We start from the raw sequence: 108,507 nt of genomic DNA on the forward strand, positions 1-108,507 counted from the left end.
GGACCGCGCCGGCGAAAAGCCGTTATACTATGCGGCCACCGACCGGCTGTTTGCCTTCGCCTCGGAACTGCGGCCGCTGCTGGAGATTCCCGATCTTCCGCTCAGCCTGTCGGAAGAGGCCTTGGCGCAGTATTTCACCCTGCGCTACGTACCGGAGCCCAACGCCATCCTCGATCCGGTGCGCAAGCTGGAGCCGGGGATGATTCTGCAGGTTTCCGCCGATGGCCAGCAGAGTTTCCGGCGCTATTTCGGGTTCGACATCGATCAGGACAACGAGGCGCCGGAAGGCGACAGCGACCGTTATGTCGATGTAGTCGAGAAGGCGCTGACCGTGTCGCTGCACAATCGGCTGAACAGCGACGTGCCGCTGGGCATGTTCCTGTCCAGCGGTGTCGATTCCGCGCTGGCCTGTGCGCTGCTGACCAGGAAACTGGGGCAGAAAGTGAAGACCTTCACGGTCGGTTTCGAGGGCGACCCGAATTCGGAACACGAGGCAGCCCGCGATATTGCCGCCCGGCTCGGCACCGAACACCATGAGCATATCTTCACGGCGGCGGATTTCGACCGTATCTGCGACCGTATCGGCGGCCTGCTGGACGAGCCGAATGGCGACCGCAGCTGTGTGCCCACCTATCTGCTGTCTGAATTTACCCGTCAACATGTGACGGTGGCGATCTCCGGCGATGGCGGCGACGAGCTCTTCGGCGGTTATGGCCGCTATCCGGCGCTGGCACCGGCCCTCGATGGTGCGACCGGAATGAAACCATCGGTGATGGTGCAGGCCTATTTCGAGAAAGGCCTGCCGGTGATGCCGGCCGATGCGGTGCGCAATGCGTTTCCGCAGGGTTATGCAGCCGTTGTTTCTGTCTGCGAGAAATATGCGCCGTTCTTCATGCATCCGGGCCGGCCGGCCCTGCATGCGCTGCGGCAGCTGGATTTCCATACCTATCTGCCGGGTGCCGTGCTGGCCAAGGTCGACCGCATGAGCATGCGGCACGGCCTGGAAACCCGCACGCCCTTCCTGTTCGCGTCGCTGCTGGCAGTGGCGGCCAAGGCCAGCCTCGGGCTGTGCACGGACGGGCGGGTGCAGAAGGTGGCGCTGCGCCGCCTGCTGTCGCAGTATCTGCCGGAACAGCATGTGCAGGCGCCAAAGAAGGGCTTCGGCATGCCGCCGAGCGTCTTTTTCAACAACCAACCGCGTATCGAGGCCGAACTGAAGGCCGCCTATCGGCGGCTGGCTGATACCCGCTTCTTCAGTGCGCGCCCCGGGGCCCTCGATCGCCTGTTCGCCGGGGCAACCGCCAACATCAATGCGATCTGGGCCACCGTTGTGCTGGCGCGCTGGGTCGACAGTGTGGAGCGTCCGCTGTGAGTGAACTGCCCTTCGGAACCATGGAAGGCATGATCGAGCATGCTGCCGGCCGGGTCAGCGATGTGCTGCCGGGCGAGGTGGCAGAGCGGGTTGCCGGCATGGCGGCGGTCTTCGATGCGGCCGTTGCCGGCCGGCCGGCCGCACCGCTGACCCTGGTGATCTTCCATCTGGCGCTGACCGATCAGACCCGCGAGATCAACTATGTCGACATCAAGGTCGACCAGGGCAAGATCAATTACACGCCGGTTCTGCGTCATGCCTTCCGGGTCGGGCGCGGCTTCAATCCGGGCTGCCGGATCATCTACATCACCGGCGAGGCGGACGACACCAGCTTCGTGCCGCCAGACGTGATGGTGGTGCGGCTGCCGCTGGATCCGGCCCGGCTGATGTACGAGCGCGTGGTGGCGATCACCGCCTACATGCAGTCTGCGGCCTTTTCCGGCAACACGGCCTTTCTCGACAGTGACGCTTTTGCCAACATGCCGCTGGCGCCGCTGTTCCGGCTGCCTTTCGATGTGGCGGTGACCTATCACAACCATCCCGCCCTGATGACGATCAATGAGGGCGTGATGCTGGCGGCGTATCGCCCGGGGCAGAAGGCCCGCGCCTTCTTCAATCGCTATCTCGCCACCTACGAGGCGCTCTGCCGCGATCCAGAGATCATCGACTATTACAAGGATATCCGGCGCTGGCGGGGTGGCCAGCTGTCGCTGTCGGCAACCGCCTTCCTGCCTGGCGTGATCGCTGAGACCGACCAGAGGGACATCGCCGGGGCGCTTGTGCGTTATCTGCCCTGCAACCTGTGCAATTTCTTCGTCAGGGCCGGCGAGCAGTATGCCAAGGCGGTGCTGCGCCGCAAATACGTGCTGCACCTGAAGGGACCGGACAAGACGAGCCTGGCCCAGATGATGGGTTTCCAGAGCACCTGGCTCGAGGAATCGGCACGGCAGCAGCCGCCTGAGGCGGCGCAGCTGCCGTCTGGCGATCCGGCTGGCTTTGTCGAGCCGGTCTTTGCGCCGATGAACAAGGAATACAACAAGCCTCCATTCGACACGGTGGAAAGCCGCAAGGAATTCACCGGCCATATGCAGGGCATCAGCCAGCTGCTTGGTGTGAACCGGCCGGATACCGGTGCGGTGGCCGTCGACGACATGATGGTATGGTTCCGCAATGTCGGCTTCCTCCAGCAGGAGGATTTCGTGTCGGCCTTTGCGCCCTATGCGGTCAATGCGACCCTGCGGGCCCGCATCTGGCGTGTCTACATGCTGTGCTGGGCTGCCCGGAGCTGTATGCGCATCGATGGCGATTTCATGGATCTCGGCTGCTATGACGGCCGTACCGTCGACGTGATGGAGCGCTATTGCGGCTTCCGCAAGGTGACCGACAAAACCTGGTGGCTCTACGACATGTTCGAGAACCCGCCGGACGAGGCCCGCAAGGCCGGCCATGGGCCGCGGCTGTTCGATGCGGTGCGCGACATGTTCGAGCCCTATGGCAATTTCCGGGTCATCAAGGGCGCCGTTCCGGACAGCTTCGCGCAGGGGCTGCCCGAAAAGGTGGCGTTCGCCCAGCTGGATCTGAACACGGCGGCGCCGGAACTGGCGGCGCTGGAGATCATTTACGACCGGATTGTGCCCGGCGGCATGATCGTGTTCGACGATTTCGGTTTCCGCCGCTATCGCGACAGTCACGATGCCGAGATGGCATTTTTCCGTGCCCGTGGCGATGTGATCTGGGAGAGCCCGACCGGCCAGGGCCTGTTCATCAAGCGCTGAACGCGGCGGTCAAGCCGGCTTTTTGCGCAGTACGGCCATTTCGCGGTAGAAATGGACGTACTCCACGTCAGTGCGGCCCCAGTCCATCTTCATCAGAAGCTTGTTGATCAGCACCATGAAGTGGCCACGCTCGAAGCGGTGGGGCGGCACCTCGAAGGGCAGCAGCTTGGGATATTCCGGGTTGTGGGTGCATTTCAGGTCTTCGATGAAATACAGTCCGCCCGGATTCAGGGTCGGCCAGTTATGGACGAAGGTGTCGACGATATCGGCGCTGATATGCGATCCGTCGTCGATGATGGCATCCCAGCCGGTGCCGAAATTCCGCTGGGCGGCGTTGCCGATCTCGATGCGGATATTGGGATACAGCTTGCACAGCCCTGCACATTCAGGCCGGATGTCGACGCCAAGGATCTGGGCTTCGCGGAAATAGCGCGCCCACATCTTCAGCGAGCTGCCGCAGGCCACGCCGATTTCCATCAGTCGCATGCCGGGGCGGTTACGGAAAGCCTGCAGATAGGCCTCGTAGATGGCGGTATAACCGTGCTTCAGGCTGCCCTTGTCGGTCTTGAAGTGATCGGCCAGATCGGTCAGTCCGGCCCGCGCATAGTCGATCGGCGCGGGCGGCTCGTAATCCACCGGCGCCGTCGTATCCAGCGAGTAGAGCAGGTCATCGGCGGTGAGCGTGTCGGCGGGATTGGTCATCGTGCAGTCCTCTGCGGCGTAATGCCCGGTTCCGTCCGGCCGCCGCCCGCTGCAGCATGCCGGCAGCGTTTTGCCAAAGTCTTAATGCCGGGCTGCGGCTCAGGAGGCCGCGACGATGTGCAGTTCGGCGCCGGACTTGCCTGACCGCCCGAGAGCGGCGGTGTTGCCATAGGCACGCGGGTTGAGGGCGCAGCCCTGGCAGATCGGCGTCTGATCCTGCAGGAAGGCTGCAACCCAGCGCAGCACGCCCGGCTGCTGCCAGGCCTCGGCCAGGCTCATCTCGCCGAGATTGGTGTAGCCGAACTGCGACGGGTCGAAGGTGGTGCAGCAGGGGGTGAAGAATCCATCCACCGAAATCGCCGGCCGCAGCACCGGCGCCATGCAGATGTCACCCGGTGGTTTCGCAAAATTTGGCAGGGCCACCGGCAGGCCGCGCAGATCGGCCTGGGCGGCCTTGAGCAGCCGGATGAACTCGATGCGGTCCGCCTCGCTCATCAGACCGTAGGGCTCGCCGTAATCCTGGAATTCCTGCATGTGCACCGGTGGTGCACCCAGAGCCTTCAGCTGGCGCAGGGTATCCGGAATGTCGCGGAAATTGGCGGCGCTGACGGTCATCGAGATATGCAGCGGCAGGCCGGCCTGCATGCAGGCGGCAAGATTCGCTTTCAGTTTCTCGACCTTGGTGCCGGCGCGCATCCGTTCGGCGATCACCGGATCGAAACTGTCGACCGATATCCAGAATTCGTCCAGGCCGGCGGCAACCGAGCGGGCATAATAGTCGGCCGAGCGGGTCACGCCGTTGGAGGTCACCTTCATCTTCTGGAACTTGCCGCTCTGCTTCGCCATGGCGACCAGTTCAACGAAATGCGGGTGCAGGGTGGGCTCGCCAACGCCGTGCAGAGTGACAAAACCGACCGGCGGCAGGTGGTCGAGAATGCGACCGAACAGGCCGAGATCCATATGGCGATCGGCCCAGGTGCCATGTTCGATGCCCAGCGTGCGCGGGCAGCCTGCACACTGCAGATTGCACAGTGTGGTGATCTCGATGGTCAGCTTCTGCAGCGCATTCGGTGCGGTCAGGGCAGTCACGGCGTCATGCTCCGTCTGCCGGCTTTCTGCCGGCATGGCCAGTCTAGACCCGTGGCGGGCGGTTCGTCACCCGACAAGGCAGGGCATGGTAAGAAACCCTGCCTTTCCAGAATGTTAATGAATGCCGATTGGCTCAGGCGTCCGGCTGCAGGGTCTCGCCGAAGCGTACCGGGCGGCCGCCGGCCGGGCCGAGGGCGCCATCGCGCATGGCGAAATGTCCGCGCACGATGGTGGCCACCGGCCAGCCGGTCACCGTCATGCCGGTGAATGGCGACCAGCCGCATTTCGACTGCAGCCAGCTTTCCTCGATGGTTTTCCGGGCCTTGAGGTCGACCACGGTGAAATCGGCATCGTAGCCGAGCGCGATACGGCCCTTGCCGGCCAGGCCGAAGACGCGCTGGGCGCCCGCCGAAGTCAGGTCGACCAGCCGCTGCAGGGTCAGCTGGCCCCGGCTCATGTGATCGAGCAGCAGCGGCAGCAGGGTCTGTACCCCGGGCATGCCGCTCGGGCTCTGCGGATAGGGCTTGTTCTTTTCTTCCTTCGTGTGCGGGGCATGATCGGAGCCGATCACGTCGACCACGCCGGCACGGAGCGCCTGCCACAGGGCATCGCGATGCTCGGCGCTGCGGATCGGCGGATTCATCTGCGCGAACGTGCCGAGCCGGTCATAGCAGTCCGGGGCGGCCAGCGTCAGGTGTTGCGGCGTCGTCTCGACGGTGGCGATATCCTTGTGGCCGGCGAGGAAGTCCATCTCCTGCGCTGTGGTAACATGCAGCACATGCACGCGCCGTCCGACCTTGCGGGCCAGCCGCACCAGGCGCTGCGTGGCCAGCAGGGCGCTTTCGGCATCCCGCCATTCCGGATGCAGATGCGGCGTGGCGCCCGGCACTTCGGTCAGGTGCCTGCGGTCCCGCATGCGGTACTCATCCTCGCAATGCACCGCCATGCGCCGGTGTCCATGGCTCAGCACCCGTTCCAGGGTGGCGTCGTCAGCCACCAGCAGGTCCCCGGTCGATGCGCCCATGAACAGTTTGACGCCGGCGCAGCCTGGCAGCTTCTCCAGGGCCGGCAGGTTCTCGACATTTTCCGCCGTGGCGCCGACATAAAAGGCATAATCGCAGTGGGTGCGGCCGCTGGCCCGCTTCAGCTTCTCACCCAGTTCTGCGGCCGTCGCGGTGCTCGGCTTGGTGTTCGGCATCTCGAAAACGGCCGTCACGCCACCCATGGCCGCGGCAGCAGTGCCAGTGGCAAGATCCTCCTTGTGTTCGAGGCCGGGCTCGCGGAAATGCACCTGGGTATCGATCACGCCAGGCAGAACGGTCAGGCCATTGGCATCGTATGTGGCGGCAGCATCTGCCTGTGCCAGCATGCCGAAGGCGGCAATACGGCCGCCGGCGACACCGATATCGAGAGCCTCCAGGCCGTTCGGCGTGGCGACCATGCCGTTGCGAATGACCAGGTCGAAGCGCGGCGCCATGGCGTCACTCCTTTTCCAGTGTGGCTTTCAGGTAGCTGAGGACCGGATAGAGGCCGGCCATCAGGGCGATCAGGAAACCGTACTGCCCCTCGCGATAGCCCCTGCGGCCGACATAGCATTTATAGAAACGGCTGAAGATACGCCGCACATTGGCCCGGAAGCTGCCGATATCCTCGCCAGCGGCGCGGCGGGCGCGCAGATCGGCGGCCCGCGCGCTGGTATAGCGGTCGAGCCGGCGGATCATGTCCGATATGTCGCGGTCGACGAAATGGACCATGCGGGATTTCAGAAACCGCTTCTCGCCCTTCAGCTCCAGTGCCGGGTGCACGCGCTGGCCGCCCCAGCTTTTGGCGCCTTTCGCAAACAGGCGTGGTGCCATCATCACCCCGAAAGCGCCACCCCAGCCATAGCGCACCAGCCGCCGGCCGACATAGTTGTCGAAAGGGATCAGGACATGGGCGAAGGGTGCGGAGGAAATCACGTCACGAATCTCGCGGGCCATCTCCGAAGGCACCCGTTCGTCGGCATCGACCTCCAGAATCCAGTCGCCGCTGCAGGCGGCGATGCCGGTGTTGCGTCGTTCGCCCTCCAGTGGCCAGCCGCCTTCCACCAGCTGCGCACCGAAGCTTTCGGCAATGGCGCGGGATCCGTCAGTGCAGCGATCCAGAACCACGACGACCTCATCGGCAAAGCGCAGGCATTCCAGGCAGTCAGCCAGCTGGTTCTCCTCGTTGTGGCAGACCACAAGTGCAGAAAGACGCGGGGCGGGGGCTGGTGCGTTCATCCTTCAGTCATCCCGGCAGTAGCGCCACAGATGTTCGGCAGCCCTCTGGGCCTTGTCCACACTTAATGTCAGCATATGGCTGTCCTGCCGCCTGTAGTCGTAGCCGGGCTGCCGCAGAATCTCGTCATAGTCCAGGTCGGTGCGTATGCTGGCCGTCTTTTCGCCCCAGGGGCCATAGGTCTGCTCGCGGCTCGGGCCGAACAGCCCCAGGGTGGGAATGCCGCTGGCTGCAGCCAGGTGCATCAGCCCGCTGTCGTTGCCGATATAGAAACTGCAGCGCTGCATGGCGGCGGCCAGCACGGTCAGGCCCAGTTTGCCGACCAGGTCCAGCGTGCGGTCCTGTGGCAGCCCGGCCAGGGCCGCAGCGGCCAGCGCCTCTTCGCCGGGGCCGCCAAAGATCACGATGCGGGCATTGGGCAGGATACCGCCCGGCGCGGTCAGACGCAGGGCCAGTTCGGCGAAACGGTCGCCAGGCCACATCTTGCCACCCCAGTTGGCGGTGGGCCCGAGGGCCAGAACCGGACGGCCGTCATCGGGCCACAGGGTGCCGGCGGCGCGCCGGTCTTCGGCCCCGGTCCAGACAATCGGATGGGCCGGCACTTTCAGGCGCAGCACATTCGACAGGGCAATCACCTTGTGCATGCTGGGCCGCGAGCCATGGAAAGTGCGGCGGCGATGTGCCAGCAGGAACTGGCCGATGCCGGAACCGCGCAGATCAAGCACCAGACTCCAGCGTGTGGTGGCCAGCTGTTTCCACAGGTCCCACCAGTGGCGGCCCCAGGGTTTCTTGTCCATCACCATGATGCGTTCCAGATTGGGCGCATGGGCGAATATGCCGGCTGCCGCCGGCCCGCAGACCACGGTGAAACGGGCCTTCGGGCGCTGGCGGTGCAGTTCTTCCAGCAGGCCGGTCGACAGGATGGCGTCGCCGAGCCGGTTCGCAGTGATGAAGAGGATACGCATGCCGATGGCTGGCCGGTGGGATAGGGATGATGCCGTTTCAAGGGCTTGGCGCGGTTATAGGGGGGCGGCCCGGCCTTGCCAAGCCGCGCGTCCTCCCATAGGTCAGTAGCCGACGGAAAAACGAGGGACACCCCGCGATATGCCCGATCTGTTCTGTGCTGCCCTGCCGGGCACCGGCGCCACCGGCCGGTCTCTGCTGCGGGTGACCGGGCCGGAAGCGTCCGGTTTCCTGGATGCGCTGGTCTCCAATACGGTCGCGACTGCGGCGCCGGGACGGGCGGTCTATACCGCCCTGCTGACCCCCCAGGGCAAGTTCCTGCACGATTTTTTCGTCACGGCTGACGCCGACGGCGCCCTGCTGCTGGATACGGCGGCTGAACGACGGGCAGACCTGAAGCGGCGGCTGACCCTGTACCGGCTGCGGGCGAAGATCGAGTTCGGCGAACCGGACTGGCAGGGGTTCATCCTGTTTGGCGGTTCGGCGCCGCCTGTCCTGCCGCCCCTGCTGCTGCAGGCGGGTGCCGTGCTGTTCGCCGATCCGCGGCTGCCGGCACTGGGCTGGCGGCTGTGGCTGCCGCCGGGCATGGCGCCGGCGGCGAAGGAGCTTGGCCTGCCGGTCCCGTTCGATGCCTGGGAGCGGCACCGCCTGATCCTTGGCGTGCCCGACGGTGCCCGTGACATCGAACCGGAAAAGGGCATCCTGCTGGAAAACCATTTCGAGGCTCTGCATGGCGTCGATTTCGGCAAGGGCTGCTATATCGGCCAGGAACTGACCGCACGCACAAAATACCGCGGCCTCGTCAAGAAACAGCTCTGCAAGGTGAAAAGCAGCGATGGCGATTTCCTGCCGCTGCCGGGAACCGCGATCACGCTTGATGGCCGGGAGGTGGGCGAAATGCGGTCCAGTCTCGGAGGCATGGGGCTGGCGCTGCTGCGGCTGGATGCCATGGCGGCAGCCGAACGAGAGGGCGGGAAGCTGCAAGCCGGCGGTATTGCCATAGCGGCGCGGCGGCCCGATTATGCCCTGCCGCCACCTGCCGGCGGTGATTCATAAGGATCGGGCATGACAAAGAACAAGGCACCAGAGGGCCATGCCGATGGCCGGCCACGCTGTGGCTGGTGCGGGACCGATCCGCTTTACGTGCACTATCACGATACTGAATGGGGTGTGCCGGAATACGATGACCGGGCGCTGTTCGAGAAGCTGATTCTCGATGGCTTCCAGGCCGGCCTGTCCTGGATCACCATCCTGCGCAAGCGGGACAACTTCCGCAAAGCCTTCGACGGCTTCGAGCCGGAGAAGATCGTCCGTTACACCCCGAAGAAACTGGAGGCGCTGATGCAGGATGCCGGCATCGTGCGCAACCGTGCCAAGATCGAGGGGACCGTGCTGAATGCCCGCGGCTGGCTCGAAATCATGGAGAAAGACGGCGGTTTCTCGGACTATCTGTGGCAGTACCTTGATGGCCGGCCGAAGCAGAATGCCTGGTCAAGCCTGAAACAGGTGCCGGCCGAGACAGCCATCAGCCAGGCGATCTCGAAGGATCTGCGCAAGCGCGGCTTCACTTTCGTGGGGCCGACCATTGTCTATGCTTTCATGCAGGCGGTCGGCATGGTCAACGACCACCTGGTCGACTGTCATCGCCATTCTGCCGTGAAGAGGCTGAAGCGCCGCTGAGCGCTCCAGCCCCGTCCACGCCATGCCTGCGGTTCAGGCAGCCTTGCCGTCGGCATCCAGGCCCAGCGCCAGCCGGCCCGCCAGCCGTTCCTGTGGCAGCGCCGTGAACGGATGGTAGCGTGCGGCCTGCAAGTCGCGGAACAGCCGTTCGGCCCGGCTGGTGCGATAGAAGGCGCTGCCGCCGGCAACATCGAGCGCAGCGCCTGCCATGGTCAGCAGATTGTCGGTCATCACCCGTTTCAGGGTCATGATCTGCGCCGAGGTTGCCTCGCCGGGTTTGCCGGCTGCGGCGCATGCAACCATCTGTCCATGTGCCGCGGCGGCGGCCGCAAAGGCCGTCTCCATCCGGCCGGCCAGCAGTTGCGTGTCCCCTTCCGTCCGGCGGCGTCCGGCCAGGGCCAGCGCTTCCTCGCGCAGGGATTCGGCGACACCACGGTAGACGCTGTAGATCAGCGGGAACGCGATCATGGTGACCAGATGGAAGAAGGGGTGCCACTGGCCGGCCGGCCGGCGCACTGCAATGGCTGCATCGGGGACAAGGACGCGATCGAGGATCACGTCATGCGAACCGCTGGCCCGCATACCCAGCGTCTGCCAGGTCGGCTCGATGCGGACACCTTCGCTTTTCATCGGGATGCCGGCATGCAGGACGGTATCGCCGTCGAGTGCCATGGTCATCAGCAGGTCACCGGCCTCGCAGCCGCTGACGAAGCGCTTGCGGCCGGAGAACAGGTAGCCGCCTTCCGTCTTTTCGGCCGTCCCTGAGCCATTCAGCCAGTCGTTGCCGCCGGTGGACAGCAGCATCAGATCCTCGGCAGCAACCCGCTTCAGCAGGCCATCGACCGGGGCTTTCTCGGTCTGCCAGCGCCAGACAGCGGCCATCAGCGGATGGGTGTGCATGGCCAGGGCCAGCGCGGTACCACCGCAATGACGGCCGAGGCTGCGCAGCATGTCTGCCACTTCAACATAGGAGGCGCCGCCGCCGCCCAGTTCGGCCGGCACGCCGGCTGCCAGCAGGCCGGCAACCTTCATTTCGGCGAAATTCTCGGCGGCAAAGCGGTCGCGGCTGTCATAATCGGCGGCCCGATGGGCAAAGCCGATGCCCAGCGTCTGTACCAGTTCGGACAGCGGCAGCCGGGCACTATTTCTCCAGTATTTATCTGTGATAGGCGCATTCATATGTGTGCTCCTGAAAGCGGTGCGGGGCGCGCACCATGCTCCCGGCGGCCGCTGGCCGGAAAGTTCCAAATTGGGACCGTGGAGCGATACTGGCGGGGCAGGGTTCGAAAATAGGACTTTGAGAGTACAGGCAGCAGGATTATCCATAAGGAATGGCAACTCGATATGGCTCGTTCTGCCCGGTGGCCAAGGCCGCGGAAGTGATCACCGGACGCTGGACGCCGCTGATCCTGTACGAACTCATGCGCGGCAGCGAACGCTTCAGCGACATCCAGAACGGTGTCCCGCTGATGGCGCGCAGCCTGCTGGCGCGGCGCCTGCGCGAAATGGAACAGGACGGGCTGATTGTCCGGGTCAAACAGCAGGGACAGCGCGGTCACACCTATCACCTGACGCCGGCAGGCGATGCCCTGCGTCCGCTGATCGACCTGCTGGGCTACTGGGGCACTGACTGGCGGCTGCCCGAGGTCGACGATGGCGACCGTAATGTCTCGCATCTGATGTGGTCGATGCGCGGGGCGCTGATGGGCGAGGCATCACGCGGCCGCAACATGGTCTTCCATTTCCAGTTCCGCAATGTCCCCCGGCGCGACCACAAAATCCGCCAGTGGTGGATGATCCTGCGCGATGGCGAGGTCGAGCTCTGCTACACCGATATGGGGTTTGATGTCGACCTGACGGTCAATGCCGATCTGCTGGAATTCTTTTTCGTCGTGCACGGTTCCAGGAGCCTGCGTCAGGCCCGGCGCGCCGGCACGGTCGAGGTCAGCGGCAGCGAGCAGGCCCTTGCCTATTTTATCGAGAAATTCGGCATCACTGAACCGCCGCAGCCGCATTTCGTCACGGTCTCCGGCATTGTTCCGCCGAATCCGCTCGGGCCTCAGATTCACGCTGCCTGATCCGCCGTTGGCCGATCAGAACCGGCCGGAGATATTCTCCCAGTCCCAATAACCGATCAGGTGACGCGGCAGCCCGGCATCATCGAGCATCGGCATCAGGATGCGGCTGAACATGGCATGCTCGTGGTCGGGCAGCGGAGTGGCGCGCCGGGCATAGCTCGGCCGGCCGCTTTCGGCGATGTCGAGATACTCGGCCAGCAGAGGGGCGATCTCATGGTCGGGGTGAAGTTCGTCGAAGTAATAACCGGTCACATCGCGCTGGACAGCCATCGCATGTGCTGTGCCGAGCAGCCGGTAACGGATGCGCCAGCTGCCATCTTCCTGCAGCAACAGATCCAGTATGCCGATGCCGGGCAACAATCCGCGCGGAATCTCCAGCGGATTGATCTCGCGCCGGCGTGGCAGGCGGCCAAGGCGGGCGCATAGCCCCTGCCAGTAGTCGAGGAACAATGCCAGCCGCGGCGGCAGAACTGCCGGCCAAGCGTCGGTCACAAGGTTGCCAATGACTGTCATCCCGGTTTTCCCAGTACCGAGGCTAGGAGGGATGGCCGTAAAAGAACAGGCTTGAATGGCAGCGGGGCCGAATCGCTACCTGCGGTGCGGGCTGACCTACAGCAAAGATCATCGTACGCGAATGATTCGCCGCCACCGCGGACCATGCCGTGCCGCCGGCGCCTAGAAGGACGATCCCGGCTGGGCAAGGAACGCGGTTTCCTCGCGGGTGCTGGCCCTGCCGATCACGGCATTGCGGTGGGGATAGCGGCCGAAGCGGGCAATGATTGCCCTGTGCTGTTCGGCATAGTCAAGGATGCGGTAGCCGGGCAGCGCCTTGTCCAGGGCGGCAAAAAGCGGCAGGCCGACATCATGGTCAGCCAGATTCTCGCTATGCTCGAACGGCATGTACAGGAACTGCCGCATCACCGGCGGCAGTGCGACATCGAAACCGCGGCCAATGGCGGCATATGCCACGGCTCTGGCCCGCTCGTCACCGGCAAAGGCGCGGGCATCACCCCGGAACAGGTTGCGCGGGAACTGGTCCAGCAGGATCAGCAGGGCGAGGGCGCCTTCGGCGGTTTCCTGCCAGCCGCCGAAGTTGCCGCCGATGGCCGCTTCGACGGCGTCTCCGAATCGGATGCGGATTTCGGCATCGAAGGCCGGGTCCTTCTCCCACCAGCAGCGCCGCGGCAGCAGGGATTCGCCCCGGGCGGCATGGCCGGCGCGGTCGAACCAGAAATCGAGAACAGGTTCGGGGCGCATGGCGCCATCATCACGGGCTTCCGTCATATACATTCTCCTGATATGGCGAGGCCGGCCGCTCCGGCAAGCCTTGGCGCGCTCCGGTTTCCGGCCCGGATTTTGCTCGGTTCCTGCTGCGGCCGGACAGATGACGGCGGCCGCAAATCGCCTATTATCTTGTCCTGCCGCAGTTCGGAAAGGGTACGATTCGCATGCCGCAGAGCCGCGAGGCCAAATTCAGCATCGGGGATGTCGTGCGGCATCGCCTGTTTCCCTTCCGTGGCGTGATCTTTGACGTCGATCCGGTGTTCAACAATACCGAGGAATGGTGGCAGTCGATTCCGCCAGACCTGCGACCGCGCAAGGATCAGCCCTTCTACCACCTGCTGGCCGAGAATGCGCAGACCAGCTACGTGGCCTATGTTTCGGAACAGAATCTGTTGCCCGACGCGGAGGCCGGCCCGGTCAACCATCCCGACATCAAGAAGTATTTCGGCAGCTTCAGCGGCGGCCGTTACGCCTGGCGCGGCGTGGCCCGCATGTAGGTTCCGGCCGGCCCTACAGCAGCCGCCCGATCAGGCTGATAATGGTGGGAATGTTGATTGCCACCAGCGTCACGCCGACAGCGCCGGCAATCAGCCGGCCGGGCAGCTTGTTGACCAGGAAGGCGGCCACCGGTGCGGCGATCAGCGCGCCGGCCATGATGGCGAGCGCGGTGCCGCCAATGGTGGTCAGGGTGGCGGTGCCGAGCCAGACGGTAAATACCGCGGCCTGCACGGCGGCGATGATCGGTTCAGCGCTATTGGCTGACCCTACCGCCTTGCGCGGCTCATTGCCCTGCACGATCAGCGAAGTGGTGACGATCGGCCCCCAGCCGCCGCCGAAGGAATCGAACAGGCCCCCCAGCAGGCCGATCAGCCCAGGCCGGCTGCGTCGCGGACCGAACCCGTCGCGCCCGTTCCAGCGCAGGGCGCGCAGAATCACCACCAGGCCCATGATCCCGAGATACAGGGCGGCCAGCGGCCGGATGATCGGCAGGGGCAGCAGGGCGATCACGCTGGCGCCGACGATGCCGCCGGCAATACCCGGCAGGATCAGGCGGCGGCAGAGCGGCCAGTCGACATTGCCGAATTTCCAGTGCGACAGGCCCGAAGCAATGCCGGTCGGAATCTTGGTTACGTGCACGGCTGCACTGGCAACGGCCGGCGGCAGGCCGCTCGCCACCAGCACGCTGGTGGCAATGATGCCATAGCCCATGCCGATTGCCCCATCGATCAGCTGGGCGGCAAATCCCACCACGACATACAGCGCAAAGGCCATGTCCATGCACGCGTCTCCTGCCTGCAGTAACGGTTGAAGCCAGTGACGGAACTTACGTGGCGAAGCTTCGTGTTGCGTAGTCTAGCAGAATTTCGCTCGCGTCGGCGGCAGAATGCCGTGTCGTGTCGATGACGAGCCGGGCTGCCTGCGGTGCCTCATAAGGCGCCGAAATGCCGGTAAACGCGGCAAGCTCACCAGACCTTGCGCGCCTATACAAGCCCTTGGGGTCGCGGCTTTCGCAGACCGCAAGATCGGCATGTACGTAAATCTCGTGAAAATCGACACCAATGATCTGCTGCGCTGCCGCCCGCTGGGCAGCAAGTGGTGATATTGCCGAGACGATCACAATCAGGCCGGTGTCGGCCATCAGCCGGGCCACCTCTGCCAGCCGGCGGACATTCTCGGTGCGGTCGTTCTCGGTAAAACCGAGATCCCGGTTCAGCCCGTGCCGCAGGTTGTCGCCATCCAGCACCGCGACCTGGCGGCCCTGTGCAAACAAGGCCCGCTGGGTTGCCATCGCCAGCGTCGATTTGCCGGCACCGGACAGGCCGGTCAGCCACAGCACACCGCCGCGATGGCCGTTCAGTCGCGCGCGGTCGGCTGCGGTCACGCTGGAATCGACAGCGACGATATCGTGAGCGATGCGGTCGGCCGCCTCGATCACGAGGCCGCCGGCAATCTGCGGTCCGCGGATCAGAACGCCGCGGCCGGTTCGGGCCTGTATGTCGTGCAGATCCAGAGCGACCGGCCGGCGGGTGCGCAATACCACCTGGGCGACGCCGTTGCGCTCGACCTGCGTATGGTCGGTGGCGACGTCTAGATTTTCGACATCCAGTGTCTCGGTGATGGCCTCCACTTCGGCCTCGCGCTCTGCGGTGCCGATCTTCAGGGTCACGCGGTCGCCACGTTTCAAGGGCTCGCGATCCAGCCAGAACAGACGTGCGGTGATGCGGTTGGCATCGCGCGGGCGGTGGTCCGGGTTGCTGGCCAGGGCCCCGCGTTCGACGAAAACCTCCTCGTCCAGGGTGAAGGCGACGCTCTCGCCGGCAAGGGCCTCATCGCGTTGCACAGGGACTGCCCCGTCACCGCGCCAGGATTCCAGGCTTGCCACTGTCGCTTCGCGGCCCAGAGGTGCAAAGCGCAGACGGTCGCCGACCTTCAGCCGGCCGCTCTCAATACGGCCGACCACGATGCGGCGGTCGTCGAAACGGTAGAGGTCCTGCACCGGCAGGCGCAGGGGCTGGTCGACCGGCAGAGCGCGGGGGGCAAAGGCGTCCAGCGCACCGAGCAGGGTCGGACCCCGGTACCAGGCGGTGGCCGGGCTGTGTACGGCAATATTGTCGCCGGCGCGGGCCGAAACCGGCACCAGCGCCGACACCTCGATGCCGATATCGGCAAGATAGCCGCGCACGGACTCGGCCACCGCCGCGAAGCGGGCCTCGTCATGGCCGATCAGGTCGATCTTGTTGATGGCGACGGCGACCTGCCGGATGCCGAGCAGATGCAGAAGATAGGCATGGCGGCGGGTCTGCTCGGCCAGGCCCTGCGCGGCATCGACCACCAGAATGGCGGCATCGGCCTGGGCCGCGCCGGTCACCATGTTCTTGAGGAATTCCTTGTGGCCCGGTGCGTCGATGATCACGTAGCGGCGCTGTGCGGTCGTGAACCATATCTGGGTGGTGTCCACCGTGATGCCCTGGTCGCGCTCGACCTGCAGGGCATCCAGCAGGAATGACCATTCGAATTCCAGTCCGCGTTTCGCGGAGACGGCCTTCAGTTGCTCAAGCTTGCCGTCGGGCAGCGAATCCGTGTCATGCAGAAGGCGACCGACCAGGGTCGATTTGCCATGATCGACATGGCCGACGATGACGATGGGAAAGGCGCGCCCCTTCTGGCTGCCGGCGCGGGTCAGTACGGCCTTGGGGTGAATGGCAAGGTCAACGACGCTCATGGTCTGCATCCTTACATATAGCCGGCAACGCGCAGACGCTCGAACGCGTCCTCGGAATCGTGGTCCATGGCGCGGCCGGCGCGTTCCGGCTCGCGGGTGATCTCCAGTTCGCCGATGATCTCCTCGATATTGGCGGCGCGGCTGTCGATCGGGAAGGTGATGCCGATTTCGCCCAGCGAGCGGAAGCGCTTGCCATCGTCATTGGCGAAATACAGCGGCACGACCGGAATGCTCTCGCGCTGGATGTAGCGCCAGATGTCGATCTCGGTCCAGTGCAGCAGCGGATGGATGCGCATATGTACGCCGGGCGGCAGGTCGGCAGCGAAATGATCCCACAGCTCCGGCGGCTGGTCGCGGAAATCCCAGGCGCCGTCGTCGCCGCGCGGACTGAACACGCGCTCCTTGGCGCGGGTGGCCTGCTCATCGCGGCGGATGCCGGCGATCACGCCCTTCAGGCTGTACTGCGAGATCGCTTCCTTCAGCCCCAGCGTCTTGCGGGCGGCGATGCGCGAATTGTGCGGCAGGCCCGGATCGGTCGCCTCCAGCGGCGGGCAGGCATCCTTGATCAGGTCGAGACCCCACTCACCGGCATAGCGGTCGCGGAAGGCATAGGTCTCGGGGAATTCCAGCCCGGTATCGAGATGCATCACCGGAAAGGGAACCCGGCCGAGGAAGGCCTTCTTGGCCAGCCAGATCATCACGTTCGAATCCTTGCCCAGAGACCACAGCATGGCCAGCGGGCGGATGCGGCTGTATGCCTCGCGAAGGATATAGATGCTCTGGGCTTCCAGCGCGTCGAGATCGTCATGCATGATGGAAAATCACTCGTCCAGGGTTCTTGTCTGAGAAGGCAGCGGCGAAACGTGGATGCCGCATTCGGTCTTGTCCTGGCCGCGCCAGCGGCCGGCACGGGCATCCTCGCCGGCAGCCACCGGCTGCGTGCAGGGTGCGCAGCCGATCGAAGGATATCCCTTGGCAACCAGCGGATGGTGCGGCAGGTCATGGATGCGGAAATAGTCTGCGGTCTCCTGCGGGCCCCACGTGGCCAGCGGGTTGAATTTCAGCCGCGCGCCGTCCACCTCGACCAGCGGGATGGCACTGCGGGTGGCGGACTGGAAGCGCTTGCGGCCGTTGATCGAGGCGGCGAAGCCTTTCAGGCCGCGCTCCAGCGGCTCAACCTTGCGGATGCGGCAGCAGGCATCGGCATCACGGAACCACAGCGTGCCGGCTTCATCATTGGCAGCCAGCACCTTCTGGTCCGGCCGCAGGATGCGCAGGTCGGCCAGCCGCAGCTGCGCCGCAATCTCGTCGCGATACGCCAGCGTTTCGTCGAACAGCTTGCCGGTATCGAGGAACAGCACCGGTGTGCTGCGGTCGATCCCGGCCACCATGTGCAGCAGAACCGCTGCTTCGGCACCAAAGGACGAGACCAGGGCGATCTGGCCGGGGAACAGGTCGCGGATGGCAATCTCCAGGATCTGCTGCGGCGAGCGACCCTGCAGGCGCGCATCAAGCGCTGCTGCATATTCGTCGAGATCGAGCGGAGCGAGGGCGAGCGCACTCATTCGGCGGCCTCCGGTTTGCGCAGTTTCTGCAGGCGCAGCTGCAATGCCGTCGGACGGCCATCGGCTGCCGGCTGGTAGACGGCGCTGAAATCGCCCAGTGCTCCGGCAAGTGCTGCCGCGGCATCCGGATGGGCAAGTTCGAAGGCATCGAAACCGCTGCGATGCATGTGCCAGAGCTGGTCGCGCAGTATGTTGCCGGTGGCGCGCAGCTCGCCCTGATAGCCGAAGCGCTCACGCAGCAGGCGCGCCTGGCTGTAGGCGCGGCCGTCGGAGAATTTTGGAAATTCCAGTACGATCAGGCCGAAACGGCCGGCTTCGGGGCCGAAATCGAGGATATCCACCGTGTTGGGCAGGCGGATGCCGAGCGGTGCATTGCGGGTTTCCAGCGCCGCCCGTTCCGTCAGCCAGCGGGCATGGGAGATCAGCACCGGCCCGTCGGCGGGCAGTGCTGCGTCATCGGCTGCGGAGGTCCAGCGGTCCTCGGAGACAGTGCCGTTCTTAAGCAGCGGCATAGACGGCCTCCTTGAACGGCGCGAGGCCGACGCGGCGGTAGGTGTCGAGAAACCGTTCTTCACTGCTGCTGCGCAGGCGCAGATAGGTTTCCACCAGCGTATCGATGGCATCAACCGCCTGGTCGGCATTCAGTGCCGGGCCAAGAATGTCACCGAGTGTCGCGTTCTCGTCGGCTGAGCCGCCGAGAGTCAGCTGGTAGAATTCCTCCCCCGCCTTGTCGACGCCGAGGATGCCGATATGGCCCACATGGTGGTGGCCGCAGGCATTGATGCAGCCCGAGATCTTGATCTTCAGCTCGCCGATATCATGTGCACGCTCCCAGTTGCGGAAGCGCAGGGCGATCTGCTGGGCGATCGGGATCGAACGGGCATTGGCCAGGGCGCAGTAATCGAGGCCGGGGCAGGCGATGATGTCAGATGCCAGCCCTGCATTGGGGGTGGCGAGATCGTAGGCCTTCAGTGCCTTGTGAACGGCCGGCAGGTCGGCCTGCCTGATATGGGGCAGCACGAGATTCTGCTCGTGCGTCACCCGGATCTCGCCAAAGCTGTAGCGGTCGGCGATATCGGCCACCGCGGCCATCTGCTCGGCCGAGGCATCGCCCGGCGGCGCGCCTTCCTTCTTCAGAGATACGGTGACGATGCTGTAGCCAGGCTGCTTGTGCTTCGCCGTGTTGCGTCGTGCCCACAGGCCGAATTCGAAATCGCGGCGGAAGGCCTCGGCATAGGCCGGTGCGATGCCGGCCGGCAGGGCCTCGAAGGGCGGCGGTGCGAAATGCGCCGCAATCTGGTCGATCGCTTCCCGCGGCAGCCTGAGGGCGCCGTCGCGGCTGGCCAGCCATTCGGCCTCGACCTTTTCGCGCATCGCCTCGATGCCGATCTCGTGGACCAGTATCTTGATCCGTGCCTTGTAGAGATTGTCGCGCCGGCCGAACTGGTTGTAGACGCGCAGGATGGCTTCGAGATAGCTCAGCAGGTGCTGCTTGGGCAGGAAGTCGCGGATCGTCTTGCCGATGAAGGGCGTGCGGCCCAGCCCGCCGCCAACGATGACCTCGAAGCCGGTTTCGCCGGCGGCGTTGCGATGCATGCGCAGACCGATATCGTGCACCCGCACGGCGGCGCGGTCGTTGGGGGAGCCTGTCACCGCAATCTTGAACTTGCGCGGCAGGAAGCTGAATTCCGGATGGAAGGTCGACCATTGCCGGATGATCTCGCACCAGACGCGCGGATCCTCGATTTCGTCATGGGCGGCGCCGGCGAACTGGTCGGTGGTGGTGTTGCGGATGGTGTTGCCGCTGGTCTGGATCGCGTGCATCTGCACCTTGGCCAGATCGGCCAGCGCATCGGCGGATTCCTCCAGTTTGATCCAGTTGAACTGCAGGTTCTGCCGGGTGGTGAAATGCCCCCAGCCGCGGTCATATCTGCAGGCGATCTGCGACAGGGCGCGCAGCTGGCGGGACGACAGCACGCCATAGGGAATGGCGATGCGCAGCATATAGGCATGCAGCTGCAGATACAGGCCGTTCTGCAGGCGCAGCGGCTTGAACTCGTCCTCGCTCAGTGCACCGGACAGGCGCCGGGCCACCTGGCCACGGAATTGGGCGACGCGTTCGTCCACCAGGGTCTGGTCGATGTCGTCATACTGGTACATGGGGCGGTCTTTCCCGGATTCAGGCGGCGGGGGTGTTTTCGATGGTCGGGCCTGCTGCGCGGATACGCTCGCGGAACTGCACCGGCAGCGGCGGTGTCATGCTGTCGTCCACCGGGATCAGGTAAGGCGCGACGATCACGTTCATCTTTGCCTGCGCGGCGGCCTCAGCCAGCAGGGCGGCGCCGGCCTCGGCATTGGGGACTACCGAGGCTTCGGCAATATGCCGGCTCCAGCCGGCGGCGCGGGTCAGGTAGACGACGTCGCCACTTTTCAGGTCGTTGGCGGTAACCACCTGGGGCTGGCTGTCGAGTTTCGGGGCTTTTGCCATGCGATCCTTCCTTACGCGCGCCGCCGCAGCGGCAGGGCGGCGTTGTCGGCCTTCGCTTTCCCCGCCACCGTGCCGATCACCAGCAGCACCGGGCCGTCTCCGTGTCGTGTGGCAAGCGTGGGCAGATCGTCGAGGTGGCCGGCGCTGACGCGCTGGTCGGGCCGGGTGCCGTTCTCGATCAGGGCCACCGGCAGCGACGGGGCGATACCGGCTTCCAGCAGCCGCTCGCGGATTGTGTGGGCCTGGGCGAGGCCCATATAGACGACCACGGTTTCACCAGCACGCACCCGCTCCGTCCAGGCAAGCTGGGGTTCGCCGGCCCTGAGCTGGCCGCTGACCAGGGCGACACCGTGGCTGAGATCGCGATGGGTCAGCGGAATGCCGGCCGCCGCCGCGCAGCCCAGCGCCGCAGTGATGCCCGGGATCACCTGCACGGCTATGCCGCGGGCCTCAAGATAGTCCGCTTCCTCGCCACCGCGGCCGAACACGAGGGGATCGCCGGCCTTCAGCCGCACGACGCGGCGGCCCAGAGCCGCCTGTGCGGCCATCAGCGTGTTGATGTCATCCTGGCTCATGTGGTGATGACCGCGGCGCTTGCCGACGGCGATGCGCTCGGCATCGCGGCGGGCCAGGTCCAGCACTGCCGGGGCGACCAGGTCGTCGACCAGGATCACGTCGGCATCCTGCAGGGCGCGATGGGCGGCAATGGTCAGCAGATCGGGATCGCCGGGGCCGGCGCCGACCAGCTGCACCAGCCCGGTATTCTCCGGCTGCGGTGCGTTCAGTTCGGTCAGCAGGGCGCTGCGGGCACCGGCATGATCGCCGGCCAGCGCCTTCGCGGCGACGCTGCCATCGAAGACGCGGGTCCAGAAGCGCTTGCGCGTGGCCGGATCGGGCAGGATACGCGCCACCGTCGCCCGCGCCTCGCTGGCCAGTGCCGCGAGGTCGCCGAGCCGCGCCGGCAGCAGGCATTCGATCTGCGCGCGGATACGGCCCAGCAGCAGTGGCGCCGCGCCGTTCGATGCGATGCCGATGGTGATGTCGCCACGTTCGACAATGGCGGGAACAAGAAAATCCGAAAGCTCGGCACGGTCGACCACGTTGACCAGCAGGCCGCGGGCATGAGCCGCGGCGGCCACGGCCTCGTCGAGGGGACCGCCGGCCGCGCTGACCACCAGGCGCATGCCATCGAGCCGGGAGGGGGAGAAGGGCTCTGGAAGATGGACAAGCTGCCCGGTGGCCGCGAGGCCGGCGATTTCTGGAACGGGGGCCGCGGCTAGAACGGTGACGGCTGCGCCCGCCTTCAGCAGCAGGCGAATCTTGCGGGCGGCATTTTCGCCACCGCCGACCACGAGGACAGGGCGGTCGCGCAGGATCAGGAAGCTGGGAAAGGTCTGCATGGCAGGGCTTCTCGCCGGGTTGGGACACACCGTCTGTGCGGGGCCATATTTAACAGCCAGAATGAATAGTCAACATATTTATACGATTGTTTGTGATATAATAACTTAAATAACTATAACTAAATGTATTAATTGGATGTGGTGGTTATTACCTGCTGCGTAATTGCTAACCCTATGTTTCTGCTGAACCCTCCCTTCATCACCAACCGATGGAGGAGTACCGTCATGACCACAGATCGTACCTTGCGCCTGCTGCTGCGTGCCGATGGGGTATTTTGCATCCTGCTCGCTTTGCCCTGCCTGCTGGCTTCCGCCTGGCTCGCCGGGTTCCTGCTGCCCGGGCTGGCCACCGTGCTGACGGTGCCGACCGATCTCGCGCTGTTCGAACTCGGCATGGTGCTGGCCGGCTATGGCGCCCTGATGCTGATGCTGTCCATGCAGGGCGGTGTCAGCCCCGGCTTCGTTGCCGTTACCGCTGCGGCGGACGCTGCCTGGGTGTTCGGCACCATTCTGCTGCTGGCCTTGGCGGCACCGGTATTCAGTGGCTGGGGCATCGTTGCACTGGCGGTGGTGGCTGCGGATACCGGCCTGCTGGGCGTGCTGAAGGCGCGCAGCCTGCGTGGCGTGTGGCAGGCGGAAGCCGGGGCGGCCCATGTCTGACAGCCATCTGCGGCTGGACCGGATCTCCCTGCCGCGCGACGATGCGGCAGGGAGATTCGTCATGAGCAGCCTGACCGCCGATTCTGCCGCCAGCGCGGCCCTGCCGGCCCCGGATTTCGGCATCCTGATGCGCCAGTGGCGCCGCCGCCGGGGCCTCAGCCAGCTGCATCTGGCCGAGACCGGCGGCGTATCGCAGCGCCATGTCAGCTTTCTCGAATCCGGCCGTGCCCGCCCGAGCCGCCAGATGGTGCTGCATCTGGGCGAGCTGCTCGACCTGCCGCTGCGCGAACGCAACCGCCTGCTGACGGCCGCCGGCTTTGCCGCCGCCTATCGCGAAAGCCGGCTCGATGCGCCGCAACTGGCCGAGGCCCGCATGGCGCTCGACCTGCTGCTGCGCCAGCAGGAGCCGTTTCCGGCCATCGTGGTCGACGGCACCTGGACGATGCAACTGGGCAACCGGGCGGCGCAGCGCATGATCGGCTTCCTGCTTGGTCCCGGCGCAGCCGGCGACAGCCCCGCCAACCTGATCCGGCTGCCGCTGCATCCGAAACTGGCGCGACCTTACATCGTCAACTGGGAAGAGGTGGCGGCGGCGATGCTGCACCAGCTGCAGCGCGAAGCACTCGACAACCCGGCCGCTGCCGCCCTGCTGGCCGAGGTGCGGCGCTATCCCGATGTCGAGACTTTGTGGCGCGGGCTGGACTGGGATGCGGCGCCGCGCTCGGTGCTGACCTTCCGGGTCGAAAAGGATGGGCTGGCGCTCAGTCTGGTGACGCTGATCGCCACCTTCGGGACACCGCAGGATGTCACCCTGCAGGATCTGCGCATCGAAAGCTTCCTGCCTGCCGATGCCGCCACCGAGCGGATTTTCCGTCAGCTGGCTGAGGGATAGCGCTGTCCCGGACATTGATTCGGATCAACGACTTCGCCCTGAAAACGGCGCAATCTTCCAATATGGACAGAGGATGCACTCAGGAGGCGAAGCGATGAAAGTTGCCGACATCATGACGCCGCGGGTCGAGACCATACCGGCCGACGCCACGGTGGGACAGGCGATCCGCCTGATGCTGCAGAAGCATGTCAGCGGCCTGCCGGTGGTCGACGCCGCCGGCAAGCTGGTTGGCATGATCACCGAGGGCGACTTCCTGCGCCGGGGCGAGCTCGGCACCGCACCCCAGGCGCACTGGCTGCAGGCTTTCCTGGCACCTGCCGAGGCGGCGGATGCCTATACCCGCAGCCATGCCCGCAAGGTCGGCGAGGTGATGACCGCCGATGTGATCAGCGTCGATCCAGACGAGCCTCTCGAAGCCATCGTGAAGCTGATGGAGAAACATCGCGTCAAGCGCCTGCCGGTGCTGCGCGATGGCAGGCCCGTCGGCGTGGTCAGCCGTGCCGATCTGCTGCGTGCGTTTGCCGGCGTGATCGCCGAGACGAAGCCGGCCACCAGCAGCGATGCGGCAATTCGCGCCCATGTCCTTGCCGAGATGCAAAAGCAACCCTGGGCGCCGACAGCTTCGGTCAACGTGATTGTGCGCGACGGTGTGGTACACCTCTGGGGCAGCATATTCCAGGACAGCCAGCGCGCGGCCCTGCATGTCCTGGCCGAGAACGCACCCGGTGCCAGGGGCGTGCGCGATCACCTGCTCTGGCTGGACCCGATGTCGGGCATGTATATCGAAAGCCCCGACAAGGGCTGAAACGTCAGCCGAGCTTTGCCGCGGCCGCCTTGGTCGCCATCAGGCGCTTTTCCAGCATCGGCGCCATGGCCGGCCGCAACAGATCCAGGACCTGCTGCCCTGCCCCGGTCGGAGAACCCGCCGCGAAGGGCGGTGCCGGATCGTATTCGATGCCGAGCTGGATCGCCCTGGCCGTATCCTCGCCAGCCATCGTTGCCACCAGCGCCAGGGCGAAGTCGATTCCCGCCGTCACGCCGCCGCCGGTAACGCGGTTGCGGTCGATCACCCAGCGCTCGTGTACCGGGATGGCGCCGAGCAGGGCCAGCTGATCATGGGAAGCCCAGTGGGTGGTGGCGCGGTATCCCTTCAGCAGCCCGGCGGCGCCCAGCACCAGTGCGCCGGTGCAAACCGACGTAACCCATTGCGCGCCGGCGGCCTGCCGGCGCAGGAAATCCAGCGTCTCGTCATCCTCCATCAGGGCGATCTGGCCCGGCCCGCCGGGTACGCAGATCACGTCGCATTGCGGGCAGTCGGCAAAGCCGGTGCTTGGCAGCATCCGCAGACCGCGGTCGCAGCGCACCGGGTCGAGATTTTTCCAGACCAGGTGCACCTGTGCGCCGGGCACGCGGGCAAACACCTCGAACGGCCCGGTCAGGTCGAGCTGGGTCAGGTCGGGGAACAGCAGCAGGCCGATCTGCATGACGGGACTCCTCCGGGCTTGCCGGCGCAGTCTAGCCGCAGTCCGCACCCACCGCATCCGCAACATGGGCAAAGCCGTCGCGTTCCAGCAGCAGGGCAAGGCCGGTGAGGATGCGGCGCACCACCAGCGGACCCTCGTAGACCAGCGCAGTCAGCATCTGCACCAGCGAGCAGCCCATGCGGATTTTCGCATAGGCATCTGCCGCGCTGCCGATGCCGCCAGCACCGACAATGGCATAGCGCTGCCGGTTCATGCGCCGGTAGGTTTCGCGAATGCAGGTCTCAGCGAGCGCCGCGGCCGGCGGTCCCGCAACGGCGCCGGGCCGGTCGCGCCAGACCGCTGGTGGCGTTGTCAGGCCTTCGGGCTTCACCGGCGGCAGGTTGAACATGAAGCCGGACACGAAATCATGCGGCTCGGCGGCTTCCAGCAGGCGCTCGATGGTGGCGATGCCGCCCAGCGGCGAGACCTTGAGGAAAACTGGACAGGGCAGGGCGAGATCGGCCAGAGCAGAGAGGCAGGTCCGCAGGTTGCCGGCCTCGGCGAAGAAGTCGCGGCCATCCTCGGTATTCGGGCAGCTCAGGTTCAGCATCAGGTAATCGGCGCAGGGCGCCATCAACCGCACACCCTCAGTATACTCGGCAATGATCTGTTCAGCCGTTTCCGGCGGCGTGCCGCGCCCGCGGTTGGTTTTCACGATATTGATACCCAGTGGCACCGGCAGGCGGGTCTGCTGCAGGCGGGCGGCGATGGCCGGAATGCCGTCATTGGGCAGGCCGTAATGCACTAGGATGGCGCGGTCGTCCGGCAGGCGGAACAGCCTCGGCTGCGGGTTGCCGCGCGAGGGATCGACCGAAACCGAACCGATCTCGATGGCGCCGAAACCGAGTGCAGAGAGGACGGCGATGCCGGTGCCGCTCTTGTCGAAGCCGGCCGCGAGGCCGAGCGGGTTGGGGAAATGCAGGCCGGCGACATCCATGGCAAGGCGTGGATCGTCAACGCCGACGAGGTGACGCAGCGGCCCGGCCAGCGGGGCCAGCGCCGCGGCGGTCGCAAGGGCCAGCCGGTGCGCCCGTTCGGCTTCCAGCCAGAACAGCAGCGGACGGGCAATGCCGGTGTAAAGCCCCATATGGTGTGTCCTTCCCCTGCGGCAGAGTATAGACGGGCCGGGCCTGCGCGTCAGCCGCCTGCCGTTGCGGCAGTGCTGCCGGTTTGGCGCCGGCGCCGTCCCGTGCTAGTCTTGCCATACAAAATCCGGCAATCCGGCAGCCGCCGGCAGATATGGTCTAGGGACATCATGGATCTGAATTTCACCAAGGAAGAACTCGCGTTCCGCGACGAGGTGCGCAACTTCATCGACGAACATTTCGATGCCGAGATGCGCGCCGCCATGAAGCGCACCCGCACCGGCTACATTGCCAAGCATCTGCATATCCGCTGGCAGAAGGCGCTGAATGGCAAGGGCTGGCTGGCACCGAACTGGCCAAAGGAATATGGCGGGCCGGGCTGGACCGCCGCGCAGCGCTACATTTACGATCAGGAGATGATGTCGGCCGGCGCGCCCATCGTCGTGCCTTTCGGTCCGCGCATGCTGGCGCCGGTGATCATGAAATTCGGCACCCCCGAGCAGAAGCAGAAATACCTGCCCGACATTCTCGCCAGCAACACCTGGTGGTGTCAGGGCTATTCCGAGCCGGGTTCGGGCTCCGACCTCGCCTCGCTGCAGATGAAATGCGAGGACAAGGGCGACCATTACCTCTGCAATGGCAGCAAGATCTGGACCTCCGAGGCGCAGCATGCCGACATGATCTTCTGCCTGGTGCGCACGGCACAGGGCAAAAAGCCGCAGGAAGGCATTTCCTTCATCCTGATCGACATGAAGACTCCGGGCGTAACCGTGGCGCCGATCGTCACCATCGACGAGCCGGGTGCGCATATGCAGGAAGTCAATCAGGTTTTCTTCGACGATGTGAAGGTGCCGAAGGAGAATCTGGTTGGCGAATGGAACCAGGGCTGGACCTGCGCCAAATACCTGCTGGAATTCGAGCGCGGCAATGCCTATTCGGGCAGCCTGAAGCGCGGCCTGCAGCGCATCCGCCGCACCGCCGAGGCCGAGATGGCCGGTGGTGGCCAGCCGCTGATCGCCGATCCGGCCTATGCGGCACGGCTGGCGCAGATCGAGATCGAGGTGATGGCACTGGAGATGACCGAACTGCGCATCCTCGGCCAGCTGTCCAGCGGCCAGAATGTCGGTGCCGCCTCGTCGATCCTGAAGACCCGCGGAACCGAGCTGCAGCAGGCGGTCACCGAGCTGGGCGCCGAGACGGTCGGCTATTACATGCTGCCCTTCACCCCGCTGGTGGAGGGTGGCAACGAACCGACCATCGGCCCCGATTATGCCGACGGCGTAGCCCAGCGCTATCTGAACATGCGCAAGGTCTCGATCTATGCCGGCTCCAACGAGATCCAGCGCAACATCATGTCGAAGCTGATCCTCGGCCTGTAATTATGGCGGATATGCCAGCCCGGCATCAGGCCGGGCCGGTCTTCCAGCGCGGACGACCCACCATCACCAGCTCGCCATCGGCATCGCGCAGTTCGATGCGGCCCTCGCGGTCTGCCGGCATCGACCAGTCGACCGGATCCACCTCGCAATAGGCGGTGATCGGGCCACGTGCCTTTTTCAGATACTGGCTGTCGAAGCCGGTGACGATCCAGCGCGTGCCTTTCGGCGGCTGGCGGCTCATCAGCGCGAGATTGCCCGTCATCTCGGCAAGGTTGGTCAGCGCCACGGCATGCAGCGAACGCAGATGATTGCGCAGGCGGCGGCGATCCGCCATGCGGATTTCGGCCACACCCGGCGCCAGCGTCAGCACCTCGGCGCCGATGCTGCCGGCATAAGGCACGACGAAACCGATCAGCCGGCTGAACAGGCTGCGACCGAAAGGCAGGCGGCGCAGGCTGTCCCAGCGGCGCAGGGTCGGGTTGATATCCATGGCGGTGGCGGTCATTGCGAAGGCCCTTCTTCGGAAAATCAGGCGTGCGACTGGCCGGCAGTTCCGGCAAGTGCCGCCCAGATCAGATCGCTGAGCTTGCGGGCGGCGGCCTCCGGCTTCTGGCTGGTGCGGCCATCGAGCCACAGCCGCAGCCAGGCCTGCACCGGACCGACCACCAGGCTGAGCAGCAGCTCCGGCGGCAGGGCGCGGATCGATCCCGCGGCCATGGCCGGCTTCAGCCGCGCCAGCAACGGCCGCAGGAAATCGGCGGTACCGCGCTGCAGATCGCTTTCCGTTGCGATGACATCCGGATCGCGGCGGTATTCGGCGAGAAACCGGGCGGCCGCCGGATTGGCCACGGCCCAGGCGATATGGGTCGCCACGAATCCGTCCAGCAGGCTGCGGGCATCGTCGCGACGGGTCAGTTCGGCGGCCAGCACTGCCCGGTAGCGCTCCAGCAGATCGGCATAGAGGGCGGCCATCAGGCCTTCGCGGCTGCGGAAATGGTGATACAGGCTGCCGATCGATATCCGCGCGGCGTCGCGCACCTGCTCGATGGTGGTGGCCGATGGGCCCTGGCGGTCGAACAGCTCCAGCGCTACCGCGAGTGCCCGGTTGCGGCTGTCGCGCCGGTCGCTGCCGGCTGGGGCGGGCGGTGTTCGGGGGGGCGCGGCCAGGCGTCTGGAATCCGTCATGGCCACGGTTATATCGCGATTAGAATAAAATTCTAGAAGAAAATTCTAGTGCGGGCCCTCCCCGGGGAAGCACCCGGTAAAGGCGCGCATCGCCGCGCTCTCCGGCACGTCGCGCCGGCGCACGAAGAGGGTTTCGACCCGGCCCTGGGCCGGCGGGATCGGGTGCAGGCGCAGGGCAGCATGCAGGGTGCTTTTCTCGACCGCGGCGCGAGGCAGCAGGGTGACGCCGACATTGGCGCTGACACAGCCAAGCATGCCCTCGAGGGTGCCGAATTCGAGGCGCCGGAACGGCATCCAGCCTTCGCCCGACAGATATTGCTCGAGCCGCTGCCGGTAGGAGCAGCCGGTGCGGAACACCACAGCGGTTGGCGCGGGATTGGCCTGGCGATAGGCGGCGAGATCGGGCCAATCCTGCGCCATGACAAGGACAAGCTCCTCCTCCACCAGCGGCAGGGTGGCAAGGTCCGGGTGTTCGACCGGCGCGGCGACGAAGGCACCGTCGAGGCTGCGGTCCAGCACCTGGTCGAGCAGGGCGGCGGTGGTGCCGGTGCTGATATCCAGCGTCACATCAGGATGGCGCGCATGATACCGGGCCAGCAGGGCGGGCAGGCGCACGGCGGCCGTGGTTTCCATGGTGCCGATTGCCAGCATGCCACCAATCCCGCCGTCTTCCTGCGCCGCCTGTCGAGCTTCGGCGGCCAGTGCCAGAATCTGGCCGGCATAGGGCAGCAGCCGCCGGCCGGCCGCCGTCATGCGCATGCCGCGGCTGTGACGGGTGAACAGCGCGACACCCAGGCGTTCCTCCAGCAGCCGGATGCGGGTGGTGACATTGGACTGGACGGTGTTCAGTTCGCCGGCGGCACGGCTGATGCTGCCGCAGCGGGCCACGGCGGCGAAGCAGGTCAGGTCCGATAGCTCCATGATATCTCAATTTAAGATGGGTAATATCATTTCTTTTCGTTATTCAAGATATCATGGGGCCACTAAACTGCCACGGCAATTATTCGCGAGAGCCCGATGACCCTGACCACGGCCCTGACCCGCCGGCTCGGCATTCGTCACCCCATCATCTCGGCGCCGATGCATGTCGTCGGAGGCGGGGCCCTGGCCGCCGCCGTGAGCGCGGCCGGCGGGTTGGGGCTGATCGGCGGCGGCTACGGCGATTCCAGCTGGCTGGACAGCCAGTTCGATATTGCCGCCGGACAGCGGGTCGGCGTCGGCTTCATCACCTGGTCGCTCCGGAAATCACCCCCGCTGCTCACCGGCGTTCTCAGGCGGAAACCCGCCGCCGTGATGCTGTCGTTCGGTGATCCCCGCCCCTTTGTCGATGAAATCCGTGCGGCCGGCGCGCTGCTGATATGCCAATGCCAGAACATCGACCATGTCTGGGATGCGATCGATGTCAGAGCCGATGTCATCGTCGCCCAGAATGCGGAAGCCGGCGGGCATGGTGCGCTTCGGGGCGCATTGTCCTTCGTTCCGGAGGCGGCGGATTTGATCGCCAGCCATGCGCCGCAAGCGATCCTGGTGGCTGCCGGCGGAATCGCTGATGGCAGGGGTCTGGCCGCCGCACTGACACTCGGTGCCGAGGGCGTGCTGGTCGGGACCCGCTTCTGGGCGTCTTCGGAAGCGCTGGTGCACCGGCGCCATCACGAGGCGATCCTTGAAGCAACCGGCGACGAGACGATCCGGACAACGGTCGTCGATATTGCGCGGCAGATCCCATGGCCGCGCGGTTTCACGGCGCGGGTCCGGCGCAATGCTTTCACGCAGCGCTGGCATGGCCGTGAGGCCCTGCTGGAGCAGAATGTGGCGGTCGAGGGGCCACGCTACAGGCGGGCTTTCGCAGAAGGCGATCCGGACAATACCGGTGTCTGGTTCGGGGAGGCCGCAGGCATCATCGGCACGATCTCGCCCGCCGCCGCGATTGTTGAAACAATGGTGCAGCAGGCCGATGCCATCTTCAGGAGGATCGCTTCATGAGCAATGCGCTGTGCCGTCGTCTCGGCATCGAACACCCTGTTCTGCTGGCCCCGATGGCCGGCGAGGCGGCGAAGCCGGCGCTGGCCGCCGCGGTATCCGGTGCGGGCGGTCTCGGCATGCTGGGTTGCGGCTACATGACGCCGCAGGCGGTGCGTGACACCATCCGGGCGATCCGCGCCACAACGGACAGACCATTCGGCATCAACCTGTTCACGCCACTGGACTGGACTGCCGACCCGGAAAAGATGGTGGCCTACCGGGCGCAGCTTGCTGCCGCTCATGCCGATCTGGGCATCCCCGAACCAGATATCCCGAACAAATACGAGGAAAGCTATGCCGAGCAGCTGGCCGTCATCCTCGATGAGGCGCCGCCGGTCTTCGGCTGCACCTTCGGTATCCCCGGACCCGACGAAATGGCGGCATTGAAGGCACGCGGAATTCTCGTGGTCGGGACAGCAACCACGGTTGCGGAAGCGGTGGCGCTGGAGGCGGCCGGCGTCGACGCCGTTGCCGCCCAGGGTGCCGAGGCCGGTGGCCACCGCGGCAGTTTTCTCGTGCCATTCGACGCGGCACTGATCGGCACCATGGCACTGGTGCCGCAGATCGTATCGGCCGTGTCCGTGCCGGTCATCGCCGCTGGCGGTATCGCCGACGGGCGTGGTGTGGCGGCTGCGCTTTGTCTCGGTGCCCAGGCGGCTGCCATCGGCACCGGGTTCCTGCTGGCCGACGAGGCAGGGCTGAATATGGCCTATCGCGGCGCGCTGCAGGGCGGTGGTGTGCATGACACGGTGCTGACCCGCGCTTTTTCCGGCCGGCCCGCCCGCGGTATCCGCAACGCATTTCTTGAGCGCCTCGCCGGCAGCGACGCCGAGATTCCGGACTATCCGGTCGCCAATGCCATGAGCCGCACCATGCGCGCTGCTGCGGCGAAAGCCGGTCGGGCCGAATACCTGTCGCTGTGGGCCGGCCAGGCCGGCGCGCTGGCGCGGGCCGAGCCGGCGGCCGCGATATTGCACCGCGTCATGGCCGAAGCGCGGCAGGCGCTGGTCCAGGCTCTGTAGGCAGGTGGGGTCGCCGGCGGAATCCGGGGCCGGCTCTTGCCTTCACCGGGCCTGCCGGTAGAGTCTGGGGGACAAGGCGACAATCCTGACCGAGTGGTCAATTTCCCGCAGGAGTGCGTAATGGCGAAAGAGCTGCATCATTTCATCGGCGGCAAGCAGGTAGCCGGCAAGTCCGGCCGGTTCCTGGATGTCTACAATCCGACCACCGGCGAAGTCAGCGCCCGGTCGCCGCTGGCGACGAAGGCCGAGGTCGAGGCGGCGATTGCCGACAGCCAGCGTGCATTCGCCGAATGGAGCGCAACCTCACCGCTGGTGCGGGCGCGTGTCATGTTCAAGTTCAAGGAGCTGTGCGAGAAGCATGCCGACGAACTGGCGCTGCTGATCTCGAACGAGCATGGCAAGGTGGTCTCGGATGCCAAGGGCTCGCTGCAGCGCGGCCTCGAGGTGGTGGAATTCGCCTGCGGCATCCCGCATCTGCTGAAGGGCGAATATTCCGACAGCGTGGCGCGCGGTATCGACGTCTACTCGATGCGCCAGCCGCTTGGCGTGGTCGCCGGCATTACCCCGTTCAACTTTCCGGCCATGGTGCCGATGTGGATGTTCGCCGTCGCCATCGCCGCCGGCAACACCTTCATCCTGAAGCCTTCCGAGAAGGACCCGTCCTGCCCGCTGCGGCTGGCCGAACTGATGCTGGAGGCCGGGGCGCCGGCCGGTGTGCTGAACTGCGTGATCGGCGACAAGGAATCGGTCGATACCCTGCTGACCGATCCACGCATCCAGGCCGTCAGCTTCGTCGGCTCGACGCCGATTGCCCAGTATGTCTATGCCACCGCCGCCGCGCATGGCAAGCGCGTCCAGGCGATGGGCGGCGCCAAGAACCACATGATCATCATGCCCGATGCAGACATGGACCAGGCCGTCGATGCGCTGATGGGTGCCGGCTACGGCTCGGCCGGCGAGCGCTGCATGGCTGTCTCGGTGGCCGTGCCGGTCGGCAAGGCCACTGCCGACAAGCTGGTCGAGGCGCTGGCGCCGCGGGTGCGCGCGCTGAAGGTCGGCCCCGCCACCGACAAGGACAGCGAGATGGGTCCGCTGGTGACCGCCGAGCATCTGGCCAAGGTGCGTGGCTATGTCGATACCGGCGTGAAGGAAGGCGCCAAGCTGGTGGTGGATGGCCGCGGCATGAAGCTGCAGGGCTACGAGAACGGGTTTTTCCTCGGTGGCTGCCTGTTCGACAACGTGACATCCGACATGCGGATTTACAAGGAAGAGATTTTCGGCCCGGTCCTGTCGGTCGTGCGCACCGAAAATTTCGAGGAAGCCGCGCGGCTGCCGACCGAGCATGAATACGGCAACGGCGTCGCCATCTTCACCCGCGACGGCGATGCCGCCCGTGACTTCGCCGCCAAGGTGCAGGTCGGCATGGTTGGCATCAACGTGCCGATCCCGGTGCCGCTGGCATTCCACAGCTTCGGCGGCTGGAAGCGCTCGGCCTTCGGCGACATGAACCAGCATGGCCCCGAGGGTGTGCGTTTCTATACCAAGGTCAAGACCGTCACCTCGCGCTGGCCGACCGGAATCCGCTCGGGCGCAGAGTTCATCATGCCGACGATGAAGTGACCGGCAGGGATGTGACCGGCGACGGTATGCAGAAAGCGGGCGGCAGGGTAACCTGCCGCCCGTTGCATTTCCGCGGAAGCCAAAATCTGCCCGTATGAGCGTTCTCGAGACCTACCGACAGAAACTAGCCGCTGGCGAGCTGGCGGAAGACCCGGCCCAGGAACTGGCTGCCGAAAAGCTGGAACTGCTGAGCCGGCGTCTGGTGCAGTACCGACCGGGTGGCGAAGATACCTGGCTGCAGAAACTCAGCTTCGGGCGCAAGCGCGAGCCGGTGCCGCAGGGCCTCTATGTCTACGGCGATGTCGGTCGCGGCAAATCGATGCTGATGGACCTGTTCTTCGAGGCCGCCCCCGTCGGGCGGAAACGCCGGGTGCATTTCCATGCCTTCATGCAAGAAGTGCATGCTGAGATCTTCCGCTATCGCAAGCTGGCCGAGGACGACCCGGAAAAGAAGCGGGGTGGCGACGACCCAATCCGGCCGGTCGCGAAAAAGATTGCCGAAGCCGCATGGCTGCTCTGTTTCGATGAGCTGCAGGTGACCGACGTCGCTGATGCGATGATCCTGGGCCGGCTTTTCGAGAAGCTGTTCGACCGCGGCGTCGTCGTGGTCGCAACCTCGAACCGGGCGCCTGATGCGCTGTACCAGGGCGGTCTGAACCGGCCCCTGTTCGAGCCGTTCATCGCCCTGTTCAAGGACAAGCTGGATGTGCTGCATCTTGCCGCCAGCCGTGACTATCGCCTGCAGCGCCTGAGTCGCGAGAAGGTCTGGTTCAGTCCGCTGGGGGCGGCGGCAACGGCATCGCTGGACCGTGCCTTCGCCTTGCTGACCGACGATGCAGACGGCGCGCCAGCCGAGATCGAGCTGCTCGGGCGCAAGCTCCAGGTGCCGCGGCAGGCGCGCGGCGTGGCACGGTTTGCGTTCGACGATCTTTGCGTTCAGCCGCTGGGCCCGGCGGATTTCCTTGCCGTCGCGGGCACCTATCACACGGTGATGATCGATGGTATCCCGACCCTCGGTCCGGCCAGCCGCAATGAGGCGAAGCGCTTCGTGACGCTGGTCGATGCATTATACGAGGCGAAGGTGAAGCTGATGGCAACCGCGGCGGCGCCGCCGGAGACGCTGTATCCGGAAGGCGACGGGGCCTTCGAGTTTCAGCGCTGCGTGTCGCGGCTGAACGAGATGCAGAGCGAAGAATACCGGGCCCTGCCGCATGCCGGCCCGGGCCCGGAGCAGAAGCCGGCTTAATTCGGCAGCAGCAGGTCGCGGGCGCGGTCGATGCGGGCGCCGGTCAGCTGGGCGCCGAGAAGATTGGCGCCCTCGAAGCGACCGTCAGTCAGGTCGGCGCCGGTGAGGACCGCCTCGCGCAGATCGGCTTCGCGCAGATCGGCGCCAACCAGGCTGGCGCCGTCGAGATTGGCAGTAACCAGCAGGGCCTTTTTCAGCTTGGCGGCACCGAGGTTGGTGCGTGCGGTGCGGGCATTCTGGCCATCGTCGCGGATCGCCGACAGGTTGGCGCCGGACAGGTCGGCCCCGTCCAGCGTGGCGCGCGCAAAGCTGGCGCCGCGCAGATTGGCACGACCCAGATCGGCTTCGCGCAGGTCGGCGAAATTCAGACGGGCGAGGGCGAGATTGGCATTGGTCAGCACGGTGCGCACCAGGCAGGCGCGCTCCAGCAGGGCCCCCATCAGGTTGACGCCCCGCAGGTCGCGGCCGGTGAAATCGAAATCGCTGAGATCGGCGCGGATGCCGTCCTGGCCCTCCGTGCGCACCCAGATTTCATGCTGGCGCAGCACTTCGTCGAGATCCTCCGGTGCATGGCGCGAGGCTGCGGCGAAGATGGCGGCTGCGAGTTCCGGCAGGCTGCGGGCGGCTTCGTCGACGATGGCACCACGCAGGTCGGCGCCGGCAAAATTGGCGCCGGTGATGCTGGCGCCCGACATCGAGGCGCCGGCCAGGTTGGCGCCGGAAAAATCGGATGCCTTGAGATCGGCATTTTCCAGCCGGGCCGACATCAGCTGCGCCTTGCGCAGGTCGGCACCGGACAGGTTGCTGTCGCCCAGATTGGCATCGGCGAAATCGGCATGCAGGGCAAAAGCCCGGGCGAGCTGGGCGCCCGACAGGTCGGCACGCTGCGCCGAGGCGCCGGACAGGTCGATGGCGCGGCGAATGCTGTCGCTGTTGATGTTGCCTTCGCCATCATAGGTTGGCGTCAGGGCTTCGGCGCCATTCGATTCGGCCAGGTTGGCATCGTTCAGGCCGGCGGCCCGCAGGCAGGCGCCGCGCAGGTCGGCCCAGCGCAGGTCGGCCCCGTCCAGGGTGGCGTTGCGGAAGTCCGACCCGCCACATTTCGACATCGACAGCCGGGCGCCATCGAGCCGGGCACGGTGCAGCCGGGCGCCGGTCAGGTCGGCCAGGGTCAGGTTGACCCCGGTCAGATCGGCATCGGACAGGTCGGTAAAGGCAAGGATGGCCGGTTTCGCATCGGGCTTGCCGGCGAGATGGGCCTCATGCTCGCGCAGGATGTCGCGCAGTCTTTCCGCGCCAACGCGTGTCAGGGTCGCGGGAGCCCCGCGGGTGAAATCGCCCATTCTGGCCGCAGCCTGCATCATCTGCCCAAACCGAATCGCAGGCAGTGTAACGTGAACTAGCCGCGGCGTTCCACCATCAGCTTCTTGATTTCACCGATCGCCTGGGCCGGATTAAGGCCCTTCGGGCAGGTCTGCGCACAATTCATGATGGTGTGGCAGCGGTACAGCCGGAACGGGTCTTCCAGGTTGTCGAGACGCTCGCCGGTCATCTCGTCGCGGCTGTCGGCGATCCAGCGATAGGCCTGCAGCAGCACGGCCGGGCCGAGGTAACGGTCGGAATTCCACCAGTAGCTCGGGCAGGAGGTCGAGCAGCAGGCGCAGAGGATGCACTCGTAGAGACCGTCCAGCTTCTTGCGCTCTTCCGGCGACTGCTTGCGCTCGCGTGCTGGCGCCGGGCTCTGTGTCTGCATCCATGGCTTGATGGAGGCATACTGGGCGTAGAAGTTGGTCAGGTCCGGCACCAGGTCTTTCACCACCGGCATATGCGGCAGCGGATAGATCTTCACGTCGCCGTCGACATCCTCGCAGGACTTGGTGCAGGCCAGCGTGTTGCCGCCGTCGATATTCATCGCGCAGGAGCCGCAGACGCCCTCGCGGCAGGAGCGCCGGAAAGTGAGTGTCGGATCGATCTCGTTCTTGATCTTGATCAGGGCATCGAGAACCATCGGGCCGCAGTCGTTCATGTCGACTTCGTAGGTGTCGATCTGCGGGGTCTTGCCGTCATCCTGGTTCCAGCGGTAGACGCGGAACTTCTTGATCCGGCGCTCCTCGCCTGGCTGCGCTGGCGGCAGCGACCAGGTCTTGCCCTCGGTGATCTTCGAATTCTTCGGCAGCGCGAACTCGGCCATGGGGAGCTATCCTTGTCTTCTCAGTAGACGCGCTTCTTGGGTTCGATATACGAGACCTCGTTGGTCATCGTGTAGGTGTGCACCGGGCGGTAGTCGATGGTAACGCCGCCCTTGTCGTTCATCCACGACAGGGTGTGCTTCATCCATTCGCCGTCATCACGCTCGGGGTAATCCTCGCGGGCATGGGCGCCGCGGCTTTCCTTGCGGTTTTCAGCCGAATGCATGGTCACCACGGCCTGACGGATCAGATTGTCCAGTTCCAGCGTCTCGACCAGATCGGAATTCCAGACCATCGAGCGGTCGGCCACGTCGATCCCCGGCATCAGCTTGTAAACTTCGTCGATCAGGCCGACGCCTTCCTTCAGCACGTCGCCCGTGCGATAGACCGCGCAGTTGTTCTGCATGGTCCGCTGCATCTTGTCGCGAATCTTCGCGGTCGGCTGGTCGCCCTTGGCATTGCGGAAATGGTCGAGCCGCGCCAGCGCCTCGTCACCGGCCTTCGGCATGTCCTTGTGTTTGCCGCCCTTGTCGACGACCTGGGCGGCGCGGATGGCTGCGGCGCGACCGAACACCACGAGATCGATCAGCGAATTCGAGCCGAGCCGGTTGGCGCCGTGCACCGAGACGCAGGCGGCCTCGCCGACAGCCATCAGGCCGGGCACCACGCTGTCGGGGTTGCCGTCCTTCAGGGTCAGCACCTCGCCGTGATAATTGGTCGGAATGCCGCCCATGTTGTAATGCACGGTCGGCAGCACCGGGATCGGCTGCTTGGTGACGTCGACGCCGGCGAAAATCTTGGCGCTTTCCGAGATGCCGGGCAGGCGTTCGTGCAGGATTTTCGGGTCAAGATGATCGAGATGCAGGAAGATGTGGTCCTTGTTCTTGCCGACGCCGCGGCCTTCTCGGATCTCCATGGTCATCGCGCGGCTGACCACGTCGCGCGAGGCCAGGTCCTTGGCCGACGGCGCATAACGCTCCATGAAGCGCTCGCCTTCGGAATTCACCACATAGCCGCCTTCGCCGCGCGCGCCTTCGGTGATCAGGCAGCCGGCGCCGTAGATGCCGGTCGGGTGGAACTGCACGAATTCCATGTCCTGCAGGGGCAGGCCGGCGCGCAGCACCATGCCGCCGCCATCGCCGGTGCAGGTATGGGCGGAGGTGCAGGAGAAATATGAGCGGCCATAACCGCCGGTGGCCAGGACCACCGTATGGGCGCGGAAGCGGTGGATGCTGCCATCGGCCAGGTTCCAGGCCATGACGCCGCGGCAGGCACCGTCCTCGTCCATGATCAGGTCGAGGGCGAAATACTCGATGAAGAACTCGGTGTCGAATTTCAGCGACTGCTGGTACAGGGTATGCAGCATCGCGTGGCCGGTGCGGTCGGCGGCGGCGCAGGTGCGCTGGGCCGGCTCGGCGCCGAAATTCTTGGTCATGCCGCCGAAGGCGCGCTGGTAGATCTTGCCTTCCGCCGTGCGGCTGAACGGCATGCCGAAATGCTCGAGTTCGAGCACGGCAGGTACCGCCTCGCGGCACATGTATTCGATCGCATCCTGGTCGCCCAGCCAGTCCGACCCCTTCACGGTGTCGTACATGTGCCAGCGCCAGTTATCCTCGCCCATGTTGCCGAGCGAAGCCGAGATGCCGCCCTGGGCGGCAACGGTGTGGCTGCGGGTCGGGAAGACCTTGGAGATGCAGGCGGTCTTCAGGCCGGCCGCAGCCATGCCCATGGTGGCGCGCAGGCCGGCGCCGCCGGCACCGACGACGACGACATCGTAATAGTGGTCCTGGACCTGGTAGCTGGCGGTCATGGCGTTAGGCTCCGAAGAACAGCTTGAGCACCGAGAGGGCGGCGATGCCGCCGACCACGAAGACGGCGAAAGTGACGGCCAGCAGCGCAACCACCTTGGTGCCCTCGGTGTGGACGTAATCCTCGATCACCACCTGCAGGCCGAGACGCAGATGCCAGAACACGGCCAGCACCGCCAGCAGGGCGACGATGGCAAGCAGAGGGTTGCGGAAGGCGGCGGCCACGGTGGCATGGTCGGCACCGGCTAGTTTCAGCAGGGCAACCAGCATGGCCAGCGCGAGCGGAACCAGGGCAATCGCGGTGACGCGCTGCATCCACCAGTGCTGCACGCCCTCCTTGGCCGAGCCGAGGCCGCGCACGCTCTTCAGCGGACTGCGCATCGAGTCTTTCGTGTTGCTCATCGGGCGCTTCCTCAGTTCCAGGCGTAGGCGAGAATCCAGGCAATCACGGTCAGCAGGACCGAGCCGCCGATCACCAGCCAGGAGGACCGGTTGGCCACCGGCAGGGTGAAACCGCGGCCGGTATCCCAGACCAGGTGCCGGATGCCACTCAACATGTGGTAGAACAGGGCCCAGGTGAAGCCGAACAGCACCAGCCGGCCGAACCAGGAGCCGAGCACCATCTGTACGAAGGCGTAATAGTCGGGGCCGGCGGCGGCGGCCAGCAGCCACCAGGCCAGCAGCAGGGTGCCGGCCGACAGACCGATGCCGGTTGCCCGGTGCAGGATCGACGTGGCCATGGTGACCGGCCAGCGATAGATCTGGAGGTGGGGGGAGAGCGGTCGTTCGACGTTCGCCATCTTCTATGCGCCTTCGAGTGGGGACGGCGCGCCGCGGACCGATGGAATACCGGGCCAGATCAGCGCCCCGAAAGCGGCCCCGATACTAGTCCCGGAGGCCGCGTAGTCAACGATTGGGCGTCCTGTTTTTAACGATCTAAGCCCCGCCGCTGCAAGGGAATTTACCGTCGGACGGGGTGCCGCGGGGAATGCCCTGCGAGCGGTTCGCAATCAGGGGTGTGCCGCGCCGGCCGTCAGCCCCGCCGCTTTTCGCGCCGCGGCATCAGCACCCAGTAATCGAGGTCCAGCACCACGCTGTCGGGGTATTTCCCGGTGGTGTCCTTGTCGGGAAACCCGGCCGCCGGCTGGTCCTTCAGGGCCACGGTGCGGATGCGCAATACCCCGGCATCGGTGCGGTCTTCCAGCTCGGCCTTGTCCAGCACCTCCGACCAGGCATAGATCGTGTTGCCGGCGGCGGTCGGATTGACGTGACGGCCGCCATTGATCGCGACCACGAAGGCGGCATTGGCGAGGCCGTTGAAGCTGATCGACCGGGCCAGGCTGATCACGTGGCCGCCATAGACCAGACGGCGACCCGGTTTCTCCTGGTCCTGGCTCATCTGAGTCTGACGGAACTGGTCGAAATGTACCTTGGCGGTGTTCTGGTACAGCCGGGTGGCCAGCATGTGCTCGGCTTCCTCGATGGTGAAGCCGTCGACATGGTCAATCTTCTCGCCGGTGGCATAATCCTCCCAGCCATGCGGGCTGCCGGCCAGGACCCAGTCGTAATGGGCGAAATCGGCCCCTGGCGGGGTGCGCAGGCGTTCGGGAGCGACGATCGCGTTGAAAGTCGGGACCCGTTCGGCCGGGGCGGGCGCATTCTCGTCGCGCTTTCTGACCATCACCCAGCGGATATAGTCGACCACCAGCTCGTTGCCGTCCTTGTAGCCCTGGCTGTGCACATAGACGACGCCGGTTTTCCTGTTCGAGTTTTCCTTCAGGCCGATCACCCGCGATACCGTGTGGATGGTTTCGCCGGGAAAGACCGGCGCCATCCAGCGGCATTCGGCATAGCCGAGATTGGCGACCGCGTTCAGCGAGATGTCCGGCACGGTTTTGCCGAAGACGATGTGGAAGGCCAGCAGGTCGTCGACCGGCGCCTGCCGGAAACCAAGCTTGTGGGCGAAGCTGTCTGCCGACTGCACCGGGAACCGCCCGCCATAGAGCGCCTGATAGAGGGCAACGTCGCCGGGCGTAACGGTGCGCGGTGTGGCGTGGCGGATTTCCTGGTCGAGGCGGAAATCCTCGAAGAAATTGCCCGGATTGGTCTTGTCGCTCATGCCCGAATCTCCCAACAAAGCACTCACCCCTATCGTCTGTCCCTGCCTCGCGGAGAGGGACGGGTCCGTCGCGTCAGCGATAGGAGGGTGCCGCGTATACTGTCACGCCGCCCGCAGTTTTTCGATCTGTGCCGCCAGTGCCGCCAGTCGTTTTGCCTGCTCGACATGCAGGTTCTCGATCAGCTTGCCGTCGACCAGCACCACCGCCTTCCCTTCCTGCATCGCGCCCTCGAAGGCGGCAATGATCCTGAGGGCATAGGCAACCTGGCCGGGTGTCGGCGCGAAGACGCGGTTGGCGGTATCGATGGTTTTCGGGTGGATCAGGGTTTTGCCGTCAAAACCGAGTTCGAGGCCCTGACGGCAGGCCGCCTCGAAGCCACTCGCGTCGTCAAGGTCGAGGTGTACGCCATCGAGGATGGCCAGCCCCCAGGCGCGGGCCGCCAGCAGACAGAGGCCGAGCGCCGTGATCACCGGCAGGCGCAGCGGCGTATGCTGCGCGTTCAGGTCCTTCACCAGATCGGACGTGCCCATCACAAGGGCGCCCAGACGCGGCGAGGCGGCGGCAATGGCTTCCGCGTGCAGGATGCCCTTCGGCGTTTCCATCATGCACCAGATCGCGGTCTTTTCCGGCGCGCCATGCTGCTTCAGAAGGGCCTCGGCCTCCTGCACCTGGGCGGCCGTCTCCACCTTGGGCAGCAGCACGGCATCGGGCCCGGCCTTGGCGGCGGCGATGATGTCGTCGCGGCCCCAGGGGGTGTCGAGACCGTTGCTGCGGATGATCAGTTCGCGGCCGCCATAGCCACCGGCCTGCACCGCCGCACAGACCTGGTCGCGGGCCAGCGCCTTCGCATCCGGGGCGACGGCATCCTCAAGATCGAGGATCAGGGCATCGGCCGCCAAGGTCTTCGCCTTTTCCAGCGCCCGGGCATTCGAACCCGGCATATACAGCACGCTGCGGCGGGGACGGGCGGTCATGGCCATCGGACACCTCGGAATGTTGCGATGCAATAATTGTGGTCGGCGCCACTATAAACGGGGCCCGGGGCATGGCAAGGTTTCCCCCGCGTCACGAATTGTTCGTCTAATGACTATAGCGCGGATCGAACGGCCATGCGTGTGCTAGCCATCCAGAGCCAGGTGATCTTCGGCCATGTCGGCAACAATGCCGGTGTCTTTCCGCTGCAGCGGCAGGGGATCGAAACCTGGGCGCTGCCGGCGGCCGTGCTGGCCTTCAATCCTTCCTATGGCCCGCCGGCGATGCGCCCCTCGGAACCGGCCGAGATCGATGCCTGGATTGCCGCGCTGCAGACGCGGCCGGAATGGCGGCAGATTGATGCCGTGCTGCTCGGCTGGCTCGGCAACCCGCGCACCGCGGAGGCTGCCGGCCGTGCGGCCCAGGCGGTGAAGGCGGCCAACCCGAATGCGGTCTTCCTCTGCGATCCCGTCATGGGCGACAGCGACACCGGCCTCTATGTACAGGATGCCCTGCCGCCTTTCATCCGCGACCACCTGCTGCCGCAGGCCGACATCGCCACGCCAAACGGTTTCGAGCTGGAATATCTGGTCGGGCGCAAGGTCGAGGACCTGCCCGGGGCCATGGCCGCCTGCGACGAGCTGCGCGCCCGCGGGCCGCGCACCGTGATTGCCACCACCCTGCACCGGCGCGACGGTGGCCGGGGCATGCTGGAGGCCCTGCTGGTCAATGACCAGGGCGCCTGGCTCTGCGGCGTGCCGAATCTCGGCAAGGACCTGCCGAAAGGGGCCGGCGACCTCTTCGCGGCATTGTTTCTCGCCCGTATTCTCAAGGGGCGCACGCCGAAAAAGGCCCTGCTGTTCGCGATGGCCGGGACCTATGCGATGCTGCGCGATGCATTGGAGAACCGGCTGCCGGAAATGCGCATGGCCGTGGCGCAGGAGGCGTTCAGCAGCCCGGACCATCTGCCGGATATCGAGCGCGTGCGCTGAACTGCCCTGGCCGGCAGCCTACAGCATCTCCTGCAGCACCTCGCCGCGCTCGTCGTAGAAGATGGTGGTGCCGAACAGCATGTCGACATCGTGGCCATTCGCCGCCAGCGGCAGGATCATCCGCTCAAGCTCGACGGCATTGTGGTTGAAGCGGAAGCGCGGCCGGCCGCGGCGATAGGCCGGCGTGGCGTGCCGGACGCAGGCGACCCAGGCGCCGTTCATCGCGGCATCGCTGTTGAATTCCGGCTCGAACTCGTCCAGCCAGCGGCCGGTCTTGGCCTCGCCGAAGCCGAGGTCGACATGGCTGCCAACCAGCCGGAAGCGGAATCGCGGAATCTGTCCGCCGGGGGCCGGCGGATGCACTTCCATCAGCCAGACATGGGGCAGCAGACGGGGAATCGCCGTCGGATCGACATGCTGGCGGCCCGGCAGCAGCCCGGCTGCCGGCGCGATGCCGTGCCAGTAGGCATGGGCGTCCCGCATCACCGGATGGGCCGAATCGGGCAGGGCAAAGGCTGTCATGGTGTTTCAGTCTGCGGCGGCAGCGATGAGCAAGCGGTAAACAAAGCGGGCGCCGGTTGGACCGGCGCCCGTTGCCGAGAGTTGGTCAGTGGGCGGATCGTCAGGCTGCCTGCTTGCGCAGCAGATGCTGCGAGACCAACTCTTCGGCGATCTGCACCGCGTTCAGTGCCGCGCCCTTGCGCAGATTGTCGGAAACCACCCACAGCGCGAGGCCGTTCTCGACGGTGAAGTCCTCGCGGATGCGCGACACGAAGGTGGCATAGTCGCCGGCGCATTCCAGCGGCGTGATGTAGCCGCCGGGCTCGCGACGGTCCATCACCTGCACGCCCGGCGCGACCGAGAGAATCTCGCGGGCCTCCTCGGCCGACAGCGGCTGCTCGAACTCGATGTTCACGGCTTCGGAATGACCGATGAAGACCGGCACGCGCACGCAGGTGGCCGTCAGCCTGATCTTCGGGTCGAGGATCTTCTTGGTTTCGGCCGTCATCTTCCATTCTTCCTTGGTGTAGCCGTCGTCGAGGAAGACATCGATATGCGGGATGACGTTGAAGGCGATCTGCTTGGTGAACTTCTGCTTCTCGACCGGGTCGTTGACGAAGATCGCCTTGGTCTGGCGCTCCAGCTCGGTGACGCCGTCGTTGCCGGCGCCCGAGACGGACTGGTAGGTCGAAACGACGACACGCTTGATGGTGGCGCGGTCATGCAGAGGCTTCAGGGCGACGACGAGCTGTGCGGTCGAGCAGTTCGGGTTGGCGATGATGCCCTTCTTGCGGAAGCCGGCCAGCGCGTCCGGATTCACTTCCGGCACGATCAGCGGCACATCGGGATCCATGCGCCACTGGCTGGAATTGTCGATCACCACCGCGCCCTGGGCGGCCACGCGCGGCGCCCATTCCTTCGCGGTGGCACCGCCGGCCGAGAACAGCGCGATGTCGGTGCCGGTGAAATCGAAATCCTCCAGCGCCTTCACTTTGATCTTCCGGTCGCCGAAATGGGCGTCCTTGCCGACCGAGCGGCGGGAGGCCAGGGCGACGACTTCCGAGACCGGGAAGTTGCGTTCGTGGAGGATGTTGAGCATTTCGCGGCCCACCACACCGGTGGCGCCGACGACGGCGACCTTGTAGGTCATGACGTACCTTCTTTCTCTCTGTCCGGCAGGTCGGCACCCGGCGGAACCTGGAAAACACGAGGACTATGTTGGTGCCCGGCAGGCCGTGCCCGGCAGGCGAGGCGGAAACTAGGCCCGGATTTGCCGGCTTTCAAGCGGGAAATTGCACCGCGACAAGCCCCCCGGCGTCCGTCTGTCAGGCGTCGTCCGTCAGGTCGTAGTGGAAGACCTTGGAAATGATCTGCCAGCGCCCGTCGATCTTTATCAACGTCAGGAAATCGTTGAAGAATTTCGGTCCTATGGCGCATTCCACATGGGCGAAGGCCGTCACCGGGCCGGCGAAGCGGATTTCAACGATGCGGTCCCGCCGGGTCTCGTTGCGGCTGGCCGGCGGTTCGCGCTTTTCCACGATGGGGAAATACTCCCCCATGCCCAGATGCAGCAGACTGCCATCGGTGGCACAGGCATAGCGGGCCTGGGGATGGAAGACGCGGCCAAGCCGTGCCGTGTCACAGTAATACAGCCCGTCGAAATACTCGCCCAGCACCGCGGCCACCGCCGCATAACCCGGATCGTTCACCGCTGCGGTCATCGCCGTCTCCTCTGCCGGTTCCATCTTTGTCGGTCCCCGTGGCAGCTAGGGCGGTCCGTGGCGGCTGGCCAGAAGGCACCGGATGGTAAGCACCGGCCGCCCTCTTGCGCGGTGCATCGGATGAGCTATTGTACCGAAGGGTACAATAGTCGGGCAAGGAGACACCCGATGACCCGACCGCCCCTGCCGCCTTTCGATGCCGAGACCGCCGCCCGCAAGGCGCGCATGGCCGAGGATGCCTGGAACAGCCGCGACCCGGCCCGGGTGGCTCTGGCCTATACGGAAGACAGCCGCTGGCGTAACCGGGCGGAATTCTTCTCCGGGCGCGGCCTGATCGAGGAGTTTCTCACGCGCAAATGGCAGCGCGAGCTGGATTACCGCCTGGTCAAGGAGGTCTGGGCCTTCACGGATCACCGCATCGCCGTGCGCTTCGCCTATGAATGGCACGACGACAGCGGCCAGTGGTACCGCAGCCATGGCAACGAGCAGTGGGAATTCGATGCCGAAGGCCTGATGCGCCGCCGCGAAGCCAGCATCAACGACGTCCGCATCACCGAGGCCGACCGCAGGTTCCGCTGGCCGTGCACGGAAGAGAACAAGGGGCGGCGGCCCGACGACCATCCGGGCCTCAGCGAGCTCGGTCTCTGAGGCCTGCGGGCGGCGGCGCATTGCGCTAGGATGATGTCATGCCTGCCGCCCTGATATCCCGCGACGACGCTGTGGCCCGCCTCGGCGACGTGTTCCGTGAACACGGGTTCGAGGGGGCGTCGCTGACCGCGATCACCGCTGCCACCGGGCTCGGCAAGGGCAGCCTGTACAACTACTTCCCCGGCGGCAAGGACGAGATGGCGGCGGCCGTGCTGGCCCATGTGGATGGCTGGTTCGAGCGCGAGATTTATGCGCCGTTGCGCGAGGCCGGGGATGTGCCGGCCGCCATCGCCGCCATGTTCGACAACACCGACAGATATTTCCGCGGCGGCGGCCGCATCTGCCTGGTCGGGGCCTTCGCGCTGGATGCCACGCGCGACCGTTTCGCCGCCGCCGTGCAGGATTATTTTCGCCGCTGGATCGACGCACTGGCGAAAGCTTTGGAGCAGGGCGGGGCGCGCCAGCCGGTGGCGCTGGCCGAGGCGGCCGTTGGCGGCATTCAGGGCGCCCTGGTGCTGGCCCGGGCGCTCAACGAGCCGGCCGCCTTCCGCCGCCAGATCGACCGCCTGCAGGCGATGCTGCTGTCTGCCCTTGCCTGACGCTGGGGCAGCGCCCCTAATATGACCACCGGCATCATAAAAAGACGTATCCGGGAGGAACGCATGACCGGGATCATCCTGCATCATTATGGCGCTTCGCCGTTTTCCGAAAAGGTGCGCATCGCCTTCGGCATCAAGGGGCTGGCCTGGCATTCGGTTACCATCCCGCCGGCGATGCCCAAGCCCGACCTGCTGCCGCTGACCGGCGGCTACCGCAAGACCCCGGTGATGCAGATCGGCGCCGACGTGTATTGCGACACCCAGATCATCCTGCGCGAGATCGAGCGGCGCCATCCGGCGCCGGGCCTGTTCCCCGGCCTGGCCAGGGGCCTCGCCGAGGGCACGGCCTTCTGGGCCGACCATCAGCTGTTCGGCGCGGCCGTGGCGGTCGCCTTCGGGATCATGGGTGAGCATATGCCCGATGCTTTCCTCGAGGACCGTTCGAAATTCTCCGGCCGGCCGATCGACCGCACGAAGCTGAAACTGCAGGCCGCGGTGATGACCGGCACGCTGCGCGCCCATCTCGGCTGGATCGAGCAGGCGCTGGCGGATGGCCGCGTGTTCCTCTACGGCGATGCGCCCAGCCTGGCCGACCTTGCCGTCTATCACTGCGTCTGGTTCGTGCGCGAGCGGGCGAAGTCGGATGCGCTGGCCGATTATGCGAAACTGAATGCCTGGGCCGACCGCATGAAGGGCTTCGGCCATGGCGAGAAGATCGACCTCACCTCGGCCGCCGCCCTGCAGATCGCCCGCGAAAGCGAGCCGGCGCCGGTTTCCGGTGGCGTTGCCGCCAACGCGCTCGGTTTGTCCGCTGGCAGCCGGGTGACCGTCACGCCCGACGATACCGGCCGCGACCCCGTCACCGGCGAGCTGGTGGCGCTGGACGCGCAGAGCGTGACCCTCCGCCGCGACAGCCCGGAGACCGGCGTCGTGCATGTGCATTTCCCGCGCGCCGGCTTCGTCCTCGTGCCGGCCAAGGCCTGAGACAGGGTCGAGCCATGGTGAAGCAGATCGATTTCTACTACGACGTCTCCAGCCCCTGGACCTATCTTGCCTTCACCAACATCCAGCCGCTGGCCCGCGACGAGGGCGCGACCGTCAGCTGGAAACCCTTCCTCGTCGGCGGCGTGTTCAACGCGGTGAACCCGACCATGTACCGCATGCGCGAGAATCCGGTGCCGGCCCGCGATGCCTGGGTGAAAAAGGACATGCAGGACTGGGCGAAGCTCGCCGGCCTGAAGATCGTCTTTCCGCCGAAGGTCTTCCCGGTCAATCCGGTCAAGGCCTTGCGCGCCCTGCTCTGGGCCAAGGGAGAAGGCAAGGAAGTCGAATTGGCGAAGGCTTTCTTCGAACTCTACTGGTCCGAGGATCGCGACATCAGTCAGGACGATGTGGTGGCCGAAGCTGCGAGCCGGGCCGCTCTCGATCCGGCCGCGCTCGCCAATGCCATCACCGAACCCGGCGTGAAGGAACAGCTGAAGGCCAATACCGACGAGCTGATCGCCCGCGGCGGCTTCGGTTCGCCGAGCATTTTCGTCGGCAACGAGATGTTCTTCGGCAACGACCGCCTGCCACTGGTGCGCGAGGCTTTGCGGCGCGGCTAGCTGCGCCGCAGCAGCCCCGGCCCGGCATGGGCGAGCGCCTGCAGGCCGAAGCCGATGAAGATGGCGCCCGAGATGCGCGTCACCCACAGCTCGTGGCGGCGATACAGCCGTCGCACCGGTGCCACGCCGATCACCCAGAGCAGGATCACGTCGGCGGCGAGGAAGCCGGCGCAGGCCGCCGCCAGCAGGGGCGGCAGGGCTGCCCAGCTTAAGTGTGCGGCCTGCGCCGCCAGCAAAGCCGTGAACATCGCCAGTGCCACCGGATAGCCCTTCGGGTTGGTCAGGCCGAAGGCAAGGCCGCGCAGGTAAGGCCGGCGCACGTCGGAACTCAGGCGGCCGTCGGCGCCGGGGCGGGCGCGCAGCGCGCGGGTGCCGAGCCAGACCAGATAGCAGCCGCAGACCACGCCCAGCAGGTCGAAGACGAGCGTGCCGAGGCTGGCCGAGCCGATGATGGCGACCAGCGCCAGCGCCGACCACACGATGTCGCCGGCGAAATGCCCGGCGATGAAGCCAAGCCCCGCGCGGCGACCCTGGCCGGCGCCGATGCCCAGTAATGCGAGAAAGGCCGGGCCGGGGGTCAGCACATAGGCGGCTCCGGCCAGGGCGGCGGCAAGATACAGCGAGAAATCCATGGCGGTGGTCCGTGCGGGAAGGAGGAGTTAGATTAACCCGATGCTGGCGGCGATAGCGATACCGGAATTCGACGCGGGCGCGGCCGGCTGGATCGCCGCCCTGCGTGCCGCACACGACCCGCAGCAGGATCGCGTGCCGCCCCATGTGACGCTGGTCTTTCCGCAGGCTGCCGACGAGGCGAGCCTGCTGGCGCGGCTGCAGGCGGTGGCACAGGCGACGCAGCCCTTCGCGGCCGGGTTCGACCGCCTCGGCCGCATGGACGATTCCTACAATCCGAAATACCGGCATCTCAATGTGCTGCATGCCGATGCGGCCGGGGCGGCCGCGCTGACCGTTCTGCATGCGGCGCTGAACGCGGTGCCGTCTCCCGATTACGCCGCCCATGTCACCGTGGCCCGCTTTGGCGCGGTCTACTGCGCGAAGGCGCTGGAACGCCAGCTTGGCGGTAGTGCCCTGCGACCGGTGCTGAGTGCGCGATTCAGCGGGCTGCAGCTGCTGCGGCTGGAAAACGGTGCGGTACGGGTGCTGGCCGATCTGCCGTTTGCGGACTGAGGCCCCTCAGGGATTTTCCAGCGGATGCGCCCTGAAGGCAGGCAGGGCCTCGGCGCGGTCGCGCAGACCCTCGAGATGGCCGTAGCGGCCATCCGCAACGCTTTCCTTCAGCATCACATGCAGGAAGCTCATGGTCACGGCGACGCTGATATCGGCCATGCTGAAATGCTCGCCCTGCAGCCATGGCCCCTGCGGCTGGTCGTTCAGTGCCGACAGGCCGCCCTCCACCTGCCGCAGCAGGTGTTCGCGCCAGGGTCCGTGCACCTTTTCGGCCGGGCGGCGACGCACCTCGTAGATGGCGGCCACCGCCTTGTCGAGCACACCGCTGGCGATCGCCATCAGCCGCAGACAGTCGCGCCGCGCCTTGCCGTGCGGCGGCACCGGGCTTTTCGCCGGGCCGACCAGTTCCATCAGATAGTCGAGAATGGCGCCGGATTCGATCAGCCGGTCGCCGTCATCGAGTTCCAGAACCGGCACGCGGCCGACCGGATTGACCTGCAGGCCGCGCGCGGGATCGGCGGTCACCGACAGATATTCGCGTTCATGCGGCACGTCGAGCAAGGTCATGGCAATGGCGACGCGCCGCGTATAGGGCGACAGGTTGCGGCCGATCAGCTTCATCGATCATTCCCCCCGGACGATACGGACCAGAGGCTTGCCGATTTTGCTGCGCTGCACAAGCGGCGAAGGCGCGCTATCTACAGGAAGATGGCAGATGTCACAAAAAAACGCCGGTCCTGCACGGACCGGCGTTTCTGTGAGGTGACGATTGACGCGTGCGTCAGGCGGCCAGCTTGTCGAGTTCCTTCAGCAGGGCGTCGCCCATGCCGCCGGTGCCGACCTTGGCACTGCCGCCGCCGAGATCGGCGGTACGCACGCCGCTCTTCAGCACATTCTCGGCCGCCTGGTCGATCAGGTCGGCATCGGCACCGAGGTCGTAGGCATAGCGCAGGGCCATCGAGAAGCTCTGGATGGTGGCGAGCGGGTTGGCGACACCCTTGCCGGCGATGTCCGGTGCCGAGCCGTGCACCGGCTCGAACAGGGCCATGCGGCGGCCGGTGGCCGGGTCGGCGGCACCGATCGAGGCCGAGGGCAGCATGCCAAGCGAGCCGGTCAGCATCGCCGCCTCGTCGGACAGGATGTCGCCGAACAGGTTGTCGGTCACCATCACGTCGAACTGCTTCGGGTTGCGCACCAGCTGCATGGCGCCGTTATCGGCATACATGTGCTCGAGCTGCACGTCCTTGTACTTCTCCTGGTGCAGCCTGGTGACTTCCTCGCGCCACAGCACGCCGGATTCCATCACATTGGCCTTTTCCAGCGAGGTGACCTTGTTGCCGCGCTTACTGGCCAGTTCGAAGGCCACGGCGGCCACGCGGCGGATTTCGCTGGTGGTGTAGACCTGCGTGTTCACGCCCTTGCGTTCGCCGTTCAGCAGGGTCTCGATGCCGCGCGGCTGGCCGAAATAGACGCCGCCGGTCAGTTCGCGCACGATCATGATGTCGAGGCCCTTCACCAGCTCCGGCTTCAGGCTGGATGCCTCGACCAGCGCGTCGAAGCACTTGGCCGGCCGCAGGTTGGCGAACAGGTCCATTTCCTTGCGCAGGCGCAGCAGGCCGCGCTCGGGCTTCTGGGCGAAGGGCAGGTTGTCCCATTTCGGGCCGCCCACGGCGCCCAGCAGCACCACGCCGCAATCCAGCGCGTCCTGCATCGTTTTGTCTGCAAGGGGAGTGCCGTGCTTGTCGAAGGCGGCGCCGCCGACCAGGTCTTCCTTGACGTCGAAGGAGACATGCCGGCGCTTGTCCATCCATTCGATGACGCGACGGACCTCGCCCATCACCTCGGGGCCGATCCCGTCGCCGGGCAGCATCAGCATGGTACGGTTGGAAGCCATTCGATTTTCCTCTGTCCTTTAATGCGTCATGCCCGGGCCTGACCCGGGCATCCACGTCTTTGGTTTTAAAAACTCGTGGATGGCCGGCCGAAGAAGCGATTCCTGGGTCCGGCCATGACACGGATGGGGTGGTTACCGCCCGGCCTGGGCGTAGAGCCAGGGCTGGGTGCCGTGCTGCTTCGTCTCGAAGCTGTCGATCTTCGACTTCTTCTCCAGCGTCAGCCCGATATTGTCCAGCCCGTTCAGCAGGCAGTGCTTCTTGTGGGCGTCGATCTCGAACCTGATGGTGCCGCCATCGGGGCCCTTGATCTCCTGTTTCTCCAGGTCGACGGTGACGCGGGCATTCTGGCCGCGCTTGGCGTCGTCCATCAGCTTGTCGACGTCCTCCTGCGGCAGCTTGATCGGCAGGATGCCGTTCTGGAAGCAGTTGTTGTAGAAGATGTCGGCAAAGCTCGGCGCGATCACGCAGCGGATGCCGTAATCGAGCAAAGCCCAGGGGGCATGCTCGCGCGACGAGCCGCAGCCGAAATTGTCGCCGGCGACCAGGATCTGCGCGCCCTTGTACTGGGCCTGGTTCATGAAGAAGTCCGGCACCGGCTTGCCGTCCGGGGTCTCGCGCAGCTCGAAGAACAGGCCTTTCGCAAGGCCGGTGCGCTCGACGGTCTTCAGGAACTGCTTGGGGATGATCATGTCGGTGTCGACATTGATCATCGGCAGCGGGGCGGCGACGGCGGTCAGCGTGGTGAACTTGTCCATTCTCTTTTCTCCCGCTCAGATCTTGCGCACGTCAGCCAGCTTGCCGGCGACGGCCGCCGCGGCGGCCATGGCCGGGCTCATCAGGTGGGTGCGGCCACGCGCACCCTGGCGGCCTTCGAAATTCCGGTTCGAGGTGCTGGCGCAGCGCTCTTCCGGCTTCAGCTTGTCGGCATTCATGGCCAGGCACATCGAGCAGCCCGGCTCGCGCCATTCGAAGCCGGCGGCGACGAAGACCTTGTCGAGACCCTCCTCCTCGGCCTGATGCTTCACCAGACCGGAGCCCGGCACCACCATCGCCTGCACGCCGGCAGCGACCTTGCGGCCCTTGGCCACGGCGGCGGCGGCGCGCAGGTCCTCGATGCGGCCATTGGTGCAGGAGCCGATGAAGACGCGCTGCACCGGCACGGTGTCCAGTTTCTCTCCGGCTTTCAGCCCCATATAGGCCAGGGCTCGCTCCAGCGCGGCGCGCTTCTGTTCGTCCTTCACGTCGGCCGGGTTCGGCACCACGCCGGTGATCGGCGCCACGTCCTGCGGGCTGGTGCCCCAGGTGATGTGCGGGGCGATGTCTTCCGCCTTCAGCTCGACGACCGTATCGTAATGGGCCCCCTCGTCCGACGGCAGGGTCTTCCACCAGGCCAGCGCCTGTTCGAAGGCGGCGCCCTTGGGGGCATGCGGCTTGCCCTTCACATACTCGAAGGTCTTCTCGTCGGGCGCGATCAGCCCGGCGCGGGCGCCGGCCTCGATCGACATGTTGCAGACGGTCATGCGGCCTTCCATGGTCAGGCCGCGGATGGCACTGCCGGTATATTCCATCACATAGCCGGTGCCGCCGGCGGTGCCGATCCTGCCGATGATGGCCAGGATGATGTCCTTGGCGGTGACGCCCGGCCCCAGCTCGCCATCGATGTTGATCTTCATGTTCTTCGCCTTGCGCTGCGGCAGGGTCTGGGTGGCGAGCACATGCTCGACCTCCGAGGTGCCGATGCCGAAGGCGAGGCTGCCGAAGGCGCCATGGGTGGACGTATGGCTGTCGCCGCAGACGATGGTCATGCCGGGCTGGGTGTAGCCCTGCTCGGGGCCGACGATATGCACGATGCCCTGGTTGATGTCGTTCATCGGGTAGTAATTGACCCCGAATTCGCGGGCATTGCGGTCCAGCGTCTCGACCTGGATGCGCGCCTCGTCATCCTCGAACACGAACTGGGCGCGGTCGGGGGTGGTCGGCACGTTGTGGTCGGGCACGGCCACGGTCCGGTCCGGGCGACGGACCTTGCGGCCGGCGGCCTTCAGGCCGGCAAAGGCCTGGGGCGAGGTCACCTCATGGACCAGATGCAGGTCGATATAGAGCAGGCCGTTGCCCTGGTCGTCGATATCGACCAGGTGGCTGTCCCAGATCTTGTCGTAAAGCGTGCGCGGGGCGGTCATGGCGGCTGGTCCGTTGTGAAGTCTGCGAATTGAGACGGTTATGGGGCGTTTCCCGGCCGCTGATCCCGCGAACGGGCGGACGGCCTTTTTTACAGGAGGGGGATTCAACAGGAGCCGGACGCCCCCGTCCAGACCCGAAAACAGCCCGCCGGCTGGATTTAAATTCGCCTCCGGCTTAAAAGATTTTCCATGGCCCACCTGCCCAGCCGCCGCCTGCTGCCCCTCAACGCCCTGAAAGCCTTCGAGGCCGCCGGCCGCCACCTCAATTTCACCGCGGCCGCCGAGGAATTGTCGGTCACCCTGTCGGCGATCAGCCACCAGATCCGCCAGCTGGAAGAACTGCTGGGGGTGCCTTTGTTCCACCGCACCAAGAAAGGCCTGGTGCTGTCCACCGAGGGCCAGCTGATCCTGCCCGACGTGCAGGAGGGGTTCGACCATCTGGCGTCGGCGCTGTCCAAGCTGGAAGCCCGGCGCGGCGAGGGCACCCTGACGGTGTCGATGCTGTCGACCTTCGCCATGCGCTGGTTCATTCCGCGGCTGCCGCGGTTCGAGGCGCAGTATCCCGATATCGAGGTGCGGATCACCACCTCGATCAAGCCGGCCGATCTGGAGCGCGAGGGCATCGACTGTGCCATACGCCATGGCGACGGCCACTGGCCCGGCGTCTCGGCCACGCGGCTGTTCTCGGAATCGCTGGTGCCGGTGGCGCATCCGAAATTCACCAAGGGCAAGGATGCCGTGCGCAAGCCGCCCGACCTGAAAGGCCGCAAGCTGCTGCATTCGCAGAACCGGCGCGAGGACTGGCGCATCTGGCTGAACGCCGCCGGCATCAAGGACAAGGCCATCGACCCCAACAGCGGTCCGGTCTTCGAAACGCGCTCCTACGCGATCCAGGCCGCCGTACAGGGCATGGGCATTGCCATCATGGATCCCGAACTGGCGGCGGAAGAGATTGCCGCCGGCCGGCTGGTCAAGCTGTTCGACGGCACGGCCCTGCCGCTGACCAATGCCTACTGGTTCGTCTGCCTCGAACACATGGCCGACGCACCGCGCATCAAGGCGATGCGCGACTGGCTGGTGCAGGATGTGGCGGCGCGCAGTCGCCCGCAGAGCTGACGGAGCCACCGGCCGTGATCCGGCGCCTGTGCCGCGTGCCGCCGCCGGGCCTGGCTTTCATCGCGGGGTTTGTCCTGCTGCTGGCCGCCTTTGGCACATCGGCCGAGCCAATTCCCGCCGGCGACGGCTACCGGGTCGTCCGGGTTGGGGGCTACAATCTTGAACTCCATACCTACAAGCCGGCCGGCTATGCCGGGGGTCCGCTGCTGCTGGTGTTCCACGGTGTCGGGCGGGATGCCGACGCCTACCGCGACAATGCCCGGCCGATCGCGGATCGCCTGGACATGGCGGTGGTGGCGCCGCTGTTCGACAAGGCGCGGTTCCCGAGTGCCAGCTACCAGCGTGCCGGCATTGCCGACCAGCGCGGCCTGCTGCCGCGGAAGCTTTGGACCGGCACCCTCGTCGTCGATCTGGTGGATCTGCTTCGCCGCGAGGAAGGGCGCCGGGACTGGCCCTATGCCATGATCGGCCATTCCGCCGGCGGGCAGTTTCTCGGCCGTTTCGCTGCCTTCATGCCGCACGAGGCGAGCCGCATCGTCATCGCCAATCCGTCGTCCTGGGTCTTTCCAACCCTCGGGCAGGTTTTTCCCTTCGGCCTCGGCGGTGACACGGCACCGCTGGTGGATGCCGATTTCCTGCAGCGTTATCTGGCGGCACCGATCACCGTATTTCTCGGCGCCAACGATACCGGCGACAAAAGCCGCGATGACAGCCCGGGGGCGGTCGTGCAGGGCGCCACCCGTCACGAGCGGGGACTCAATTTCTTCCGCGCAGGCGCGGCACTGGCGCAGGAGAAGGGCTGGCCGCTGAACTGGCGGCTGGTGGAGGTGCCCGGAGCAGGGCATAGCAGCAAACGCATGTTCGAGGCTGCGCAGGTGGCGGAAGCGCTGTCCGGCAACTAGCCGGCGGTTACGGCAAGTCAGCTGGCCGTCGTCTAGCCGATCTGCCGGGCCGCGCGGCGCAGCATGCTCCGCACGATCAGCCTGTGGAACGGCAGGATCACCGCGAGATAGGCCCGGCCGAAGCGGTTCCGCGTGCGTACTGCTGTGGTCAGGACGATGTGGCTGCCACCTGTGGCACTCGGAGACACCCGCACCAGCGCGCGGAAATCGAGATGGCCGTCATCCAGCCCCGACAGCACGAAGTCGCGGCCGCTCTGCAGCACCGGGAAGCCGCGCCGCAGCGGCGGCGCCTTGTAGCCCAGCCGGCCCATCACGGCATTGCGGACGGTCATCAGACCACTGACCCAGCCGGGCGGTGTGGCGAAGGCCAGGGTCATCACCCGGGCCGGGTCGATGGCCGGCTGCGGCACCGTCACCGCAAAGGCATCGGCAAAATTACAGCCCGGCAGGGCGGCTTTGCAGAAAGGATCGGGGGACGTGGATGTGACAGCGGCCATGCCGGAGATCATCGGCGGTTCCAGCGGCGTCGTCGACGCGACAAAAAGCCGCCAGCCAGGGTTCGCTTCTGGCCCGGCGGCTTTCTCGCGATGCGGCGAAAGGCGGCTTACTTGCCGCGGCTGTCGAGGCTGAGCGGGCCGGCGCCGAAGGCGGCGACGAACAGCAGGCCGCCGACAATGGCCAGGTTCTTGAAGAAGTTGATCTGCTGCATCATCACCTGCTCGGCCGGCACGGCCCAGAAATTGTGGAAGATGACGGCAGCGGCCAGCGTGAACAGGCCGAGGATCAGGGCGGCGTAGCGGGCCTTGAAGCCGACCAGCAGGGCGGCGGCGACCGCGATTTCGACGACGATGGTGCCGGCGGCCGCCACCTGCGGCAGCGGGATGCCCTTGGAGGCGATGTAGCCGACGGTGCCGCTGAAACCGCCGAGCTTGCTGATCCCGGCCGGGATGAACAGCAGGGCGATCAGGATGCGGCCGGCGACGGGGCCGAACTTCTCGATGAACGACATGGAGGCAGATCCTTCAGGTTGGGGAGGGTCGTTGTTCTTGGTTGGATAGCTGCGGCGGTGTCCAGTCTAGCGGGCCGCCTTCCGGCGCCTATCGGGCATCCGGATATCCGGCTAACACCTTGGTGTTAGCCGGAATCGCGTTGCGGCCGTCAGGCCGCCTTGTCCATGGCGGCGAAGGCTTCGGCTTCGCGGGCCAGTGCGCGCTGCACAGCCGGGCGCTGCTGCATGCGCTCGGCATGCTTGGCGTAGTTCGGGAAGCCTGACATGTCGAGGCCGAGCTTGGTCGCCCAGGTGTGGAAGACGAAGATGTAGGCGTCGGCGGCCGACCAGGCGCCGAACACCCAGTCCTTGCCGGTGACGGCCTTCTCGATCAGGCCGTAATTGGCCATCGCGGCCTTGGTGGCCAGCGCCTTCACGTTGTCCGTGCTGTCGGGCAGGTCGCAGAAATTCTGCGGGCCGAAAAACCGGCTCATCACCGGATGCACGCCCGAGGCACACCAGGCAACGAATGCCAGCGCCTCGGCTTCCAGCAGCGCGTCGCCGGCGGGCAGCAGCTTGGCGGCGGGATAGCTGCGGTTCAGATAGGTCATGATGGCGGTGTTCTCGGTCAGCACCTTGCCGTCGATCACCAGCATCGGCACCTTGCCCTTCGGGTTCAGCGCCAGGTATTCCGGCGTGCGGGTCTGGCCCTTGCGGGTATAGGTCGGCTTCGGCGTGAAGCTGGCACCGGCCTCCTCGAGGCAGATATGGGTCGCCAGCGAGCAGGCGCCGGGCGAGAAATAGAAATCGAGCTTGGCCATCGGGTATTCCTCTCTGTTCAGACCGGTTTGCGGCGACTGCGCCGGGTCCGGACGAGAGGCATAAGCCATCGTAGTATCAATTTGCAAGCAGGCACCTTCCGGCACTATACTTGCCATATGGATACCGAAGGTTCCGCGATCGATTTCCGCCGCCATCTCACATCGGATGGCCGGGAAATCTGTGCCCGCATGGTCTGCCGCACGCTGGACCTGATCGCCAACAAATGGGCGGTGCCGATCCTGCTCAGCCTCGCTGCTGCGCGGCGCCAGCGGCCGGACCAGCCGATGCGCTTCAGCGAACTGGCCCGGGCCCTGCCGCTGATCACCCAGAAGGAACTGACCAAGCAGCTGCGCGCCCTGGAAACCGCCGGGCTGGTGGGCCGGCGCGTGCATGCCGCCGTGCCGCCGAAAGTCGAATACTGGATGACCGATCTCGGCCTGTCGCTGCAGCCGGTGCTGGATGCCCTGGGCCGCTGGTCGGCCGAGAACGGCCCGGCATTGACCGCCAACCTGCAGCGTGGCAGCGGAATCGAAGCGGCGGAATAGCCTTCCCCGGACAAACAAAAGCCGCCCGCATCCCGGCCTCTGGATTCAGGCGAGGATGCAGGCGGCTTGTTTCATGTACGAGAACAGGGCCGGCGATGCCGGCCCGGCTCAACCGATGCTGATTACTCGCCCTTCGGCGCGGTGTCGCGCTTCTCGGTGATGCGGGCGGCCTTGCCGGTGCGGCCGCGCAGGTAATACAGCTTGGCGCGGCGCACGTCGCCGCGGCGGACCACGGTGATCGACTCGATGCGCGGGCTGTACAGCGGGAAGATACGCTCGACGCCCTCGCCGTAGCTGATCTTGCGCACGGTGAACGAGGAGTTCACGCCGCGGTTCGAGCGGGCGATGCACACGCCCTCATAGGCCTGCACGCGCTCGCGGCCGCCTTCGACCACCTTCACGTTCACCTTCAGGGTGTCGCCCGGGCCGAATTCCGGCACCGCACGAGCGGCGACGAGAGCGTCCGACTGCTCTTTCTCGATCTGCTGCAGAATGTTCATGGCAACCTGCCTTTCGTCCTTCGTCAAACTGTTAAACGCATCAAACTCGGTTCATCTCTTCCCGTCCGGCCGGCGCCGGCGGTATTGCTCCCACAGATCCGGGCGGCGCTGGGCGGTGATCTGTTCCGCCTGATCGCGCCGCCAGGCTGCGATCCTTCCATGGTGGCCCGACAGCAGCACCTCCGGCACGCTGCGGCCCTCCCATTCCTGCGGCCGGGTATACTGGGGATATTCCAGCAGTCCGTCCGCGAAACTCTCTTCGGTGCCGGACTCTTCGGCACCCATCACCCCGGGCAGCAACCGCACGACCGCGTCGAGCAGTGCATAGGCAGCGATCTCGCCGCCCGAGAGGACGAAGTCGCCGAGGCTGACCTCGACGACGGGGCGCGCCTGCAGCAGGCGCTCGTCCACCCCCTCGAACCGGCCACAGACCAGCGTGGCGCCGCCGGCGGCCTTCACCTCATGCACCAGCGCCTGGTCGAGGCGCCGGCCACGCGGCGAGAAATACAGCAGCGGCTGGGCCGCCGCGCCCTCCTGCTGCCCGCCGGCCGCGACCGCATCGTCGATCGCGGCGGCCAGCACGTCGGGCCGCATCACCATGCCGGGCCCGCCCCCGAAGGGGGTGTCGTCGACGGTGCGGTGTTTATCGCGCGCGTAATCGCGGATGTCCACCACCGTCAGCGACCAGCGCCCCTCGTCGAGGGCGCGCCCGGCCAGGCTCTGTCCCAGCGGGCCGGGGAACATCGCCGGGTACAGGGTCAGTACCCGGGCGGTCCACGGCATCGCCGGAACGCTGCTCATCACGCCTCGCCCGCCTTCGGTTCCGCGTCCGCCGCCTCGTCTTCCGAGGCCGGGCCGCCGAGCCAGAAGGCCGGCTCCACCAGCACCCTGCCGCCAGCGATGTCCACTTCGGGCACCGCGTCGTCGGTGAAGGGCACCATCGCCGAACGGCCGCTGTCGGTTTTCACCTCCAACATGTCGCCGGCGCCGAAATTATGCACCGCGCTGACGGTGCCGAGCGTCTCGCCGGCCACGGTGACGGCCATCAGGCCCACCAGGTCGGCATAATAGAACTCGCCGTCGTCGGGCTGCGGCAGCGCATCGCGCGCCACATACAGCTCGGTGCCTTTCAGGGCCTCGGCGGCGTTGCGGTCGCCGACACCCCGGATACTCGCAATCACCACGTCGCCTTTCGCCAGCCGGTGCACCTTCACGGTGAAGCTGCGCCTGCCGGCGGCATCGCTGAGCGGGCCGTAATCGCCGATGGCTTCCGGATCGCCGGTGAAGGTCTTGATCTTCACCTCGCCGCGGATACCCTGGGCGCCGATGATGGCACCGAGCAGGAGCCTCCGCGGAGAATCCGCATCTGGCGCGACCGGGCCGGCCATGCGTCAGGCGGCGGCGATCAGCCGGCCGCGGCTTCGTCGGCCGGCTTGGCAGCAGCTTCGGCAGCGGCCTTGGCGGCTTCCTCGGCGGCCTTGATGCGCTCCTGCGCCTTGGCCTTCGGCTTGCCCTTTTCCGGGTTGTTGCCGTGGGCCCAGGTCAGCAGGCCGGCCTGGCTGAAGAAACGGGCGCAGCGGTCGGACGGCTGGGCGCCCTTCGACAGCCAGTACTTCACGCGCTCGACATCGAGCTGCACGCGCTCGCGGTCCTTCGGCAGCATCGGGTCATACGAGCCGATCTTCTCGATGAAACGGCCGTCGCGCGGGCTGCGCGAGTCGGCGACGACGATACGGTAATACGGGCGCTTCTTGGCGCCGCCGCGCGTCATGCGGATCTTGACTGACATGGATGGTCCTTTCCCTGAACTGTGATCTGTAAAATCCGTAAACCGGTACTGTCGCCCGTCACATCTTCGGCATGCCGGGGAAGCCCCCGCCCATGCCGGCCATGATGCTGCGGGTAAAACCCTTCTGCCCCAGCTTCGACATGCGCTTCATCATGTCGGACATCTGGAGATGCTGCTTCAGCAGCTTGTTGACATCCTGCACCGAGGTGCCACTGCCCGCCGCGATGCGCTTCTTGCGCGAGGCGTGGATCACCTTCGGATTCTGCCGTTCCTGGCGGGTCATCGAACCGATGATCGCCTCCTGGCGCTTCAGCAGGGTTTCGTCGAGATTGGCATTCGCCATCTGCTGCTTGATCTTGCCGACCCCGGGCAGCAGGTTCATCACGCCCGACATGCCGCCCATCTTGCGCAGCTGCTGCAGCTGCTTGGCCATGTCCTCGAGGTCGAACTGGCCCTTCTGCATGCGGGCGGCCAGCCGCTCGGCTTCTTCCTTCTCGATCGTCTCGGCGGCCTTCTCGACCAGCGACACGATGTCGCCCATGCCGAGGATGCGCTGGGCGATGCGCTCCGGATGAAAGCTCTCGAGCGCGTCGGTCTTCTCGCCGACGCCGATCAGCTTGATCGGCCGGCCGGTGACGGCGCGCATGCTGAGCGCGGCGCCGCCGCGGCCGTCGCCATCGACGCGGGTCAGCACGATGCCGGTGACGCCGACCCGCTCGTTGAAGCTTTTCGCGACGTTGACGGCATCCTGGCCGGTCAGCGCGTCGGCCACCAGCAGCGTCTCGTGCGGCTGTACGGCATCGCGCACCGCAGCCACTTCCAGCATCAGCGTCTCGTCGACATGCAGGCGGCCGGCGGTGTCCAGCATCAGCACGTCATAGCCGCCGAGCTTCGCTGCCTGCAGGGCGCGCCTGGCGATATCCACCGGCATCTGGCCGGCAACGATCGGCAGCGTCGGGATGCCGGTCTGCTCGCCGAGAATCTTCAGCTGCTCCTGCGCGGCCGGGCGATAGACGTCGAGCGACGCCATCAGCACCTTCTTGCGGTCCCTGTTCTGCAGGCGCAGGGCGATCTTGGCGGTCGAGGTGGTCTTGCCCGAACCCTGCAGGCCGACCATCAGCACCGGCACCGGCGGCACGGCATTCAGGCTGATTTCCGCGCCCTCGCCGGCACCGCCCAGCATCTCGACCAGGTGGTCGTGGACGATCTTGATGACCATCTGGCCCGGAGTCACCGAGCGCAGCACTTCCTGGCCGACGGCCCTGGACTTCACACCATCGATGAAAGTCTTGACGACAGGGAGCGCAACATCGGCTTCCAGCAGGGCGACGCGAACCTCGCGCAGGGCTTCCGAGACGTCGGATTCCGTCAGCGCGCCGCGCTTGCGCAGCCGCTCGAAAACCTCGCCCAGTTTGCCGCTCAGAGATTCGAACATGCCGACCCTGATGATGTTGCCGATGGTCCAAAGCAATTCGGCGCCCGTGCGCGACACTCGCGGACGGACGACGATCCTCGGACCGGATTCAGGCTCCCGAAATGGAAAGCGGGCGGAATAAAGCGGTTTGGGCCGCGGAAGTCAAGGCTGCCCGGCAGGGGCTCCGGGCGCCAGCCTGCGGATCAGTTCGACCAGTTTCCGGGGATCCAGCGGCTTCACCAGCATCTCGGTCATCCCGGAAGACAGGCATTCACGGCGCACCTCGGGGCCGTCGGCAGCCGTCATGCCGATGATCGGCACCTTTATGCCGCGCGCCCCGCCGACCAGGCGGATTTCCTGGGCCGCCTTGATGCCATTCAGGTTCGGCATGCGAACATCCATGAGAATCAATGAGATGTCCTGGTTTTCGAAGAACATGCCGACCGCCTCGCGGCCGGAACCGGCAAAAACCGGATGAAATCCCAGGGCCGTCAGCAGTTTTTCAAGGGCGGCCCGGCCGGCCTGGGAATCCTCGGCCACCAGCACCGTCCGGGACGGTTTTTTCGTCTCTATACCCATGATGTCCCCGGTCTGCCTTCCGGCGGCCAGTATCACGGCTCTGCGGCCGTCCGGCTAGGGGGTGATTTCCCGCTGCAGTTCGGCGCGGATCGGTGCCAGCGCCTCCAGCCAGGTGCGGCCGTTCAGGCGGGCGCCGGCAATCCAGCCTTCCGCGCTGCCGAGCCGGAAGGCGGTATCGATCTGCACCGGCAGCCAGGCGTCGATGCCCGGCGGCCGCACCAGCCAGATGCGGGTCGGGCGCTCCGGCGGCCTGGTGTCGGCGGTGCCGTCCTTGCGGCTGTAACCGGCCACCGGCTCGAAGCGGATGCTGCATTCATAGGCGGGGCCGGCATAGGCGGTGCGGTCGCGCGGGGCCACCTGGGCCGGGCCGACCGGGCTGTAATGCAGGTTATAGCGCCGCCGGCCGTCGAAAATCGCGTCGCTGCCCGTACACGGCGGCGTTGCGCCGCCCTGCAGGACACGGGCAACGATGGCCGTGGTGGGGTCGAGGGTGTTGCGTTTCAGCGCATCGGGCACCGGTTCGCGGTCATCCTCGTCCAGCGGCGGCTGGATGACGGCCGACGGCATGCCGTCGGCATCCCAGGTGATCCGTGTCGAGCGCTTGGACCAGCTGCCATCGCTGTCGCTGCCGTAGCGCACCGGGATCACGCGGCCATCGCGCAATTCGGCGGCCGCATAGCCGGTCAGTTCGAAGCTTATCATGAAATCGAGCGGTCCGAAGGTGCGCATGGCGGTATCGACATGCACCGCATCCGCCTCGCGCCGCATCGTCACCTTGATGTCGAAGGCCTTGGCGCCAAGCGCATAGAGGCCGAATTCCACGGAAGCGGCGGTCAGCGGCACTGCACCGGCGGGGGCGGCGGCCGGCCGGGCGCCGGGCGCAGGGCCGGGCAGGGCGGGATCGGGCTGGGGCAGAACCGCAGCCAGCCGCACGTCGGGTGCGGTTGCCTCGTCTGCCCGGGCAACGGATCCTGCCGCCATCAGGGGCAGCAGGCCAAACAGGACCGCGCTGCGCAGGATGATTCGCATGGACTAAAGTCTAAGGCCGATTCGCCAAATTGCAGAGCGATTCTGTATTCAACCTGGAATTGCGATCACCGCGATACCGGGCGGATTCCCCCGAAGGGTCAGCCGTTATGGCGGCCGAATTCCCGCGCCACCGCCAGCCGCAGGCCGCGCAGCAGGTCCTGGCCGGCCTGGCCCATATCGGCGCGCTGCTCGGCCCGGCGCAGGGCATAGAGGGCATCGATCAGCAGGCCAACCAGTGCCAGATGCCGGTCTTCCGAGGGCAGGGCGCGGCGCAGCACGCTGCTCAGCAGCGCGATACCCTCGGCCAGCATCGGCCAGCCCAGCCGGGCGCAGCTTTCGGTCAGGGCATCGCAATCCTGCTGGGCATCGCCCAGGAACAGCAGGGCCGAGACCGCATCGCCGCGGGCCTGGCCGAGGCGGGCGCGCAGCAGGTCGATGCGGGCAGCAAGCGCGCTGTCCTCGCCGCTGGGTGCGGTGGCGATACCCGGCACGGCGGCCGGCAGCTCGCGGGCCGGTGCCTCGTGAGCCGATCCGTCGCCGGCCAGGCCATTGCCGACCAGTCCACTGCCGGCCAGCCCACTGCTGGCAGGGGCGCTGCCGCGGGCCAGCCGCGACAGGTCGGAACGGGCGCGCTCCAGCGCCTGCTGCGGGCGCAGGGGAGAGGACGGGATGTCGGGCCGATTCGCCATGGTCGTTCCATGGAATACGAATCCGGAGGAGTCCCTGTCAACCGCACATGCATGACAGGGGTGCCCGTGCCCGGCGGGGCCGGCGATCTCTCCGTCCGTCCGGCCGGTGGCCTTGGCGGACCGGCTTCGTTAAGGTGCCGGAAAGCCATGTGCTGTTTCACCTGCCGGTTGCCGCTGCCTGATGATGTCCCGCCGACCTGATCCCGATGCGCTCGCCGCGCGCCTGCTGCAGGGCGACCGCCGCGCACTGGCGCGGGCCATCACGCTGGTGGAATCGAGCCATCCGGACGACCGCACCGCCGCCGAAAGCCTGCTGCAGGCCATCCTGCCGGCCACCGGCCAGCAGGATGCGGGCCGGGCCATCCGCATCGGCATCTCGGGCACGCCCGGCGTCGGCAAGTCCAGTTTCATCGAACGCTTCGGCCTGTTCCTGACCGGGCAGGGCCATCGCGTCGCCGTGCTGGCGGTGGATCCCTCCTCGGCTTTGTCGGGCGGCTCGATCCTCGGCGACAAGACGCGCATGGAACAGCTGGTGCGCGAGCCCGCTGCCTTCATCCGGCCCACGCCGTCGGGCGGCTCGCTCGGTGGCGTGGCCAGGCGCACGCGCGAAGCGATGCTGCTGGTGGAAGCCGCCGGCTTCGACGTGGTGCTGGTCGAGACGGTCGGTGTCGGCCAGTCGGAAACCACCGTGGCCGAGATGGTCGATATTTTCCTGCTGCTGCTGGCGCCGGCCGGCGGCGACGACCTGCAGGGCATCAAGCGCGGCATCATGGAACTGGCCGATCTCGTCATCGTCAACAAGGCCGATGGCGAGCTGCTGCCGAAGGCGCGGCTGGCGGCGGCGGATTACCGCATGGCCCTGCATCTGATGCGGCCGCGCCATGCCGAATGGCGGCCGCAGGTGCAGCTGGTCTCGGCCCTGCTGAACGAGGGCATCGGCGAGGTGTGGACCGCAATCGGGCAGTATCGCGAAGCTCTGCAGAAGACCGGTGCCCTTGCCGCCCAGCGCCGCCACCAGGCCGAGGCCTGGCTGATGCGCGAACTGCAGGACGGCCTGCTCGACTGGCTGAAGCAGGAGCCCGCCATCGCCGGCGAGCTGCCGCGCCTGCAGAAGGCGGTCGGCAAGGGACAGACGACGCCCAGCGCCGCCGCGCGCAAACTGCTGGAGATGCTGCGCCGATGACCGTTCCCCCGGATGCCCCGCCCTCCTGGCCGGTGCAGTCCGGCCGTTTCGATCTCGGCGATCTGCAGACCCTGTCGGGCGAGACGATGCCCGGCGCCTTCCTCAGCTGGAAGACCCATGGCACGCTGAACGCGGCGCGCGACAACGTGATCCTCTACCCGACCAGCTATTCGGCGCAGCATCCCGACATCGAATGGCTGATCGGGCCCGATTTCGTGCTCGACCCGGCGCGCTGGTTCATCGTCATCCCCGACATGTTCGGCAACGGCCTGTCCTCCAGCCCGTCGAACACGCCGGCCTATCCCGCGCTGGTGACGGCGTGGGACAACGTGCAGGCCCAGCGCCGCCTGCTGTCCGAGGTGTTCGGCATCGAAAGGCTGGCCTGCGTCTACGGCTGGTCGATGGGGGCGCAGCAGGCCTATCACTGGGCGGCTTTGTTCCCCGACGACGTGGCGCGCATCGTGGTCAATTGCGGCTCGGCCCGCACTGCCGAACATAACCGGGTGTTCCTCAAGTCGCTGATGGCCACCCTGGAGGCGGCACCCGAGCATACCGGCAACGGCCGCTTCTCGGCGCCGCCCGCTGCCGCGATCCGCGCTTTTGGCCGCATCTATGCCGGCTGGGCGCTGAGCCAGGATTTCTACCGCGAGGGGCTGCATCTCTCGGCGCTCGGCGCGCCCGATCTCGAGACTTTCCTGCGCACCGACTGGGAAGAGCGCTATGCGCGCCGCGATGCCGCCGACCTCTACGCCCAGCTGCGCTGCTGGGAGGCGGGCGACATCAGCGCCAACCCGCTCTATGACGGCGACTTCGTCGCCGCCCTGCGGGCGATCCGCGCCCGCGTGCTGCTGCTGCCGGGCGCCACCGACCTGTATTTCCGCGTCGCCGACAACGAGGCCGAGATGGCCAATCTCGGCCGCGCCGAACTTCTGCCGATCCCCAGCATCTGGGGCCACCGCGCCGGCAATCCGGTGCAGAATCCGGAAGACACGGCGTTCCTGCGCGACAACGTGCGCCGCTGGCTGGATCTGGACTAGGCGGGCTTACGCCTCCAGCACCGGCGTCGTGTTCGGCACCACCGGATCGATGGCGCCGGCGCCCTCGCCGGTGCCGCGCGGCAGCACGGCGCCGTTGATCGGCAGGGCCGGGCCCAGCCACAGGGCATTCGACAGGTGGTCGTCATACTGGTGGCCGGTATTCGGGTGCACGAGGATGCTGAGGCCCCGCCGGTTCAGCATCAGCCAGGGCACCAGCCGGGCGAAATCCGCGACGTCGAAGGCCACCTGGTACATCGGCGAGGCATGGGGCCCGACCGGGCGGTCATGCCAGCGGCCGAGCATCACGGCGAAGCGTTCGGCCATGCGGTCGCGCAGCCAGGCCGCCGTCTCCCGCTCCGCCGGGCCATCGAAATAGACATGGGCATGGTAGCTGGCGATGGCCGCAACCGGGCGCGGCGCGGCGGTGTCTGGCAGCCGGTTCATGCCTGAATTTCCCTCTTCGGTGGTGATTTGTTGCGGTAACGTCGCCGCCGGGTATGGATTTGGCCGGCGGTTCCGGGCAATCCTAGGGCAAAGACACCGACAGGCAAGGGACCCGGCAGGGTCCCGGCCGGAAGCGGCAACGACAGGCGGGATGGGGGCATGACCGTTTGCAGGAAGGACGGGCGGCCGTGAACGGAGGCGCAGGAAGCGCGGCGCCGGCCGCGCCTGCGCCGCGCCATGGCGCGCTGGCGCGGCTGGTCGATGGCTTCGTGCCGCCGGCGGTGCTGCGCGGGCAGGACCCGCGCCTGCTGCACCGCTATCGCAGCATCGTGCAGCTGACGCTGTCGGTCTGCCTCGCGGCGCTGCTGATCCCGCCCTACCTGCTGATCCGCTCCGGGCTGAACGGCTGGGAGATCGCCGGCTTCGTCTCGATGATCGGCGGGCCGCTGGCGGGCGCGCTGCTGATCCGCTTCACCGGCAGCATCCCCTTTGCCATCGGATTCATGGCCCTCAATGGCGGGCTCGGCAACACCATCCTCACGCTGGGCACCGGCGGTCTCGCGTCCAGCTTCGCCCTGTTCAGCGTGCTGGGCCTGGCGCTAACCATGCTGACCAGCAACGGCCGGGTGATCGCCTGGGTGGCGGCGATGGCATCGATGAACTTCATCGTCGTGCTGGTCTGCCATCTGGGCGGCTGGGTGCCGCCCTTTGCGGTGCCGGCGCAGGAGCAGATCCTGCTGCATTTCCTCTGCCTGATGTTCGCCGTGCTGCTGATGGCGCGCTCGGCGATCGCCTCGCTGGCCGCCCGCACCAAGGCGCGCCGGGCGCTGCAGGATGCCAAGCAGCAGGCGGAAGCGGCGACGCGGGCGAAATCCGAATTCCTCGCCATGATGAGCCACGAGATCCGCACGCCGATGAACGGCGTGCTCGGCCTGACCCGGCTGCTGCTGCGCACGCGGCTGGACGAGGAGCAGAAGAATCTCGCCGATACGGCATTGCAGTCAGGCGAGGCGCTGCTGGCGATCCTCAACGACATCCTCGATTTCTCCAAGCTGGAAGCCGGCCGCATCGACCTCGAGGAGATCAGCTACGACCTGCCGGGGCAGATCGCGTCGGCGCTGGCACTGGTCGAGGTGCGGGCGGCCGAGAAAAGCCTGATCCTGCGCCGGGATATCGATCCGGATCTGCCGCATTTCGTGCGCGGCGATCCGGGGCGGCTGCGCCAGGTGCTGCTGAACCTGCTGTCGAATGCCGTGAAATTCACCGAACGCGGCTCGGTCACCCTGTCGGTGCAGGCCGAAGCCGGCGGCATGATACGCTTTGCCGTGCGCGATACCGGCATCGGCATTGCGCCGGAACAGGCCGGGCGGCTGTTCCAGCGCTTCTCGCAGGCGGATTCCTCGATCACCCGCCGCTTCGGCGGCACCGGCCTCGGCCTCGCCATCTGCCGCACCCTGGTCCAGGCGATGGATGGCGAGATCGGCGTCGACAGCTGGCCCGGCGAGGGCAGCGCCTTCTGGTTCCGCCTGCCGCTGCCCGATGCCCCGGCACCGGCGGCCGGCACGGTGACGGAGCGGCCGCCGCTGCCGCCTTTGCGCATCCTGATCGCCGAGGACAACCCGGTGAACCAGAAGGTGCTGGGCGGCCTGCTGGCCGGCATGGTGAAACCCGGCGAGAGCCATGTGATCGATTATGTCGAGGACGGCATCGCCGCAGTGGAAGCCGTGCAGGCCGGTGCCTACGACCTGCTGCTGACCGACATCCACATGCCGCGGCTGGACGGGCTGCGTGCAACCCGGGCGATCCGCGCCCTGCCGCCGCCGCAGAATGCCGTGAAGATCATCGCGGTAACCTCCAGCATTGGCGCCGACCGCATCCGCGACTGCCTCGAAACCGGCATGGACGATTATGTCGGCAAGCCGGTCAACCCGGATCTGCTGGACCTGGCGGTGCGCCGCGCGCTGGCCCTACCCGGTGCGCTGGCCGAGGATGCGGAACTGGCGGCGCTGGCGGCAACCGAGGATCCGGCGGCGCCCCATATCGGCCCCGACCATGACGGGGCGGCCCTGCAGGAGCTGTTCGACACCTTCGGACGCGACGGGCTTGGCGAGCTGGTGGAAACCTTTTATCGGGTGGCGGCCGATCTGCGGCAGGGCTTGGACGAGGCGGCGGCCGCAGGCGATGCGCCGCGGCTGGCGGCGCTGGCGCACAAGCTGCGCGGCGGCGCCGGCAGCCTCGGCCTGCGCCGGCTGCTGCACACCGCCCGGCGCATCGAGATCCTGGCGCGCGGCGGCGAGGCGGCCCAGGCCGCGGCCCTGCTCGGCCTGCTGCAGGCCGATCTCGATGCCGGCTGCACCTGGCTGCGCCTGCAGGCGGCGACGGGCATCGCGGCGGCAGGTATCGCCGAGACAGGGAATGCCACGGCAGATGGCAGTGCGGGAGAAAGCGGGGACGGAGCACGGCAATGACAGCGTTCAAGGATTTGTGGGTGATGCTGGTGGAGGATGACCTCTATTCCCAGCGGATGACGCAGATGATGCTGCGGCAGTTCGGCATCGAGCGGCTGGTGGTGGCGGGTGACGGCGAGAAGGCGAAGGAGCAGTTCGACGAAGCGCGCGGCCAGTTCGACCTGATCGTGTCGGACTGGAACCTGCCGGTTTCCAGCGGGCTGGAGCTGCTCAAGCATGTCCGCGACGCGAAGACGAAAACCCGCTTCCTGATGCTGACCAGCAATGCCGGCCGCGATTTCGTGTTGCAGGCGCGAACCCACGAGGTGGATGCCTATATCGCCAAGCCCTTCTCGGCCACCCAGCTGAAGCAGAAGATTCAGGGGCTGTTCGGCATCCGCGATTTCTGACGGCCGGCTCTGAAGGCCGGCTGTCAGGACAGCGCCATCGTCTCGTTTTCCAGCTCGCGTACCTGGATCGTCTCGTCCAGCCGCCGCACCGTGTCGTAGCGCGGGTCGCGCGGCTCGTAGAACGAGGCGCCGAGCAGCATGTTGGCCGTAATGCCGTCATCCGACAGCGGCAGCAGCAGCCGGCGATACATCATCCAGCTGCGATCCTGCCAGTGCAGCTCCGAGGCGAAGTAGTTGATCGCCGGCGCGGTCGCGACAAGATCGAAGATCGTGCGGAAGCGCTCGTAATGCCGGCCCTCGGCCAGTTCGTCGAGATAGCTGCCGGTCAGTTCGCGGCCGACATGCTCGCCGATATGGGTGCCGACCAGCCGGTAGCGGTAGCGGCCCTGCGGCATCACGTCGGCCAGGAAGATATGCGGCAGCAGTTCGGCGATGTCCCGCGGCTCGATCAGGCGCCGGGCCGGCATCAGGCAGTCGCGGCGGCGGGACAGCCAGTAGCGGTAGAGCAGCCGCGTCGGTCCGTGGTCGATATGGTCGATGAAGGCCATGGCAGACCCTCCCCGGGCCCGTATCCGGTCATGGGCCCGGACAGGAAACTAGGGCGCCCGGGCGGGCCGACCAGAGGCGTGGCCGGACCGGAGCGGGCTCAGCCGGCGGCCAGGCGGTCGAATTCGCCAGATTCGAGCAGCCGGGCGAGATCGGCGGCGCCGCCGATCAGCTGGCCGCGGACAAAAACCATCGGGAAGGTCGGCCAGCCGGTCCACATTTTCAGGGCGTTGCGGCGGCGCCAGTCGCCGAGATAGCTGCCATATTCCAGGTAGCGGTGGGGGATGCCGCGGGCCTGCAGCAGGCGGCGGGCCCGGCGCGGGAATGGGTTCATCGCCATGCCAACCACCACCACGGTATCGGCGGCGATGGCGGCCTCGACCTCGGCGATGATGGCCGCGCCATGGCCGGCGGTTTTCTCGCGGATGGCGGGGTGGATGCGGGTTTCGTCGAGCACCGGGCGCGGCATCGGGGGTTTCCTTCTTCAGGCGCCGTCAGGCGCCGGCAATCCAGCGCCGGGCGATCTGGTGGGCCAGGCTGATCGGCGGCGACAGGCGCGGACTGGCTTCCATGTTGGTGCTGTCGGCCAGCATCTGCGCGATCTCGTCGCGGCTGAACCAGCGCGCCTCCTCGAGTTCGGCTTTGTCCACGGTGATGGCGGCGTCGGCCGCTTCCGCGACACAGCCCAGCATCAGCGAGGCGGGAAACGGCCAGGGCTGCGAGGCGATGTAGCGCACCGCGCCGGTGGCCACCCCGGCCTCTTCCATGATCTCGCGGCGCACGGCCTCTTCCATGGTCTCGCCCGGCTCCATGAAGCCGGCCAGCGCCGAATACATGCCGGGCGGGAAATGCGCCTGCCGGCCCAGCAGCACCATGTCCTGCCCGGTCTGCGCATCGCGGCGCACCGCCAGCATGATCACCACCGGATCGGTGCGCGGGAAATGCTGGGCCTTGCAGGCCTCGCTCTCGCAGCGCCGGCTGTAGCCACCCTCGGTCATTGCCGTCGGGTTGCCGCACTGGGCGCAGAAGCCGTGGCGCTGGTGCCAGTCGATTAGGCTGCGGGCCTGGGCGAGGATCGCCGCCTCGCCGGGGCTGACCTGCGGCGCGATCGAGCGCACGTCGATGTATTTCACCGTCTCGCCATGCAGGTCGGCGGTGTCGGGCGCCGTGTCGCAATCGAGCGCGAAATGGGCGATGCCCGAATCGTCCAGTCCGAGGAACACGGCCGGCAGGGCCGGATAGCGCGCCGCCCACGGGGCATCCTGCCAGGCCAGCCGGGCCGGCTTGCCCGTCACATCCACCAGCGGCTTCAGTTCGCGCATGGGCAGGAAACGGCTGTCTGCCGCCCGGCGTTTGCCCGCCATCCAGCCGGCATCGCGGCGCGGATTGCCGGCGCGGTCGAGCGGATTGCCGGTGAAGGTGATGGGGCGTGGCGGGCGCGCCTTTGGGTCGGGGCTAAGCATCCGGGAACGCTGGCATATCTGCCGGCTGCCGTCTATCGCCGGAATGGGGATTCCTACCCATTGAATTGTGCGGCGCGATGGCTGATATAAGGCCCCGGGAGGTTGGTGGCGGACGGACGCCTCGCCAACCCGGTCAGGTCCGGAAGGAAGCAGCCGTAACGAGTTTCCCGTTCGGGTCGTTGTCAGCCTCCCACCTCTTCAGAGCCGCCCTCCGGTTTCCGCGCCGGCAAGGATGCGTCGCCAGCCGGAAGACGTTACTGTCAGAAGACGTTACAGTCCGAGAGGTTATGAGCAAACCCGCGCCCTACCGCGTTCTCGCCCGCAAATACCGGCCGAGCAACTTCGCCGAGATGATCGGCCAGGACGCGCTGGTGCGCACGCTCACCAATGCCATCGCCACCGGGCGCATCGCCCAGGCCTTCATCCTCACCGGCGTGCGTGGCGTCGGCAAGACCACCACCGCCCGCATCATCGCCCGCGCGCTGAACTGCACCGGGCCGGACGGCAAGGGTGGTCCGACCATCGAGCCCTGCGGCGTCTGCGACAACTGCAAGGCCATTGCCGAAGACCGGCATCCCGATGTCTTCGAGATGGACGCCGCCTCGCGCACCGGCATCGGCGACATCCGCGAGATCATCGAGGCCGTGCGCTACGCCCCCTCGATGGCACGCTACAAGATCTACATCATCGACGAGGTCCACATGCTGTCGACGGCGGCCTTCAACGGCCTGCTGAAGACGCTGGAAGAGCCGCCGCCGCATGTGAAATTCGTCTTCGCCACCACCGAGATCCGCAAGGTGCCGGTCACCGTGCTGTCGCGCTGCCAGCGTTTCGACCTGAAACGGGTCGAGATCGCCGTGCTGGCCCAGCATTTCCGCGGCATCGCCGGCAAGGAAGAGGCGCAGATCGACGACGATGCGCTGACCCTGATCGCGCGGGCCGCCGAAGGCTCGGTGCGCGACGGCCTCAGCCTGCTTGACCAGGCGATTGCCCATGGCGCCGGCAAGGTCGATGCGGCGCTGGTGCGCGACATGCTGGGGCTGGCCGATCGCGGCCAGGTCTTCGCCCTGCTCGACCTGCTGCTGCACGGCAAGCTGCCCGAGGCGCTCGACAACCTGCAGAACCAGTATAATCACGGTGCCGATCCGGCGGTGGTGCTGCAGGACCTGCTGGACCTGACCCACTGGCTGACCCGGGTGAAGGTGATCGGTGGCACCCCCGACGATGTCACCCTGCCGGAGACCCAGCGCGAGCGCGGCAAGGATCTTGCCGGCAAGCTCGGCATGCCGGTGCTGGCGCGCAGCTGGCAGATGCTGCTCAAGGGCCTGCAGGAAGTGCGGGCCGCCCCGGTGCCGCTGGCGGCGGCCGAGATGGTGCTGGTGCGCTTCGCCTATGCCGCCGACCTGCCGGGCCCGGCCGAGGTGGTGAGGGAATGGCGCGAGAAGGGCGGCGGCGCGCCGCTGCCCGCCGGTGGCAGTGGCGGTGGTGGCGTGCGCGCCGCCAATGGCGGCGGGGCTTCGGCGGCGATGCAGGCGCAGCCGGCCCGCCAGGCGGCGCCGCAGCCGCAGCCCGGTGAACCGGTTGCCCTCGCTGCCATGCCGCAGACCTTTCCGGCCCTGGTGGAACTGGCCAAGGACATGCGCGAAGGCCTGCTGGCCGCCGAATTGTTCAACGAGGTGCATCCGGTCAGCTTCGAGCCTGGCCGCATCGAGCTCCGCCTCAGCGACACGGCGCGGCACGACCTGCCCGGCCGCCTGACCGAGAAGCTGAAGGCCTGGACCGGCCAGCGCTGGGTGGTATCGCTGTCCAAGCTGCCGGGCGAGCCGACGCTGGCCGAACAGGACCAGGCGGAGGTCTCGCGCCGCCGCGCCCATGTCCAGGCGCATCCGCTGGTGCAGTCGGTGCTGACCGCGTTCCCCGGCGCGGTGCTGGATGGCGTGCGCGAGCTGGTGCCGCCGGCACCGGACCTGCCCGAGGATGACGGCAGCGGCGACTATGTGACCGACGATATCGACCCGCTCGACGAGCTGGACTGACGACAGGGACGGCAAGCGATGAAGAATCTGGGCCAGATGATGAAGCAGGCGCAGGCCATGCAGCAGCGCATGCAGGAAATGCAGGCCGAGATGGAAGGCCGCGAGGTGCAGGGCTCGGCCGGCGGCGGCATGGTCACCGTCACCCTGAACGGCAAGAGCGAGCTGCGCGGGGTGAAGATCGATCCGTCGCTGCTGAAACCCGAGGAAGCCGAGATTCTCGAAGACCTGCTGAAGGCGGCCCATGCCGATGCCAAGGGCAAGGTCGAGCGCGAGATGGCCGAGGAGATGCAGAAGCTGACCGCCGGCCTGCCGATCCCGCCGGGCATGAAGCTGCCTTTCTGATCCCGCATTCCCCATGGCCGGACCCGAGATCGAGCGGCTGATCCAGCTGTTGGCCCGCCTGCCGGGGTTGGGCCCGCGTTCGGCGCGGCGGGCGGCGCTGCATCTCCTCAAGAAAAAGGATGCGCTGCTGCTGCCGCTGGCGGCTGCCCTGCGCGAGGTCGGCGACAGCGTGCATGCCTGTTCGGTCTGCGGCAACCTCGATACCCGCGATCCCTGCGCCATCTGCACGGATGCGCGCCGCGACGAGGCCCTGCTCTGCGTGGTCGAGGGCGTGGCCGATCTCTGGGCGCTGGAACGCGCCGGAGTGTTCCGCGGCCGCTATCATGTGCTGGGCGGCACGCTGTCGGCGCTCGACGGCATCGGCCCGGCCGATCTCAATGTCGACAGCCTGGTCGCGCGGGTGAGCGGCGGCAGGGTGAAGGAAGTGATCATCGCCACCAATGCCACGGTGGAGGGCCAGACCACGGCCCATTACATCACCGACCGCATCGCGCCGTCGGGCGTGCAGATCAGCCGCCTGGCCCATGGCGTGCCGGTCGGCGGCGAACTCGACTATCTGGATGACGGCACCCTGGGCGCCGCGCTGAAGGCGCGCCGCCCGTTATAGGGAAGCCTGGGCGCCGCGCTGAAGGCACGCCGCCCTTTGTAACAACCCGAATCGTCATCCCCGCGAAGGCGGGGATCCAGCTGCCGACCGACTGGGTTCCCGCCTGCGCGGGAACGACGGCAGGAAACTTCACCCCCGGAACGTATCCTTGCGCCGGCGCGTCTCGGCAAACACCGCGACATCGTCGGCGCCGGCCATGCCCAGCGTGGCGCGCAGGTTCTGGCTGTCCGGCCGCAGGAAGGGGTTGGTGGCCCGCTCCTCGCCCAGGGTCGAGGGCACGGTCGGCCTGCCGGCGGCGCGCAGGGCCCTGACCTCGTCATAGCGGCGGGTCAGCGCGGCATTGCCGGGCTCGACGGTCACCGCGAAGCGCGCATTGGATTCCGTGTATTCATGGGCGCAGTAGACCCGGGTGTCGTCGGGCAGGGCGAGGAAGGTCTGCAGGCTGGCCCACATCTGCGCCGGGGTGCCCTCGAACAGCCGGCCGCAGCCGAGCGCAAACAGCGTGTCGCCGCAGAACAGCGCCCTGCTGTCGCCGAACCAGTAGGCGATATGGCCCCGCGTATGGCCGGGCACATCGAACACCCGGGCATGCTGGCTGCCGAGATCGATGCCCTCGTTGCCGGCCACCGCGATGTCGATGCCGGGAATGCGGTCGGCATCGGCTTCCGGGCCGACAATGGTGCAGCCGGTGGCGTCCTTCAGCGCCATGTTGCCGCCGACATGGTCCGGATGATGGTGGGTGTTGAGGATATGGGTCAGCCGCCAGCCGCGCCGCTGCAGCTCCGCCAGCACCGGCTCGGGCACGGCGGGGTCGACCACCCCGGTCGCGCCGCTGGCGGCATCGTGGACGAGATAGACGTAATTGTCGCTGAGGACGGGAATCTGGACGATCTCAAGGGGCATGGCGGTATCGTAACCCAAGCTTTCACGGGAACCGCCTGCTAGTATAGGGCACATGCTGCGACCGGACATCATCGACCTGCGGGAATTCTATGCCGGCCATCTGGGCCAGGCGGTGCGCCGCATCCTGCGCCAGCGCCTGCGCATCCTGTGGCCGAATGTCGGCGGCATGACGGTGCTGGGGCTGGGCTATGCCACGCCGTACCTGCGCATCTTCGAGGCCGAGGCCGACCGCGTGCTGGCGGCCATGCCGGGGCCACAGGGGGTCGTGCACTGGCCGCGCGGCCTGCCCGGCCGGGTGATGCTGGTCGACGAGGAGGACCTGCCGCTGCCCGATGCCAGCGTCGACCGCCTGCTGCTGATGCACAGCCTGGAGAATGCCGAGAATGTGCGCGGCCTGCTGCGCGAGGTCTGGCGGGTGCTGACCCCGCAGGGCCGTCTGCTGGCGGTGGTGCCGAACCGCCGCGGCCTGTGGGCGCATCTCGAAGCGACGCCGTTCGGCCATGGCCATCCCTATACGCCGCCGCAGCTGACCCGGCTGATGCGCGACGCCCTATTCTCGCCGACCCAGTCGCAGGCCGCCCTGTGGCTGCCGCCGTCGGAACGCGCCTTCGTGGTGCGGGCGCAGACCGCCTGGGAGGCGACCGGCGAGGTGCTGTGGAAGCGGTTTTCCGGTGTGCTGCTGGTGGAAGCCGAAAAGCAGGTCTATGCCGCCGCGCCGCTGCGGCCGGCCAAGGCAAAGCGCCGGCGTTTCGTGCTCAAGCCGGCGGAAAGCCCGGTCTGGGGCGGATCGGGACCCGCGCCGGCGTAGCGGATGCCCGGCCCGCGCCGCCTAGCGGCGGCGCAGCATGTATACGGCCTGGGCGCCGAACAGGTTGGCGCCGGCGCCCGACAGTTTCCAGCCGCCGCGGTTGCCATGGCCGTCCACCGCGATGCGCTGCTCGACCACGATGCCGTCGCGGCTGCAGAGTTCGTCGAAATCGCGGATGGTGCAGAGATGGATGTTCTGTGTCTCGTACCACGGATCGTCCAGCGCCGCCGTCATCGGCATGCGGCCGTCCAGCGCCAGCTGCAGGCGGATGCGCCAGTAGGCGAAATTCGGGAAGGACACGATGGCGCGCCGGCCGATGCGCAGCATCTCGTGCAGCACCCGGCGCGGATTCCTGGTCGCCTGCAGGGTCAGGCTGAGGATCACGTAGTCGAAGGCGGCATCCGGATAGTCCGGCAGGTCGCTGTCGGCATCGCCCTGGATCACGCTGAGGCCGCGGGCGACGCAGGCATTCACGCCGGCCTGGCGGATCTCGATGCCGCGGCCGTCCACCTGCTTCTCGCGGGCCAGATATTCCAGCAGGGCACCGTCGCCGCAGCCGACATCCAGCACCCGGCTGTCGGCTGCGACATGCTCGGCGATCAGCAGCAGGTCGCGGCGGATGTCGCGATGGCCGCCGGTTGCGGGAAGCGGCGCGTTCATGTCCGCACCCCGTTGAGCCCGCGGTGTTCGGCGCAGCCGTCGATGAAGCCCTTGAGGGTGCGGAACATCTCCGGCTCGTCCAGCAGGAAGGCGTCGTGGCCCTTGTCGGTTTCGATCTCGACGAAGCTGACATTGGCCGCGGCCGCGTTCAGCGCGCGCACGATTTCCTTGTTTTCCGGTGTCGGGAACAGCCAGTCGGAGGTGAACGAGACGACGCAGAACCGCGTCTTCGCACCCTTGTAGACATTGGCCAGCACGCCGCCGGCCCCGGCGCTCCTGTCCTGCGCGGCCAGGTCGAAATAGTCCATGGCACGGGTGATGTAGAGGTAGGAATTGGCGTCGAAGCGCTCGACGAAGGTCGAGCCCTGGTGGCGCAGATAGCTTTCCACCTGGAAATCCGCCTCGAAGCCGTAGGTGATGCGCTCGCGGTTCTGCAGGTTGCGGCCGAACTTGCGGTGCAGGGCGGCTTCCGACAGGTAGGTGATATGCGCCGCCATGCGCGCCACGGCCAGGCCGTTGCGCGGAATCACGCCCTGTTCGAGATAGTCGCCCTTGCGCCAGTCGGGATCGCTGTAGATGGCCTGGCGGCCGACCTCGTGGAAGGCGATGTTCTGTGCCGAATGCCGGGCCGCGCAGGCGATCGGGATCGCCGCATAGACGCGTTCGGGATAGCTGGCCGCCCATTGCAGCACCTGCATGCCGCCCATCGAACCGCCGATCACGCAGAACAGCTCGCGGATGCCCAGATGGTCGAGCAGCATGGCCTGGGCATTCACCATGTCGCGGATGGTGATGACGGGGAAATTCAGGCCATAGGGCTTGCCGGTGGCGGGATTGGTCTCCTTGGGCCCGGTCGAGCCCATGCAGCCGCCCAGCACATTGCTGCAGATCACGAAAAACCGGTCGGTATCGATCACCCTGCCGGGGCCGATCATGGTGTTCCACCAGCCCGGCTTGCCGGTCACCGGGTGCGGGCTGGCGGCATACTGGTCGCCGGTCAGGGCATGGCAGACCAGGATGGCGTTGGACTTGTCGGCATTCAGCTGCCCGTAGGTGCAGTAGGCGATCTGGTAGGGGCCGAGATCCAGCCCGCAATCGAGATGCAGGGGCAGGGTCTCGCCCAGCGTGACCCGGTGGTCGGGCCCGCCAGAGGCGGGGCCGGCAGGGGCGGAACTGGCGGGGGCGGGGCCGATGGATGGCGGGTGTGCGGCACTCATGGCAGGCAGCCGGATATCCTACAGGGCTTGGAGCGGGAAATCCGCGCCCTGGGGGGAGCGGAACCCGGCCGGGACCCTGTCCGGCGCGGGGCCACGTTGCTTACGCAGCCCTGCCCATGGTGTCAATGTTTTCCTGCTGTCCGGCTTTGCAATCCGGGGCGAAAGCCTTAAGACTATGCGGCTTTTTTCCAGCCCTGTACCCTGTCCCCGATGAGCGACCATATCCCCAGCCTGGCCGACCTGCGCCGCGAAATCGACGTGCTCGACGAGCAGATCCAGGATCTGCTGCGCCGCCGCGCCGAAGTCGTGCAGCGGATCGCGGCCGGCAAGGATGCCGCCGGCGAGGCGGGCGCCTTCCTGCGGCCGGGCCGCGAGGCGCAGATCCTGCGCCGCCTGCTGGAGCGCCATCGCGGCAGCCTGCCGGCTGCCGCCCTGCTGCGCATCTGGCGCGAGATGATTTCCTCTCTCTACCGCCTGCAGGGTCCGGTGCGGGTGGCGGTGCATGCCCCGAACAAGTCGGTGGCGCGCTGGGACCTCGCCCGCGACTTCTACGGCACCACCACCCCGATGCAGCTCTGCACCACGGCGATGGCGGTGATGCGGGCGATCTCGTCGCAGCCGGCCACGCTCGGCGTGATGGCGATGCCCGAGGATGGCGAGAAGGAATCCTGGTGGCCGATGCTGGCCAGCCGTTCCGGCGATACCCCGAGGGTGATCGCCCGTCTGCCCTTCGTGCCCAATCCCGAGGGGCGTTTCGCCGATCTCGGCGCCTTCGTGATCGGCAATGCCGCGCCGGAACCTTCGGGCGAGGATGCCTCGCTGCTGGTGCTGCTGGCCCGCGAGGAAGGATTCAGCCTCGCGCGCCTGTCGACTATGCTGGTCCAGGCCGGGCTGGCCGGCCATGCGCTGGCCCAGCAGCGCGGCTCGGACGGCCTGATCCGCATGCTGGTCGAGGTGCAGGGTTTCCTGGCGGCTGACGATGCGCGGCTGGCCGCGCTGGCTGCCGGCGCCACCGATCTGGTGGCCGATGCCATCGTCATCGGCGCCTATCCCGTTCCGCTTGCCGCCCCGCCCGCCTGAGCGCGGCCTTTGCATCGAGGAGTTCGCGTCGTGACCCAGCCCAAGCCGCAGCCCGGTATTCTCGACATCGCACCCTACAAGGGCGGCGAAGGCGCGATCATGGGCGTCGACCGGGTCTACAAGCTGTCGTCCAACGAAAGCCCGCTGGGGGCCAGTCCGCGCGCCAAGGAAGCCTACCGGAAGCTGGCCGACGAGCTGCACCGCTATCCCGACGGTGCTGCCGATGCGCTGCGCAAGGGCATTGCCCGGCATTTCGGCCTGCCGGCGGAGAACATCATCTGCTCGAATGGTTCCGACGAGATGATCTCGCTGATCTGTGCCGCCTATTGCGGCCCGGGCGACGAGGTGCTGTTTTCGCAGCATGGCTTCCTGATGTATCCGATCGCGGCGATGGCGCGCGGCGCCACCCCGGTGAAGGCGGCCGAAAAGAACTGGACCACCGATGTCGACGCCCTGCTGGCGGCGGTGACGCCGAAGACGAAGATCGTCTTCGTTGCCAATCCGAACAACCCGACCGGCAGCTACATCACCGCTGCCGAGCTGCGCCGCCTGCGCGAAGGGCTGCCGGCCGGCGTGCTGCTGGTGGTCGATGCCGCCTATGCCGAATATGTCAGCCGCAACGATTATTCGCATGGCGCCGAGCTGGTGGCCGAACGCGACGACACCGTGATGCTGCGCACCTTCTCGAAGATCTTCGGGCTGGGCGCGCTGCGGCTGGGCTGGACCTACGCGCCGGAGAATGTTGTCGCCGTGCTCAACCGGGTGCGCGGGCCCTTCAACGTCAATGCCGCGGCGCAGGCGGCCGGCGTCGCCGCACTGGAAGACGTGACCTGGCTCGACAGGGCGCGCAGCCACAACGACACCGAGCTGCCGCGGGTGACCGCCGCTCTGAACGCGCTGGGCCTGAACGTGCTGCCCAGCGTGGGCAATTTCGTGCTGATCCGTTTCCCCGGCGGGGCGCAGCAGGCGCAGGCGGCCGACGCGGCCCTGCGCAAACGCGGCCTGATCCTGCGGGCCATGGGCGCCTATGGCCTTGCGGAAGCGCTGCGCCTGACCATCGGCACGGCTGACGAGAACGACCTGGTGATCGCCGCGCTCGGCGATTTCCTCAACAAGGGCTGAGCGGCGATGGCGAAGCCACAGCAGACGCCCCTGTTCGGCCGGCTGGCCGTCATCGGCATCGGCCTGATCGGCTCGTCGATCGCCCGCGCCGCCCGCGAACACAATCTGGCCGGCAGCATCGCCGTTGCCGATGCCAGCGAGGCGCATCGCCGCCAGGCCGCCGAACTCGGCCTGGCCGATGCGGTGCATGCCGATGCGGCGGATGCCGTGCGCGATGCCGATCTGGTGATGCTGTGCGTGCCGCTCGGCGCCTATGCCGCGGTGGCGGCGCATATCGGCCCGGCGCTGAAGCCCGGCGCCATCGTTTCCGATGTCGGGTCCTGCAAGCAGTCGGTGATCCGCGACGTGGCGCCGCATCTGCCGGCCGGCGTTGCCTTCGTGCCCGGCCATCCGGTGGCCGGCACCGAGCATTCCGGCCCGGCGGCCGGCTTTGCCGCGCTGTTCGGCGGCCGCTGGTGCATCCTGACGCCGACCCCGGATACCGACCCGGCCGCAACCGAGAAGCTGCGCGCCTTCTGGGCCGCCTGCGGCAGCCGGGTCGAGATGATGGAGCCGCGGCACCATGATCTCGTGCTGGCGATCACCAGTCATGTGCCGCACCTGATCGCCTACAACATCGTCGGCACCGCCGACGACATGGAAACCGTGACGCAGTCGGAAGTGATCAAGTATTCCGCCGGCGGCTTCCGCGATTTCACCCGCATCGCCGCATCCGACCCGACCATGTGGCGCGACGTCTTCCTCAACAACCGCGAAGCCGTGCTGGAGATGCTCGGCCGCTTCACCGAAGACCTGATCGCCCTGCAGCGGGCGATCCGCTGGGGCGAGGGCGACGCGCTGTTCGACCTGTTCACCCGCACCCGGGCGATCCGCCGTGCCATCATCGATGCCGGCCAGGAAACCGCGGCACCGGATTTCGGCCGCGGCGCCGCCTCGCCTACGGCTGGGTCTGCGGCGCCGGCTGCGGCAAAGCCGGCAAAACCGAAGGCAGGCTGAACAGCGACACCGGGCCGAGCGACAGCTGGCCATCCTGCGCCGCCAGCGGCACCGGCAGGAAGCGGCGCCTTTCCGCATCGGTCTGCTCCAGCAGGGTGACGGCCGCCTTGGCGGCGGCGGCTTCCCGTGCGGTCATCTTCCCGGCCGCAGCCAGCGCGTCGATGCCGGACCCGGCGCCATAGATGCGGCCGGCCATGGCGCCGAGCGGCCGGTATTGCCGGTCGACGGCCAGGCTGCCATCGCCTTCCAGCCGCAGCGCGCCCCACTGCAGCAGGATGGTCTGCAGTTCGAGAATGCCGCCGGCCTCGCGCCAGGTGCGCAGCATCTCCTCCGGGCTGCCGCCATAGGCGGGGCCGCGCAGGGTGCCGACCAGTTTCAGTTCCGCCACTGCGCGGCCGAGCGGACCATCGGCCGCCGCCGGCAGCTGCAAAGCCTCGGCCTGGATGGCGAGGTCGGTGCCCGGCGGCACATTGCCGGCCCGCCGCGCATGCAGCAGCAGGTGTGCGGCGCTCCAGCCATCCGCCGTCCCGGTCAGATGCGGCGCGGTCAGGTCGGCGGCCAGGCGCTGCCAGGTGCCGGTGGCATCCATCACCAGGCTGGCGCGGAAGCGTTCGGTGGCCAGCCCGGCCTGCCGGCGCAGGATCGCTCCGCCGGGCCCGGCCTCGGTCCAGCCAGCCTGCTGGCTGCCGCCGATGTCGAAGATCACATGCTGCGGGTCCCATAGCTGCAGATGCGCGGTGATGCTGTCGGCCTGCAGGCGCCAGGCGGCCGGCGATTGCGGGTCCTGCCACTGCACATTCGTCAGGGTGGCCGACAGGCGGTAGGGAAAGCCCCAGAGCCGGATGCGCTCGTAGCTGACCATGCGGCCCTGCTCCTGCTGGGCGGCGATCCAGCCCAGCAGGCGTGCCTGCAGCTGGTCGGCCAGATGGGCCCAGACGAAGTAATAGGCGACGAGGCCGCCGACGATGAGGCCGGCCAGAAGGGCGAAGCGGTAGCGCATGGCGCAGATATAGCAGGCGGCGCCATGCCGCGCCAATGCGCCCGGACCGGCGGGGCAGACGGGTGGAGCAGACGGGTGGAGCAGACCGGCGGGCCGGGCTTGCGGGCCGCACCGGATCGGCCGATAGTGCGGCAACCGCCCCGCACCGGATTCCGGTGGCAGAGGGCCTCAATCACATATGTTATGTCCGAGCCGATGTCCGCTTCCCCGCCTGCCGTTCCGTCTTCCGCCCTGTCCGTGCTTGCCATCGCCGCGATGCCGGGCCTGTTCGTGCTGCTGTGGTCGACCGGTTTCATCGGCGCCAAGCTCGGCCTGCCCTATGCCGAGCCGATGACCTTCCTGGTGCTGCGCTTTGCCATCGTCGCCGTGCTGCTGGCGCTGCTGGCCGGCCTGACCGGGGCGCCATGGCCGCGCGACCCGCGCATGGCCGGCCATATCGCGGTGGCCGGGCTGCTGCTGCACGGGGTCTATCTCGGCGGCGTCTTCGCCTCGATCTATCATGGCGTGCCCGCCGGCATCTCGGCGCTGATCGTCGGGATCCAACCTCTTCTGGTGGCCGCCGCCGCCGGTCCGGTGCTGGGCGAACGGGTCAGCCCGCGGCAATGGGCCGGGCTCGTGCTCGGGCTGGCCGGCGTGGTGCTGGTGGTGTGGACCAAGCTCGGCATCGGCGTCGGCACGCCGTTCGGCTATGCCCTGTCGGTGATCGCGCTGGTCGGCATCACCATCGGCACGCTGTACCAGAAACGCTACTGCCCGGCGGTCGACCTGCGCAGCGGCTCGGCGATCCAGTTCGCCGCCACCACGGTTTTCCTGGCGCCCTTCGCCCTGCTGTTCGAGACCCGCGCCGTGATCTGGTCCGGCGAATTCGTCTTCGCGCTGGGCTGGCTGTGCATCGTCCTCTCGCTGGGAGCCATCTCGCTGCTGTTCATCCTGATCCGCCGCGGTGCCGCGGCCCGGGTCTCCAGCCTGTTCTTCCTGGTACCGCCCTGCACGGCCCTGGTCGCCTTCTTCCTGTTCGGCGAGCAGCTCAGCCCGCTGGCGCTGGCCGGCATGGCGGCAACCATGGCCGGGGTGGCGCTGGTCAACCTGGCACCGAAAGCCTGATCGCCGCGGCATGGGCCGGGCCGGACGCCATATCCCCTTCGATCACGAGGAGCCGTTGCCCGGCGCCGCGCCGCCGCCATTCCCGCAGGTGAAACCGGCGCAGGGCGAGCCGCTGTGGGTGTTCGGCTACGGCTCGCTGATGTGGGATCCGGGTTTTCCGCATACCACGGTGAAAGTCGCGAAGCTGTGGGGCTTCCATCGCGGCTTCTGCGTCTGGTCGCACCGCTACCGCGGCACCCCGGCGGCCCCGGGCCTGGTGCTCGGCCTGATGCCGGGCGGATCGTGCAAGGGCCGCGCCTTCCGGGTGCGCCGGGCCGACCAGGATGCCGTGATCGACTATCTCTACCGCCGCGAGATGGTCACCGGCGTCTACCGGCCGGGTTTCCATCTGGCCCAGATGAGCGACGGCAGCCGCGTGAAGGTGCTGGCCTTCGTCGCCGATCCGCAGCATCCGCAATATGCCGGGCATCTGTCGGAGGTCGAGGTGGTGCGCATCATCGCCAGCCGCAGCGGCCAGCGCGGACCCAACGCGGCCTATCTGGCCAGCACCGTGCAGCATCTGGATGCGCTCGGCATCGCCGACGGTCCGCTGCACCGGATTCTGGCCGCCGTGCGCGCCAGTGGCGCACAGGTATAAGGCCGTGCGCGCCAGTGGCGCGCAGGTATAAGGCCGTGCGCGCAGGTCTAGCGGCCCAATACCCTGTTCGTCGCCCCGGCCAAGCGAAGCGCGAGCCGGGGCCCGGTCCCGGCTTCCCGCTGGAGCCTGTCCTCGGGCCGGGTTCTGGCCGGACCCGTGGGCGGGAACGACAGCAAGGGGGTTATGCAGGCACCTTCGCGTATTCGTCACGCAGCTCGCGCTTGAGCACCTTGCCGATGGCGCTGCGCGGCAGCACCTCGCGGAAGACGACGGCACTGAGCCGCTGCATCTTGCCGAGGCGGGCATTCGCCCAGGCGAGAATTTCCTCGGCCGTGGCCGCCTGGCCCGGCGCCTTCACCACGAAGGCCACCGGCGTTTCGCCCCAGGCCTCGCTGGGCACGCCGACCACCGCCACGTCATAGACCGCCGGATGTTCGCGCAGCACGGCTTCGAGATCGCTGGGATAGATGTTGAAGCCGCCGGAGATGATCATGTCCTTGCGGCGGTCCATCAGCTGCAGGAAGCCATCGGCATCGAATCGGCCCATGTCGCCGGTGCGGATGAAGCGGCGGCCGTCCGGCGCGTACCATTCGGCCTCGGCGGTCTTGCCCGGCTGTTTGTGATAGTCGGTCATGATGGCGCCGGAATGGCCGACGATCTCGCCGATCTCGCCCGGCGCGACCTCCCTGCCATCCTCGCCGATCAGGCGGATGTCGTGGCCGGGCGCCGCCGGGCCCACGGTATGCAGCTTGCCGGGATGTTCGTCGGCGATCAGGATGCAGGTGCCGCCGCCCTCGGTCATGCCGTAGAATTCGATCAGCTTGCCGGGCCAGCGTTTCAGGATGTCGGCCTTCAGCGCGGCGGCAAACGGCGCGCTGGTGCAGAACTTGGCGCGGAAGGCCGACAGGTCGAAGCGGTCGAAGGCCGGATGCGCCATGATGCGGCGATACTGCACCGGCACCAGCATGGTGTGGGTGACGCGGTGGTTCTGCGCCAGCTCCAGATAGGCCTCGACCTCGAATTTCGCCATCAGCACCGCGGTGCCGCCGCCGGCGAGGGTCGGGAACAGGCTGACCAGGGTGGTGTTGGAATAGAGCGGCGTCGACAGCAGGGTGACGGCGTCGCGGTCATAGCCATAGGCGGTGGCCCGCTGCATGTGCAGCCAGCGCATGCCATGCGGCTGCACGATGCCCTTGGGCGTGCCGGTCGTGCCCGACGAGTAGATGATGTTGAAGGGCATCTGCGGCGTGATGGCGACCGGCGCCGGTTTTGCCCCCGCGGGCGCCAGCCAGGTCTCGAACTCAGCGTTGTCGAAGCGGATGCGTTTTCCCGGCAGCCCAGCGGCGATGCCGGCCAGCGCCGCGGCATTGGGCGCGTCCCAGAACAGGTGGCCGGCATCGGAATCCTGCGCCATGCCGGCGATCTGCTCGGGCGTGGCCGAGGGCGGCAGCGGGGCGACGGCAAGGCCGGCGCGTAGGGCACCGGCATAGGCGGCGACGTAATCGACGCAGGAATAGCTGACGATGGCGATGCTGTGCTTCGCGCCATCGCGCTGCAGGGCGGCGGCGACGCGGTCGGCGCGGGCATCGAGCTGGGCATAGCTGAGCACATGGCCGCCCTCGATCACGGCCGGATGGTCCGGGCGTTCGGCGGCCCAGGCGGCCAGCATTTCCGACAGGGTGCCGAAATCCTCGCGGGCCAGCAGGGCGTCGGCGGTATTGGACGGGACGGCGGCAGTCATGCGTCGAACTCCATGTCGATGATGCGGCCCAGCTCGGCCAGTGCCTGATCCGGATCGGTCACCTTGATCGTGGTCATGCCCATGGCGGCGGCGGGTTTCAGGTTGATGCCGAGATCGTCGAGGAAGACGGCTTCGGCCGGCGCGATGCCGAGCAGGGCGCAGGCCCGTTCGTAGAAGGCCGGTTCCGGCTTGCGCACGCCCACCTTGCTCGATTCCACCACATGGTCGAACAGGGCCATCACCTCGGCGACGGCCTTTGCCTTCGCGGGGCTGACCGCCATGGCGGGGCCGTGGCCGAGCGGCATGTTGTTGGTCAGGCAGGCGATCCGGAACCGCGTCTTCACCTTGCGCAGGGCCGCCACCATGCGCGGCCGCACCTCGCCGGACACCAGTTTCAGCACCTCGCCGCCATGCACGTCCTGGCCCAGCGCCCTTGCCTCGGCATGGAACAGGTCGCCGAAGGTGGCGGCATCGACCTCGCCGCGTTCGAACCGCGCCCAGGCGTTTGTATGCGGGTTGACGGAATTGACCTGCCGCAGGAAGTCGCGCGGCAGGCCGCGCGCCTCCTCGTAGCGGCGGAAGGCCTCGAAGGGCGAGGTGAGGATCACCCCGCCGAAATCCCAGAGGACTGCTTTGATCTGACTATCCATCGTCATCCCCGCGAAGGCGGGGATCCAGACCGACAGTAGTTCTGGGTTCCCGCTTGCGCGGGAACGACGAATTTGTCGTTGTGATCCATGCGGCGTTTCCCTTGCGGAAACACCTTACGCGAACGTCAGGCGCTTCCTTATCCGCACTTACTATAGCCGCAGGAGGTGCAGGTGTCGCAACCCTCGGACCGGATCAGGCCGGGCTGGCCGCATTTCGGGCATTGCCGCAGGCCGGACAGGGGTTTCGGCGTTTCGGCATTGGCGGCGAGGGCCAGCACCGCCTTTTCCTCGCGCTGCGCGTTGGGATCGGCCATGAAGCCGATCTCGACCAGGTGGCGCTCGATCACCTCGCCGATGGCGGCCAGCAGGGACGGCACATAGCGGCCGCCCATCCAGTGGCCGCCGCGCGGATCGAACACCGCCTTCAGCTCGTCGACCACGAAGCTGACATCGCCGCCGCGCCGGAACACCGCCGAGATCATCCGGGTCAGCGCCACCGTCCAGGCATAATGCTCGGTATTCTTCGAGTTGATGAACACCTCGAAGGGGCGGATGCGGCCATCCTGGATGATGTCGTTCAGCGTGATGTACATCGCGTGTTCCGATTCGGGCCAGGTGATCTTGTAGGTGCGGCCGGGCAGCGCCTCGGGGCGGTCCAGCGGCTTCGTCATATACACGACGCCGCCGGCGGCCAGCGGATCGCGCGACTTCACGACGGTTTCGGCCGGCCGGCCGGCGGGGCTGAGCGGCAGCTCGGCCTGGCTGTCGGCCTCGGCCTTTTTCTTCTCGTCCTTCTTCACCGTCAGCACCGAACCGGTGATGTCGTTCGGCCGGTAGGTCGTGCAGCCCTTGCAGCCGGTCTCGTAGGCCATCAGGTAGACATCCTTGAAGGCCTCGAAATCGATCTCCTCGGGCACGTTGATGGTCTTGGAGATCGAGCTGTCGACGTATTTCTGCACGGCCGCCTGCACCCGCACATGGTCGGCGGGAGAGAGCGACTGCGCATCGACGAAGGCCTCGGTCAGCGGCGCGGTCTCGCCCTTCAGCTGGCGGTAGAGACGGTAGGCGTAATCGGTCACCTCCTCCTCGCGGCGGCTGCCATCGGGCATCAGCACGGTGCGGGTGTAGCTGAAGCTGAATACCGGCTCCAGCCCGGAGGACACATTGTCGGCGAACAGCGAGATGGTGCCGGTGGGCGCGATCGAGGTCAGCAAAGCATTGCGGATGCCATGTTCGGCAATCGCCGCGCGCACGTCGGCATCCAGCTCGGCAATGCTCTCGCCGGCCAGATACTGCGCGCGGTCGAATAGCGGAAACGCGCCTTTCTCCTTGGCCAGCTCGACCGAGGCCAGATAGGCGGCGCGCTGCAGGCGCTGCATCCAGCTTTCGATCAGGCGGACCGACTGCGGCGAGCCGTAGCGGGCCCCCACCATGATCAGCGCATCGGCCAGGCCGGTCACGCCCAGCCCGATGCGCCGCTTGGCCTGCGCTTCCGCCTGCTGCTGCGGCAGCGGGAAGCGCGAGGCATCGATGGTGTTGTCCATCATGCGGATGGCGGTGCGGGTCAGCCGCTCCAGTTCGTCGAGATCGAGCGCGGCCTCGGCCTCGAAGGGCCGCTTCACCAGCCGGGCGAGGTTGACCGAGCCCAGCAGGCAGGCGCCATAGGGCGGCAGCGGCTGCTCGCCGCAGGGATTGGTGGCGGCGATGCTCTCGCAGTAATGCAGGTTGTTGCGGCGGTTGATGCGGTCGATGAAGATCACGCCGGGCTCGGCATAGGCATAGGTGGCCCGCATGATCTGGTCCCACAGGTCGCGGGCCTGCACGGTGCGATACGTCGTGCCGTTGAATTTCAGTTCCCAGGGCAGGTTCTGCTTCACGGCCTGCATGAAGGGATCGGTCACCAGCACGGAAAGATTGAACATGCGCAGGCGGCCGGCCTCGCGCTTGGCCTCGATGAAGGCCTCGATATCCGGATGGTCGCAGCGGAGCGTCGCCATCATGGCGCCGCGCCGGCTGCCCGCCGACATGATGGTGCGGCACATGGCGTCCCACACATCCATGAACGACAGCGGCCCCGAGGCATCGGCACCGACGCCCTTCACCGGCGCGCCGCGCGGGCGGATGGTGGAGAAATCGTAGCCGATGCCGCCGCCCTGCTGCATCGTCAGCGCGGCTTCCTTCAGATGCTCGAAGATGCCGGCCATGTCGTCGGGGATGGTGCCCATGACGAAGCAGTTGAACAGCGTCACGTTGCGGCCGGTGCCGGCGCCGGCGACGATGCGGCCGGCCGGCAGGAAGCGGAAATCGCGCAGGGCCTCGGCAAACGGCGCCTCCCAGGCGGCCGGATCGGCCTCGGGCTGCGCCAGGGCGCGGGCGATGCGCTGCCAGGTCTCCGGGATCGTCTGGTCGATGGGCGCGCCGTCGGCCGCCTTCAGGCGGTATTTCATGTCCCAGATCTGCTGGGAAATCGGGGCGATCGGCGACGGCAGAGACGGCATCGGAACGGTCCTGGGAGAGGGCGCGGAAGCTTCGGGGCAGGGGCCTGACTCTAGCGCCCAGGCGCCTCAAGTCCAGATGTTTGTTCCCTGATTGTTTCTACAGGTTGATCCACCGGGGGGTGGCACGCAATATCTTGTGCCGGCACCGGAATTCCGGTTTTCCCCGCGATCCCGAAGCCATGCCGGGCGCCATCCACAGGGTTATACACAGGTCGGCCAGGCGGGTGCGGCCGGCAGGACCGCACGGCCGCCGCGCAGGAAAACCACCGCCCGGGCGTGCAGGGTCATGTCATCTGCAGAGGGGGAACAATGACCGGGACTGTCTCGATGGCGCAGGCGGCGTTGCGGCAGATCCGCATCGCCGCCCTGATCGAGGGAACCACGCTGGTGGCTCTGGTCTGCATCGGCGTGCCGCTGAAATACGGCGCCGGCATTCCCGCCGTCACCACCGTGCTCGGCCCCGTCCATGGCGTGGCTTTCGTGGCCTATCTGTGGCTGGTCTTTTCCACCCGGGCCGAGATCGGCTGGCGCCGGGCCGAACTGGCGCGGCTGGCCGTGCCGGCCTTCATCCCCTTCGGCACCTTCTTCAACATGCCGTTCCTGCGGCGCAAGCAGGCGCAGATCGGCCGGCCGGGCTGACCGGCCCGGCCGGTCGGCTGCATGTCGGCTGCGCGCCGGCCGGCTAGGTGTCGGTCGTGTCGGTCTCCCGGCCGCCGCCGCCGCCACCGCCGCCGGTCCTGCGCTCCAGCATGGCGATCAGGGCCTCGCCCGCGGCGAGGATATGGTCGGCCAGCAGGCCGGCCGCGCGATCGGCTGCGCCGCTGCCGGCGGCGGCGAGGATGGCCGCATGCTCGCTGTCGGATCGCGGCTGCCAGTCGGCGGACTGCCAGGTCGCCAGCAGGAAGCGGCTGCTGGCGGCATGCAGGTCGTCGATGGCCGACAGCAGCCGCGGCATGCGGCAGGGCGCCAGCAGGGTGCGGTGAAAGCGGCGGTTGGCCGCTTCCCAGACGGCGATGTCGGCCGATGCCTCGCCATCCTGCAGGGCCTGGCCGGCGGCGGCCAGGATGTCCGGCGTCATCTGCGGGATGGCATGGCGCAGGGCCAGGCTTTCCAGGGCGGCGCGCATGCCGGTCACCTCGCGCACGGCCAGCGGATCCAGCCCGGCCACCCGCACGCCGCGGCGGGGTTCGCTGATCACCAGGCCCCGGGCTTCCAGCCGCCGGAAGGCTTCGCGCACCGGCACATGGCTGGTGCCGAATTCGGCAGCGATATGGTCCTGCCGCAGGCGTTCGCCCGGCGGCAGGGCCCCGGCGACAATCCGGTCGGCGAGGATGCGGGTGATCCGGCTGGTTATGGTGCCGCCGGGCTGGTCAGAAATGTCTTGCACAGGTCCGCCATGGTCTGATTATTATAGATTATCTATAATCGATAATGCAAGGACGACATCATGGCCGCACCACAACGCCGCCCCGCACGGCTGAAATATATAGCCGGGATCGGGGTCGACCGCATGGGCTCGATCGCCGACGCCTCCGGGCGCGACTATCTCCGGCTGGAAAATCTCGATGTCGACATTCCGCCGGACCCGGAGGCCATCGCCCGCACCCGGGCCGCGGCCGGCCTCGATTCCGACAACAGCTACCTGCCCTTCATCGGCCAGGACGGGCTGCGCGAGGCGGCGGCCGCCCATGTCACGCGGATGTCCGGCGTGCCCTATGCCGGGGCCCGCAACTGCGTCATCTCCGCCGGCGGGCTGTCCGGCATCCTCAATGTCCTGCTGGCGACCATCGAGGTGGGCGACGAGGTGATCGTCACCGACCCCACCTATGCCGGGCTGATCAACCGGGTGCGGCTGGCCGGCGGCGTGCCGCGGTTCGTGCCGTTCCGGTTCCAGCCGGGCGGCGAGTGGACGCTCGACCGCGCCGCCCTGCAGCAGGCCGTCGGCCCGAATGTCCGCGCCATGCTGCTGATGTCGCCGTCGATGCCGTCCGGCGGCGTGCTGGATGAGGAGGACTGGGCGCTGGTGGCGCGGCTCTGCGTCAGACACGACCTGCTGCTGATCGTCGACAGCGCCATGGAACGCCTGCTGTTCGACCGCCGCGCCGTCCTGCATCCGGCCGGCCTGCCGGGGATGGCCGGCCGCACCATCACGGTGGGCGCGGCCTCGAAGGAACTGCGCATGATCGGCTGGCGCGTCGGCTGGGTGGTGGCGCCGGAGCATCTGCTGCCCGATATCGTCGCGGTGTCGCTGGCCAATGTCGTCGTGCCGGTCGGCATCGGCCAGGATGCGGCGGCGGTCGCCCTGCGGCGCTCCTACGAGACGCTGCCCGCCTATGTGGCCGAGCTGGAGGCGCGGCGCGACGTGATGCTGCGGGAACTGGACGGCCTGCCGGTCGGCCGCCCGGCCGGCGGCTGGTCGATGCTGCTGCGGGTTTCGGATTTCGGACTGGATGGCGAGGCCATGGCCGCCCGCCTGCTGGAGCAGGGGGTCTGCGCCACCGCCATGACCGGCTGGGGCGAGACCCATGGCGCGCAGTATATCCGCTTCGTCTTCGCCAACGAGCCGGCCGGCCGGCTGGCCGGGATCGGCCGGCGCGTGCGCGCCGCGCTGCAGGATGCGGGGGAGGCGGCATGAGCGGCCCGGCTGCATGGTGGGCCGCCCGCCCGGAACTGCGGGAGGTCCCGGTCTGCGACGGGCTGCTGCCCTGGACCGCGGTGTTCCTGCCGCCGGGCGCCGATCTGCCCGCGGTGCTGCGGCGCTACCGGGCGGCGGGCATCGATCATGTTTCCCTGACGGCGGCGGCCGGCCGCGACGGCGCTGCGGCGACCCTGTCGCGCCTCGGCTGGTTCCGGCGCGTGCTGCGGCCCCATGCGGACTGGGTCAGCGTGGTCGACAGCCGGGCGGGGATCGAGGCGGCGACGGCCGCCGGCCGGCTGTCGGTCTCCTTCCATTTCCAGACCTCGACGCCGCTGCATGACGATCTGGATTATGTCGATGCCTTCCGCAATGCCGGTGTCTGGCGCAGCATCCTTGCCTATAACGAGGCCAATGCCGCCGGCGACGGCTGCCACGAACCGCGCAATGGCGGGCTGTCGGGCTTCGGCCGGCGGCTGGTCGCCCGCATGGATGCGGCCGGCATGACCGTCGATCTCAGCCACTGCAGCGAACGCACGGCGCTGGAGGCCATCGACGCGACCTCCGGCATCCCGGTCTTTTCCCATTCCAATGCCCGGGCGCTGTTCGACCACGAACGCAACATCACCGACGACCTGATCCGCGCCTGCGCGCGGCGCGGCGGCTATATCGGGGTCAATGGCGTCGGCTTCTTTCTCGGTGCCGCCGGGCCGGAACTGCCGGCGGCGGTGGCGCGGCAGGTTGCCTATATCGCCGGCCTGGTCGGGCCGCAGCATGTCGGCCTCGGGCTGGATTTCATGTATCTGGAGGGCAGCGATTTCGGGTTTTTCCACGACAGCCGCGAACGCTGGCCGCGCGGCTATCCGGAACCGCCCTGGAGCTTCCTGCAGCCCGAGCAGGCCGGCGCACTGGTCGAGGCCATCGCCGGCCATGGCTTCAGCAATGCGGAACTGGCCGGCATTCTCGGCGGCAACCTGCTGCGCTGCATGCCGGGCTGACGTCAGCCGCGCGCCGGCAATGGAAGGCTTGTATGTGAGAACCGTTCTCATCTAGATTGCGGGGCCTCTTCCCTCCGGCAGCGCCGCCGCCGCCGGCCCATTCCATTGTTCTGGCCGCAGTGAAACAGGACGCCGCACGAGACCTCTTTGTCGCGCAACGCGCAGCATTGATCGACTATGCCACCCCGATCGTCGGCGACCGGGGCCGGGCCGAGGACGTGGTGCAGGAGGCCTTCATGCGCTTCGCGCCGGCGCTGGAGAGCCAGACGGCCATCGAACAGCCGGTGGCCTACCTGTTCCGCATCGTGCGCAACCTTGCCTACGACCTGCGCCGGCGCCGCTCGCTGGAACGTCGCCAGGAGGCGGCCGAGCCCGAATGGTGGATGATCCCGGCGGCACCGCGCACACCGGAACAGCAGCTGCTGCTGACCGATTCCGTTGCGCGGATACAGGCGGCCCTGGCGGGCATGCCGCCGCAGATGCGGCAGGCCATCGAGCTGTGCCGCTTCCAGGGCTGCACCGTGGCCGAAGCGGGTCTGCGGCTCGGCATCTCGGGCGCGACGGTGTCGCGGCTGGTCAGCCGGGGCATGGCGCAGATCGTGACCCGCCTGAATGCAGAGGAGGACAGGACGGACTGACCGGGCCGCGGCCCCTGAAACGGAGGCGCCGCTTATTCGTCGTATCAGTGCCGCCCGGTTGTCCGGGACGGCCAAGGCCTGTCCCCATCTTTAACGGAACATGACCAGCAGACCCACCGAACAGCATCTGGAAGAGGCGACCGTCTGGCTGCTCCGCCTGCGCGACGGCGAGACGGCGGCCCTGCGCGCGCGCCATCGCGCCTGGCTGGCGGAACGGCCGGAGCATGATCTGGCCTGGCGCCAGGTCGGCAGTGCCTGGGGCCTGCTGGGGCAGGCGGGCAGCGATCTGCCTGCGGCGGCGGCCGCGGATTCCGTCCTGCCGCTGCCGCGCGCCGCGCCGCCGCGCCGCCGCCTGTGGATCGCGGCGGCCATGGCGGCCTGCCTGCTGCTGGCGGTTGCGCCGGCCCTGGTGCAGCGCCTTTCCGCGGATGCGACCACCGCCACCGGGGAGCAGCGCAGGCTGACGCTGGCCGATGGCAGCGTCGTGCGCATGGCGCCGGAAACCGCCATCGCACTGGATGTGTCCGAATCCGGGCGCGGCGTCGAACTGCTGAAGGGCCGCGCCTTCTTCGAGGTGGCGCCCGATCCCGCCCGGCCGTTCACGGTGCGCGCCGGCGGCGGCGCGGTGACGGTGCTGGGAACCGCTTTCGATGTGGGGCTGAGCGATGCCGCCCTCGATGTGACGGTGCGCAGCGGTGCGGTCGGCGTGCGCTATCCCGGTGCGGGGCAGGCGGTGGATGTGCAGCTCGGCCCCGGCGACCGGATGGAAATCGACCGGCCCTCCGGTGCCGCCACGGCCGGCCATGTCGATCCGGCGACGGTCGCACCGTGGCTGGACGGCCGGCTGTTCGTGGCCAACCGGCCGCTGTCGGACGCCATCGCCGCCCTGCGGCCCTACATGCGGGGCTGGATCATCGTCACCGACGCGACGCTCGCGGCACGCAGGGTCACGGGCCTGTATAACCTGCAGGCGCCGGATGCCGCGCTGCAGGCGATGCTGCAGCCGGCCGGCGGCACGGTCCGCCAGGTCACGCCGTTCCTGCGCATTGTCACAAGCGGCGCCCCCTGAGGGGACGGGCCGGCCGGCAGGGCCGGCGGAAAATCCGGCGCGGGCTGCAACAAAATGCCCGGGTCCTCGTCTTTTCCGGTGGGTAGCCGCGACTGCATCGCATTAGCGGCCAAACTGAATTCCGCTGGGGGATGTGACATGCGTTGCCGGTCGCTGGCTGCTTTTAATCAAGTCACTGAAAACAAGACATTTATTTCTGCATTGCTGCTGGGCTCGGCCCTGGTTGCGATCAGCCCCGCGCCCGCGCTGGCCGGGGAGATGCCGGTTTCCGGCGTGCAGGTCGTGGCGCAGGCAGACCAGGGGCGCGTGCGGTTCAGCATCCCCGCCCAGGGCCTGGAAAATGCCCTGAACCAGTTCGGCCGCCAGGCCGGATTGCAGGTCACGACGCTGGGCGCACTGGCGGCCGGGCTGCGCAGCCCCGGCGTTTCCGGCACCTTCACGCCGGCCGAGGCGCTCGACCGGCTGCTGGCCGGCACCGGGCTGACCTACCGGTTCACCGATGCGGGGACGGTGGCGCTGTCGATGCTGCCGCAGGGCAGCGGTCCGGTGGAACTGCCGCCGGTCAATGTGCAGGGTCGCCGCGGCACGGAAACCGCATGGGGGCCGGCCGATGGCTATGTAGCCCAGCGCAGCGCCAGCGGCACCAAGACGGACACGCCGCTGTCCGAGACGCCGCAATCGGTTTCGGTCGTCACCCGCGCGCAGCTCGACGAGCAGAAGCCGCGCCAGATCAGCGAAGCCCTGCGTTATACCGCCGGCGTGCGCTCGGAAGCCGGCGGCCTGCAGATGCAGCATGACGGCATCCAGATCCGCGGCTTCACCCAGTATGCGGGCTATCTGTACCGCGACGGCACCCGGGAGACGCCCGGCGCCTATCTCGGCTTCCATGCCCCCGAGCCCTACAATCTCGAACGCGTCGAGGTGATCAAGGGGCCGGCCTCCGTGCTCTACGGCCAGTCCTCGCCCGGCGGCCTCGTCAATCTCGTCACCAAGCGGCCCGGCGAGACCCCGGTCAACGAGGTGGAAGTGCAGGGCGGCAGCTTCGAGCGCAAGCAGGTGGCGGCCGATATCGGCGGCGCCCTGGCCGACCGCGTGTCCTACCGCCTCGTTGCGCTGGCGCGCGACAGCGGCACCCAGGTCGATCACGTCGACGACAACCGCGCCTTCATCGCCGGCGGACTGACCTTCCGGCCGGGCGACGACACCACCATCACGCTGCTGCTGGATCACCAGCGCGACGATTCCCTCTATCTTTACGGCATGCCGGCCGCCGGCACCGCGCTGTCGAACGCGAACGGGAAGATTCCGCTCAACCGCTTCCTCGGCGAGCCGGATTTCGACAGCACCTATCTCAACAAGACCTCATTCAGCGCGCTGAGCCAGCATCATCTCGACGAGGCCTGGACCTTCCGGCAGACGCTGCGCTTCAGCGACCATGACTATGATTCGAAAACCCTGTATGTGACCGGCCTGCAGGCGAACCAGCGGATTGCCAACCGCAACGTCTACCGCCGGCTGGCGGCGGCGCGGGTCTTCACCGCCGACAACCAGGTCGAGGCGAAATTCGAGACCGGCCCGGTCGGGCATACGGCGCTGGCCGGCTTCGATTACCAGCATGCCTCGCTGGACGTGATGACGGCCACCGGCACCGGGCCGACGCTGGACCTGTTCTCGCCATCCTACGGCGCGGCGGTGAGCATTCCGGCCTTCAACTCGGGCAATGACCAGAAGGTTGCCCAGTACGGCTTCTATGCCCAGGACCAGCTGCGCTACGGCGACTGGATCCTGGTGCTCGGCGGTCGCCAGGATCGCGCCACCACCGAGACCTACAACCGTTTCACCGCCGGCCGCACCGAACAGGACGACCGCGCCTTCACCGGCCGCGCCGGCCTGATGTACCAGTTCGATTTCGGCCTGGTGCCTTATGTCAGCTATGCCGAATCCTTCGAGCCGGTGTCGGGCACCGCGTTCGGCGGCAAGCCGTTCGATCCGGAAACCGGCCGGCAGAAGGAGATCGGCTTCAAGTTCCAGCCGAAGGACTACAACAGCTTCATCACGGTTTCGGCCTTCGACCTGCAGCGCCAGAACGTCACCACCTCGGACCCGGTCAATACCGGGTTCAGCGTGCAGACCGGCGAGGTGTCGTCGCGGGGGCTGGAATTCGAAGGCAAGGCCGGTCTTGCCGACGGCCTCGATCTGATCGCGACCTACACCTACATCGATTCGGAAGTGACCCGCAGCAACGGCACCGATCTCGGCAAGCGGCCGGTGCAGAGTCCGGCCCACATGGCGTCGGTCTGGGCGGATTACACGATCCGCAGCGGCGACTTCGCCGGCTTCGGCATCGGCGGCGGCCTGCGCTATATCGGCGACACCTACGGCGATTCCACCAACAGCTTCGAGGTATCCGGCTTCACCCTGGTCGACGCCGCGCTGCATTACGACTGGAACAGCCTGCGCTTTTCGCTGAATGCGGCAAACCTGTTCGACAAGGAGAACCTGTCCTGCCGCTCGTCCACCGGCTGCACCTATGGTGCCGGCCGGACGGTGATCGGCGCCGTCCGCTACCGCTGGTAACCGGCGCCGGGGCGGCGGCATGCGCCCGGTCTGGCTGCTGGTGCACCGGGTCGCGGGGCTGGCGACGGCAGGCTTCCTGCTGGTTGCCGGCCTGACCGGTGCGGTGATCGCCTTCCATTTCGAGCTGGATGCCGCGCTCAACCCCGACATCTTCGCCATCCATGGCGGGGAAGCCGGTCCGCCGCTGCCGGTCGACATGCTGGCGGATCGCGTCGCGGCGGCTGAGCCGCAGGCGGTGCTGCGCTACATGCCTCTCAATGTGCGGCCGGGCGAAACCGCCCGGATCGGCCTGCGGCCGCGTTTCGATGCGGCTGCCGGCCGGCCGGCGCCGCTCGGCTATGACGAGGTGTTCGTCGCACCGGACAGCGGCCGGATCATCGAACGGCGGCAGCGCTATGGCTGCTGTCTCGACCGGCGCCATCTGGTCGGCTTTCTCTACCGGCTGCATTACACCCTGCTGCTGCCGGGCCGCTGGGGCACATGGCTGATGGGGGCCGTTGCCGTGATCTGGCTGGCCGACAGTTTCATCGGCGCGTATCTGACGCTGCCGCGGGCCCGGCCGCTGGCGGCGCATTGGGCGGTATCGTGGAAGATCAAGCGCGGTGCCGCGCCGCGCCGGCGCCATCTTGACCTGCACCGCGCCGGCGGCCTGTGGTTCTTTCCGGTGCTGGTGATGCTGGCCTTCACCGGCATCTACTTCAACCTGAATGCCGAGCTGTTCCGGCCGGCCGTCGGGCTGTTCAGCCAGCCGACCCCGTCGCCCTACGAGCAACGCGCGGCCCGGCCGCCCGGCGATCCGGCGGTGGCGCGGATCGGCTTCGGCGGCATTGCGGAACGGGCGGCGGCCGAGGCGGCGCGGCGCGGCTGGCGCGACCGGCCCGGCGGCATTTCCTACCATCCCGCCTATGGCATCTATGCCGTGCATTTCTTTCCCGGCCAGGCCGATTACGGCGCCGGGCCGAACCGTCCGTATCTCTATTACGACGGCAGCGACGGCCGCCTGCTGCAGGCCGAGGTGCCGCTGCAGGGCAGTGCGGCGGATATCCTGTTCCGGCTGCAGTTCCCGCTGCACAGCGGCTGGATCGCCGGGCTGCCCGGACGGATCCTGGTCAGCCTTGCCGGTCTGGTGACGGCGATGCTGTCGGTGACCGGGATTGTCCTGTGGTGGCGCCGCGGCCGGCCGGCCCGGCGCGGCTGACGTCAGCCGCGCACCGGTCCCGTCCTGGTTTCCGCCTCGAGCTCTGCCTGCGCCGTCTCGATGCGGGTTTCGAGGGCCTGCATGAAGTCGTCGCGGTGCAGCCCTGGCGGAATCGGCGCCAGGAAGCGCAGCACGATGGTGCCCGGCGGCCGGCGCCAGCCGCGTTTGGGCCAGAAGCAGCCGGAATTCACCACCGCTGGCACCACCGGCAGCTTCAGGTCGCGGTACAGCGCGGCGACGCCGGGCTGGTAGGGCGCCGGCTCACCCGGCCGGGTGCGGGTGCCCTGCGGGAAGATGACGATGCGGCGGCCCTCGGCGGCGGCGGCACGGGCATCCGCCAGCATTTTCTTCAGCGCCTTCGCGCCGCCCTCGCGGTCGACCACGATCATGCCCTGGCCGCGGCACAGCGCGCCGTAGATCGGGATCTTCAGCAGTTCCTGCTTCATCACCACCGCCGGGGTGCCGAACAGGTGGAAGATGATCGTGGTGTCCCACAGCGACTGGTGCTTGGCGGCGATGATGACGGGGCCGGCGGGAATCTGCTCCAGCCCCTCGATGCGCACATGGATGCCGGCGATGGCGCGCAGCAGCCGGTTGATGCCGCGCGCCCACAGGGCGTTGATGGCGAAGAGCTGCGCGCGGTCGCCGCGGGCCAGCGGGATCAGGCTGTACAGCGCCAGCAGGGTGCCGAAGCCGAGGAAGACGGCCTGGAAGGCAAGCGAGCGCAGCAGCAGCAGCATGTCAGTCCGCCGGCCGGCCGTCGCCGGCATTGCTGCTGCCGGCATTTCCGCCGGCATTGCCACCTGTGCCGTCCAGCGCGCCGGCGATGGCGCCGTCCAGCCGCGCGCGCAGCAGCGCCAGCAGGTATTTGCTGTATTCGCCAAGCAGGAAGGCGGCGGCCTGGCGGCGCTGCCACCAGCCCTCGACGCGCAGCTGGTCGGGCTGCACCGGATGCGGCAGGATCGCGATGCCAGGCAGGCGGCGGCCGAATTCCACCATCGCCCGGGGCAGGTGGTAGTTGGCGGTGACCAGCCGGATCGACCGGTAGCCGCGGGTGGCGATCCAGCCGGCGGTCTCGGCGGCATTGCCGGCGGTATCCGCCGCCTCGAAGCCGAGATCGACGCAGCAGTCGAACAGCACCTGCAGGTCGAGATGGCGCCAGTCGCCGGACACCTGCCGCGAATCCGGCATGCTCGGCAGCAAAGCCTGCTGCAGCGAGGCCTTGCTGACGGTGGCGCCGACGCCGGAGACCAGCAGCCGCTCGGCCCTGTTGGCATCCAGCAGCCGCAGGGCGGTGGCCAGCCTGGCGGTGCCGCCGGTCAGCACCACGATGCCGTCGGTCGGCGTCTCGTCCGGCGCCGGCAGATGCTCGACCTGGTCGAGGAAGGCGAGCGCGCCGCCCAGCCACAGCAGCAGCAGCACGACCGCGGCCGTGAACCAGCGGGAGAGCCGGCGGCCCAGCGGCACCGGCGGTTTCCTGTCGCGCGCCATCAGGCCGCTCCCGTCTCGTTTGTCTGTGGCGCCAGCAGGCGGCCGGCCGCATCGGCCAGGTCCTCGGCCACCGTCACCGGCAGCAGGCCGGGCGGAATGCCGGCGGCCTGGGTCTGCGCTCCCTTGCCCGTGCGCACCAGCATGCGGCGGCAGCCGGCGGCGGCGGCGGCCTGCAGGTCGGTCAGGCTGTCGCCGATGAACACGGTCGCGGCCGGCCCGGTGCGGAACTGCGCCATCGCCTCGCGCAGCATGCCGGGGCCGGGCTTGCGCCGGTCGGTCGCCGCCCAGGGCGGGTCGGGGGCGAAGAAGATCGCGTCGATGCGGGCGCCGGCGGCGGCGAGTTCGCCGCGCAGCCGGTCGTGGATGCGGCCGAGCATCGCCGCGTCGATGATGCCCTTGCCGATGCAGGCCTGGTTGGTGCAGATGGCCACCGGCCAGCCGCGCGCATTCAGCCGCGCCACGGCTTCCGCCGCGCCGGGCAGCAGGACGAGTTCGTCGGGCGACTTCACATAGTCGTCCGGATAATCCCGGTTCAGCACCCCGTCGCGGTCGAGCAGAATCAGCATGCCATCTTCTCTACAGCATCCGGCGCAGTTCGCCGAGTACCGTGCGCCGCGCGGTGACGATGGCGAGGCCGGCCGCGGCCAGCGGCAGCACCAGCAGGGCCAGCCAGTGCCACCAGGCGAGGCTGAGGCCCGGCAGCAGGCCGGTGCCGACGCGGGATGCCAGCAGCTGGATGCCGGCCAGGATCAGCAGCGCGGCGAAGATTCCGGCGACGCCGCCGCGCAGGGCCTGGCCGGCCACATGGCGCTGGAACTGGCGGGCGATGTAGCCGTCCTCGGCACCCATCAGGTGCAGCAGCTCGATGGTGTCCCGCCGGGCTGCAAGCCCGGCCCGTGTCGCGAAGATCACCATGGCCGCCGCCGCCAGCCCGACCAGCAGCACGATGCCGCCGCCGAGCGACTGCAGCAGGCGGCCGAGCTGCACCAGGCGGTCGAGCCACGGTTTCGGGTCGTCGACCTGGGCGCCGGGCACCGCCGCCTGCAGCCGCGCCGCCAGCGCTGCCACCGACAGCGCGCTGTCCTCGTCCAGGGTGACGTCGATCAGGCCGGGCAGCGGCAGGCCGCCGGCCTGCAGCGCATCGGCGCCCAGCCAGGGTTCCAGCAGCGCCTCGATGGCCGGGCGCGGCATCGGCACTGCGGATTTCACGCCGGGAATGTCGTGCAGCACGGCGATGGCGCGGCCGATGCGCGGCGCCATCGGCTGGTCGGGCCGGTCGGCGATCTGCACCGTCAGCTTCGCGGCGACGCCGCGGCGCCAGCCATCGATGCTGCCATCCAGCGCCAGCGCCCCGGCCAGTGCCAGCGCGGCCAGGAACACCATCACCGCCAGCGCCCAGGGCAGGAAGCGGCCGCTGCTGTCGGCGCCGAGCTGCAGGTCGGAGACGGGCCGTGCCTTGCGCGCGCTCATGCCGCCGCCCCGCCGGTGCCGTTGCGGTCGATCGCCAGCTGGCCGCCGCGCAGCCGCATCACCGGAAAGCGGAAATCCTGCAGGAGATGGGTATCGTGGGTGGCCAGCACGATGGCGGTGCCCAGCTTGTTCAGCTCGACGAACAGGTACATCAGCCGCCCGGCCATCTCGGGATCGACATTGCCGGTCGGCTCGTCCGCCAGCAGCAGCGAGGGCCGCGCGATGACGGCACGGGCAATCGCCACGCGCTGCTTCTCGCCGCCCGACAGGGTCGCCGGCCGGGCATCCAGCCGGTCGCCGAGGCCGACCCAGGTCAGCAGCTCGATCACATGGTCGCGGGTGCGCTTCTCGTCGGCGCCGGCGATGCGCAGCGGCAGGGCGACATTGTCCAGGGCGGTCAGGTGGTCGAGCAGGCGGAAATCCTGGAAGACGACACCGATGCGCCGGCGCAGCATCGGCAGCGCCGACCGGCTGGCGGTGGAGACATCCTGGCCGAACATGCTGATCAGCCCGCGGCTGGGCCGGTGGGCCAGGTACAGCAGCTTCAGCAGCGAGGTCTTGCCCGCGCCGCTGGGCCCGGCGAGGAAGTGGAACGACCCCGGGGCCAGCTCGAAACTGACGTCGCGCAGGACCTCGGGCCCGGGCCCGTAGCGCATGCCGACATTCTGGAAACGCACCAAGCCGAATTCTCCCAATGCCTTGCGCGCCAATATCTTGCGGGGCGCCAGCCTTGCCTCGCCGCCCCTGTCCGTCCTATAAGGGAAAGAATACGGAAACGCAAAAGGGGCCGCTTGAGGGTCCGCATTGAGGCATGATCCTTACCTGCCCTAACTGCGACACGCGATTCCGGGTCCCGCCCGAGACCTTCGGTCCCGGCCCGCGCAAGGTGCGCTGCTCCCGCTGCCGGCATATCTGGAAGCAGGAGCCGCTGCCGGAGCCCGAACCCCCGCCGCCACCCGCCCCGGAGCCCGTGCCGGAGGAGGAATTCCCGATTCCCCCCAGGCGGCTGCCGCCCGAGCCGGCGCCGCCCCGGCCGCCGCCGGACGACGACGACCTGCCCGACCTGCCGCCGCTGCCCGATCCCGATGCCGAGCCGCCGCCGGTGCCTTCGGTGCTGGCCGCCCTGGCGGCCGAATCCGACGAGGGCGACCTCGACCGGCCGCCCCTGCATCCGCCCTTCGACGGGCCGCCCTCGGATGGCGCGGACGACGAGGAGGACCCGGACGCGATCCTCAACCAGCGCCGCGAGCGGCTGGCCCGGGCCGGCATGCAGCGGGCCCCGAGCCAGCCGAAAAAGCGGCGCTCGCTGGCCTGGCTGGGCTGGCTGCTGCTGATCGCGCTGCTGGGCGCGGTGATCGGCGGCGGCTACGAGAAGCGCACCGAGCTGGTCGCCTTCTACCCGCCGCTGGCCCGGCTGTATGAAAAGCTGGGGCTGCCGGTGGATACCGCCGAATGGCTGGGGCTGGAGCTGCATAACCTGAAATCCGCCACCATCCTCGAGGATGGCCAGACCCGCATCGCCGTATCCGGCGAGGTGGTGAATGTCGGCGATGCGGAGCGGCCGGTGCCGGCGATCCGGGTGTCGATGCGCGGGGCCGGCGGCAAGGAACTGGCCGCCTATACCCTCAAGCTGGAACAGCCGGCCATCGAGGCCGGCGGCAAGCAGACCTTCGACGTCAAGCTGCCGGCGCCGAAGGACGAGGTCACCGATCTCGAAGTGGCCTTCGCCAGCCAGGCCCAGATGGCCCAGTAAGCGGGCCCGGCAAGTGGAGCTGGTGACCGGTCCGGACCGGCGGCTTCCCGGCCCGGTAGTTTTGGACATAGGTCTTTTCCCGTTCCGCTTCCCGACCGTTTGATGCTAGGGTCGACGATCGGTTGCCGCGGCAGGGCCCGCGCAACCGGCCTGGCTGATCCAGAAAAGGTGGTCGTCGGAGGCAAGAACCTGCCACCGATCCGGCGGCCGTCGGCGAGGATGCATGGCGCAGATTCTTGTCGCCGAAGACGAAGTGCCTGTGCGGGAATTCATCCGCCGTGCCCTTGAGCACCGCGGCCATGACGTCGTGGCCGTGGCCGATGGCGCCGATGCGGTGGTCAAGCTCAGCCGCGCCCGTTTCGATCTGCTGCTCACCGATATCGGCATGCCCAACATGGACGGCGTCGAACTGGCGCTGAAGGCGGCGCGCGACTGGCCGGAGATGCCGGTGCTGATGATGTCGGGCTACACGCTGGAACGCCGCCGCGCCCATGGCATCGGCGAGCTTGCCAGCGCCGTGCTGCAGAAGCCCTTCAGCATGGTCGATCTCAACGCGGCGGTCGACGAGGTGCTGGCGGCGCGTGCCACGGCGGAAGACTGAGCCGCCTCAGGACCCGAGCCGGTTCGCGATTTCCAGCAGGTTGCCGTCCGGGTCGCGGATATAGACCGACAGGATCGGCCCGGTCGCGCCGGTGCGCCGCACCGGCCCCTCGATCACCGGCACGCCGCAGGCGGCAAGATGCGCCGCCACCTCGGCCACCGGGCGCGATGTCAGGAAGCACAGGTCGCCGCTGCCCGGCACCGGCGTTGCGGCCTTCGGCTCGAATTCGCGGCCGGCCTGGTGCAGGTTGATCTTCTGGCTGCCGAAACTCAGCGCCACGCGGGCGATGCCGTCGGCGGAGACGAACCGCGTCTCCTGCATGCCGAGCGCTTTTCCGTAGAAGGCGACGGTGGCGTCGATGTCGCGCACGGTCAGCACCAGGTGGTCGAGGCTGTCGATCATGGCGCGAGGCTAGCATGCCGCGGCCGCGCCGCCGCCTGAGAAAACGTCAAGCCGGCGGCGAACGGACATGCAGGGGCATGATCCGGCGGTTGCGGAATGACCGCACTGGGTCCCCGCTTTCGCGGGGACGACGGGAGATTTCGGTGAGAGATTTCGGTTTTCCTCGTCGTTCCCGCGCAAGCGGGAACCCAGTCGCATGCGCCGGTGATAAACTGGCCGTATGGAGCGCCCCTGCGTCTACATACTCGCCAGCCGGCAGAACGGCACACTGTATACCGGCGTAACCGGCAATATTGCGAAGCGCGCCTGGGAGCATCAGGTTGCGGCAGTCCCCGGATTTGCGCGGCGCTATGGCGTCGACCGGCTGGTCTTCGTGGAATTCCACGACACGATGCCGGATGCTATCCTGCGGGAGAAGCGGATCAAGAAATGGCGCCGCGCCTGGAAGCTGGAGCTGATCGAACGTGCCAATCCGGACTGGCGCGATCTCTACGACGATCTGTTGCGCTGACGAGCCGGGCGCTCTGGGTTCCCGCCTGCGCGGGAACGACGGGGACGGGAGCGGGTGGGGAGAATGGACATCCCGCTGCGCCCGGCCATGTCCGCCTGCACGGGGATGATGGGCGTTGTGCATCCCCTTTCCGTCGTTCCCGCGCAGGCGGGAACCCGGTCCGGCAGGCGGCGGTGCGGCAGGCAGTCCGGCAGGGGTGGCGTCAGAACCGGCGCAGCAGGCGGTCGAGATAGTCGCGTTCGGCGTCCGGCCGGCTGCGGTCGCCGGCGCGGCGCTGCAGTTCCTCGAGGATGCGCCGCGCGCGCTCGACCGGGCCGAGCTGGCCGTCGAAGCGGTTGCCGTCCTCGGTGCCGGCCTCGGTGTCGCTGTTGAACGAGCGGCCGAAGGGGTCGCGCTGGTTGCGGCTGTTCTGCCGCGCATCGGCGGAGGGGGCCTGGCCGTCCGGGCTGCCGCGCTGGGCCTGCTGCATGTCGCGCAGGCCCTGCCGCAGCTGTTCCAGCGCGTCGTTCTGGCCCTGCATGGCCTGGCCGTTGTCGTTGCGGCCGAGCGCCTCGCGGGCATCACGCATGGCGCGGTCGGCGCGGCCCAGCGTGTCGGGGATCGGCATGCCGTTTTCGGCCAGCCGGCCCATCATCTCGCCCAGCCGGCGCCGCAGCTCCTCCTGCTGGCGCGCATCGGCCTCGCTCTCGCCGGGGCGGCCGCCATTGCGGCCCTGCTGCTGGCTGCGGCGGAAGCTGCGGTCGAGCAGCTGCTGCTGCTGGCGCATCATCTCGCCGAATTCCTGCATCATCTGCCCGGGCTGCTGGCCGCGCTGGCCCTGCCGGCCGCGGCCCTCGGGCATGCGGGCCAGCCGGCCGTTCTTCAGCGCCTCCATCATGCGCTGCATCTGCTGCAGCAGGTCGCGGGCCGAGTCACGGTCGCCCATCTGCGCCATGTCCTGGGCGCGGTCCATCATCTCCTGCAGGTCCTCGCCGCTCATCGCCTGGTCGTCGTCGTCCAGTTCCTCCGGCTCCTCGCCGCGCGCCAGCCGTTCCATGGCGTCGCGCATCATCTCCTCGATCAGGCGGTCCATCGCCTGCCGCAGTTCCTGCATCAGGCGCTGGATCTCCTCGTCATCGGCATTGCGGTCGATGGCATCCTGCAGCCGGTCCATCAGCGCCTGGAAGTCGCGTTCGGCCTGGCTGCGCCGGCCATCCTCGATCTGCAGGGCGATCTGCCACAGCAGGTCCTGCACGGCGGCCACGGCCGGCGGCCGGTGGTCGAGGCGCAGCCGGGCGGCGGCCATGCGCAGGCCCAGATGCGCGGCGACATCGTCGCCATAGGTCTCCGGCGCCAGGGTCAGGGCCTTCAGGGCGCCGGTGACGCGCTGCCACTGCGCCGGGCGCAGGGCGAGGTCGCGGCGCTGTTCGACGATGGCCTTCGCCACCGGATGGCGGAACCTGCGCGACGGCAGGGTCACCATCAGGGTCTCGCTGCGGCCGACCTGGCCGATGGCATCGGTGGCCACCAGGGTCATCGCCACGTCGAGCCCGGCCCAGGGATGCGCGGTCAGGTCGAAGCTCTGCCGGTCGGCGACCGGGCCGGGCGCCGCCGGCGGCACCGGCCAGTCGAGGGTGACCGGCGTTTCGGCGCCGTCGCGGGCCATCTCGATGCGCAGGCCCTGCAGGCCGTAATCGTCCTCGGCGGCGATGTCGATGTCGAGCGTGTTCTGCCGGCCGGTTTTCGGCGGCTCGGCGAAGCGGATCTGCGGCGGCGTGTCGGGCACCACGGCGATCCGCCAGTCGGCGAAGGGGCTGTCGCGCCGCAGCAGGCTCAGCCGGGTATCGGTCCCCTGGCTGAGATCGATCGGCAGGTCGAGTTCGGCATGATGCTCGTCGATCGGCTTCAGGGCATGCTCGGCCCGGCCGAAGCGCAGCGCGAAACCGCCGGCCGGGGCGGCCAGCCGCAGTTTCAGCGCGCTGCCGGTCGGCACCTGCAGCACGGCATCCGGACCGGCGGCATTGCCGCCGGCCGCCGCCGCCGGCAGCGCCTTGCCGTCGCGGGTCAGGAAGATCGGCGCCCGGCCGGTATAGGCCGGCGGCGTGATCCAGGCATCCAGGGCCAGCACCGCGCCGGGCGGCAGGGCGGTGCCGGGATTGAGGGTGTCGGCCAGGCGCTGCGCACGGTCCTCGCCGGGGCTGGCCCAGGCCACCACCAGCAGCAGGCCCAGCGCGGCGCGGATGCCCCAGACATCGCGCCGCCACCAGCCGGCTTCCGGCGTGCCCACCTTCGCATCGGCCAGCCGCGCCAGCGCCTGGCGGCGATGCAGCGCCCACAGCGCCCGGGCGATCGGGTCCTGCTGTTCGGGCGACAGCCGGTCGGCGGCGGCCTCCAGCGGACGGTGGTCGAGATGGTTGATCCGTTCCAGCCGGCGGGTCGCCGCCGCCTCGCCCGGCCAGCGCAGGCCGCGCAGGCCCTGCCACAGGGCGCCGCCGGTGGCGGCGGCGAAAGCGAACAGCGCCAGCCAGTGCAGCCAGACCGGCAGGAAACGCCAGACATCGAAACCGGCGAGGATGAAGAACACCGCCAGCACCATGGCGGCCGGCATCAGGCCGGGCCACAGGCTTTCCCAGAACAGGGCGGCACGGGCCAGCGCCAGCCGGCGCAGCAGGGCCGGCGGCAGGAGGGCGGTCGCACCGGCAGCAGCAGGCGGGAGGGCGGCAGAGGCAGAAGAGGAGGCCGACGACGACGCGGCGGCCATACCGGCGGCGCCCGGCGGGGCGGCCGGGGCGGACTTGTCGGGGAAGCCTACGCCTTCGCCTCGCTGAACCATGCCGGCAGGGTCTCCAGGGCCGTCATGTCTTCGATGCTAGGGCGGCGGCGGGTAATGGCAAACCGGTCGCCATGCACCATCACCTCCGGGGCCAGCGGCCGCGCGTTGTACATCGAGGCCATGGCCGAACTATAGGCGCCCGCCGAGAGAATGGCGAGCAATTCCCCCTGTTCGACCGGCGGCATCGGCCGGCCCTCGGCAAAGGTGTCGCCGGTCTCGCAGACCGGGCCGACAATGTCCACCGGAGCGGTTTCGGCGCCGGAAACCGGCTCTTTTACCGGCACGATGCGGTGATAGGCCTCGTACATGGCCGGCCGGATCAGGTCGTTCATGCCGGCATCGAGGATCAGGAAGGTTTTCGCCTCGGCCGGCTTCACATAGGTGACGCGGGTCAGCAGCAGGCCGGCATTGCCGACCAGGTAGCGGCCCGGTTCCAGCGCGATCTCGCAGCCCAGCGGCGCGATATGCCGGCGCACCAGGTCGGCATAGAGCTTCGGGTCGGGCGGCGTCTCGTCGTCGTAGCGGATGCCGAGGCCGCCGCCCAGGTCGATGCGGCGGATGTCGTGGCCGGCGCCGCGCAGGGCCGTCACCAGCTCGGCCAGGCGGATGAAGGTGTCTTCATAGGGCGCCAGGTCGGTCAGCTGGCTGCCGATATGCACATGCACGCCGGTCACGCTGATGCCGGGCAGGGCGGCGGCCTCGGCATAGACGTCGAGGGCGCGGCGATACGAGATGCCGAACTTGTTCTCGGCCTTGCCGGTGGTGATCTTCCGGTGCGTCTTCGCATCGACATCGGGGTTGATGCGGATGGCGACCGGGGCGCGCACGCCCAGGCCGGCGGCCACCTCGGACAGCATCTGCAGTTCGGGTTCGGATTCGACGTTGAACTGCGCGATGCCGGTATTGCCGGCCTGCAGCGCCTGCCGCATCTCGTCGCGGGTCTTGCCGACGCCGGCGAAAATGATCTTCGACGGCGCGATGCCGGCCTTCAGCGCCAGCTGCATCTCGCCGCCCGAGACCACGTCGGCGCCGGCGCCGAGGCTGCCCAGATGCCGCAGCAGCGCCAGGTTGGCATTGGCCTTCATCGCATAGGCGATCAGCACCGGCAGGCCGGCAAAGGCCTCGGCCAGGCTGGCATAGCGGTCGGTCAGCGCCGCGGTCGAATAGACATAGGCCGGCGTGCCGACCTCGGCGGCGATGCGCGCCAGCGGCACGCCCTCGGCGCAGAGCAGTCCGTCACGATAGGTGAACCAGGGCAGATCGGTCATGTCGGGAAATCCGGGCGGGTCGGCGGGATCGGCAATGCGGGATCAGTAATAGCGGACATTCTTGGTCCGGTCGGGCGCGCTGGCCGGCCGCTGCACCGCATCGGGCGGGAAATCGGGCACGTCCTTGCGGCCGCAGCCCGACAGGCCGGCCACGGCCAGCAGCAGCAGGAAAACGGCGGCGGTCGCCCTAACGCGCATTGCGGCCCTCTTTCGCCAGCAGCGCGCGCCAGCGCGCCACCTGTTTCTTAACATTGGCCGGTGCGGTGCCGCCATAGGAGATGCGGCTCTTCACGGAATTCTGCACGCCGAGCACGGCGAAGACATCCTTGGTGATGCGCGGCTCGACCGCCTGCATCTCGGCCAGGGTCAGGGCTTCCAGCGGCCTGTTCCGCTCTTCGGCCAGCCGCACGATCCGCCCGGCCACGTGATGGGCCGACCGGAACGGCATGTCCAGCTTGCGCACGCACCAGTCGGCAAGGTCGGTGGCGGTGGTATAGCCCTCGCCGGCCGCCGCCTGCAGCACCGGGGCATTCGCCTTCAGGTCGGCGATCATGCCGGCGCTGGCGGCGATGCAGAGTTCCAGGCTGTCGACCGCATCGAAGACCGGTTCCTTGTCTTCCTGCATGTCCTTGCCATAGGCCAGCGGCAGGCCCTTCATGGTGACCAGCAGGGCGTTGAGGTCGCCGACGATGCGCCCGACCTTGCCGCGCACCAGCTCGGCGGCATCGGGGTTGCGCTTCTGCGGCATGATCGACGAGCCGGTGGTGAAGGCATCCGACAGGCTGACGAAGCGGAACTGCGCGGATGTCCAGATGACGATCTCCTCCGCCAGCCGCGACAGATGCACGGCGCAG

The 108,507-nt window shown here is 67.6% G+C and carries 115 protein-coding genes, 1 other RNA gene and 1 pseudogene (2 of these 117 cut by a window edge); 48 read left to right on the plus strand and 69 right to left on the minus strand.

Features of this window, described 5'->3' with window-relative positions; translation table 11 throughout:
- Positions 1 to 1,372, plus strand: partial view of an asparagine synthase (glutamine-hydrolyzing) gene (gene asnB, locus ACEQZY_RS00590; RefSeq protein WP_370151576.1) — the 3' portion only. 431 nt of this gene lie to the left of the window's left edge; only the last 1,372 of its 1,803 coding nucleotides appear in the window; its start codon lies off the left edge, out of view; it ends in the stop codon at positions 1,370 to 1,372.
- Positions 1,369 to 3,147 carry a TylF/MycF/NovP-related O-methyltransferase gene (locus ACEQZY_RS00595; RefSeq protein WP_341702348.1) on the plus strand — a complete coding sequence of 593 codons (1,779 nt, stop codon included), beginning with the start codon at positions 1,369 to 1,371 and terminating at the stop codon, positions 3,145 to 3,147. Before asnB ends, ACEQZY_RS00595 begins: the two co-directional genes overlap by 4 nt.
- 9 nt (positions 3,148 to 3,156) lie before the next feature.
- On the opposite strand, the gene ACEQZY_RS00600 is transcribed toward ACEQZY_RS00595, so the two are convergent.
- From ACEQZY_RS00600 to ACEQZY_RS00620, 5 genes are all read right to left on the minus strand, one after another.
- A complete protein-coding gene (locus ACEQZY_RS00600) occupies positions 3,157 to 3,849 on the minus strand; it encodes a class I SAM-dependent methyltransferase (RefSeq protein ID WP_341702347.1) in 693 nt (230 codons plus the stop codon).
- A gap of 99 nt (positions 3,850 to 3,948) precedes the next feature.
- The gene (locus ACEQZY_RS00605) at positions 3,949 to 4,938 is read right to left on the minus strand and encodes a radical SAM protein (protein WP_341702346.1); all 990 of its coding nucleotides are present in this window, start codon (positions 4,936 to 4,938) and stop codon (positions 3,949 to 3,951) included.
- Positions 4,939 to 5,071: 133 nt separating this feature from the next.
- Positions 5,072 to 6,415, minus strand: a complete 1,344-nt coding sequence (locus tag ACEQZY_RS00610) for a dihydroorotase (protein ID WP_341702345.1) — start codon at positions 6,413 to 6,415, stop codon at positions 5,072 to 5,074.
- 4 nt (positions 6,416 to 6,419) lie between these two features.
- Positions 6,420 to 7,199 (minus strand): glycosyltransferase family 2 protein, encoded by a 780-nt coding sequence (locus tag ACEQZY_RS00615; RefSeq protein ID WP_341702344.1) that lies wholly within the window; start codon positions 7,197 to 7,199, stop codon positions 6,420 to 6,422.
- A 3-nt stretch (positions 7,200 to 7,202) separates the two neighbouring features.
- The gene (locus ACEQZY_RS00620) at positions 7,203 to 8,162 is read right to left on the minus strand and encodes a glycosyltransferase family 9 protein (protein WP_370151581.1); all 960 of its coding nucleotides are present in this window, start codon (positions 8,160 to 8,162) and stop codon (positions 7,203 to 7,205) included.
- Between the two features lie 139 nt (positions 8,163 to 8,301).
- On the opposite strand from ACEQZY_RS00620, the gene ACEQZY_RS00625 reads away from it, so the two are divergent.
- Positions 8,302 to 9,216 carry a folate-binding protein gene (locus tag ACEQZY_RS00625; protein WP_341702342.1) on the plus strand — a complete coding sequence of 305 codons (915 nt, stop codon included), beginning with the start codon at positions 8,302 to 8,304 and terminating at the stop codon, positions 9,214 to 9,216.
- Between the two features lie 9 nt (positions 9,217 to 9,225).
- Complete coding sequence (locus ACEQZY_RS00630) at positions 9,226 to 9,840, plus strand: DNA-3-methyladenine glycosylase I (protein WP_341702341.1); 615 nt, start codon at positions 9,226 to 9,228, stop codon at positions 9,838 to 9,840.
- A 33-nt stretch (positions 9,841 to 9,873) separates the two neighbouring features.
- Here the strand turns inward: ACEQZY_RS00630 and ACEQZY_RS00635 are convergent, their stop codons facing one another.
- A complete protein-coding gene (locus tag ACEQZY_RS00635; RefSeq protein WP_370151584.1) occupies positions 9,874 to 11,019 on the minus strand; it encodes an acyl-CoA dehydrogenase family protein in 1,146 nt (381 codons plus the stop codon).
- A gap of 152 nt (positions 11,020 to 11,171) precedes the next feature.
- Here ACEQZY_RS00635 and ACEQZY_RS00640 point away from each other — a divergent pair, with 152 nt between their 5' ends.
- A complete protein-coding gene (locus ACEQZY_RS00640) occupies positions 11,172 to 11,918 on the plus strand; it encodes a winged helix-turn-helix transcriptional regulator (protein ID WP_370151586.1) in 747 nt (248 codons plus the stop codon).
- A gap of 15 nt (positions 11,919 to 11,933) precedes the next feature.
- On the opposite strand, the gene ACEQZY_RS00645 is transcribed toward ACEQZY_RS00640, so the two are convergent.
- Complete coding sequence (locus tag ACEQZY_RS00645) at positions 11,934 to 12,431, minus strand: PAS domain-containing protein (protein ID WP_341702338.1); 498 nt, start codon at positions 12,429 to 12,431, stop codon at positions 11,934 to 11,936.
- A 162-nt stretch (positions 12,432 to 12,593) separates the two neighbouring features.
- Positions 12,594 to 13,202, minus strand: a complete 609-nt coding sequence (locus ACEQZY_RS00650; RefSeq protein ID WP_341702337.1) for a DUF924 family protein — start codon at positions 13,200 to 13,202, stop codon at positions 12,594 to 12,596.
- 164 nt (positions 13,203 to 13,366) lie between these two features.
- Between ACEQZY_RS00650 and hspQ the strand changes: the two genes are divergently transcribed.
- A complete protein-coding gene (gene hspQ, locus ACEQZY_RS00655) occupies positions 13,367 to 13,699 on the plus strand; it encodes a heat shock protein HspQ (protein WP_341702336.1) in 333 nt (110 codons plus the stop codon).
- Between the two features lie 13 nt (positions 13,700 to 13,712).
- Here hspQ and ACEQZY_RS00660 read toward each other — a convergent pair whose 3' ends face one another.
- From ACEQZY_RS00660 to cysG, 8 genes are read right to left on the minus strand one after another with little or no spacing between them, the layout of a single operon-like run.
- On the minus strand, positions 13,713 to 14,480 hold the full coding sequence (locus tag ACEQZY_RS00660) for a sulfite exporter TauE/SafE family protein (RefSeq protein ID WP_341702335.1): 768 nt from the start codon (positions 14,478 to 14,480) through the stop codon (positions 13,713 to 13,715).
- A 46-nt stretch (positions 14,481 to 14,526) separates the two neighbouring features.
- Positions 14,527 to 16,425 (minus strand): adenylyl-sulfate kinase, encoded by a 1,899-nt coding sequence (gene cysC / locus ACEQZY_RS00665; protein ID WP_370151590.1) that lies wholly within the window; start codon positions 16,423 to 16,425, stop codon positions 14,527 to 14,529.
- An 11-nt stretch (positions 16,426 to 16,436) separates the two neighbouring features.
- Positions 16,437 to 17,237, minus strand: coding sequence for a sulfate adenylyltransferase subunit CysD (gene cysD / locus ACEQZY_RS00670; RefSeq protein WP_341702333.1), 801 nt, complete (start codon positions 17,235 to 17,237; stop codon positions 16,437 to 16,439).
- Positions 17,238 to 17,246: 9 nt separating this feature from the next.
- Positions 17,247 to 17,990 carry a phosphoadenylyl-sulfate reductase gene (locus tag ACEQZY_RS00675; protein ID WP_370151592.1) on the minus strand — a complete coding sequence of 248 codons (744 nt, stop codon included), beginning with the start codon at positions 17,988 to 17,990 and terminating at the stop codon, positions 17,247 to 17,249.
- On the minus strand, positions 17,987 to 18,502 hold the full coding sequence (locus ACEQZY_RS00680) for a DUF934 domain-containing protein (protein WP_341702331.1): 516 nt from the start codon (positions 18,500 to 18,502) through the stop codon (positions 17,987 to 17,989). Before ACEQZY_RS00680 ends, ACEQZY_RS00675 begins: the two co-directional genes overlap by 4 nt.
- Positions 18,489 to 20,150, minus strand: coding sequence for a nitrite/sulfite reductase (locus tag ACEQZY_RS00685; protein ID WP_341702330.1), 1,662 nt, complete (start codon positions 20,148 to 20,150; stop codon positions 18,489 to 18,491). Before ACEQZY_RS00685 ends, ACEQZY_RS00680 begins: the two co-directional genes overlap by 14 nt.
- Before the next feature lie 19 nt (positions 20,151 to 20,169).
- Positions 20,170 to 20,478 carry a DUF2849 domain-containing protein gene (locus tag ACEQZY_RS00690; protein WP_341702329.1) on the minus strand — a complete coding sequence of 103 codons (309 nt, stop codon included), beginning with the start codon at positions 20,476 to 20,478 and terminating at the stop codon, positions 20,170 to 20,172.
- An 11-nt stretch (positions 20,479 to 20,489) separates the two neighbouring features.
- The gene (cysG, locus tag ACEQZY_RS00695; RefSeq protein ID WP_341702328.1) at positions 20,490 to 21,878 is read right to left on the minus strand and encodes a siroheme synthase CysG; all 1,389 of its coding nucleotides are present in this window, start codon (positions 21,876 to 21,878) and stop codon (positions 20,490 to 20,492) included.
- A gap of 225 nt (positions 21,879 to 22,103) precedes the next feature.
- On the opposite strand from cysG, the gene ACEQZY_RS00700 reads away from it, so the two are divergent.
- The 3 genes from ACEQZY_RS00700 to ACEQZY_RS00710 all read left to right on the plus strand — a co-directional run bounded on the left by ACEQZY_RS00700 (position 22,104) and on the right by ACEQZY_RS00710 (position 24,235).
- Positions 22,104 to 22,538, plus strand: a complete 435-nt coding sequence (locus tag ACEQZY_RS00700) for a hypothetical protein (protein WP_341702327.1) — start codon at positions 22,104 to 22,106, stop codon at positions 22,536 to 22,538.
- Entirely contained in the window at positions 22,531 to 23,430 is a 900-nt protein-coding gene (locus tag ACEQZY_RS00705; protein ID WP_341702326.1) for a helix-turn-helix transcriptional regulator, read from the plus strand. The genes ACEQZY_RS00700 and ACEQZY_RS00705 overlap by 8 nt, the downstream gene beginning before the upstream one ends.
- Before the next feature lie 94 nt (positions 23,431 to 23,524).
- Positions 23,525 to 24,235, plus strand: a complete 711-nt coding sequence (locus ACEQZY_RS00710; RefSeq protein ID WP_341702325.1) for a CBS domain-containing protein — start codon at positions 23,525 to 23,527, stop codon at positions 24,233 to 24,235.
- 4 nt (positions 24,236 to 24,239) lie between these two features.
- On the opposite strand, the gene ACEQZY_RS00715 is transcribed toward ACEQZY_RS00710, so the two are convergent.
- Both ACEQZY_RS00715 and ACEQZY_RS00720 read right to left on the minus strand, forming a co-directional pair.
- On the minus strand, positions 24,240 to 24,914 hold the full coding sequence (locus ACEQZY_RS00715; RefSeq protein ID WP_370151598.1) for a DJ-1/PfpI family protein: 675 nt from the start codon (positions 24,912 to 24,914) through the stop codon (positions 24,240 to 24,242).
- Positions 24,915 to 24,945: 31 nt separating this feature from the next.
- Positions 24,946 to 26,040, minus strand: a complete 1,095-nt coding sequence (locus ACEQZY_RS00720; RefSeq protein ID WP_341702323.1) for a quinone-dependent dihydroorotate dehydrogenase — start codon at positions 26,038 to 26,040, stop codon at positions 24,946 to 24,948.
- Between the two features lie 168 nt (positions 26,041 to 26,208).
- Here ACEQZY_RS00720 and ACEQZY_RS00725 point away from each other — a divergent pair, with 168 nt between their 5' ends.
- Positions 26,209 to 27,417: an acyl-CoA dehydrogenase family protein gene (locus ACEQZY_RS00725; protein WP_341702322.1), complete on the plus strand. Its 1,209-nt coding sequence runs from the start codon at positions 26,209 to 26,211 to the stop codon at positions 27,415 to 27,417.
- Between the two features lie 25 nt (positions 27,418 to 27,442).
- On the opposite strand, the gene ACEQZY_RS00730 is transcribed toward ACEQZY_RS00725, so the two are convergent.
- The 3 genes from ACEQZY_RS00730 to ACEQZY_RS00740 are packed head-to-tail and all read right to left on the minus strand — an operon-like array spanning position 27,443 to position 29,523.
- Positions 27,443 to 27,922 (minus strand): DUF4442 domain-containing protein, encoded by a 480-nt coding sequence (locus ACEQZY_RS00730; protein ID WP_341702321.1) that lies wholly within the window; start codon positions 27,920 to 27,922, stop codon positions 27,443 to 27,445.
- A 23-nt stretch (positions 27,923 to 27,945) separates the two neighbouring features.
- Positions 27,946 to 28,602: a TetR/AcrR family transcriptional regulator gene (locus ACEQZY_RS00735; RefSeq protein ID WP_370151601.1), complete on the minus strand. Its 657-nt coding sequence runs from the start codon at positions 28,600 to 28,602 to the stop codon at positions 27,946 to 27,948.
- 45 nt (positions 28,603 to 28,647) lie between these two features.
- A complete protein-coding gene (locus ACEQZY_RS00740) occupies positions 28,648 to 29,523 on the minus strand; it encodes a LysR family transcriptional regulator (RefSeq protein WP_370151604.1) in 876 nt (291 codons plus the stop codon).
- A gap of 96 nt (positions 29,524 to 29,619) precedes the next feature.
- Between ACEQZY_RS00740 and ACEQZY_RS00745 the strand changes: the two genes are divergently transcribed.
- The 4 genes from ACEQZY_RS00745 to zapE all read left to right on the plus strand — a co-directional run bounded on the left by ACEQZY_RS00745 (position 29,620) and on the right by zapE (position 34,512).
- Positions 29,620 to 30,585: an NAD(P)H-dependent flavin oxidoreductase gene (locus tag ACEQZY_RS00745; protein WP_370151606.1), complete on the plus strand. Its 966-nt coding sequence runs from the start codon at positions 29,620 to 29,622 to the stop codon at positions 30,583 to 30,585.
- Complete coding sequence (locus tag ACEQZY_RS00750) at positions 30,582 to 31,646, plus strand: NAD(P)H-dependent flavin oxidoreductase (protein WP_370151608.1); 1,065 nt, start codon at positions 30,582 to 30,584, stop codon at positions 31,644 to 31,646. Before ACEQZY_RS00745 ends, ACEQZY_RS00750 begins: the two co-directional genes overlap by 4 nt.
- A 120-nt stretch (positions 31,647 to 31,766) precedes the next feature.
- Positions 31,767 to 33,266: a CoA-acylating methylmalonate-semialdehyde dehydrogenase gene (locus ACEQZY_RS00755; protein ID WP_370151610.1), complete on the plus strand. Its 1,500-nt coding sequence runs from the start codon at positions 31,767 to 31,769 to the stop codon at positions 33,264 to 33,266.
- A 94-nt stretch (positions 33,267 to 33,360) separates the two neighbouring features.
- A complete protein-coding gene (zapE, locus tag ACEQZY_RS00760; RefSeq protein WP_370151612.1) occupies positions 33,361 to 34,512 on the plus strand; it encodes a cell division protein ZapE in 1,152 nt (383 codons plus the stop codon).
- Here zapE and ACEQZY_RS00765 read toward each other — a convergent pair.
- The 7 genes from ACEQZY_RS00765 to ACEQZY_RS00795 all read right to left on the minus strand — a co-directional run bounded on the left by ACEQZY_RS00765 (position 34,509) and on the right by ACEQZY_RS00795 (position 41,609).
- Complete coding sequence (locus ACEQZY_RS00765) at positions 34,509 to 35,855, minus strand: pentapeptide repeat-containing protein (protein ID WP_341702314.1); 1,347 nt, start codon at positions 35,853 to 35,855, stop codon at positions 34,509 to 34,511. The genes zapE and ACEQZY_RS00765 overlap by 4 nt on opposite strands.
- A 56-nt stretch (positions 35,856 to 35,911) precedes the next feature.
- Entirely contained in the window at positions 35,912 to 36,703 is a 792-nt protein-coding gene (locus ACEQZY_RS00770; RefSeq protein ID WP_341702313.1) for a succinate dehydrogenase iron-sulfur subunit, read from the minus strand.
- Between the two features lie 20 nt (positions 36,704 to 36,723).
- Entirely contained in the window at positions 36,724 to 38,511 is a 1,788-nt protein-coding gene (gene sdhA / locus ACEQZY_RS00775; RefSeq protein WP_370151615.1) for a succinate dehydrogenase flavoprotein subunit, read from the minus strand.
- Between the two features lie 4 nt (positions 38,512 to 38,515).
- Positions 38,516 to 38,911 (minus strand): succinate dehydrogenase, hydrophobic membrane anchor protein, encoded by a 396-nt coding sequence (gene sdhD / locus ACEQZY_RS00780; protein ID WP_341702310.1) that lies wholly within the window; start codon positions 38,909 to 38,911, stop codon positions 38,516 to 38,518.
- An 11-nt stretch (positions 38,912 to 38,922) separates the two neighbouring features.
- Positions 38,923 to 39,309 (minus strand): succinate dehydrogenase, cytochrome b556 subunit, encoded by a 387-nt coding sequence (sdhC, locus tag ACEQZY_RS00785; protein WP_341702309.1) that lies wholly within the window; start codon positions 39,307 to 39,309, stop codon positions 38,923 to 38,925.
- A gap of 233 nt (positions 39,310 to 39,542) precedes the next feature.
- Entirely contained in the window at positions 39,543 to 40,628 is a 1,086-nt protein-coding gene (locus tag ACEQZY_RS00790) for a MaoC family dehydratase (RefSeq protein ID WP_341702308.1), read from the minus strand.
- A 102-nt stretch (positions 40,629 to 40,730) separates the two neighbouring features.
- A complete protein-coding gene (locus ACEQZY_RS00795) occupies positions 40,731 to 41,609 on the minus strand; it encodes a CoA ester lyase (RefSeq protein ID WP_341702307.1) in 879 nt (292 codons plus the stop codon).
- A gap of 129 nt (positions 41,610 to 41,738) precedes the next feature.
- Here ACEQZY_RS00795 and pdxY point away from each other — a divergent pair, with 129 nt between their 5' ends.
- On the plus strand, positions 41,739 to 42,593 hold the full coding sequence (gene pdxY / locus ACEQZY_RS00800; RefSeq protein ID WP_341702306.1) for a pyridoxal kinase: 855 nt from the start codon (positions 41,739 to 41,741) through the stop codon (positions 42,591 to 42,593).
- An 18-nt stretch (positions 42,594 to 42,611) separates the two neighbouring features.
- On the opposite strand, the gene ACEQZY_RS00805 is transcribed toward pdxY, so the two are convergent.
- The 3 genes from ACEQZY_RS00805 to ACEQZY_RS00815 all read right to left on the minus strand — a co-directional run bounded on the left by ACEQZY_RS00805 (position 42,612) and on the right by ACEQZY_RS00815 (position 44,815).
- Positions 42,612 to 43,115 (minus strand): PAS domain-containing protein, encoded by a 504-nt coding sequence (locus tag ACEQZY_RS00805; RefSeq protein ID WP_341702305.1) that lies wholly within the window; start codon positions 43,113 to 43,115, stop codon positions 42,612 to 42,614.
- 100 nt (positions 43,116 to 43,215) lie between these two features.
- A complete protein-coding gene (locus ACEQZY_RS00810) occupies positions 43,216 to 44,244 on the minus strand; it encodes an aspartate-semialdehyde dehydrogenase (RefSeq protein ID WP_370151619.1) in 1,029 nt (342 codons plus the stop codon).
- Positions 44,245 to 44,419: 175 nt separating this feature from the next.
- Positions 44,420 to 44,815 (minus strand): nuclear transport factor 2 family protein, encoded by a 396-nt coding sequence (locus tag ACEQZY_RS00815; protein WP_341702303.1) that lies wholly within the window; start codon positions 44,813 to 44,815, stop codon positions 44,420 to 44,422.
- Between the two features lie 168 nt (positions 44,816 to 44,983).
- Here ACEQZY_RS00815 and ACEQZY_RS00820 point away from each other — a divergent pair, with 168 nt between their 5' ends.
- From ACEQZY_RS00820 to ACEQZY_RS00835, 4 genes are all read left to right on the plus strand, one after another.
- Complete coding sequence (locus ACEQZY_RS00820; RefSeq protein ID WP_370151621.1) at positions 44,984 to 45,463, plus strand: DUF1348 family protein; 480 nt, start codon at positions 44,984 to 44,986, stop codon at positions 45,461 to 45,463.
- 38 nt (positions 45,464 to 45,501) lie between these two features.
- Positions 45,502 to 46,062, plus strand: a complete 561-nt coding sequence (locus ACEQZY_RS00825) for a TetR/AcrR family transcriptional regulator (protein ID WP_370151624.1) — start codon at positions 45,502 to 45,504, stop codon at positions 46,060 to 46,062.
- Between the two features lie 63 nt (positions 46,063 to 46,125).
- Positions 46,126 to 47,046 (plus strand): glutathione S-transferase family protein, encoded by a 921-nt coding sequence (locus ACEQZY_RS00830; protein ID WP_341702300.1) that lies wholly within the window; start codon positions 46,126 to 46,128, stop codon positions 47,044 to 47,046.
- A 14-nt stretch (positions 47,047 to 47,060) separates the two neighbouring features.
- Positions 47,061 to 47,666 carry a 2-hydroxychromene-2-carboxylate isomerase gene (locus tag ACEQZY_RS00835; RefSeq protein WP_341702299.1) on the plus strand — a complete coding sequence of 202 codons (606 nt, stop codon included), beginning with the start codon at positions 47,061 to 47,063 and terminating at the stop codon, positions 47,664 to 47,666.
- Here the strand turns inward: ACEQZY_RS00835 and ACEQZY_RS00840 are convergent.
- Complete coding sequence (locus ACEQZY_RS00840; protein WP_370151626.1) at positions 47,663 to 48,298, minus strand: LysE family translocator; 636 nt, start codon at positions 48,296 to 48,298, stop codon at positions 47,663 to 47,665. The genes ACEQZY_RS00835 and ACEQZY_RS00840 overlap by 4 nt on opposite strands.
- A gap of 40 nt (positions 48,299 to 48,338) precedes the next feature.
- Between ACEQZY_RS00840 and ACEQZY_RS00845 the strand changes: the two genes are divergently transcribed.
- Positions 48,339 to 48,851, plus strand: coding sequence for a 2'-5' RNA ligase family protein (locus tag ACEQZY_RS00845; protein ID WP_341702297.1), 513 nt, complete (start codon positions 48,339 to 48,341; stop codon positions 48,849 to 48,851).
- 6 nt (positions 48,852 to 48,857) lie between these two features.
- Here ACEQZY_RS00845 and ACEQZY_RS00850 read toward each other — a convergent pair whose 3' ends face one another.
- The 4 genes from ACEQZY_RS00850 to leuC form a co-directional block, all read right to left on the minus strand.
- The gene (locus tag ACEQZY_RS00850) at positions 48,858 to 49,472 is read right to left on the minus strand and encodes a glutathione S-transferase family protein (protein WP_370151628.1); all 615 of its coding nucleotides are present in this window, start codon (positions 49,470 to 49,472) and stop codon (positions 48,858 to 48,860) included.
- 160 nt (positions 49,473 to 49,632) lie between these two features.
- Complete coding sequence (leuB, locus tag ACEQZY_RS00855) at positions 49,633 to 50,745, minus strand: 3-isopropylmalate dehydrogenase (protein ID WP_370151630.1); 1,113 nt, start codon at positions 50,743 to 50,745, stop codon at positions 49,633 to 49,635.
- Positions 50,746 to 50,877: 132 nt separating this feature from the next.
- Entirely contained in the window at positions 50,878 to 51,501 is a 624-nt protein-coding gene (gene leuD / locus ACEQZY_RS00860; protein WP_341702294.1) for a 3-isopropylmalate dehydratase small subunit, read from the minus strand.
- A gap of 15 nt (positions 51,502 to 51,516) precedes the next feature.
- Entirely contained in the window at positions 51,517 to 52,926 is a 1,410-nt protein-coding gene (gene leuC, locus ACEQZY_RS00865; RefSeq protein ID WP_341702293.1) for a 3-isopropylmalate dehydratase large subunit, read from the minus strand.
- 189 nt (positions 52,927 to 53,115) lie between these two features.
- Between leuC and gcvA the strand changes: the two genes are divergently transcribed.
- Both gcvA and ACEQZY_RS00875 read left to right on the plus strand, forming a co-directional pair.
- Positions 53,116 to 54,042, plus strand: coding sequence for a transcriptional regulator GcvA (gcvA, locus tag ACEQZY_RS00870; protein ID WP_370151633.1), 927 nt, complete (start codon positions 53,116 to 53,118; stop codon positions 54,040 to 54,042).
- Positions 54,043 to 54,056: 14 nt separating this feature from the next.
- Positions 54,057 to 54,944 (plus strand): hypothetical protein, encoded by an 888-nt coding sequence (locus ACEQZY_RS00875; RefSeq protein ID WP_341702291.1) that lies wholly within the window; start codon positions 54,057 to 54,059, stop codon positions 54,942 to 54,944.
- 32 nt (positions 54,945 to 54,976) lie between these two features.
- Here ACEQZY_RS00875 and ACEQZY_RS00880 read toward each other — a convergent pair whose 3' ends face one another.
- From ACEQZY_RS00880 to ACEQZY_RS00890, 3 genes are all read right to left on the minus strand, one after another.
- Positions 54,977 to 55,441 (minus strand): DUF2867 domain-containing protein, encoded by a 465-nt coding sequence (locus ACEQZY_RS00880; protein ID WP_341702290.1) that lies wholly within the window; start codon positions 55,439 to 55,441, stop codon positions 54,977 to 54,979.
- A 107-nt stretch (positions 55,442 to 55,548) separates the two neighbouring features.
- On the minus strand, positions 55,549 to 55,953 hold the full coding sequence (locus ACEQZY_RS00885; protein ID WP_341702289.1) for a DoxX family protein: 405 nt from the start codon (positions 55,951 to 55,953) through the stop codon (positions 55,549 to 55,551).
- A 149-nt stretch (positions 55,954 to 56,102) separates the two neighbouring features.
- A complete protein-coding gene (locus tag ACEQZY_RS00890; RefSeq protein ID WP_341702288.1) occupies positions 56,103 to 56,753 on the minus strand; it encodes a glutathione S-transferase N-terminal domain-containing protein in 651 nt (216 codons plus the stop codon).
- 117 nt (positions 56,754 to 56,870) lie between these two features.
- On the opposite strand from ACEQZY_RS00890, the gene ACEQZY_RS00895 reads away from it, so the two are divergent.
- A complete protein-coding gene (locus ACEQZY_RS00895; protein ID WP_341702287.1) occupies positions 56,871 to 57,299 on the plus strand; it encodes a helix-turn-helix domain-containing protein in 429 nt (142 codons plus the stop codon).
- Between the two features lie 122 nt (positions 57,300 to 57,421).
- Here ACEQZY_RS00895 and rplS read toward each other — a convergent pair whose 3' ends face one another.
- The 8 genes from rplS to ACEQZY_RS00935 form a co-directional block, all read right to left on the minus strand.
- Positions 57,422 to 57,799: a 50S ribosomal protein L19 gene (gene rplS / locus ACEQZY_RS00900; protein WP_341702286.1), complete on the minus strand. Its 378-nt coding sequence runs from the start codon at positions 57,797 to 57,799 to the stop codon at positions 57,422 to 57,424.
- A gap of 51 nt (positions 57,800 to 57,850) precedes the next feature.
- Positions 57,851 to 58,600, minus strand: a complete 750-nt coding sequence (trmD, locus tag ACEQZY_RS00905) for a tRNA (guanosine(37)-N1)-methyltransferase TrmD (protein WP_370151638.1) — start codon at positions 58,598 to 58,600, stop codon at positions 57,851 to 57,853.
- Positions 58,600 to 59,187, minus strand: a complete 588-nt coding sequence (gene rimM, locus ACEQZY_RS00910) for a ribosome maturation factor RimM (RefSeq protein WP_341702284.1) — start codon at positions 59,185 to 59,187, stop codon at positions 58,600 to 58,602. The genes trmD and rimM overlap by 1 nt, the downstream gene beginning before the upstream one ends.
- Before the next feature lie 17 nt (positions 59,188 to 59,204).
- Entirely contained in the window at positions 59,205 to 59,588 is a 384-nt protein-coding gene (gene rpsP / locus ACEQZY_RS00915; RefSeq protein WP_341702283.1) for a 30S ribosomal protein S16, read from the minus strand.
- A 58-nt stretch (positions 59,589 to 59,646) separates the two neighbouring features.
- Positions 59,647 to 61,023, minus strand: a complete 1,377-nt coding sequence (gene ffh, locus ACEQZY_RS00920; protein WP_370151640.1) for a signal recognition particle protein — start codon at positions 61,021 to 61,023, stop codon at positions 59,647 to 59,649.
- A gap of 141 nt (positions 61,024 to 61,164) precedes the next feature.
- Positions 61,165 to 61,542, minus strand: coding sequence for a response regulator (locus tag ACEQZY_RS00925; protein WP_341702281.1), 378 nt, complete (start codon positions 61,540 to 61,542; stop codon positions 61,165 to 61,167).
- Between the two features lie 93 nt (positions 61,543 to 61,635).
- Complete coding sequence (locus ACEQZY_RS00930; RefSeq protein WP_370151643.1) at positions 61,636 to 62,610, minus strand: DUF3108 domain-containing protein; 975 nt, start codon at positions 62,608 to 62,610, stop codon at positions 61,636 to 61,638.
- A 98-nt stretch (positions 62,611 to 62,708) separates the two neighbouring features.
- Complete coding sequence (locus tag ACEQZY_RS00935; RefSeq protein ID WP_370151645.1) at positions 62,709 to 63,299, minus strand: hypothetical protein; 591 nt, start codon at positions 63,297 to 63,299, stop codon at positions 62,709 to 62,711.
- Positions 63,300 to 63,483: 184 nt separating this feature from the next.
- On the opposite strand from ACEQZY_RS00935, the gene meaB reads away from it, so the two are divergent.
- Together meaB and ACEQZY_RS00945 are read left to right on the plus strand one after the other, a co-directional pair.
- Positions 63,484 to 64,482 carry a methylmalonyl Co-A mutase-associated GTPase MeaB gene (gene meaB, locus ACEQZY_RS00940; protein ID WP_370151727.1) on the plus strand — a complete coding sequence of 333 codons (999 nt, stop codon included), beginning with the start codon at positions 63,484 to 63,486 and terminating at the stop codon, positions 64,480 to 64,482.
- Positions 64,479 to 65,519, plus strand: a complete 1,041-nt coding sequence (locus ACEQZY_RS00945; protein WP_370151647.1) for an alpha/beta fold hydrolase — start codon at positions 64,479 to 64,481, stop codon at positions 65,517 to 65,519. Before meaB ends, ACEQZY_RS00945 begins: the two co-directional genes overlap by 4 nt.
- A 6-nt stretch (positions 65,520 to 65,525) precedes the next feature.
- Here the strand turns inward: ACEQZY_RS00945 and ACEQZY_RS00950 are convergent, their stop codons facing one another.
- Entirely contained in the window at positions 65,526 to 65,963 is a 438-nt protein-coding gene (locus ACEQZY_RS00950; RefSeq protein WP_370151649.1) for a DOPA 4,5-dioxygenase family protein, read from the minus strand.
- Positions 65,964 to 66,151: 188 nt separating this feature from the next.
- Here ACEQZY_RS00950 and ACEQZY_RS00955 point away from each other — a divergent pair, with 188 nt between their 5' ends.
- Together ACEQZY_RS00955 and ACEQZY_RS00960 are read left to right on the plus strand one after the other, a co-directional pair.
- Complete coding sequence (locus tag ACEQZY_RS00955; protein WP_370151651.1) at positions 66,152 to 68,431, plus strand: ATP-binding protein; 2,280 nt, start codon at positions 66,152 to 66,154, stop codon at positions 68,429 to 68,431.
- Complete coding sequence (locus tag ACEQZY_RS00960; protein WP_341705485.1) at positions 68,428 to 68,820, plus strand: response regulator; 393 nt, start codon at positions 68,428 to 68,430, stop codon at positions 68,818 to 68,820. Before ACEQZY_RS00955 ends, ACEQZY_RS00960 begins: the two co-directional genes overlap by 4 nt.
- A 23-nt stretch (positions 68,821 to 68,843) precedes the next feature.
- Here ACEQZY_RS00960 and ACEQZY_RS00965 read toward each other — a convergent pair whose 3' ends face one another.
- From ACEQZY_RS00965 to nudC, 3 genes are all read right to left on the minus strand, one after another.
- Entirely contained in the window at positions 68,844 to 69,368 is a 525-nt protein-coding gene (locus tag ACEQZY_RS00965) for a PAS domain-containing protein (RefSeq protein WP_370151654.1), read from the minus strand.
- 98 nt (positions 69,369 to 69,466) lie between these two features.
- Positions 69,467 to 69,835, minus strand: coding sequence for a glutaredoxin domain-containing protein (locus ACEQZY_RS00970; protein WP_370151656.1), 369 nt, complete (start codon positions 69,833 to 69,835; stop codon positions 69,467 to 69,469).
- Between the two features lie 25 nt (positions 69,836 to 69,860).
- Complete coding sequence (nudC, locus tag ACEQZY_RS00975) at positions 69,861 to 70,829, minus strand: NAD(+) diphosphatase (protein ID WP_370151658.1); 969 nt, start codon at positions 70,827 to 70,829, stop codon at positions 69,861 to 69,863.
- Positions 70,830 to 70,926: 97 nt separating this feature from the next.
- Between nudC and ffs the strand changes: the two genes are divergently transcribed.
- From ffs to recR, 4 genes are all read left to right on the plus strand, one after another.
- Positions 70,927 to 71,023, plus strand: an RNA gene (gene ffs, locus ACEQZY_RS00980) — signal recognition particle sRNA small type.
- A 63-nt stretch (positions 71,024 to 71,086) separates the two neighbouring features.
- Positions 71,087 to 72,865, plus strand: a complete 1,779-nt coding sequence (locus ACEQZY_RS00985; protein ID WP_370151729.1) for a DNA polymerase III subunit gamma/tau — start codon at positions 71,087 to 71,089, stop codon at positions 72,863 to 72,865.
- Positions 72,866 to 72,883: 18 nt separating this feature from the next.
- Positions 72,884 to 73,207 carry a YbaB/EbfC family nucleoid-associated protein gene (locus ACEQZY_RS00990; RefSeq protein ID WP_370151660.1) on the plus strand — a complete coding sequence of 108 codons (324 nt, stop codon included), beginning with the start codon at positions 72,884 to 72,886 and terminating at the stop codon, positions 73,205 to 73,207.
- 13 nt (positions 73,208 to 73,220) lie between these two features.
- On the plus strand, positions 73,221 to 73,814 hold the full coding sequence (gene recR / locus ACEQZY_RS00995) for a recombination mediator RecR (RefSeq protein ID WP_341705286.1): 594 nt from the start codon (positions 73,221 to 73,223) through the stop codon (positions 73,812 to 73,814).
- A 129-nt stretch (positions 73,815 to 73,943) separates the two neighbouring features.
- Here the strand turns inward: recR and gloB are convergent, their stop codons facing one another.
- A complete protein-coding gene (gloB, locus tag ACEQZY_RS01000; protein WP_341705287.1) occupies positions 73,944 to 74,717 on the minus strand; it encodes a hydroxyacylglutathione hydrolase in 774 nt (257 codons plus the stop codon).
- A 52-nt stretch (positions 74,718 to 74,769) separates the two neighbouring features.
- On the opposite strand from gloB, the gene ACEQZY_RS01005 reads away from it, so the two are divergent.
- Positions 74,770 to 75,525: a methyltransferase domain-containing protein gene (locus ACEQZY_RS01005; protein WP_341705288.1), complete on the plus strand. Its 756-nt coding sequence runs from the start codon at positions 74,770 to 74,772 to the stop codon at positions 75,523 to 75,525.
- Positions 75,526 to 75,546: 21 nt separating this feature from the next.
- On the opposite strand, the gene metW is transcribed toward ACEQZY_RS01005, so the two are convergent.
- On the minus strand, positions 75,547 to 76,185 hold the full coding sequence (gene metW, locus ACEQZY_RS01010) for a methionine biosynthesis protein MetW (RefSeq protein ID WP_341705289.1): 639 nt from the start codon (positions 76,183 to 76,185) through the stop codon (positions 75,547 to 75,549).
- Entirely contained in the window at positions 76,182 to 77,402 is a 1,221-nt protein-coding gene (locus ACEQZY_RS01015) for a homoserine O-acetyltransferase (RefSeq protein ID WP_341705290.1), read from the minus strand. The genes metW and ACEQZY_RS01015 overlap by 4 nt, the downstream gene beginning before the upstream one ends.
- A 210-nt stretch (positions 77,403 to 77,612) precedes the next feature.
- Here ACEQZY_RS01015 and pheA point away from each other — a divergent pair, with 210 nt between their 5' ends.
- From pheA to ACEQZY_RS01030, 3 genes are read left to right on the plus strand one after another with little or no spacing between them, the layout of a single operon-like run.
- Complete coding sequence (gene pheA, locus ACEQZY_RS01020; protein WP_370151663.1) at positions 77,613 to 78,482, plus strand: chorismate mutase; 870 nt, start codon at positions 77,613 to 77,615, stop codon at positions 78,480 to 78,482.
- A gap of 30 nt (positions 78,483 to 78,512) precedes the next feature.
- The gene (gene hisC, locus ACEQZY_RS01025; RefSeq protein WP_341704569.1) at positions 78,513 to 79,604 is read left to right on the plus strand and encodes a histidinol-phosphate transaminase; all 1,092 of its coding nucleotides are present in this window, start codon (positions 78,513 to 78,515) and stop codon (positions 79,602 to 79,604) included.
- 6 nt (positions 79,605 to 79,610) lie between these two features.
- Positions 79,611 to 80,600 (plus strand): prephenate/arogenate dehydrogenase family protein, encoded by a 990-nt coding sequence (locus ACEQZY_RS01030; RefSeq protein WP_341704568.1) that lies wholly within the window; start codon positions 79,611 to 79,613, stop codon positions 80,598 to 80,600.
- Here ACEQZY_RS01030 and ACEQZY_RS01035 read toward each other — a convergent pair.
- Positions 80,542 to 81,636: a DUF2125 domain-containing protein gene (locus ACEQZY_RS01035; protein WP_370151666.1), complete on the minus strand. Its 1,095-nt coding sequence runs from the start codon at positions 81,634 to 81,636 to the stop codon at positions 80,542 to 80,544. The two genes, ACEQZY_RS01030 and ACEQZY_RS01035, sit on opposite strands and share 59 nt — an antisense overlap.
- A 159-nt stretch (positions 81,637 to 81,795) precedes the next feature.
- On the opposite strand from ACEQZY_RS01035, the gene ACEQZY_RS01040 reads away from it, so the two are divergent.
- A complete protein-coding gene (locus ACEQZY_RS01040; protein ID WP_370151669.1) occupies positions 81,796 to 82,704 on the plus strand; it encodes a DMT family transporter in 909 nt (302 codons plus the stop codon).
- A gap of 10 nt (positions 82,705 to 82,714) precedes the next feature.
- Complete coding sequence (locus ACEQZY_RS01045) at positions 82,715 to 83,341, plus strand: gamma-glutamylcyclotransferase (RefSeq protein ID WP_370151671.1); 627 nt, start codon at positions 82,715 to 82,717, stop codon at positions 83,339 to 83,341.
- A gap of 181 nt (positions 83,342 to 83,522) precedes the next feature.
- On the opposite strand, the gene ACEQZY_RS01050 is transcribed toward ACEQZY_RS01045, so the two are convergent.
- The 3 genes from ACEQZY_RS01050 to ACEQZY_RS01060 form a co-directional block, all read right to left on the minus strand.
- On the minus strand, positions 83,523 to 85,082 hold the full coding sequence (locus ACEQZY_RS01050; protein WP_370151673.1) for a class I adenylate-forming enzyme family protein: 1,560 nt from the start codon (positions 85,080 to 85,082) through the stop codon (positions 83,523 to 83,525).
- Positions 85,079 to 85,732 (minus strand): HAD-IA family hydrolase, encoded by a 654-nt coding sequence (locus tag ACEQZY_RS01055; RefSeq protein ID WP_341704563.1) that lies wholly within the window; start codon positions 85,730 to 85,732, stop codon positions 85,079 to 85,081. Before ACEQZY_RS01055 ends, ACEQZY_RS01050 begins: the two co-directional genes overlap by 4 nt.
- Positions 85,733 to 85,869: 137 nt before the next feature.
- Positions 85,870 to 88,230: an adenosylcobalamin-dependent ribonucleoside-diphosphate reductase gene (locus tag ACEQZY_RS01060; RefSeq protein ID WP_370151675.1), complete on the minus strand. Its 2,361-nt coding sequence runs from the start codon at positions 88,228 to 88,230 to the stop codon at positions 85,870 to 85,872.
- A 309-nt stretch (positions 88,231 to 88,539) separates the two neighbouring features.
- Between ACEQZY_RS01060 and ACEQZY_RS01065 the strand changes: the two genes are divergently transcribed.
- Positions 88,540 to 88,869 carry a DUF3817 domain-containing protein gene (locus ACEQZY_RS01065; RefSeq protein WP_341704561.1) on the plus strand — a complete coding sequence of 110 codons (330 nt, stop codon included), beginning with the start codon at positions 88,540 to 88,542 and terminating at the stop codon, positions 88,867 to 88,869.
- A gap of 43 nt (positions 88,870 to 88,912) precedes the next feature.
- Here the strand turns inward: ACEQZY_RS01065 and ACEQZY_RS01070 are convergent, their stop codons facing one another.
- Positions 88,913 to 89,617, minus strand: a complete 705-nt coding sequence (locus tag ACEQZY_RS01070) for a GntR family transcriptional regulator (RefSeq protein ID WP_370151677.1) — start codon at positions 89,615 to 89,617, stop codon at positions 88,913 to 88,915.
- 60 nt (positions 89,618 to 89,677) lie between these two features.
- Here ACEQZY_RS01070 and ACEQZY_RS01075 point away from each other — a divergent pair, with 60 nt between their 5' ends.
- The 6 genes from ACEQZY_RS01075 (at position 89,678) to ACEQZY_RS01100 (ending at position 97,345) form a co-directional block, all read left to right on the plus strand.
- On the plus strand, positions 89,678 to 90,865 hold the full coding sequence (locus ACEQZY_RS01075; RefSeq protein ID WP_370151680.1) for a pyridoxal phosphate-dependent aminotransferase: 1,188 nt from the start codon (positions 89,678 to 89,680) through the stop codon (positions 90,863 to 90,865).
- Positions 90,862 to 91,863: a dipeptidase gene (locus ACEQZY_RS01080; RefSeq protein ID WP_370151682.1), complete on the plus strand. Its 1,002-nt coding sequence runs from the start codon at positions 90,862 to 90,864 to the stop codon at positions 91,861 to 91,863. Before ACEQZY_RS01075 ends, ACEQZY_RS01080 begins: the two co-directional genes overlap by 4 nt.
- Positions 91,864 to 91,982: 119 nt before the next feature.
- Positions 91,983 to 92,501, plus strand: a complete 519-nt coding sequence (locus tag ACEQZY_RS01085; protein WP_370151685.1) for an RNA polymerase sigma factor — start codon at positions 91,983 to 91,985, stop codon at positions 92,499 to 92,501.
- Positions 92,502 to 92,601: 100 nt separating this feature from the next.
- Positions 92,602 to 93,570 (plus strand): FecR domain-containing protein, encoded by a 969-nt coding sequence (locus ACEQZY_RS01090; protein WP_370151688.1) that lies wholly within the window; start codon positions 92,602 to 92,604, stop codon positions 93,568 to 93,570.
- A 201-nt stretch (positions 93,571 to 93,771) separates the two neighbouring features.
- Positions 93,772 to 96,147: a TonB-dependent siderophore receptor gene (locus ACEQZY_RS01095; RefSeq protein WP_370151691.1), complete on the plus strand. Its 2,376-nt coding sequence runs from the start codon at positions 93,772 to 93,774 to the stop codon at positions 96,145 to 96,147.
- A 19-nt stretch (positions 96,148 to 96,166) separates the two neighbouring features.
- Positions 96,167 to 97,345, plus strand: coding sequence for a PepSY-associated TM helix domain-containing protein (locus tag ACEQZY_RS01100; protein WP_370151694.1), 1,179 nt, complete (start codon positions 96,167 to 96,169; stop codon positions 97,343 to 97,345).
- 2 nt (positions 97,346 to 97,347) lie between these two features.
- Here the strand turns inward: ACEQZY_RS01100 and ACEQZY_RS01105 are convergent, their stop codons facing one another.
- Genes ACEQZY_RS01105 through ftsE form a run of 5 tightly spaced genes read right to left on the minus strand, consistent with a single transcriptional unit; the run spans position 97,348 to position 100,986 of the window.
- Entirely contained in the window at positions 97,348 to 98,085 is a 738-nt protein-coding gene (locus ACEQZY_RS01105; protein WP_370151696.1) for a lysophospholipid acyltransferase family protein, read from the minus strand.
- A gap of 1 nt (position 98,086) precedes the next feature.
- Positions 98,087 to 98,836, minus strand: a complete 750-nt coding sequence (locus ACEQZY_RS01110) for a YdcF family protein (RefSeq protein ID WP_370151698.1) — start codon at positions 98,834 to 98,836, stop codon at positions 98,087 to 98,089.
- Positions 98,836 to 99,402 carry a D-glycero-alpha-D-manno-heptose-1,7-bisphosphate 7-phosphatase gene (locus tag ACEQZY_RS01115; RefSeq protein WP_370151701.1) on the minus strand — a complete coding sequence of 189 codons (567 nt, stop codon included), beginning with the start codon at positions 99,400 to 99,402 and terminating at the stop codon, positions 98,836 to 98,838. Before ACEQZY_RS01115 ends, ACEQZY_RS01110 begins: the two co-directional genes overlap by 1 nt.
- 10 nt (positions 99,403 to 99,412) lie before the next feature.
- Positions 99,413 to 100,306 (minus strand): cell division protein FtsX, encoded by an 894-nt coding sequence (locus ACEQZY_RS01120; protein WP_370151704.1) that lies wholly within the window; start codon positions 100,304 to 100,306, stop codon positions 99,413 to 99,415.
- Positions 100,303 to 100,986, minus strand: a complete 684-nt coding sequence (gene ftsE / locus ACEQZY_RS01125; RefSeq protein ID WP_370151705.1) for a cell division ATP-binding protein FtsE — start codon at positions 100,984 to 100,986, stop codon at positions 100,303 to 100,305. Before ftsE ends, ACEQZY_RS01120 begins: the two co-directional genes overlap by 4 nt.
- A 131-nt stretch (positions 100,987 to 101,117) precedes the next feature.
- Between ftsE and ACEQZY_RS01130 the strand changes: the two are divergent.
- From ACEQZY_RS01130 to ACEQZY_RS01140, 3 genes and pseudogenes are all read left to right on the plus strand, one after another.
- A pseudogene (locus ACEQZY_RS01130) lies at positions 101,118 to 101,216 on the plus strand (zinc-ribbon domain-containing protein); the annotation flags it as partial.
- Between the two features lie 60 nt (positions 101,217 to 101,276).
- Complete coding sequence (locus ACEQZY_RS01135) at positions 101,277 to 102,059, plus strand: DUF3426 domain-containing protein (protein WP_370151731.1); 783 nt, start codon at positions 101,277 to 101,279, stop codon at positions 102,057 to 102,059.
- 223 nt (positions 102,060 to 102,282) lie between these two features.
- Complete coding sequence (locus ACEQZY_RS01140) at positions 102,283 to 102,660, plus strand: response regulator (protein ID WP_341705756.1); 378 nt, start codon at positions 102,283 to 102,285, stop codon at positions 102,658 to 102,660.
- 6 nt (positions 102,661 to 102,666) lie between these two features.
- Here ACEQZY_RS01140 and ACEQZY_RS01145 read toward each other — a convergent pair whose 3' ends face one another.
- On the minus strand, positions 102,667 to 103,062 hold the full coding sequence (locus ACEQZY_RS01145) for a VOC family protein (RefSeq protein WP_341705755.1): 396 nt from the start codon (positions 103,060 to 103,062) through the stop codon (positions 102,667 to 102,669).
- Between the two features lie 220 nt (positions 103,063 to 103,282).
- Between ACEQZY_RS01145 and ACEQZY_RS01150 the strand changes: the two genes are divergently transcribed.
- On the plus strand, positions 103,283 to 103,573 hold the full coding sequence (locus tag ACEQZY_RS01150) for a GIY-YIG nuclease family protein (RefSeq protein WP_370151707.1): 291 nt from the start codon (positions 103,283 to 103,285) through the stop codon (positions 103,571 to 103,573).
- A 202-nt stretch (positions 103,574 to 103,775) separates the two neighbouring features.
- Here ACEQZY_RS01150 and ACEQZY_RS01155 read toward each other — a convergent pair whose 3' ends face one another.
- The 4 genes in view from ACEQZY_RS01155 to argH are tightly spaced (at most 51 nt apart) and all read right to left on the minus strand, a layout consistent with a single transcriptional unit that may run on beyond the window.
- A complete protein-coding gene (locus ACEQZY_RS01155) occupies positions 103,776 to 106,385 on the minus strand; it encodes a TIGR02302 family protein (protein ID WP_370151709.1) in 2,610 nt (869 codons plus the stop codon).
- The gene (gene lysA / locus ACEQZY_RS01160; protein WP_370151733.1) at positions 106,361 to 107,644 is read right to left on the minus strand and encodes a diaminopimelate decarboxylase; all 1,284 of its coding nucleotides are present in this window, start codon (positions 107,642 to 107,644) and stop codon (positions 106,361 to 106,363) included. Before lysA ends, ACEQZY_RS01155 begins: the two co-directional genes overlap by 25 nt.
- Positions 107,645 to 107,695: 51 nt before the next feature.
- Positions 107,696 to 107,851 carry a hypothetical protein gene (locus ACEQZY_RS01165; protein WP_341705099.1) on the minus strand — a complete coding sequence of 52 codons (156 nt, stop codon included), beginning with the start codon at positions 107,849 to 107,851 and terminating at the stop codon, positions 107,696 to 107,698.
- Positions 107,841 to 108,507 carry the end of an argininosuccinate lyase gene (gene argH, locus ACEQZY_RS01170; protein ID WP_370151711.1) on the minus strand. The gene runs 788 nt beyond the window's last position, so the window shows 667 of its 1,455 coding nt (coding positions 789-1,455); its start codon lies off the right edge, out of view; it ends in the stop codon at positions 107,841 to 107,843. Before argH ends, ACEQZY_RS01165 begins: the two co-directional genes overlap by 11 nt.

The sequence above is a fragment of the Ferrovibrio sp. genome (assembly GCF_964218355.1).
In the GTDB taxonomy this organism is placed as follows: domain Bacteria; phylum Pseudomonadota; class Alphaproteobacteria; order Ferrovibrionales; family Ferrovibrionaceae; genus Ferrovibrio.

Bases quoted from the DNA above. Each gene is read 5' to 3' on its own strand.
- ACEQZY_RS01090 (WP_370151688.1), top strand. From the start codon at position 92,602: ATGACCAGCAGACCCACCGAACAGCATCTGGAAGAGGCGACCGTCTGG.
- hspQ (WP_341702336.1), top strand. From the start codon at position 13,367: ATGCCGCAGAGCCGCGAGGCCAAATTCAGCATCGGGGATGTCGTGCGG.
- gcvA (WP_370151633.1), top strand. From the start codon at position 53,116: ATGGCCCACCTGCCCAGCCGCCGCCTGCTGCCCCTCAACGCCCTGAAA.
- ACEQZY_RS00675 (WP_370151592.1), bottom strand. From the start codon at position 17,990: ATGAGTGCGCTCGCCCTCGCTCCGCTCGATCTCGACGAATATGCAGCA.
- recR (WP_341705286.1), top strand. From the start codon at position 73,221: ATGGCCGGACCCGAGATCGAGCGGCTGATCCAGCTGTTGGCCCGCCTG.
- ACEQZY_RS01015 (WP_341705290.1), bottom strand. From the start codon at position 77,402: ATGAGTGCCGCACACCCGCCATCCATCGGCCCCGCCCCCGCCAGTTCC.
- ACEQZY_RS01040 (WP_370151669.1), top strand. From the start codon at position 81,796: ATGTCCGCTTCCCCGCCTGCCGTTCCGTCTTCCGCCCTGTCCGTGCTT.
- leuB (WP_370151630.1), bottom strand. From the start codon at position 50,745: ATGGCTTCCAACCGTACCATGCTGATGCTGCCCGGCGACGGGATCGGC.
- ACEQZY_RS01080 (WP_370151682.1), top strand. From the start codon at position 90,862: ATGAGCGGCCCGGCTGCATGGTGGGCCGCCCGCCCGGAACTGCGGGAG.
- ACEQZY_RS00740 (WP_370151604.1), bottom strand. From the start codon at position 29,523: ATGGAGCTATCGGACCTGACCTGCTTCGCCGCCGTGGCCCGCTGCGGC.
- ACEQZY_RS00720 (WP_341702323.1), bottom strand. From the start codon at position 26,040: ATGGGGCTTTACACCGGCATTGCCCGTCCGCTGCTGTTCTGGCTGGAA.
- rpsP (WP_341702283.1), bottom strand. From the start codon at position 59,588: ATGTCAGTCAAGATCCGCATGACGCGCGGCGGCGCCAAGAAGCGCCCG.
- trmD (WP_370151638.1), bottom strand. From the start codon at position 58,600: ATGAGCAGCGTTCCGGCGATGCCGTGGACCGCCCGGGTACTGACCCTG.
- ACEQZY_RS00840 (WP_370151626.1), bottom strand. From the start codon at position 48,298: ATGGATTTCTCGCTGTATCTTGCCGCCGCCCTGGCCGGAGCCGCCTAT.
- ACEQZY_RS01165 (WP_341705099.1), bottom strand. From the start codon at position 107,851: ATGCGCGTTAGGGCGACCGCCGCCGTTTTCCTGCTGCTGCTGGCCGTG.
- ACEQZY_RS00745 (WP_370151606.1), top strand. From the start codon at position 29,620: ATGACCCTGACCACGGCCCTGACCCGCCGGCTCGGCATTCGTCACCCC.
- ACEQZY_RS01005 (WP_341705288.1), top strand. From the start codon at position 74,770: ATGCTGCGACCGGACATCATCGACCTGCGGGAATTCTATGCCGGCCAT.
- ACEQZY_RS00830 (WP_341702300.1), top strand. From the start codon at position 46,126: ATGACCGGGATCATCCTGCATCATTATGGCGCTTCGCCGTTTTCCGAA.
- ACEQZY_RS00805 (WP_341702305.1), bottom strand. From the start codon at position 43,115: ATGACAGCCTTTGCCCTGCCCGATTCGGCCCATCCGGTGATGCGGGAC.
- ACEQZY_RS01115 (WP_370151701.1), bottom strand. From the start codon at position 99,402: ATGCTGATTCTGCTCGACCGCGACGGGGTGCTGAACCGGGATTATCCG.
- ACEQZY_RS00930 (WP_370151643.1), bottom strand. From the start codon at position 62,610: ATGCGAATCATCCTGCGCAGCGCGGTCCTGTTTGGCCTGCTGCCCCTG.
- ACEQZY_RS00880 (WP_341702290.1), bottom strand. From the start codon at position 55,441: ATGGCCGCTGTCACATCCACGTCCCCCGATCCTTTCTGCAAAGCCGCC.
- ACEQZY_RS00895 (WP_341702287.1), top strand. From the start codon at position 56,871: ATGGATACCGAAGGTTCCGCGATCGATTTCCGCCGCCATCTCACATCG.
- ACEQZY_RS00750 (WP_370151608.1), top strand. From the start codon at position 30,582: ATGAGCAATGCGCTGTGCCGTCGTCTCGGCATCGAACACCCTGTTCTG.
- ACEQZY_RS01120 (WP_370151704.1), bottom strand. From the start codon at position 100,306: ATGAGCGCGCGCAAGGCACGGCCCGTCTCCGACCTGCAGCTCGGCGCC.
- leuC (WP_341702293.1), bottom strand. From the start codon at position 52,926: ATGACCGCCCCGCGCACGCTTTACGACAAGATCTGGGACAGCCACCTG.
- ACEQZY_RS00735 (WP_370151601.1), bottom strand. From the start codon at position 28,602: ATGACGGATTCCAGACGCCTGGCCGCGCCCCCCCGAACACCGCCCGCC.
- ACEQZY_RS01145 (WP_341705755.1), bottom strand. From the start codon at position 103,062: ATGATCGACAGCCTCGACCACCTGGTGCTGACCGTGCGCGACATCGAC.
- ACEQZY_RS01105 (WP_370151696.1), bottom strand. From the start codon at position 98,085: ATGCTGCTGCTGCTGCGCTCGCTTGCCTTCCAGGCCGTCTTCCTCGGC.
- zapE (WP_370151612.1), top strand. From the start codon at position 33,361: ATGAGCGTTCTCGAGACCTACCGACAGAAACTAGCCGCTGGCGAGCTG.
- rimM (WP_341702284.1), bottom strand. From the start codon at position 59,187: ATGGCCGGCCCGGTCGCGCCAGATGCGGATTCTCCGCGGAGGCTCCTG.
- ACEQZY_RS00835 (WP_341702299.1), top strand. From the start codon at position 47,061: ATGGTGAAGCAGATCGATTTCTACTACGACGTCTCCAGCCCCTGGACC.
- ACEQZY_RS00600 (WP_341702347.1), bottom strand. From the start codon at position 3,849: ATGACCAATCCCGCCGACACGCTCACCGCCGATGACCTGCTCTACTCG.
- ACEQZY_RS00990 (WP_370151660.1), top strand. From the start codon at position 72,884: ATGAAGAATCTGGGCCAGATGATGAAGCAGGCGCAGGCCATGCAGCAG.
- metW (WP_341705289.1), bottom strand. From the start codon at position 76,185: ATGAACGCGCCGCTTCCCGCAACCGGCGGCCATCGCGACATCCGCCGC.
- ACEQZY_RS01150 (WP_370151707.1), top strand. From the start codon at position 103,283: ATGGAGCGCCCCTGCGTCTACATACTCGCCAGCCGGCAGAACGGCACA.
- ACEQZY_RS01065 (WP_341704561.1), top strand. From the start codon at position 88,540: ATGACCGGGACTGTCTCGATGGCGCAGGCGGCGTTGCGGCAGATCCGC.
- ACEQZY_RS00770 (WP_341702313.1), bottom strand. From the start codon at position 36,703: ATGGCCGAGTTCGCGCTGCCGAAGAATTCGAAGATCACCGAGGGCAAG.
- nudC (WP_370151658.1), bottom strand. From the start codon at position 70,829: ATGCTTAGCCCCGACCCAAAGGCGCGCCCGCCACGCCCCATCACCTTC.
- pheA (WP_370151663.1), top strand. From the start codon at position 77,613: ATGAGCGACCATATCCCCAGCCTGGCCGACCTGCGCCGCGAAATCGAC.
- ACEQZY_RS01100 (WP_370151694.1), top strand. From the start codon at position 96,167: ATGCGCCCGGTCTGGCTGCTGGTGCACCGGGTCGCGGGGCTGGCGACG.
- ACEQZY_RS00715 (WP_370151598.1), bottom strand. From the start codon at position 24,914: ATGCAGATCGGCCTGCTGCTGTTCCCCGACCTGACCCAGCTCGACCTG.
- ACEQZY_RS00635 (WP_370151584.1), bottom strand. From the start codon at position 11,019: ATGAATGCGCCTATCACAGATAAATACTGGAGAAATAGTGCCCGGCTG.
- ACEQZY_RS00610 (WP_341702345.1), bottom strand. From the start codon at position 6,415: ATGGCGCCGCGCTTCGACCTGGTCATTCGCAACGGCATGGTCGCCACG.
- ACEQZY_RS00965 (WP_370151654.1), bottom strand. From the start codon at position 69,368: ATGGCCTTCATCGACCATATCGACCACGGACCGACGCGGCTGCTCTAC.
- leuD (WP_341702294.1), bottom strand. From the start codon at position 51,501: ATGGACAAGTTCACCACGCTGACCGCCGTCGCCGCCCCGCTGCCGATG.
- ACEQZY_RS00845 (WP_341702297.1), top strand. From the start codon at position 48,339: ATGCTGGCGGCGATAGCGATACCGGAATTCGACGCGGGCGCGGCCGGC.
- ACEQZY_RS00825 (WP_370151624.1), top strand. From the start codon at position 45,502: ATGCCTGCCGCCCTGATATCCCGCGACGACGCTGTGGCCCGCCTCGGC.
- ACEQZY_RS01140 (WP_341705756.1), top strand. From the start codon at position 102,283: ATGGCGCAGATTCTTGTCGCCGAAGACGAAGTGCCTGTGCGGGAATTC.
- rplS (WP_341702286.1), bottom strand. From the start codon at position 57,799: ATGAACATTCTGCAGCAGATCGAGAAAGAGCAGTCGGACGCTCTCGTC.
- ACEQZY_RS00890 (WP_341702288.1), bottom strand. From the start codon at position 56,753: ATGGCCAAGCTCGATTTCTATTTCTCGCCCGGCGCCTGCTCGCTGGCG.
- ACEQZY_RS01075 (WP_370151680.1), top strand. From the start codon at position 89,678: ATGGCCGCACCACAACGCCGCCCCGCACGGCTGAAATATATAGCCGGG.
- ACEQZY_RS00640 (WP_370151586.1), top strand. From the start codon at position 11,172: ATGGCAACTCGATATGGCTCGTTCTGCCCGGTGGCCAAGGCCGCGGAA.
- cysG (WP_341702328.1), bottom strand. From the start codon at position 21,878: ATGCAGACCTTTCCCAGCTTCCTGATCCTGCGCGACCGCCCTGTCCTC.
- gloB (WP_341705287.1), bottom strand. From the start codon at position 74,717: ATGCCCCTTGAGATCGTCCAGATTCCCGTCCTCAGCGACAATTACGTC.
- ACEQZY_RS00710 (WP_341702325.1), top strand. From the start codon at position 23,525: ATGAAAGTTGCCGACATCATGACGCCGCGGGTCGAGACCATACCGGCC.
- ACEQZY_RS01030 (WP_341704568.1), top strand. From the start codon at position 79,611: ATGGCGAAGCCACAGCAGACGCCCCTGTTCGGCCGGCTGGCCGTCATC.
- ACEQZY_RS00970 (WP_370151656.1), bottom strand. From the start codon at position 69,835: ATGCCGCGCCCGGTGCTCGACGAAACCCGCATCCACCCCGCCATCCGC.
- ACEQZY_RS00945 (WP_370151647.1), top strand. From the start codon at position 64,479: ATGACCGTTCCCCCGGATGCCCCGCCCTCCTGGCCGGTGCAGTCCGGC.
- sdhA (WP_370151615.1), bottom strand. From the start codon at position 38,511: ATGACCGCCAGCTACCAGGTCCAGGACCACTATTACGATGTCGTCGTC.
- ACEQZY_RS00690 (WP_341702329.1), bottom strand. From the start codon at position 20,478: ATGGCAAAAGCCCCGAAACTCGACAGCCAGCCCCAGGTGGTTACCGCC.
- ACEQZY_RS01060 (WP_370151675.1), bottom strand. From the start codon at position 88,230: ATGCCGTCTCTGCCGTCGCCGATCGCCCCGATTTCCCAGCAGATCTGG.
- ACEQZY_RS00630 (WP_341702341.1), top strand. From the start codon at position 9,226: ATGACAAAGAACAAGGCACCAGAGGGCCATGCCGATGGCCGGCCACGC.
- cysC (WP_370151590.1), bottom strand. From the start codon at position 16,425: ATGAGCGTCGTTGACCTTGCCATTCACCCCAAGGCCGTACTGACCCGC.
- ACEQZY_RS00810 (WP_370151619.1), bottom strand. From the start codon at position 44,244: ATGACCTACAAGGTCGCCGTCGTCGGCGCCACCGGTGTGGTGGGCCGC.
- sdhC (WP_341702309.1), bottom strand. From the start codon at position 39,309: ATGGCGAACGTCGAACGACCGCTCTCCCCCCACCTCCAGATCTATCGC.
- meaB (WP_370151727.1), top strand. From the start codon at position 63,484: ATGTCCCGCCGACCTGATCCCGATGCGCTCGCCGCGCGCCTGCTGCAG.
- ACEQZY_RS00680 (WP_341702331.1), bottom strand. From the start codon at position 18,502: ATGCCGCTGCTTAAGAACGGCACTGTCTCCGAGGACCGCTGGACCTCC.
- ACEQZY_RS01050 (WP_370151673.1), bottom strand. From the start codon at position 85,082: ATGACTGCCGCCGTCCCGTCCAATACCGCCGACGCCCTGCTGGCCCGC.
- ffh (WP_370151640.1), bottom strand. From the start codon at position 61,023: ATGTTCGAATCTCTGAGCGGCAAACTGGGCGAGGTTTTCGAGCGGCTG.
- cysD (WP_341702333.1), bottom strand. From the start codon at position 17,237: ATGCATGACGATCTCGACGCGCTGGAAGCCCAGAGCATCTATATCCTT.
- ACEQZY_RS00730 (WP_341702321.1), bottom strand. From the start codon at position 27,922: ATGACCGCCACCGCCATGGATATCAACCCGACCCTGCGCCGCTGGGAC.
- ACEQZY_RS01055 (WP_341704563.1), bottom strand. From the start codon at position 85,732: ATGGATAGTCAGATCAAAGCAGTCCTCTGGGATTTCGGCGGGGTGATC.
- ACEQZY_RS00885 (WP_341702289.1), bottom strand. From the start codon at position 55,953: ATGTCGTTCATCGAGAAGTTCGGCCCCGTCGCCGGCCGCATCCTGATC.
- ACEQZY_RS00850 (WP_370151628.1), bottom strand. From the start codon at position 49,472: ATGAAGCTGATCGGCCGCAACCTGTCGCCCTATACGCGGCGCGTCGCC.
- sdhD (WP_341702310.1), bottom strand. From the start codon at position 38,911: ATGAGCAACACGAAAGACTCGATGCGCAGTCCGCTGAAGAGCGTGCGC.
- ACEQZY_RS00815 (WP_341702303.1), bottom strand. From the start codon at position 44,815: ATGACCGCAGCGGTGAACGATCCGGGTTATGCGGCGGTGGCCGCGGTG.
- ACEQZY_RS00645 (WP_341702338.1), bottom strand. From the start codon at position 12,431: ATGACAGTCATTGGCAACCTTGTGACCGACGCTTGGCCGGCAGTTCTG.
- ACEQZY_RS00700 (WP_341702327.1), top strand. From the start codon at position 22,104: ATGACCACAGATCGTACCTTGCGCCTGCTGCTGCGTGCCGATGGGGTA.
- ACEQZY_RS00615 (WP_341702344.1), bottom strand. From the start codon at position 7,199: ATGAACGCACCAGCCCCCGCCCCGCGTCTTTCTGCACTTGTGGTCTGC.
- ACEQZY_RS00620 (WP_370151581.1), bottom strand. From the start codon at position 8,162: ATGCGTATCCTCTTCATCACTGCGAACCGGCTCGGCGACGCCATCCTG.
- ACEQZY_RS00650 (WP_341702337.1), bottom strand. From the start codon at position 13,202: ATGACGGAAGCCCGTGATGATGGCGCCATGCGCCCCGAACCTGTTCTC.
- ACEQZY_RS01045 (WP_370151671.1), top strand. From the start codon at position 82,715: ATGGGCCGGGCCGGACGCCATATCCCCTTCGATCACGAGGAGCCGTTG.
- ACEQZY_RS00685 (WP_341702330.1), bottom strand. From the start codon at position 20,150: ATGTACCAGTATGACGACATCGACCAGACCCTGGTGGACGAACGCGTC.
- ACEQZY_RS00725 (WP_341702322.1), top strand. From the start codon at position 26,209: ATGGATCTGAATTTCACCAAGGAAGAACTCGCGTTCCGCGACGAGGTG.
- ACEQZY_RS00790 (WP_341702308.1), bottom strand. From the start codon at position 40,628: ATGAGCGACAAGACCAATCCGGGCAATTTCTTCGAGGATTTCCGCCTC.
- pdxY (WP_341702306.1), top strand. From the start codon at position 41,739: ATGCGTGTGCTAGCCATCCAGAGCCAGGTGATCTTCGGCCATGTCGGC.
- ACEQZY_RS00765 (WP_341702314.1), bottom strand. From the start codon at position 35,855: ATGGGCGATTTCACCCGCGGGGCTCCCGCGACCCTGACACGCGTTGGC.
- ACEQZY_RS00950 (WP_370151649.1), bottom strand. From the start codon at position 65,963: ATGAACCGGCTGCCAGACACCGCCGCGCCGCGCCCGGTTGCGGCCATC.
- ACEQZY_RS00960 (WP_341705485.1), top strand. From the start codon at position 68,428: ATGACAGCGTTCAAGGATTTGTGGGTGATGCTGGTGGAGGATGACCTC.
- ACEQZY_RS00755 (WP_370151610.1), top strand. From the start codon at position 31,767: ATGGCGAAAGAGCTGCATCATTTCATCGGCGGCAAGCAGGTAGCCGGC.
- ACEQZY_RS00660 (WP_341702335.1), bottom strand. From the start codon at position 14,480: ATGGACATGGCCTTTGCGCTGTATGTCGTGGTGGGATTTGCCGCCCAG.
- ACEQZY_RS00795 (WP_341702307.1), bottom strand. From the start codon at position 41,609: ATGGCCATGACCGCCCGTCCCCGCCGCAGCGTGCTGTATATGCCGGGT.
- ACEQZY_RS00625 (WP_341702342.1), top strand. From the start codon at position 8,302: ATGCCCGATCTGTTCTGTGCTGCCCTGCCGGGCACCGGCGCCACCGGC.
- ACEQZY_RS01155 (WP_370151709.1), bottom strand. From the start codon at position 106,385: ATGGTTCAGCGAGGCGAAGGCGTAGGCTTCCCCGACAAGTCCGCCCCG.
- ACEQZY_RS01110 (WP_370151698.1), bottom strand. From the start codon at position 98,836: ATGGCGCGCGACAGGAAACCGCCGGTGCCGCTGGGCCGCCGGCTCTCC.
- ACEQZY_RS00935 (WP_370151645.1), bottom strand. From the start codon at position 63,299: ATGGCGAATCGGCCCGACATCCCGTCCTCTCCCCTGCGCCCGCAGCAG.
- ACEQZY_RS00705 (WP_341702326.1), top strand. From the start codon at position 22,531: ATGTCTGACAGCCATCTGCGGCTGGACCGGATCTCCCTGCCGCGCGAC.
- ACEQZY_RS00820 (WP_370151621.1), top strand. From the start codon at position 44,984: ATGACCCGACCGCCCCTGCCGCCTTTCGATGCCGAGACCGCCGCCCGC.